This is a genomic window from Streptomyces sp. NPDC043861 (assembly GCF_056435905.1).
In genome coordinates this window covers 81,666-194,171 of sequence record NZ_JBWKDP010000008.1, presented here as the reverse complement: position 1 = coordinate 194,171, position 112,506 = coordinate 81,666, and the positions used below count along the sequence as shown (strand labels likewise).

The window sequence follows — 112,506 nt, the reverse complement described above, 5'->3', positions numbered from 1 at the left end:
GCCGTCGAGGAGGCGGTGCGCCAGATCCGGCTGCTCGACGACCGGCACGGCGCGGACGGGCTCTACCAGCGGGCGGCCCAGCCGCTGCGCACCGCGTACGCGCTGCTCGACGCGGGCGCCACCACGCGCGGCTCGACCGCGGGGCGGCTGGCCTCGGGCGCCGGCGAACTCGCCATCTCGGTCGGCTGGCTCGCCCATGACTCCGGTCGCCTGGAAGAGGCGCGTTCGCACTACGCGGAGGCCCTGGCGACGGCGCGGGTGGCTGCGGACCCCGCCCTGGAGGCGCACGCCTTCTGCAACACCTCGTTCCTGGCCAGGGATGCGGGACGGTACCGCGAGGCGGTTCGGGCCGCGGAGGCCGGGCAGCGCGCGGCGGGGCAGCTGGGGTCGGCCCGGCTGCTGGCGCTGCTGAGCCTGCGGGAGGCGGGCGGCTGGGCGGGGCTCGGCGACCGGTCCGCGTGCCGGCAGGCGCTGGCCCGGGCCCACACGCTCTTCGGCCGGGGGCCGTCGGAGGCGGACCCGGAGTGGATGTCCTTCTTCGGCGAGCCGGAGGTGAAGGCGCTGGAGGCCCAGTGCTGGGCCACGCTGGGCGAGTGGTCGCGGGCCGCCAGGCTCGCCCACCGCGCAACGACCCTGCAGGACCCCCACTTCGCCCGCAATCTCGCGCTCTACGGGGCACAGCTGGCCGCGGACCTCGCACATGCGGGCGCCCCCGCGGAGTCCGCCGCCGCGGGTGAACGGGTGCTCGATCTGCTCGACGAGGTCCAGTCGTCCCGTATCCGTACGCTGCTCGCCGAGACGGCGCGGGCTCTGGTACCGCAGCGTCACACGGCGGGCGTGGCCGACTTCCTGGACCGCCATGCGGAGACGGCGAGAGCAGCGGCCACTCGCTGAGCCGGGTGCGGGGGGCGACGGCCTCGCGGCAGCCGCCCCTGCACCGCACCGCGTTCAGCTGCCCAGGTGGCCCGTGTCGTTCCAGCGCTCGATCGCCGGGGCGCCGTATGCCCAGCCCAGGGCGGACAGGCTGGTCGGGTCCAGCTTGATGCGTGCGGCGAAGGAGACGTGCTCCCCGATCCAGCGGGCGCCCAGCACACGCAGGATGTGCCCGTGCGCGAAGACCAGGACGTCGCGGTCCGCCGAGCGTACGTACTCGATGATCCCGTCGGCCCGGTCGGAGAGCTCCTGCATGGTCTCGCCACGGGTCTTCGCCACGGGTGACCCCACGGGCACACCGTCGCGCCAGATGAACCAGTCGGGGTCGACCGCGCGGATCTCGGCCTGTGTCATGCCCTCGTAGGCACCGTAATCCCACTCCATCAGCGCGTCCCAGGGCTGGGCGCGGTCACCGAATCCGGCGAGTTCGCACGTCTCGGCGGCGCGCATGAGCGGGCTGGTGCGGATCTCGGCGTCCGGAAGCCCGGACCACGGCTCCTTGTGCAGCCTCTCGCCCAGCAGCTTCGCGCCGCGGCGCCCCTCGTCGATGAGCGGGATGTCGGTCCGCCCCGTGTGCCTGCCGAGCAGAGACCATTCCGTCTGCCCGTGACGGGCGATGAGTATGCGCGGTGCCATGTCTCCATCATCACCCGACCGAACGATCAACGCCCAGTCGAACTCATGGTGGCGGCGGAGCAACCCCCACCTCTCTCCTCGCGTCCCGTACACCGTACGGTTGACCGTCGGCCCATGGCCGCGCGAACAGAATGAGGGGGAGCGTTCGGATGCCGATGCCGCAGACGGCGCAGACGAGCCGGCAGCGACTCCGCTGGTGGACCGAACTGCCGCTCATCGTCGTGGTCTACGTCGCATACTCCGCGGGCCGGCTCCTGGCCCGCGGCGACAAGGCGGACGCGGTCGACCACGGTCTGGCGATCCTCCGCCTGGAGGAAGGTTTCCGCATCGACTTCGAGCGTCCCCTCAACCGGCTCTTCAGCAGTACCCCGGAGTTCGGCATACCCGCCGACTTCGCCTATGCCTCACTGCACTATGTGGTCACCCCCGCGATCCTGGTCTGGCTGTTCCGCCGACGGCCCGCCCGCTACCGGACGGCGCGGACCTGGCTGATGGTCTCCACACTGCTCGGCCTCATCGGGTTCACGCTCCTGCCGACCTGCCCGCCGCGACTGCTCGACGCCGGGTACGGCTTCACCGACACGATGGCGCAGTTCAGCTCGTACGGCTGGTGGGGCGGGGAGGCCAGCGCCCCGCGCGGTCTGGGCGGAATGACCAACCAGTTGGCCGCGATGCCGAGTCTCCACGTCGGCTGGGCACTGTGGTGCGGGGTGATGCTGTGGCTGCACGCCCGCGGCCCGCTGGCGAAGGCAGCCGCGATCGCCCATCCGACGGTCACCGTGCTGGTGGTCATGGGTACGGCGAACCACTACTTCCTCGACGCGGTGGGCGGCGTCGTGGTGATGGGGGCCGGACTGCTGCTCACACGGCCCGCGATGCGTCTCGCCGACCGGGTCAAGGCCGGGTTCCGACCGGGCCCCGAAGCGGTCTCCGCGGGCGCGAGGTCCACGATTGTCGGTGGCGGATGCGAGACTTCCGCGGGTGAGCACATCCCTGGACAGCGGACCCCCTCCGCAGGCGCCGGTGACAGCACTCCGGCAGCGACTCGCTGAGCTGCGCGGCGCCTCTGCAGCGCCCCATCCGCTCGACGCCCGTGCGCTGGCGGCCCTCGCCGCGAACCCCGGGTGCAAGCGGCGCGCTCTGCTGGACGGCGCCGGTGTGGACAAGGCGGCACTGGCCGAGGCGCTGGGTTCCCCCGCGGCCTTCGGCCAGTCCCAGTTCGCGTTCATGCGGGGCAATGCCTTCGAGGCCCGCGTCAAGGCCGACGGGGGTACGGAGCTGCTCAGGCTGCTCGGTGTGGCCGAGCCGCAGGAGGCACGGGTCCCGGAACTCGCGGCGGCCGGCCCCGAGGGGCGCGCGGCCCGTACGGCGCTGGCTCTGCGGGAGGCGACCCGGGCCGGGGTGTGGACCCTTCTCGACCATCCGATGCTGGCGCTGGAGGTGGCGGGGTCACCCGCGTATCTGGAGCCGGACGCGGTGGTGGTGCATCCCGACGGACGGTGGACGGTCGTCGAGATCAAGTCCTTCCCGGTGATCGACGGTTCGGCGGACGCGGCGAAGGTGGGAGCCGCGGCCCGCCAGGCCGCGGTGTACGTACTGGCCCTGGAGCGGGTCGCGGCGGTGACCGAAGGCGCGACGACCGGGCACTCCGTGCTGCTGGTCTGCCCCAAGGACTTCTCCAACCTCCCCACGGCGTCCGTGGTCGACGTACGCAAACAGCTCTCGGTGACCCGCCGGCAGCTGGCCCGGCTGACCCGGATCGACGACATCGCGGCGGCTCTTCCGGAGGGCGTCAGCTTCGATGTGGAAAGCTGCACGGCCGACGAACTGACGACATCGGTCGAGGCCGTGCCCTCGGCGTACGCCCCCGAGTGCCTGGCGGCCTGCGAGCTGGCCTTCCACTGCCGGGAGCAGGCGCGCGCCGCGGGCGCAGTGGAGTCCCTGGGGCGTGCGGTGCGCGGTGAGCTGGGCGGGCTGACGGCCGTCGGCGACGTCCTGGCCGCGGCCCGCGGGGAGTCAGGCGACCCGGCGGACCCCACGGTCGCGGCTCTGCGCAGGGCCGCGGCACTGCGGGCGCAGGCTCTGGGGCGAGCCGGATGTCACTGATCTCCACCCTGGCGCGGCTGGAGGCCGTGGAGAGCGGACACGCGCAGCCGCTGGCCACGGTGCGCCACCGGCATCTGTCGGACCGGCCGCTCGTGTTCGTGCCGCTGACCACCGCCGGCGAGGCGGGGGCACCGCTCGGGGCCCTCGTGGGCACGGACCGGGGAGCGCCGGGGCTGCTGAGTGTCGCGCAGCCGCGGGACCGGGATCTGCGGTCGGCGTTCCTTGCGCAGCTCGCCGAGTGCGTGCTGCCGTACCTGGACGGGTACGCGGACGACGTCGAGGCCACCGAGCGCAGCGAGACCGATCCGGAGACCGGCAAGCGGGTCAAGGTCGAGGCCGAACTGTGCTCGGATGCACCGCAGTTGATCGTTCCGAGCCGGTCGGGCATCGACTTCGTACGACTGCTGGGCCGGTCCATGCGGTTCCGGCGGACGGCCGAGCAGGACCCGGACGCACCGTACCCGGCGCCACCGCGCGTCCCGCTCCTCGGGCGCTGGCTGACGCACTACGGGGAGCGGGCGCGCGTGCCCGGTTCCTCGCTGCTGCTGGCCATGACGGACCTGCTGGGGCGGCACTGGGCGACCGGGCAGTCGCATCTGGAGGACCAGCATCTGGGCGCACTGCTCGCATGGATCGCGCCACCGGAGGGAGAATCAGGTGCGCAGGCCGCGATGCGGGCGGAGCTGGCGCGGGACGCCGACGGCCTGCTGGTGTGCCCGCCGGCCGGTCCTGCGACCGACCCCGCGTTCGACAACAGGCTGCTGGCGCCTGCGATGGAGCGGTACGACCGTGCGCGGCAGGCGCTCGCCGCGGCCGAGGACGGCGGGGCGGCGGATGAGCAGCTGGCCAGGCTGACCGCCGCCGAGCGGGAGATCCGCGATCTGCTGGCGGGCGTGCTGAGGCCCACCTGGGACGCGGTGTGGGACGGCCTGGAGCTGCTGCGGCAGCTGCCGGAAGGCGAAAGGGCCGCCGACCGCTGGACCCGGGACCGGTGGTCGTTCACGGGTCATCGCGATCGGGTGCGAGCGGGTGAGCCGCCGCAGCCGCGCCGCGACGAAGCGGTGACCGCGGCGCAGAAGCTCGCGGCGCGCGAGACGGCGCAGGCCCAGCTGGAGGCGCAGGAGGCGCTGGACGACCCGCTGGTGCTGGCGGGGCGGCGGCTCGCCGGCGAGGCGTTCCTCGCCGAGATCACCGAGGTGACGATGGCCTGGTCGGAGTCGAAGAGGCCGTCGCCACGGCCGTTGCTGACGGTCCTGACCGACGACCTGCCCCACCTGGGCGCGGGTGTGAAGGTGTACCGCTCGCTGGAGGGCAGGCCCCAGAGCGCCGAGTTCGTCCGGTACGAGGAGGACGGTTCGCCGGTGCTGAGACTGCTGGACCGGATGGGCCGGTCCAGGGACCCGGTCGAGGGTTCCGTACCGGAGAAGGGCGACCTGATCGCCTGGACGTTGTTCGAACACGACCAGCGGAGCGGCCCGAAGCTGCCGGAGCCGGATGAGACCCCGTGGACGCACGGCGGTCCCCCACGGTCCGAAGCTGCGGAGAGCCCCGATGCCGTGACCACGGAGGACCTGCTGTGACGGGCACGGTGACGCATCTGTTCGACCCAGGCGCCGAAGCCTCGCGGGCCACCGAGGCGATCCTGGCCGACACGCTGCACGGGGACGCGCGGGGTGTGGTAGTGGACTCTCCGCCCGGCGCGGGCAAGTCGACGCTGGTCGTACGGGCGGCACGGGAACTCGCCGCGGCGGGACGGCCGTTGATGGTGGTCGCACAGACGAACGCCCAGGTCGACGATCTGGTGCTGCGGCTGGCCGAGAAGGAGCCGGGACTGCCGGTCGGGCGGCTGCACAGCAACGACCCGGACCCGTACGACAAGGCGCTCGACGAGCTGGGGAACGTACGCAAGTCGGCGAAGGCGGGCGACCTCGCGGGCCTGGACGTGGTCATCTCGACGGCCGCCAAGTGGGCGCACGTGAAGGGTGTCGAGCCCTGGGGGCACGCGATCGTGGACGAGGCGTACCAGATGCGCTCGGACGCGCTGCTCGCCGTGGCCGGGCTCTTCGAGCGCGCCCTGTTCGTGGGCGACCCGGGGCAGCTCGACCCGTTCTCGGTGGTAGGGGCGGAGCAGTGGGCGGGTCTGTCCTACGACCCTTCGGCGAGCGCGGTCTCCACCCTGCTGGCGCACAATCCGGAGCTCCCGCAGCACCGACTGCCCGTGTCATGGCGACTGCCCGCGTCGGCGGCGCCGCTGGTGTCCGGCGCGTTCTATCCGTACACACGGTTCCGCAGCGGTACGGGACCGGGCGACCGGCGGCTCTCCTTCGGAGTGGTCTCGGACGGATCGGGGCCCGACCGGGTGCTGGACGAGGCGGCGGAGTCGGGCTGGGGCCTGCTGGAACTGCCCGCCCGGCACACTCCGCGCACCGATCCGGAGGCGGTCCGAGCGGTCGCCCTGGTGGTGCGGCGGCTCCTGGACCGGGGCGGCGCATCGGTGTCGGAGCGGTCGGCGGACCCGGTGCCGCTCACCCCGGACCGGATCGCGGTGGGCACCGCTCATCGCGACCAGGCGGCGGCCGTTCGGGCGGCGCTCGGGGAGCTGGGGGTGGGCGGGGTGACCGTGGACACCGCGAACCGGCTGCAGGGCCGGGAATTCGACGTCACCGTCGTGCTCCACCCGCTGTCGGGCCGCCCCGACGCCACGGCGTTCCATCTGGAGACCGGCCGGCTGTGCGTGCTGGCCTCCCGGCACCGGCACGCCTGCATCGTGGTGTGCCGCGCGGGCGTGGCGGAGCTGCTGGACGAGCACCCGTCGACCGAGCCGGTGCAGCTGGGCGTGACCGTGAAGTTCCCGGACGGATGGGAGGCGAACCACACGGTCCTCTCCCATCTGGCGGAGCACCGGGTGACCTGGTCGCCCTGACCGGGTGAAGGCGACAGCCGTCGGCGGGTGCGGGGCGATGCGGCTGCCGCAGGACGGGATCCCCGGCCCTGCCACGGGACGGTCCGAGGGCCTCTTGCGCGAAGCGGGACAATGGTGGGTGGTCCGGAAAGCGAACAGGAGACAGGTATGGCGGAGTCGTCGGAGCGGAGCGAGCGGCGGATGCGGCCTGCGCCGCTGCTTTTCGAGCCCTCGGAAGCCGCATCCGACCCGGAGCACTTCTTCGATCTGGAGTCGATCGAGGACCCCGGGGAGCTGCTGACGCGTGCGACGGAGCTCACGCTCGCGTTCCAGGCCGCGGCCGACCGCGCCCTGGAGTACCAGGCGCTCGCCGCGGCCCAGCTCGCGGACCCGCGCCGTTTCGACCGGCTGACCACAGCGGACATCGCGCAGCGGGCGGAGTGGAGCGAGGACTACGCGAAGAAGATGGTCGAATTCGGCCGCGGCCTCCTCCGCACGGCGGAACCTGGCGAGTAGGTCCTGTCCGCGGCACCCCATGTCGTCGTGGGACGCCGCGCCGCCCGCCGACCGGACGGGAACCGGCGTCCTCCCACCGTGGAGAGCGTCGCGGGACCCCGTCATCGTTCCGTGCGGCCCGGCCCGGCCCGCACAGTCCAGCCGCACAGGGCATCCGAAGCATCCCCGGCGCATATGCCGCGCGGCAAGATACTCCTCCGCGCCCCGCCCTGTCCCGGTTTCCGGCAACACACAGAAACTGCAATCTCACTCCCGGTAGATGTAGACGCCATGAGCGCTTGGCTGCGAGACGAGACGCCCTTGAGCCCTGCCGGTGACGACGACACACGGCGGCGGGAGATCTTCGCGCTGTTGCAGGCCGACGAGGACCGGCACCAGACGGGTCGGGTGACCGTGTCCGGTGCGAGGTGGCTCGCCTCGGCCAGCGCGTATCCACGCTCCACCCTGGCCATGTGGGAGGCCGAGCCCGCGGCACCGGCCGTCGTGCCGTGCGGGGTTGTGTTCGACGTGGTCAATGTCCCGGTGATCTTCGGCCGCCGGATGCTCGACCGGCTCTGGTCGCAAGGCCCCGGCTCGGGGCCCGTCGCCTTCCACCGCGGCCGGATGCTGCTGTTCGCCGCGCCGGGCACGGCACAGCGCTTACCCTCCCTGCTCGACTGGGAGGAGTGCGGCGCGTCCGTGCCCCCGCTGTTCTGCCACGGCACCGGTGATGCCGTCACCGTCCCGCCGCTCGGCCCGTCCGCCGCCCCCGCCACCCCGGGGCCACGCTGGCTCGTCGCCCCCGACACCCGTCACCCATGGCTCCCCGGCCCCGAAGTACTGCTCTGGGCGTGTGTACGAGCCGCCCGTGCGGCCTCCGCGGCGACGGTCCGTATATCGATTTTTCCTCCCGCCGATCAGGGTGCTAAGGTCTACGACGTCAGCAGGCGCCGCTAGCTCAGTTGGTTAGAGCAGCTGACTCTTAATCAGCGGGTCCGGGGTTCGAGTCCCTGGCGGCGCACCAGCTATTCATTTCGCTGACCTGGGCGTTCTCGGTTTCCGAGGGCGCCCTTCGGCGTTCCGGTCACCACCGTCCGGCCGTGCATTCCACCGGAGCGGCGCCCCGGATCCGCAGCGGCCGGGCCGGAGACCGGCCCGCGCGTCTGTCACACGGCAGGCGTGATCTTGACCGTCCACGCTCCCGTGCGCGTACGGTCCGCCACCTCCACCCGCACCCGCTCACCCGGAACGGTGAACGCCTCCCCCACCCCCAGCGGTGCGTCCGCCAGCGCCGGGTACACGGACTGGCCCCAGCACGCCTCCGCGTCCGGATGGGTGTCGATGACCTCGACCGGGCCGCCGCCGGACGCCGCCTCGTTCCGCACCCGGTAGATCAGCACGCCCTCGGTGCAGGTGTCCTGGTCGTTCCCGGCCGCACCCCGTGCCTCGATCGCGAGCGCCGAGTTCTCACCCGTCCGTACGACCGCGAGCCGGGTGCCGACCGACCCGCCCCGAATCGGTTCGGCGGCGAGCGACTCCAGAGTGAACATCCGGTCCGTCGACCGCCGACCCGTGACACACCGCACCTCGTCCTTTCTCAGCCAGCCCAGCTTCCACTTGTGCCAGCCGAAGAAATCGGGTGCCAGCCCGAACTGGCTGCCCATCACATCCCAGTCGCCGACATGGGTGTCCCAGTCGCCCTTGGCGTCCGACGGGCGGTGATAGAGATCGGGGAGATCGAAGACGTGGCCCGTCTCGTGAGCGAGCACATTGCGGTCGGGGGGATGCCGCTCGAAGACCGTGACGACACGCCTGATGTCCGTGCCGTCGGCGGACAGCGGCCGGTCGAAGTTGACCACCTTCGTCGCATCGGAGTCCACGCCCGGCGCGTCCGGGTCGGCGACCAGATAGACGACGTCGAAGCGCGAGAAGTCGACCACCGGATCGGCCACGGCGATCGCGTCCCGCAAATACGCGGCGCGTCGCTGGGCATCCCAGTCACGCTTTATCCGGTACGCGGTCGAAGCCTGCGGCATCTGGATCCAGTGCGCCAGCGGGTGCGGGCGCAGCGTGAACCTCCCGTACGACGCCCGCCGGAAGAAGTCGCCGGTCGCCGGGAAGTGATCGGCCGCCAGCTCCGCCGGACTCGTCAGCGGGGCGGCGTCCGGGAAGGAGAGGAAGACCATGACCGCGTTCAGAGCGCGGGCGGGTCGGGGGTACGAGGCGTTCCAGGTGTCCAGGCCGAGGGAGTGATGCGCGGCGGTACGGGGCAGGGCGCAGGCCGTCGCGGAGGTGTCGGCCACGGCGGGTCCGGCCACGAGGGAGGTGGCGGCCAGTGCCATCAGGGAGGTGAGGGCGGCGGCCGTCGCACGCAGTCTGGGACGTTCCACTCCCCCGGGTGTCCCCTCGTGCGTGTGCTGACCCTCCACGTCGACCTCCGGGTGCGGAATACGGAACGCCTCACCCACCTTGTGATGATTTTCAGTGATTCGCACCTTTCCGCTGGCCCGGCCGGGTGAGGGGGAGCCGACACCCCGGCGTCTCACAGAAAGTCACAACCGATCACGACGGTGCTGACAGAGGCCAGAGCCGCGCAGAAACGATCGGTCCGGACCTTTGAGTGCGCTTGCTCACGAGCGAGAAGCTGGAACGGCCACCCGGCCAGCCTCTATGATCGGCACACTTTCCCGGCTTTCCGGCCCCGACCGGACCTGAACGACACGACGCACAGCGGGAGCGAACGGTGAGCGCAAACACCGAAGGACCGAGTGCCGCGGTGGCCGCGGCGCCCGGGGACACTCTCCCGCCGGTCACGGAATGTAATGATCCGGCGGCCACGCGCACCGTCCCGGCGTCCGCCGGGCCCAGCGATTACCGCGCCGCCTTCAACACAGCCCAGCTCGCCATGGCCCTCGTCGACCACGAGGGCCTCGTCGTCTCCGCGAACGACGCGCTCGCCGAGTTGCTCGGCACCGAACGCGCCGCGCTGCACGAGCAGTCCGCCGCCGATCTGGTCGACCTGGCGTCCGACGGCCGCACCTGGCACGCGTACCGCGAGGTGCTGCGCGGCCGCAGCTCCCGCTTCCGCTGCACCCGCCGGCTCAAGCACACCGACGGGCGCTCGCTCTGGGCGGAGGTCACGGTCGCTCCGGTGCCCGACAGCCGCCGTGTCCTGCTTTCCCTCGCGGACATCAGCGACCGGCGCGAGCTGCAGGCGCGGCTGCGGCATCTCCAGATGCACGACCCGGTGACCCGGCTGCCCAACCGCACCCTGTTCTTCGAGCGGCTCTCGGCAGCGCTGGAGACATCGTCGTACGAGCACGGCGGCACCGGCCGGATCGGGCTGTGCTATCTCGACCTCGACGGCTTCAAGGCCGTCAACGACACGCTCGGACATCGCGTGGGCGACCGGCTGCTGGCTGCCGTGGCCTCCCGGCTCGCTGGCTGTGCCGACGACGACGGCTGCACGCGCAGCGGGCATCTGGTGGCCCGACTCGGCGGCGACGAGTTCGCGATCCTGGTCGAGGACTCCACCGGCACGGAACAACTCGCCGATCTGGCGCGGTCCGTCCTCGCCGCGCTGCAGACACCGTTCGATCTGGCCGGGCAGCGACTGTCGGTCTCGGCGTCGATCGGCGTCGTGGAGCGGGCCGCCGACGGTACGACGGCGACCGGTCTCATGCAGGACGCGGACACCACGCTGTACTGGGCGAAGGCGGACGGCAAGGCGCGCTGGACGTTCTTCGACCCCGAGCGCAACGCACACCGGATGACGCGTCAGGCGCTCTCGTCGACGCTCCGGCCGGCCGTCGAGCGCGGCGAGTTCGCCCTCGAGTACCAGCCACTGGTGGGGATGGCGGACGGGACGGTGCGAGGTGTCGAGGCGCTGGTCCGATGGCAACACCCCCAGTTCGGCACACTGGCGCCGAATCGGTTCATCGGAATTGCGGAAGAAGACGGCTCGATCGTCCAGCTCGGCCGCTGGGTGCTGCAGACCGCCTGCAGGCAGGCCAAGCAGTGGCAGACGGACCACCCGGGTGCCGCTCCGATCTTCGTCAGCGTGAATGTCGCCGTGCGGCAGGTGTGGGACTCCGACCTGGTCACCGATGTGGCGGGGATCCTCGCCGAGACCGGCCTCGAGCCGCATCTCCTGCAGCTGGAACTCACCGAGTCCGCTGTGATGGGCTCGGCAGGCCGCCCGCTCCAGGCACTGCAGGCGCTGAGCGACATGGGGGTGCGGATCGCGATCGACGACTTCGGGACGGGATACTCGAACCTCGCGTATCTGAGCCGGCTCCCGGTGTCCGTCCTGAAACTGGACGGTTCGTTCGTTCGTGGTTTCCGCTACGACGACGGCGCGCACCCGAACCCGGCCGACGAGACGATCGTCGAGGCCATGGTCCAACTCGCCCACCGTCTGGGCCTGACGGTCACCGCCGAATGCGTGGAGACGGCGGGCCAGGCCGAACGCCTCCGCCGCATCGGCTGCGACACGGGCCAGGGCTGGCTGTACTCGCGCGCCGTCGCCCCGGAGCGCATCGACGGGATGATCGGGGTCAGCCCGCTGGCGGTGTGACGTACGCCCGGACTGTCGTCGAAGGAGGGGCACCGGTGTGCCGGAGGGCCTGGATCCAGGTGTCCCGGCCCGTCGGGGTCGGCTCGTCGATCTGCGCCCGCCCGCCCGCCACCGGGGCCGTTACTCCGTCAGCCCGTATGCGTCCGCCACCAGTTCGTAGGAACGCAGCCGTGCTTCACCGCCGTGCGCATTGGTCGTGATCATCAACTCGTCCGCGCCCGTGCGCTTCTGGAGGTCGTCGAGTCCGGTACGGACCTCGTCGGCCGTACCGTGCACGACATTGCCGAGCCAGCTGTCGACGAACTCCCGCTCCAGCGGACTGAATTCGTACGCCGCCGCCTCCTCGGGCGTGGGGACCAGACCCGGGCGGCCGGTGCGCAGCCGCAGCATGGACAGCGCACCCGTCATGACCTGGCGGCGGGCCTCACGGGCGTCGTCGGAGGCGAGCGCGGAGACGCCGATCAGGGCGTAGGGGGCGTCCAGGACCTCCGAGGGGCGGAAGGACTCGCGGTAGAGGTCGAGCGCCGGAACGGTGTTCCGGGCCGAGAAGTGATGGGCGAAGGCGAACGGCAGACCGAGCATGCCGGCGAGACGGGCGCTGAAGCCGGACGAACCGAGGAGCCAGACGGGGGGTCGCGCCGAGGACTGGACCCCACCGGGCGAGGTGGCCTGGACCGGGCCGGGGACCGCGTGGATACGGGCGTACGGGTGACCGTCCGGGAAGTCGTCGTCCAGGAACCGGGTCAGCTCGGCGAGCTGCTGCGGGAAGTCGTCGGCGCCCTCTCCCCCGGCCTCCTGTGCGGACCCCGGCCTGTCCCTCCGGCGCAGCGCCGCCGCCGTGGCGCCGTCCGTGCCGGGCGCGCGGCCGAGCCCGAGGTCGATGCGGCCCGGCGCGAGCGCCTCCAGTGTGCCGAACTGCTCGGCGATCACCAATGGAGCATGGTTGGGCAGCATCACACCGCCCGAGCCGAGCCGGATGCGCTCGGTGTGGGCCGCGAGGTGGGCGAGGATCACCGCGGGGGACGACGAGGCGACACCCGGCATGGAGTGGTGCTCGGCGACCCAGTGACGGTGGAAGCCGCGGCGCTCCGCGAGCCGGGCGATGTCCACACTGGTGCGCAGGGCCCGGGTGGCGGTGGACCCGCTGCCGACGGTCACCAGGTCCAGTACCGACAGGGGCACCGGAGCACTGCCGCGCGCCACACCCCGGATCCCGTCGCCTGCGTCCGCTGTCTCCACGGGTGGGCCCTCCTGCGTCGTCCCGCGCCTTCTGCGCTCTCGTACCTGTCCGGGGCGACAACAGGAGGCACTCTCCGCTTTATTCCCCGTCGGGCCCGTCGGGCTTCCACTCGGATCGCTCCCAGTCGGGGCGTACGAACAGCGCTCCCAGCCCGTCCGCCCACGCCCTGCGGTCGGCCAGCCGCAGCCCCTCCCACACCGTCACCTGGTTGGCCGTGAGCACGGGCTTGCCCAGCTCCGCCTCGAGCTCGTCCAGATGCGCGACCGTGTGCAGGGCGGTGTCCGGGAGCAGCAGCGCCTGGGCCCTCGGGTCGTCCGCCGCCCTGGCCAGCTCCAGCACCTGCTCGCGCCCCCAGGTGGCCACCTCGGCCGCGGTCACGATCCCGCCGGCCCGCGACGCGGTCACCTCCAGCCCGGCGGCCTCCAGGAACTCCTCGAAGCACACCGTGACGTCGTCCGGATAGGTGGCCGCGACCGCGACCCGTTCCGCTCCCAGCGCCCGCGCCGCGTGCACAAAGGCGAACGACGTGCTCGACGCCGGCAGACCGGCGGCCTGCGCCAGCTCCCGAATCTGCGCCTGCGCGCCGTCCCAGCCGCGAATGAAGCTCCCGCTCGTGCAGGCCCACACCACCGACTCGGCGCCGGCCAGCCGCAGCTCCTCGACCCCGGCCGCCAGCCGTTCGGCCGACCCCATCTCGATCAGCGCGTCCTCCCGGTGCGCGTCCTCGCCGATGTCGGTGTGGAACACGGGCAGCCGGATGTCGCTGTCCAGCAGGACCGCGATGCGTGGGTAGTCGTCCTCGGCGGAGTGCCCCGGGTAGAGGAGTCCGACGGTCGTCATGTCCATCCTTCCTGTTCCTCGGGCTGGGCCGACGGCGGCTCGGGCGGAGGTGCGGGTGCCGGCGGAGGCGGGGGCTCCTCGTGCGGCCCGGCGGTGTCCATCAGCAGGGCCTGGTAGGGGCCGACCGCATACACCCCCATCCGGCGCAGTGCCGCCCACATCGTGACCTGGTTCGCGGAGATCACCGGCATGCGCAGTTCCGCCTCCAGCTGGGGTATCGCATCGTAGGTCGGCAGATTGGTGCAGCTGATGAAGAGCGCGTCCGCCGCGCCCACCACGGCCTGCCGCGCCATGTCCACCACGGACCGGTACGGCACCTTCCAGATGTGCCGCGTCAGTCCCAGAAAGGCGCGGCCCGTGACCGCTACCCCGGCTTCGCCCAGATACTCCTCCAGCGCCCCGGTCACGGACTCCGTATAGGGAGTGACCAGCGCGATCCGCCGCACGCCCAGCTCGTCGAGCGCTTCGAGCAGCGCACCGGACGTGGTCAGCGAGGTGACATCGCCGGCCCGTGTCATCGCCTCGCACATGGCCCGCTCCCCCGCGAGACCACCGACGAAACTGCCCGACGTACAGGCGTACGCGACGACCTCGGGCTCGGAGACGGACAGCGCCCGGACCGCATCACCGAGCGTCTCGTGCTCACTGACCAGCCGGGCCAGGTCGAGGGAGACCTCGACCGGCACGAACGGCGTCCGCGTCAGACGCAGCGAAACGTCGTCCGGCACCCACCGCCACAGCTCACGGTCCAGCGCGAAGTCGAAAGGAGCGACCACGCCGATACCACGCTGGGGAGCGGGTCCGCCGAGCAAGGACACTTCGAGGGACACATCCATCACAGGCCCCCTTTGACGCTTTGACGCCTTGTTGACGACGGTAGGTTCGGGTGCGAGCGTGGGTCAATCCGTACATGTCAGACGTTCAGAAACGGTTTCCCCGCGATGTCCGTCCCGATTCTTCTCGTCCTGGAAGCGGACCCTCCGCCGCGGCTCGGCCCCCTCACCGGCATGGCCGACGTCCGGTACGCCGATGAACGCTCCCTCGCCGCCGAACTGCCGCACGCCGACGCGCTGCTGGTGTGGGACTTCGCCTCGGAAGCGGTGCGCAGCGCCTGGCCCGGCCCGGGGCCCAGGCCGCGTTGGGTGCACACCCCGAGCGCGGGTGTCGACCGGCTGCTCTCCCCCGAGATCGTCGCGTCGGACACCGTGCTGACCAACGCCCGGGGGATTTTCGAGGAGCCCATCGCCGAATATGTGGCGGGACTGGTGCTCGCCATGGCGAAGGACCTCCCCGGCACGCTGGAGCTGCAGCGACGGCGGCACTGGCGACATCGCGAGGGCCTGTCGGTGACGGGCAGCCGCGCGGTCGTCGTCGGTGCGGGCCCCATCGGTCTGGCGGTCGCGCACCTGCTGCGCGCGCTCGGGGTGACCGTCGCCGTCACAGGCCGCACCCCACGTCCCGGGGTGCACGCGGCCGGGGATCTGGACCGGTTGCTCGGCGAAGCCGACTGGGTCGTCTGCGCGGCACCGCTGACGGAGGCCACACGGGGCATGTTCGACGCGCACCGGTTTGCGCTCATGCGGCCGTCGGCCCGGTTCATCAATGTGGGGCGGGGTGCGCTGATCGTCGAGGACGAACTGGTGGCGGCGCTCGGACAGCGGCGGATCGCGGGCGCGGCCCTCGATGTGTTCGAGCACGAGCCGCTGGGGCCCGGCAGCCCGCTCTGGGACGTCCCCGGCCTGATCGTCTCACCGCACATGAGCGGTGACACGGTCGGCTGGCGGGACCGGCTCGGCGCACAGTTCGTCGAGCTGTTCGCGCTGTGGACGGCCGGAAAGCCACTGCCGAACGTGGTCGACAAGAAACGTGGGTACGTCCCCTCTCATGACTCCTGAGCCGAACGCACCGACCGACCTGACTGCGCTGACCGCACGTCAACTCGTCAGCGGTTACGAGCGGGGCGACTTCTCCCCCACGGAAGCGACCCGCGCCGTCCTCGCGCGGATCGAGGCGGCGGAGCCGGTGGTGAACGCGTTCGTCCGGGTCGATACCGAGGAAGCCCTGGCCCAGGCCGAGGCCGCCACCGACCGCCGCTGCAGGAAGGAGCCGATGGGTCTCCTCGACGGTGTGCCGGTGACGATCAAGGACCTCCTGCTGCAGGCGGGAGGACCGACTCTGCGCGGTTCACGGACCGTACGCCCCGGAGCCTCCCGCTGGGACGAGGACGCCCCGGCCGTGGCCCGGCTGCGGGAGCACGGTGCGGTGCTCGTCGGCAAGACCACGACGCCCGAGTTCGGCTGGAAGGGCGTCACGGATTCCCCGCTCACGGGGGTGACGCGCAATCCGTACGACGTGTCACGGACCGCGGGCGGCTCGAGCGGCGGCAGTGCCGCGGCCGTCGCGGTGGGGGCGGCCCCGCTGTCCGTCGGAACGGACGGCGGCGGCTCGGTCCGTATCCCCGCCTCGTTCTGCGGGATCTTCGGGCTGAAGCCGACGTACGGCCGTATTCCGCTCTACCCCGCGAGCCCCTTCGGCACGCTGTCCCATGCGGGCCCGATGACCAGGGACGCCGCCGATGCGGCCCTGCTGCTCGATGTGCTCGCCGGACCCGACTGGCGGGACTGGTCCCAGCTGCCGCCCTCGGCCGCCACGAGCCAGGCGCTCACCGAGGGCGCCGACGGTGTGAAGGGGCTGCGGATCGCGTACTCGCCGTCCCTCGGCGGCCAGGTCGCGGTCCGGGCCGCCGTCGCCTCGGCCGTCCGTGGTGCGGTGGAGCGGCTTGCCGGGCTGGGCGCCTACATCGAGGAGACGGACCCGGACATCGCGGACCCGGTGGAGGCCTTCCACACCCTGTGGTTCAGCGGTGCGGCACGGCTGGTGCAGCACCTCGGCGCCGAGCAGCGCGCACTGCTCGACCCGGGACTGCGGGAGATCTGCGCGGAGGGCGAGCAGGCATCCGCACTGGACTACCTCACGGCCGTGGACGTCCGGATGGCGCTGGGCCGGCGAATGGGCCGGTTCCACACCTCCTACGACCTCCTCGTCACACCGACGCTGCCGATCACGGCGTTCGAAGCGGGCACCGAGGTGCCGGGCGGCTCGGGTCACCGCCGCTGGACGGGATGGACGCCGTTCACCTATCCGTTCAACCTCACCCAGCAGCCCGCCGCGACCGTGCCGTGCGGCATGGACGAGGACGGGCTGCCGGTCGGGGTCCAGCTGATCGGTGCCCGTCACCAGGACGCGCTGGTGCTACGGGCCGCACATGCGCTGTACGAGGCGGGTGCGGCGGCGATTCCGTCGGCCCCCGTCCCGTGACGTCCCGGAGCGGGCCGGACGGGCTCCGCACCGTCGCCGGCGGCGGCGCCCATGGTGAGTCTCGGTCATGCGGCGCCGCGCACACGGTCAGAGACGCCGGAAGGCCAACGTCTCGCCCAGCGCACCCGCCCGCCAGAGGTCCTGACACGCCTCGGCCATCCGGTCGAGTCCGTCGACCACCTGGCCCCACACGATGCCCGGGACCCATCCCGTATCACCGTTGAGCAGCAGGTTGTTGCGTTCGTAGAAGAGGGCGAGGTCCACGGTCACCGGGCGCGAGAGATCACGGTCATAGCCGTATGCAGCCGTCCCCAGCTCCGTACCGCTGAAGGTGAAGTAGCAGAGGTCGCCCGGGATGGGTGTCACCGTCGGGTTCTCCAGCGGTGGCTCCCGCTCCGCGAAGGCGGGAAAGAGGGCATAGATCTCGTTGCGCGCGTATTTCGCGTGATACACGTCACTGCCGAGCGGCAGTGCGTCCCACACCGTCCGGCAGGTCACGGGCGCCCGGTCGTCGAGGAGGCGCGCGGTGCAGTGCACCCCGCGTTTTGCGAGCGAAACGTCGATGAAGCGATCGGCCATTGGCTACGCATACCCCGGCTGAGGCCGGGTAGCCGCGCGCCCATGGCTCCCCACACCGCTCCACCCAACAGACATGCGATACGACGGCGCACCCTGCTGCTCGGCACCGCGGGTGCGCTCGGCGCCGCCGGGGCGGCGGGCTGCTCCCGCGTGCCCTCCGGCGACTCGCTCGCCCGGCTGAGATCCCAGGGCACCGTGCGTCTCGGCATCGCGGGCGAGAAGCCGTACGGCTACATCGACGACCAGGGCGAGTTCACGGGCGAGGCGCCCGAGCTCGCCAAGACCGTCTTCAAGCGGCTCGGCGTCGACCATGTCCAGCCGGTCGCGACCGACTTCGCCTCTCTCATACCCGGCCTGAATTCCCAGCAGTTCGACGTCGTTTCGGCCGGGATGTACATCAACAAGGAACGCTGCGCACAGGTCGTCTTCTCGGACCCCGAGTACCAGATGCTGGACTCCTTCATCGTGCGCAAGGGCAACCCGAAGAATCTGCGCAATTACGACGACGTCGTGCGGACCAAGGCGAAGTTCGCCACCGGAACCGGCTATGCGGAGATCGAGTACGCCGTCGCCGCCGGATACCCCGAGAAGGACATCGTCATCCTGCAGGATCAGGTGGCCGGACTGAACGCCGTCGAGTCCGGGCGCGTCGACGTTTTCGCGGGTACCGCGCTCACCGCCCGCGAGGTGGTGCGCAAGAGCAGCAAGGCCGAGGCGACCGAGCCGTTCGCGGCGGTCGTGGACGGCAAGAAGAAGATCGACGGCGGGGGCTTCGCGTTCCGCCCGACCGACACCGAGCTGCGGGACGCCTTCAACACCGAGATCCACAGGATGAAGAAGAGCGGTGAACTCTTCCGCATCCTGCGCCGGTTCGGCTTCTCCGAGAGCGAGATGACGGAGCTCACGGCGAAGGAGCTGTGCCGATGACAGCCGGACTCTGGCAGAACTGGGTGCTCCCGGGGATCTGGATCACCGTCCAGCTCACCCTCTGCAGCGCGGCACTGGCCGCGGTCGTCGCGTTCGGTGTGGGCATGGCCAGAACTCACCGCTCGCCCTTCGTCCGTTTTCTCGCGGGCTTCTACACCGAGGTGTTCCGCGGAACTTCGGCCCTGATTCTGATGTTCTGGCTTTTCTTCGTGCTTCCGCCCCTGCTGGGCTGGCAGTTGGTGCCGATGTGGGCCGCGGTGCTCGCGCTCGGTCTGTCGTACGGCGCGTACGGCGCCGAGATCGTGCGGGGTGCGCTGAACGCGGTGGCCCCGGCGCAGCGCGAGGCGGGCGTCGCGCTCAGCTTCACGCCCTGGCAGCGGATGCGGCTGATCGTGCTGCCGCAGGCCGTGCCCGAGATGATCCCGTCCTTCTGCAATCTGCTGGTGGAGCTGCTCAAGGGGACGGCGCTGGTGTCGCTCCTCGGGGTGGGCGATGTGTCGTTCGCCGCGTATCTGGTGCGGCTGGCGACGCAGGAGACCGCGCAGATCTACACCGTGACCCTGGTGATCTACTTTGTGCTCGCCTTCGTCATCACCCGCTCGATGAAAGCGCTGGAGCGCCGTACGAAGGCGAACGTGGGAGTGCTGCAGCCCCCTGGCGAGAGCCGAAGGCCCACCCGGAAAAGCACGCGCGTCGGCGCGCCGAGCACGGCTCTGCGAGGTGATCTCCAGTGACCTGGGACTGGTCCGCGGTGGCGGACTTCATGCCGCGCTTCTGGGACGGCGCGCTGATCACGCTGCAGGTCCTGGTGCTGGGCTCGCTGCTGTCGTTCACACTCGGCCTGGTGTGGGCGTTCGGACTGCGCTCCGGTGTGCGCGCCGTGCGCTGGCCGGTCGGGCTGCTCACCGAGTTCATCCGGAACACCCCCCTGCTGGTGCAGCTCTTCTTCCTGTTCTTCGTGCTGCCGGAGTGGGGTGTGCAGTTCTCCGCGCTGACGACCGGCACACTCGCCATCGGGCTGCACTACTCGACGTACACCGCTCAGGTCTACCGGGCCGGCATCGACGCGGTGCCGGCGGGCCAGTGGGAGGCCGCCACCGCGCTGAGCCTGCCCGCCCACCGGACCTGGTTCGCGGTGATCCTGCCGCAGGCGATCCGCCGGATCACGCCCGCGTTGGGCAACTACGTCATCGCGATGCTCAAGGACACGCCGCTGCTCGCCGGGATCAGTGTGCTGGAGATGCTCCAGCAGTCGCGCCTGGAGAGCGCCGCGACCTTCCAGTACACGGAGCCGCTGACGGTCGTCGGCATCGCGTTCATCCTCATCGCCTACCCGGCTTCCCTGCTCGTACGGACCCTGGAGCGCCGCCTTGCCCGCTGACACCCTGCCCAAGGAACTCATCCGCTTCACGAACGTCACCAAGCGCTTCGGGGAGAACACCGTCCTGGACGACCTCTGCTTCTCGGTACGCCCCGGCAAGCACGTCACGCTGATCGGACCGTCCGGCTCCGGCAAGACGACGATCCTGCGGCTGCTGATGACACTGGAACGGCCCGACGAAGGGACGATCGAGGTCAACGGCGGCCGGCTCCACCCGGCCGACGAGAAGCAGCGGCGCGAGGTGCGCAAGAAGATCGGCATGGTCTTCCAGCAGTTCAACCTCTTCCCCAACATGAGCGTGCTGCGGAACATCACGGAGGCACCCGTGCGGGTACTGGGCCTGTCCCAGGACGAGGCCGAGGAACGCGCCCGTGAGCTGCTCGATCTCGTGGGTCTGGCCGACCGCGTCGACGCCCGGCCGACCCAGCTGTCCGGTGGTCAGCAGCAGCGGGTGGCCATAGCCCGGGCACTGGCGATGCGGCCGCAGGTGCTGTTGCTGGACGAGGTGACGTCTGCGCTCGATCCGGAGCTGGTGGCCGGAGTGCTGGACGTGCTCAGGGACATCGCCCGCTCCACCGACATCACCATGCTCTGTGTGACCCACGAGATGAACTTCGCCCGGGACATCTCCGACGAGGTACTGATGTTCGACTCGGGCAAGGTCATCGAGTCCGGCCCGCCGGAGAAAATCTTCTCGGACCCGGAGCACGACCGTACCCGCGAGTTTCTCGGTGCGGTGCTCTGACCAGTTACTCTCCGGTTCAGGTTTGACAAGGGCATATGCCACTGTCGTGCGCCCCAGGACATGCCCACGGGACACCCGATATTTCTCGCCAACAGCCGTCCCGTGGGCGGTTCTTGGCGGCTATCGTGGTACGGAAGCTTGCGGTCACAACCTGGTAGGGGGAAACCGTGGCGCTGAAGCCGGAGCCGACCGCGCCGTTCCACTCCGTGCAGTACGCCCTCCGTGTGCTGGAGACGATCTCCAGGCACAACGGTGGTGTCACCGACGTCCAGATCGCCCGCGAGACCGGACTGCCCACCGGGCACCTGGCCTCCATGCTGCTGATGCTGCGACGCGAGGGCTACGTGGAGCAGGTCGGGGACGGTGCGTATGTGATCGGCGACTCGCTCGTGCTCCTGGGCTCCGGCGCCACACGTCGCGAAGCCCTGGAGCGCAAGCTGCAGGACACCCTCACCGAGCTGCGCGACTCCGTGGGCGCTGCCGTCTACATCAGCCGTTACATCGACGGAGAGGTCAGGATCACCCAGTACGCGGACGGCCCGCGCACGCCCAAGGTCAACGAATACGTCGACTTCCGCTCGGCGGCGCACGCCAGCGCGGTCGGCAAGTGCCTGCTCACCCAGCTCGACCAGAACGGCCGCCGGGACCATCTGTCGCGCCACAAGATCGCCCGGTTCACCTCGCGGACGATCACCAACGAGAAGATCCTCTTCTCGAAACTGGACGCGCAGCCGCCGACGGTGCCGGTGCTCGATCTCCAGGAGTACGCGGTGGGCACGGTCTGCGCGGCGGTGCCACTGACGGCCGGATCCTCCGTGGGCTGCCTCGCCCTCTCGCTCCCGATCGAGCACGCCCACCGGCTGCGCGCGGCGGCGGACACGCTGAACCGCAGGGCGGCCCCGGTGGTGCTGTCACTGGCCCTCTGAACCGCTCGCGGGGCGTGCCCACGGTGATCCCGTGCGGGCGGTCGGGAGCACACCTCCGGACCAGGTAGTATTACTTCTGTCGTCAGCCGCCGAAGGCGGCTGGAACGGCAGCCCGCGCCGCTAGCTCAGTTGGTTAGAGCAGCTGACTCTTAATCAGCGGGTCCGGGGTTCGAGTCCCTGGCGGCGCACTCCATGAGAGGCCCTCCGCAGCAATGCGGGGGGCCTTTCCGGTTCGTCACGACAGTGGAGCGACCCAGACCCCGGGCCGCCCGTCCGCGTTCGAGCGGGCACCCGGCCGTGGTCCGCGTACTCGTGCAGCAGAGCTGCACGTCCTCCCGTCCCGTCCGGCGACCGTGCAGCTCGCCGGTCAGCCGCCGCATGAATCGGCGCTCCACCCTCGGGTCGGCCCACCCCGACCCGACGCGGCATCCGGGACTGCATCCCGGCACAGTGGGCGGCATGCCCGTTTCCCGACCGCCGGGACCTCCTGCATCGGGAGCCCGGCGCCACGGGGGGTGGGGTCGAGGCCCGCGACGGCGGCCCCGGCCGGGGCCGCCGCGCCGATCCGGAGCGGGCGCTCAGGGGGTCGTGTCGAGCAGTGTCCCGAGGCGCGGCTCACAGCCCCGGGCAGCAGCTCTCCGGGCAGCGCCCGTGCGGCAGCGCCGGAGGCGATCATGAGGTGGCCGAGGACCAGGTCCTCGAACCTCGGCCCCGCCCCGTGATCACCACACCGGCGCGCCACGCGTTCCGCGTCGGCCTCACCGCTCCGGCGCCCCGAGCCTCGGCCACGGACACCGCGCGGCAGCCTGCCGATCGTCAGAACTGAACGTCCGAGCAGGCGTAGAACGCGTTCGGCGTGTCATTGATGGTCCACACCGCCAGGATCAGATGCCGGCCGGACTTCGCCGGGAGACCGCCCAAGTGACTGAGCGTCATCGGCGGCCGCTGACCGTTGTAGGGGATCGTCAGGAACGGCTGGGGATCGAGTGCCGCGCGGGTGAGCGGCCGGCTCGGGTCCCAGCCGTTCCTGGTGATGTAGTACCGGAAGTCGGTCGTCGCGTGATTGGCCGTGAACTGCCACCGGAAGGTGTGGTTCTGTCCCGACGAGACCCTGGTGGTGGGCCATGCACCACCACGAGGGTCGTCGAGCTGCGCGAAGCGGCTGTTGCCACCGGCGCAGATCCTTCCGTCGGCCGGGCCGGCCGCGGGGAACCCCTTGGGGCCCTCGACGCTCTGAGGCTCCCACTGGATCTCACCGCAGTTGGTCACAGTGCCGTTGGCACAGAGCTTCTGACGGCTGATCGGGGAATCGGTGTAGCCGTGGCTGCTTGCGCTGCCGGTTGCGAGGAAGGAGGTGCCCGCCACGGCGAGGCCGACCACGGCCACGCCTATTCGGTTTCGCATGCTGTCGCTCCTGGAGAACGTGGGGGAGTCCGATGAGCCGCTGCGCGGTGCACTGTTGCCGTGCAGCGCTTGTGCGATCGTGCACGTTCAGGTCTAGACCAAGTTCCAGATTATTGACGGCTGTTGAACATGTCCAGACCAATCACGGGCCTTCGGCTCCACCCGGGCGCCCGGTGCAGAAAGCCACCGTCAGATCCCGCACCAGGGCCTTGCGCTCGTAGTCGTCGAGCTCCACGAGACCGCGCATGGTGAGGCGCTGCACCGTGTCGTCGACCGCGTCCACCACCGAACCCAGCATCGCGTCCCGGTGCTCCGCCTCGATCGCGGCGACACTGCGACGGCTCATCGCGGCCGCGACCTCGGGGGCGTACGCGATACGCATCGGCTGGGCGGAGAAGATCTCGATGCCGACCGGCGCGCACTCCGCCGCCAGGGTCTTCGTGAGCACATCGCCGACGGCGTCGACATTGCGCAGGGTGGGCACGTCCCCGTGGCCGGAGCTTCCCGCCCCGAAGTCGGGGAGCGCGTCGGCGGGCAGCTGCGAGAGCACCCGGGCCATCGCCACCTCCACCTGCTCCCGCAGATACGTCTCGTGCTCCGCCACCGTCAGCACCGCGCGTGCGGTGTCCTGCACCCTCCATACGACGAGCACGACGGCCTGCAGTGCGGTGCCCTTCGCGTCGACGGCGGACATCGGCTCGCTGCGCCAATGACGCAGACGCACATCGACACGGCGGCGCAGGAGCAGCGGGCTCACCCACATGAGGCCGCAGCGGCGGACGGTCCCGCGGTACTCGCCGAACAGCGTCAGGACCCAGGCGTGGCCGGCGCGGCCACGGCCGAGACCACCGAGCGCGAACATCGCGACGCTCAGCCCGAGCACGAGCAGGACCCACTGACCGAAGCTGATGCCGTTGTACGGACGCATGCTCAGCCCGAACAACTCGGTCACCCTCGTCGGGTAGGCCCCCGTCCGGTACAGCACCCCCGCACAGCCGGCGAGCATGCCGGCTCCGATGAGCAGCCCGGTCCAGCCCGGCAGCACCGGCCCCGGCCGTTCACGCAGCTTCGGGTCGACGGGCAGCACGGAACGCGGGCTCAGCGTGAGGGCGGACGGGCCCGCGGCCACCGGCTTGCGCCCGGGAGGAACGACGACCGGAGCCATGGCCACGGTGTCGGGCCCTCCGTCGTCCTCACCCGGGCGGTCGCTCCCGGGCCCGGCGCCGAGGACGTTTCCGAGGCCGTCTCCCGAGCCGTCGCGGAACAGCTGGTGCACGGGGATCGGCCCGGTCGTCTCGGTCCCGATCCGGCCCCCGCGCCGCGCACCCGCACCGGCTCCCACCAGCCCCGGCCCGGGTGCACCATCGGCGTCGGCCGCGGATTCCGCGTCGGCCTCCGGCATCGTCGGCGCATGCAGTGCGGACGGTGCCTGCAGTGCGGTGGAGCCGGAACCGTCCGGCCCGCCATCGGCCCCGTGGCGCAACACCTCGGGCGCACCGGCGATGGTGCACACACCGGCGGGTACCCGCTCGGCGCCGGGATGGGCTCCGGCATCACCGGCGAGGGCATCGGCACCTGCGCCCGAAGTCCCCGGACCGGCCGGGGCCTCGTCCGGGGCCGGCGCATCGTCGGACTGCCGCTTGGACAGACCCGCCGCGGGAAGTGAACGCGCGGCCATGGCACCGGGCGCCTGCCCGGCCTCCGCGGCCCGATCGCCGGACGCGCCGTCGGGTTCCGGGGCGAACTGCGGAGGCCGGCCATCGGCGGCCCCCGTGCCCATGGAGCCGTCACCGGCGAAGGCGGCGACGGCCTCGCCGTGGCCCGCCGCCTCCGGCGCGCCGGGCGCGTGCTCACCGGGCGGGAAGCCGAACATGCCGTTCTCCGGGGCTGTTGCCGGCGGTTCCGGCAGGCGATGGAGTCCTTCCGGCTGGGGAGCCGAAGGGTCCTCGGGGTGGGGAGTCATAGTGGTCACCGGGCCGCCTCCTCGGGGCTGGCGTTGTCTGTGGGGCGATGGATCACGAGAAGAGCCGTCGCCAGGTCTCGGGGCCGGGGTTGCCGTCGGCCGCGCCGCCGCGCCATCCCTGGGCGCGCTGGAACGCCTCGACGTTGCGGCGGTCCAACTCGGTCCACTGCGGACCGGGCTCTGAGGTGTGGTGCTTGGCGAAGCCCCGCTCCACCAGCCGGCGGCGGAGCTTCTCCACGTGTGCGTTCGACTGACCGGGGCGGAAGCTGGCCCGGCCCGGGTAGCCCGGCACGGCGACCTGGGCATGGGGGACCGCCCTGCCCGTGCCGTTGACCAGGTGCCTCCAGGTGAGCGGGCCCGGCAGGCCGTCCGCCTGCTTGCCCGTCCAGCCCTGGGCCCGTTGGAACGCCTGGGTCGCCCGTCGGTCCGCCTCCGTCCACTGCGGCCCCGGGGTCCCGCCGGGGTAGCCGTTCGCACTCCATTGCATGAGCAGCCTCCCGAGCTCGGTCACGTACTGACTGGTCACTCCCGGTCCGAAGTGCTCCGCGCCGGGAAATGGCACAGTGGCGTCGCTCGGTCCGGCCGTCGCGCCGGGGCCGATGAGCCCTTTGTAGCGATATGCCACATAACGGCTGGAATTGCTCCAGTAGGCCATGGGTGTGACCTGCCTGCGGGCGTGCGGCTTCGCCAGTTCGTAGGCGTAGTAGTGGGTGTGCGTGAAGTCGGTCCAGCCGCCGAAGATCGTGACGTGCGAGCCCTTGGTGGGATTGGCGGTGTTGTGGAACAGCAGGATGTCGCCGGGCTGAAGGTCCTTGCGGGCCAGCCTGACCCCGAACTTCGCCAGGCTTCCGGTCCACTCGTTGCCCGGGAGGTTCCACGCCATCGAGACGAAGCCGGAGCAGTCCTGCCGGTAGCCGTCCCCCCAGAACTTGGTCATGGAGTACGGAACCCTGGCATCCACCCAGCGCTTGGCCCGGTCGATGATGCCCGCGCGGGTCATCTGCCTCAGCGCCGTCGCCGGCGCCCCGGCGGGGAGGGGCGGCCGGCTGCCGTGCAGCGGCCCCTGCCCGCCCTGCGGTGTGTCAGGTTCCGGATCCGGGACGGCCGGCGCGGCAGGCCCCGGTCCCGCGACCGGCTCCGGGTCCTGGGCAAGGACCGGGGCGGGGACGTCACCCGGCGCGGGCTCCACGGCCACGGCGGACGCCCCCGCAACGCCCATCACCACGCCGGCCGCGGTGGCCACGACCAGCGCGCGCCTGGCGGCATGCGCGGCCGAGTGCACCCCGGCGCCCATCGGCAGGGCGTACGCGCGGGTCCGCGCGCGCCGTTCCTGGACACACCCTGCACACGGGCAGTCGGCAGCGGGCTCGTACTCATCGAAGGCAGGAACCGTCATACGGCGCCCCTCCACACAGTCTTAACTGTCCTAACAAGTCACATTTTGACGGATCAAAGATAAAAAACGACCATCCGACAGGCCGGAACCGCGAAGGAAATGGTCGGGAGCACTCCCCGGCGTCGGGTAGAGTTCTCCAGGTCAGCAGGCGCCGCTAGCTCAGTTGGTTAGAGCAGCTGACTCTTAATCAGCGGGTCCGGGGTTCGAGTCCCTGGCGGCGCACACGGTACCGAAGCCCTCTCACCGAGTGTGAGGGGGCTTCGGTCGTTGCAACCTCGGATCACACCCGGCGCGCCTCGCCCAAAACGCCCCTATGGCCGGATATGGGACCGGCCTTGCGATCAAGGCTTGGGTCGTAGAACCTATCCTGGAGCCCGTGGCTCCAATGGGGCGACGGGCTCAAGCAGTTGGGAGCGGTTTGAGGGGGATGCTCCGGTTGTGCCGGCGACGGGGAGGGGACCCCGGTCGCGAGCAGATGTCCGTGACGGGCATCATGCAACCGGAAGGCTGTCATCTCATGTCTACGGGGACGACGGCCCGCCATTGACGCGTCCGGGACGGCTGGTCGAGGGGGACCGAGGTCCGGGCAGAGAGATACGAACGATCACGCAGCCAGCAGGCGTGCGGGGGGATGACTCATGACGTCGACGCCGAACGGCGCCCGGCAGCAGGACAACGACCCTTCCCGGACCGCTCAGCTTCGGGTTCCCCCGCAGCTCCGCGCAGGGGGGTCCCGGTCGCGCCAGAAAAAGGCGCTCCCGCGGTACGACTACGAGCACTACAGCCGGCTCGCCGGGCCCCTCACCCAGCCCGACCGGTCGAAGCCGTACAAGGTGCAGTACCGCTCACTGATCTCGCAGGAGCCGCATCGCATACGGGCCGCGCTGCTCCTGGGAGCCGCGCCACTCGTCTCGCTCGGCCTCTTCGCGTGGCTGATGCAGCCTCAGCACTGGACCGAGCGCGATCCGAACCTCAAGGACGATCTGCTCCTGTGGCTCGACATCGTCATGCTGGTCTCGATCGGCCTCATCGAGCTCTTCCGCACGATGAACGTCCTGTCGAACGCACATGCGACGCTCGTCGCCCGTGACCCCATCCCCGTCGTGCCGGAGTCCGGCACCCGGGTCGCCTTCCTCACCTCCTTCGTGCCGGGCAAGGAGCCCCTGGAGATGGTGACGAAGACCCTGGAAGCGGCGGTCAGGATCCGGCACCGCGGACTGATGCACGTCTGGCTGCTCGACGAGGGCGACGACCCGGACGTCAAGGCGGTCTGCGCGCGCCTCGGGGTGCACCACTTCTCCCGCAAGGGCATCGCGAAGTGGAACCAGGCCAAGGGCGCCCACCGGGCCAAGACCAAGCACGGCAACTACAACGCGTGGCTCGAGGCACACGGCGGGAACTACGACTTCTTCGCGTCCGTCGACACCGACCACGTGCCGCTGCCGAACTATCTGGAGCGGATGCTCGGTTACTTCCGCGACCCGGACGTCGGGTTCGTCATCGGCCCGCAGGTCTACGGCAACTACGACACGTTCGTCACCAAGGCCGCCGAGTCCCAGCAGTTCCTCTTCCACGCCCTGATCCAGCGCGCGGGCAACCGCTACGGCGCCCCGATGTTCGTCGGCACCTCGAACGCGGTCCGGATCAAGGCGATCAAGCAGATCGGCGGTCTGTACGACTCGATCACCGAGGACATGGCGACAGGCTTCGAGATGCACCGCGCCCGCAATCCCGAGACCGGTAACAAGTGGCGTTCGGTCTACACCCCGGACGTGCTCGCCGTCGGGGAGGGCCCGTCGGCCTGGACGGACTTCTTCACCCAGCAGCTCCGCTGGTCGCGGGGCACGTACGAGACGATCCTCAAGCAGTACTGGAAGGGCTTCGGGACACTGCCGGCAGGCAAGCTCTTCAATTACACGATGATGATCATCTTCTATCCGATGTCCGCCCTCAACTGGATCCTGGCTGCGCTCAGCTGCGCGCTGTTCCTGGGCATGGGCGCCTCGGGTGTGCAGATCGACCCGGTGATCTGGATGATGCTGTACGGCAACGCATCGGCACTCCAGATCGGCCTCTACATCTGGAACCGCCGCCACAACGTCTCGCCGCACGAGCCCGAGGGCTCAGGCGGTCTCGCAGGCATGGTGATGTCCGCGCTCTCCGCGCCGATCTACGCCCGTTCCCTGATGGACGCCGTACTGCGCCGCAAGAGCAAGTTCGTGGTGACCCCCAAGGGCGACTCGTCCAGCCCGGACACCCTCTTCGGCACCTTCCGGATCCACCTCTTCTTCATTCTGGTCTTCGGCGGTTCGCTCGCCTCCTCCTTCTACTTCGGGCACGACCACCCCGCGATGATCACCTGGGCCTCACTGGCCCTGCTGATCACGGCGGCGCCCATCTTCGCCTGGCGGCACGGCATCCGCGAGGAAAAGAAGAAGAACAGCAGGAAGAGGCGGAAGAACACGCCGTCCGGCGGGGCGTCCGAGTCCACGCCATCAGCTGCCCACGAGCAGCAGAAGCCCAATTGGGCCCCCGACCAGACCATGCAGATCGCCCTTGGGGGACGTAAGAAATGAGCACCCTTCCCGTCCGGCCGAACTACCGCAAGAACAGGGCCCGGCGGATCCTGATAGGCGTGGCGGTAGTGGCAGTGGTCGCCGGATTCAACGGCCCCGCCCTCTACCGCTACGGCTCGGCGGAGTACCACGAGTACAAGATCAACAAGCCTGAGTACAAGGCGGCGAACGGCCACTGGGACTTCCTCGACGTCCCGTCCGAGTACCGGATCAACTCGATCCACGCCGCCCTGCTCCACACCGGCAAGGTCCTGCTGATCGCCGGGTCCGGCAACAACCAGAAGAACTTCGACGCGAAGAAGTTCGAGTCGGTGCTGTGGGACCCCAGGACCAACGACTTCAAGTTGATCCCGACGCCCAAGGACATGTTCTGCGCCGGGCACACCCAGCTGCCCGACGGAAAGCTGCTGGTCGCGGGCGGCACCAAGCAGTACGAGAAGCTCAAGGGCGACGTCACCAAGGCCGGCGGCCTGATGATCGTCCACAACGAGGACCCGGACAAGCCGATCACACTGCCCGCGGGCACCAAGTTCACCGGCAAGAAGAACGGCAAGACGTTCGTCACCAAGGACCCGGTGCTGGTCAAACGCGCGAAGAAGATCTTCGATCCGGCGACCGGCAGGTTCCTGCGCACCGAGGCCGGCCTCGGCCGTATCTACGTCGAGGCCGAGAAGTCCGGCAAGAAGTACGAGACAGGCACCGAGGACAACTACCGGGTGCACGGCCTCAAGGGCTCGGACGCGCGCAATGTCTACGGCATCGCGCAGAAGCTCGCCCTCGACAAGAAGGACTTCCAGGGCATCAGGGAAGCCTATGAGTTCGACCCGGTCGCCGAAAAGTACATCACGGTCGACCCGATGAACGAGGCTCGCTGGTACCCCACGCTGACCACGCTCAAGGACGGCAAGGTCCTCTCCCTCTCCGGTCTCGACGAGATCGGGCAGATCGTGCCCGGCAAGGACGAGATCTACGACCCGGAGACCAAGAAGTGGAAGTACACCGGGTTCGAGCGGCGCTTCCCGACCTACCCCGCGATCTTCCTGATGGACAACGGGAAGCTCTTCTACTCCGGTTCCAACGCCGGGTACGGGCCCGCGGACGTCGGCCGTGACCCGGGGGTCTGGGACCTGAAGAACAACGACTTCGAGAAGATCCCGGGGATGGGCGACCCGGACAAGCTGGAGACCTCCGCGACGGTGATGCTGCCGCCCGCCCAGGACCAGAAGTTCATGGTCATCGGCGGTGGTGGCGTGGGCGAGTCCGAGAAGTCCAGCAAGAAGTCGCGCCTCGTCGACCTCAAGGACCCCAGCCCTCGCTTCAAGGACGGCGCTTCGCTCGAGAAGGGCACCCGCTATCCGAGCGCCTCTCTGCTGCCGGACGACAGTGTGCTCGTCACCGGAGGCTCGGAGGACTATCGCGGGCGCGGCGGCTCCAACATCCTCCAGGCGCGGACGTACGACCCGAAGTCGGGCTCGTACAAGCGGGTGGCGGACCCGCGGGTGGGGCGCAACTACCACTCCGGCACGGTGCTGCTGCCCGACGGACGGGTGATGATCTTCGGCTCCGACTCGCTCTTCGCCGACGACGCCAACACCAAGCCGGGCGTCTTCGAGCAGCGGATCGAGATCTACACTCCGCCGTACCTCTACCGGGACAAGCGGCCCGGGATCAGCGGCGGCCCGAAGAGCATCGAGCGCGGCGAGTCGGGCACGTATCTGAGCCCGCAGGCGGCGAAGCTCAAGTCGGCGAAGCTGATGAGGCCGAGCGCGGTCACGCATGTCACCGATGTCGACCAGCGCTCGATCGCCCTGGAGATGACGAAGACAGCGGACGGTTTCGAGGTCACGGTGCCCAAGAACCGTGCCCTGGTCCCGTCCGGGTGGTACATGCTCTTCGTCACGGACGACAAGGGCACACCGTCCGAGGCCGTCTGGGTAGAGGTGCCGTAGCAGGCGGCGGCCCGGGACGCGGGCCGCTCCGGCGCGCAGTCGGCGTCCATGCACACGGAGGAGGGGTGCTCCCGCAGTCGCGGGAGCACCCCTTCGCCTTTGTCTACTTGGTGTTGCGGGCCAGTTCCAGCGCGTACTTCGGGTACCAGTCGCCGGCCTTCGGGCCGCCCTTGCAGTCGCCGTCCGACTCCCCCGGTCGCTTGACCCACAGATACGCGTCGACGAGCGGATCGCCCGTGTTCGTCGTGGGCCGTTCACCGAGCGCGCGGCCCGGCGGGTTGCACCAGTTCTCCTTGGGGTCGCCCCCGGAGTAGGGGCCATTGCCGTTGCGGCTGGTGTCGATCACGAAGTGCTTGTTCCCGACCTTCGCGGACAGCTTCTTGCCGAATTCCTTGCTGGCCGCGGTGGTCTGGAAGTTGGAGACATTGACCGCGAAGCCGTCGGCCTGAGCGATGCCCGCCCACTGGAGCGGTTCGAAGAGCGAGTCGGGCTGGGACCAGCCCGCGTTGCCCGCGTCCAGGTAGACCTTGGTGCCCGGCTGCTTCTTGAGCCGCGCGATCGCGCCCTTGAGCAGGTCGTACCGCTCCTCGTGGAATTCGTCGGGCGTGCACCCGTCCACGAGGTGCAGCACGGCGTCCGGTTCCAGGACGACCGTGGCGCGCCGGTCGCCGATGCCCTTGGCGACCTTGTCGACCCACTCCCGGTAGGCGTTTCCGTCGGCGGCACCGCCCTTGGAGAACTGGCCGCAGTCGCGGTGCGGGATGTTGTAGAGGACCAGGAGAGCGTCCCGGTCGGCCTTCCGGGCGGCCTCCGTGAAGCCCTTGGCCTCGGCCTCCGGATTGTCCGGGCCGATCCATTCGCCGACCGGCTGTTCGGCGATCTTCTTGATCAGCGTGGCGTTCTTGTCGTCACCGTCGTCGAGATACGAGGCGACCTGCTTGGCGGCCTTGCCGTCGGGGTTGACCCAGAACGGGTCCTTTCCCTTCGGCTGCTGCGCGATCGGCGGACGCTTGTCGTCGCCGTCGGAGGACGAACACCCTGCCAGCAGCAGCGCGGCCCCCACAGCGGCCGCTCCCCAGCGGACACGCCCGACGTAACTGCCGTACATCCACTCCCCCTTGGTGCAATGTTCTGCATCGTGTCAGGGCCACCCCCCAGGCGTACCCCGCTCCCGGAAAAACCGGCTGGAATCCATCGTCTCAGATCCCGTGCGCGGCTGTGAGATACGCCGACACGACTACGTTCGCCGTGTACGACCGGGATTCGCGGTCGAAGGTTCCACCGCAGGTGATCAGCCTCAGTTCCGCCCTGCCCGGCTGCCGGGCTCCGTACACCTTCTGGGCGTCGAACCGGTCCCGGCTGAAGACCTGCACATCGTCGATGGTGAATTCGGCCACCGAGCCGTCGGTCCTGGTCACCCTGACCTTCTCACCGGGACGGGACGCACTGAGCCCGTAGAACACCGCGGGTTCGGTCTCGGTGTCGACGTGACCGACGAAGAGCGCAGCGCCGGCGGTGCCGGGCATGGGCCCGGAACCGAACCAGCCGACGGTTCCCGGTGTGGTGTACGGCGGCGGGGCAACCGCGCCCGTGCCGTCCAGGCCACGGATCACAACGGGGGCCCTCACACCGATCGAGGGGATCTCCACCTTGGTGGGCCCTGCGGGCTTCAGCGGGGCACGGGCGGGCGGCAGCGGGAGGCCGAGAGGCCGGCCGACCGCGGCGACATCGCCGGTCGTGGGTGCCGAACTGCCGGCGGCGCCCCCGGTGGCGTCACGTCCCCAGAGCCAGAGACCGAGCAGCAGGACCGCCCAGCCCACCCCGGTGAGCAATCGGCCGGTGCCCGAGGGGCGGCGGCCGGCGGCGTTGTCATCACTGGCCACGGCGCTCAGTCCCGCTCCGCCGAACCGACACGGCGGCGCCGTGCGCTGCGGAACGCGACGGCCACCGCCGCCACTGCGGCCAGGACGAGGCCGATCACGGTGTGCGAGGTGCCGGGGCCCTGCTGGGGGGCCCGCTTGGCGTCCTCGGCTGCGAGGCCCGCGGAGGCTCCCCCGCCCCCGGCCTGTACCGGGGCGTAGGGGGTCCCGTCAGGATCGGGCCGGCTCTTCTGCCCCTCGCGCTCGTCCTCGATCCCGTCGAGGTCGAGTTCGATGTCCTGGCCCTGTTCCTTGTCCCGGCCCTGTTCCTTGTCCTGGCCCTGTTCCTTGTCCCGCTGCTTGTTCCAGTCCTTGTCGCGGGCCTGTTCCTTGTCCTGTTCCTTGTCCTGGCCCTGTTCCTTGTCCCGCTGCTTGTTCCAGTCCTTGTCGCGGGTCTGTTCCTTGTCCTGGCCCTGTTCCTTGTCCCGGTCCTGGTCCTGGTCATCCTGGTTCTGGTGGGTGCGGGCGACCGGGACCCTGGTCAGCCCTCCCTCTTCGGCATGCGCGGGTCCGGCCGCCGGCGCCAGCATCAGGACACCGGCGACCGCGCCGACCACACGGAGAGCAATGGCAACAGAACGCATCGTGAACCTCCTGGTGACAGAAGATTCACGCGGTTTGCCCGTTTTCGCATCTCCGGCGGACCCGAATGGGTCATGGCAGACGGGTTAGGGCGCGTACACGTCAGATGTAATCGACCAGGTCGGCGATCGAGTCGACGACCTTCGACGGGCGGAACGGATAGCGGTCGACATCCTGCGGCGTCGTCAGCCCGGTGAGCACCAGAAACGTCTTCATGCCCGCCTCCAGACCGGCGAGGACATCGGTGTCCATCCGGTCCCCGATCATCGCGCTGGTCTCCGAGTGCGCCCCGATCGCGTTGAGCCCGGTCCGCATCATCAGCGGGTTCGGCTTGCCCGCGAAGTACGGGTCCTTGCCGGTGGCCTTGGTGATCAGTGCGGCGACGGAACCGGTCGCGGGCAGAGGGCCCTCGGGACTCGGACCGGTCTCGTCCGGGTTGGTGCCGATGAAACGCGCCCCGAGGTTGATCAGCCGGATCGCCTTGGTCAGGGCCTCGAAGCTGTACGTACGGGTCTCGCCGAGGACCACGTAGTCCGGGTCCTGGTCGGTGAGGACGTACCCGATGTCGTGCAGAGCCGTGGTCAGCCCGGCCTCGCCGATGACGTAGGCGGTACCGCCGGGGCGCTGGTCGTCCAGGAACTGTGCGGTGGCGAGCGCCGAGGTCCAGATGTTCTCCACGGGCACGTGCAGGCCCATCCGGGCCAGCCGGGCGTGCAGGTCACGAGGGGTGTAGATGGAGTTGTTGGTGAGCACCAGGAAGGGCTTGCCGGTCTCCCGGAGCTTCTTGATGAAGTCGTCGGCCCCGGGGATGGGCACGCCTTCATGAATGAGGACACCGTCCATGTCGGTGAGCCAGGATTCGATCGGCTTGCGCTCTGCCATGAGGCGGACTCCTGCCGTACGCGATGTGCGAGGTGCGGTGTGCTGATGGGGCGCCGCCACGACGGTGTACCGGCGCCCCCAGCCTAATCAGGAAGCCGTCACCCTGACCCCGTCGATCACCCAGTACCAGTTGTTGGCACCGGTGTACCGGAAGCGGAAGCTCACGCTGGAGGCTCCGGCCGGGACCGCGACGGAGACCGACTGGGGCTGTGCGACCACGTCCGCGGTGTAGTTCTTGACGACGGTGGGAGTACCGCCGTTGAAGGAGGCCAGGATCCGGGCGGTCTGGCTGCCCTCCTGGCGGTAGTGGGTGGTGAAGTCGAGCCGGACCGAGCTCCTGCCGCTCACGTCGTAGGCGGGGCTGACCAGTGTGGAGTCGTAGCCGCCGGAATTCGACCGGTCGTCCCACTCGTCGGAGTCGGCCACGGCGAAGACACCTCGCGCGCGGACATTGAGCTCACGCCACTGGTCGCGATGGGTACGGGACCAGAATTCGTCGGTGGTGAAGGACCAGCCGTGCCACTCGGTGACACCGCCCGTGCCCATCGCGTTGTTGATGACGGACCAGCCACTCGGCGCGGTGTGGGTGAAACCGAGGACGGTGGCCGGGATGCCGGTCTCGTCGACCCGGGTGGTCAGCGAGGACTGCAGGGTGTCGAAGGGGTCGGCCACACGCTCCTGGACGGGCTTGCCGTCCAGTCCCCAGGCCGGGTCCGGGGTGATGCCGAGCTGCCTGAAGACGGTGGCGGCGACATCGACGAGACGGGTGTCGATCGGACGGGCGCCCGCGGCGATGCCGGGCCCCTGGGCAAGGACGAAGGTGCTGCGCTCCTCGATCGAACTGCCGCCGTGACCACCCGTGTTCACATGGCCGTGGTCGGTGGCGACGATCACGGTCCAGCGCTCGGTGGGATACGAGGGCCTGGCCCTGATGGCAGCGAGCAGGCGGCCTACGTAACCGTCCTGCACGGCGATGGCTTCGAGGTACTTCTGTCCCGTGCCGAGGCTGTGTGCGACCTCGTCGGTGTTGCCGAAGTAGACGAACAGCACGTCCGGGTTCTGGTTCCGCAGGACCGACTCGGTCTCGGCGGCGATGGTGGCGTCGTGGCCGGCGTAGCCGCCCGCGTCGCCGTCGAGGACCAGCTTGGCGTCAGCGCCCGGGGTGACCGTGCCCTGGGTGTCCAGCGGCTTCCAGTCGACGGCGGCGTAGGTGGAGAGCTCGGGCCGCACCTGCGCGAGACGGGCGAGAAGACCGGGGTACCTGCCGTAGTTCTTGCCGATGAAGGTGTTGTCCCTGACGCCGTGCTTGTCGGGCCAGACACCGGTGGAGATGGTCGACCAGCCGGGTCCCGAGGAGGTCGCGGCCATCGGATACGCGTAGAGCAGGGATGTGCCGTACGTGCCGTTCGCCATCATCGACTTGAGGTGCGGGGCCTCGGCTGCGTCGATGCGGTCGTGGCGGAGCCCGTCCATACCGATGACGAGCACCTTGTCCTTGCTGGTGCCGTTCGGGAGGGTCGGGGCTGCGGCGTGGGCCGCGCGGGCGGCCGCGAGGTCGGTGGCGGTGGCGGCGACCGCTGCGGTCGCGGCGCCCGCGGCGGCGAGCACGGTACGGCGGGGAATGCCGGGGGTCGGCATCTGGAGTCCTCCGTCGGAGAGTGGTGGCCTTACGGGGAAGTCGCTCCCAGCCCAACGCCCCTGCCGGAGCAGAGGCGTTGGTCCGTACCCGTTATCCTTCCGCGACACTCCTGTGGGTCGCCAGGGGCGTGCGGTGAACTCTTGGCTTCAGGTCGGCTTCGGGTCGGCTTCGGGTCAGCTTCCGGTGGCGGACTTCCATGAGTCGACGTACTTGTCGAGGTTCTCGTCGATCTCCTTCCAGTCCGGCTCGAAGACCTGGACGCCCTCCAGGATCCTGGCCAGCTCGATGGCGTTGGCGTCGGTGGCCTTGACGTCGTTGCGAGCAGCAAAGCCGCCACCGATCTCGCTGACCTGCCGCTGGGCCTTCTCGCTCAGCAGGTGGTCCAGGAGCTTCTTGCCGTTCTCGGTGTGCGGGGCATCGCTGACCAGCCCGGCGGCGTACGGCAGCGCAAAAGTGGTCGGCCTGCCGCCCTCCTTCGCCGGGAACCAGATGCCGATGTTGGGCATGGACCGGGACTGGGCGAAGTTCATCTGCACATCGCCGTTGGCGACGAGGATCTCGCCCTTGTCGACCTTGGGGGCGAGCTTGGAAGTCGACGAGGACGGTCCGACGTTGTTGGCCTGGAGTTTCGTCAGGTAGGCCATCGCCTGCTCCTCGCCGCCGAAGTCGTGCAGCGCCTTGATGACCACGGCGGTTCCGTCGCCCGCGACTCCCGGGGTCGAGTACTGGAGCTTCTCCTTGAACCTGTCGTCGAGGAGTTCCTCCCAGGTCCTGGGGGCCTCCTTCAGCTCCTTCTTGTTGTAGATGAAGCCGAAGTAGTTGTTGACGACGGAGGTCCACCTGCCGCCGCCGGACTTGTCGGCGCCGTTGACCTTGTCGGAGCCCGAGGGCTCGTACGTCTGGAGGAGGCCCTTGGAGTCGGCCTGCTGGATGAACGGAGGCAGGGTGACCAGTACGTCGGCCTGTGTGTTGCTCTTCTCGCGGACGGCACGCTGCACCATCTCGCCGGAGCCGCCCTCGACGTACTTGACCTTGATGCCGGTCTCCTTCTCGAAGTCCTTGAAGACCTGGTCGTACCAGCCGTCGCCGCTCTCGCCCTTGAGACCGTCGGCGCTGTAGACCGTGACGACCTTCTCGTCGGAGACGGCGGAGGAGCCTGCGCAGGCGGTCAGGGTTGCGGCGAGGGCGAGGCAGCCGGTGACGGCGGCGATCGGCCTGAGGTGGTTGCGACGCATGACGATGGACAACTCCTTGCGGGATGAGCGGCTTTCGCCCGGTGGCGGCAAGCGTTCCGGTGGGACTCGGTGGGCGGTCGGGACCCGGCTGTCGATGCCGGTGATCGGTGCGGGGTGGTGAGTGCCGGTGATGAGCGCCGGGTGTTCGGACGCCGGCGGTGGAAGCGCGGCGGTAGGGGGCTCAGCGGTAGGAGGCTCTGGTGCGGAGACGGGACACGGCGAGCAGAACGAGCAGCGTCGTGGCCATGAGGACCACGGCGACGGCGGAACCCGTGAAGAGGGAGCCACGGTCGGTCGCGGTGAAGATCAGCACCGGCAGTGGCATCCAGTCCGGCGGGTAGAGCATCATCGTCGCGCTCAGCTCCCCCATGGACAGGGCGAAGCAGAGACCGGCCGCGGCATTCAGGGACGGCAGCAGCAACGGCATCCTCACCCGCCACAGTACGTACGAGGGACGGGCACCCAGACTGGCCGCCGCCTGCTCGTACACCGGGTCGAGACGCAGGATCGCCGCCGAAACCGACTGGTGGGCAAACGCCGTGACAAGAACGGTGTGCGCAACGATCACGATCCAGGGCGTGCCGTTGAGGAGCATCGGCGGCTGGGAGAAGGCGACGAGTACGGCGAGGCCGACGACGACGGACGGCACCGCGACCGGCAGCATGAACAGTGCGTCGAGGAGACGGCGTCCGCGTCTGCCGAGCGATGCAGCGGCAAGCGCGGCCCATGTCCCGACACCCAGCGCGAGCACACTTGCGGTGACCGCGGTCACCAGGCTGGTGGTGAGCGCCTGGAGGGACTCGCCGCGGACGGCGGAGGCATAGTGCCCGGTGGTCGGCCCTGAAGGGAACGCCCCCGACCAGTTCGTCGAGAGCGACGCCGCGGCGACGACCACGAGCGGCAGCGCGAAGAGGGGCAGGAAGAGGGCGAGGAACAGGGCCCAGGCGGCCCATTTGCCCCATCGGCTATGCACCAGCACGCTTGCTCACCACCCGGTAGAGGCCGTAGAGACCCACGGAGATCGCGACGTTGACGACGGCGACGACACAGGCGGCCGCGTAGTCGGATTCGAGGATCGCCTTGCTGAAGACGAGCATCGGGAGCGTCGTGACGCCCTTGGCGCCGGTGAAGAGCACGATGCCGAACTCATTGAGGCACATGACGAGTACGAGGCTGCCGCCCGCCGCGAGCGCCGGGAGCGCCTCCGGCAGGATCACCTGCCGGATGATGCGGCCGGACCGTGCGCCCAGCGACGAGGCGGCCTCCAGCTGCGCGGTGTCGAGCTGCGAGAACGCGGCGAGCAGGGGGCGCATCACAAACGGCGTGAAGTACGTGATCTCCGCCAGGAGGACGCCCCAAGGGGTCGTCAGGAAGTGGAAGGGACCACTCGATGCGCCCGTGAGATCCGTCCACAGCCCGTTGGCCATGCCTACGGTGCCGTAGATGAACAACAGCGCGAGCGTGATCAGGAAGGAGGGGAAGGAGAGGAAGACATCGATGAACCTCGCGACCGCCCTGCCCCCGGGGAAGGGCACGAAGGCGATGATCAGCGCGAGTGCGAAGCCGAGGACAAGGCATCCTGCGGTCGACGCGACGGCCAGCCACACCGTGGTGCCCAGCGCCTCCCGGAATGCCTCGGACGCGAACACGTCGGCATATGCGCCGGGGGCGAGCGACTCCTGGACGACAAGTGCGAGGGGGTAGAGGAACACGACGCCGAGCACGGCGACCGGAGGAAGAGCCCATACCCATCGGGGAAGGCCGGTGCTTCGTGGGGAGAGGCCGGTTCTGCGTGAGGGAGTGCCGGTCTCCCGCGGGGCTCTGCCCTCGGAGCCGTCCGCCACCCCGGGGTCCACCGTGCCGAGGCGCCCGCCGGGGCTACCCATCGCTCATCCCTGCGGCCAGCAGCACAGCGTCCTCCGGCGCGAAGTGCACCGTCACCTCGTCGCCCAGCGCCGGTGTCTCCCGCAGCTCGGGCACGTCCGCCGTGAGCCGGTGCCCGTCGACGTCCACGTACAGCCGGTGTGTCGAGCCCCGCCACTGCACCTCGGCGATGCGTCCGCGCAGCGCGTTGGGCCCTTCGCCGAGTCCGACGAGGTGCGGGCGTACGCACAGCGTCGCCGTCGTGCCGGGCGCCGCGTCCGCCGTGGGCACCTTCAGCTCCGCGCCCGCGAACGACACCGTGTCCGAACCGACCTCCACCGGCAGCAGATTGGCGTTGCCCACGAAGGACGCGGTGAACTCGGTGCGCGGCCGCCGGTAGAGCTCCTGCGGCGTTCCGCAGTCCTGGAGTGCGGCCCGGTCCATGACAGCGATCCGGTCGGCGAGTGTGAGGGCCTCGACCTGGTCGTGGGTGACGTAGAGGATCGAGACATCGGGCAACTCGCGGTGCAGCCGGGCCAGTTCGGCAAGCATTCCGGACCGCAACCGGGCATCGAGCGCGGACAGCGGTTCGTCGAGAAGAAGCACCTTGGGCCGGATCGCCAGCGCGCGGGCGATCGCGACGCGCTGCTGCTGCCCACCGGACAGCTCCCGTGGATACCGCTTGGCGTAGGCCGCCATGCCGGTCATCTCCAGCGCCTCGGCGACCCGCCCCGGGATCTCACCCCTGGGCGTTTTCCTGGCCCTCAGACCGAACTCGACATTGCCCTCGACACGCATGTGCGGGAAGAGGGCGTACTGCTGGACGACCATGCCGATGCCGCGCCGGTGCGGGGGCAGACCGGTGACGTCCCGGTCACCGATGAACACCCGTCCGGAGACGGGCTTCACGAATCCTGCGACCGCACGCAGGGCGGTGGTCTTGCCCGAGCCGGAGGGGCCGAGAAGCGCCATGACCTCGCCGGGTCGGACGGTCAGGTCGAACGCGTCGAGGACGGTGCTGCCGCCGTAGGCGACGGACACGCGGTCGAACCGGATGCCGCTGCGGACGCCGCTGCCGCTCATATGTCCTCCTCCTCGAGGAGGCCGGGCAGTTCGGCAACGGAGCGGAGCACATGGGTGGCTCCTGCCTCGGTCAGCCGCGCCCCGTCGTGCGCACCGGTGAGGACGCCCGCCACCACACCCGCCCCGGAGCGCACACCGCTCAGCATGTCGTACGACGTGTCACCGGCTACCGCGATCTGCCGAACGCCGTCCACCACCCCCGTGCGCAGGAACGCCGCGAGCACCATGTCCGGCCAGGGTCGGCCACGGCCGCCGACGTCGGCCGGGCACAGGGTGAGCCGGACCAGGTCCCGCCAGCCGAGCGCGTCGAGGATCGCGTCCTGTGTGACCCGGGCGAAACCGGTCGTGAGGACTACGGTCCTGCCCTGCTCCTGGAGCCTCTCGATGGCGGCACGGGCGCCGGGGACCTCGGCGACGCGGCCGCCGTCCACGAGTTCGCCGTACGCCTCTTCGAAGGCTTCGTTGGCCTTCCGGGCGCCGGCCTCGTCGCCGAAGAGGTGGCGGAACACCGAGATCTTGGACTCGCCCATGGTGGCGCGTACGTAGTCCAGCTTCACCATGTGGTCGGGGGTCCCCGGCTCGACGCCGAGGCGCTGCGCCGCAACGGAGAACGCCTGCTCGACGAGGCCGCCGTCGGTGACGGTCGTGCCGGCCATGTCGAGGACGACGAGATCGGTGCGCGGAGTGTTCTGCGGGGTCATGTGGTTCACCAGCCCAGTTCGTCGGCGGTTGTCTCGGCGATGGCCGGCGAGCAGGTCATACCGCGCCCGCCGGGTCCGGTCACCAGCCACACGCCGTCGCGCACCTGCCGACGGTGCACGACGCGGGTGGTGTCGGTGCACTGCGCGTACACCCCGGCCCAGCGCCGGCGTATCTTCGGCAGCGGGCGGCCGAGGAAGCCCTCGACGACCCTCGTGAGGTGCTCGTAGGGGTCTTCGAGCGTGTCGAACGCGAAGGGGTGCTCGTACTCGTGGGTGTCGCCGATGGTCAGTCCGCCGTCACGGCGCTGCACCATCAGCAGCTGCATTCGGTGCTCGGCGGCGGCCGGCTCCTGCACCTGCCCCGCATTGAGGGCGTCGAGCGCACCGGATGCGTACGCCGGGTAGTAGCGGAAGGAGTCGGCGTCGGCGACGGACGTGGTCAGCGGCTCGCCCAGCGGATCGGTCTCCGCCATCTGGAGACGGACGCGGCGCACGGGCAGACCGGGGTCGAGCTCTCGGACGAGTCCGCTCAGCCAGGCGCCGGTGCACAGGACGACCGTGTCGCCGCTGTGCACATCACCGTGGTCGTCGCGCACGGCACTGCGCCCGTCGCCCGCTCGGCCGCTGACCTCGCGGACCTCCCGGCCGGGAAGGAAGGTGTAGCGGCCGGACGCCAGCAGGGCACCCCGCAGAGCGAGCTGCGCGGTGCGGGGCTCCACGGCCGCGTCCCGCTCGCAGTGCAGCGCGGAGACGAACTCACCACGCAGGGCCGGGTTGATGACGCGTGCCTCCTCGGCGGTGACCAGCTTGTAGCCGCGGGCGGCGGCGTCCGGCCGGGCCACCGCTGCCTCGGCGACGGCGAGTTCGAGGTCGTTGCGTACGGGGGTCAGTGAGCCGATGGCCCGGAAGCCGAGCTCGGGAACACGGGCGCCGATGCCCTCCCACAGCTCGCGGGCCCGCAGCGCCGTCTCCAGCTCCTCACCCCCGGCGCGGCCGCTGACCCAGATCTGGCCGAAGTTGCGCAGGCTCGCTCCGCGGGCCTCGGCTTCCCGCTCGATCTGCACGACCTCGTGGCCGCGTTCCACTGCGTGCCAGGCGTGCATGGTTCCCACCACACCTGCTCCTACGACGATGACTCGCATGGCCGCCACGCTCCTCGCGAGGGGTGGCCCGTCGGGGGCCGGCCGGCAACGGGACGGTGAACGAGCCATCAAGGTTGGCCCAGACCCGTTATCGTTTCGTTACCCAGTGGGGGTGCCGTCCCAGGTCTCAGGTCCCAGGCCCGCGCACCGATGGAAGGGTCCACGACGGGCGGCGCCCAGGGCCCCGACAGGGCTTCTCAGCCTCCGAGATGTGCGGAGAAGCTGAACCGGTCGCCCCGGTAGAGCGTGCGTACGCGCTCCAGGGGCCGCCTGGCCGTGTCCCTCGAGACACGGTGGATCAGCAGCATGGGGAGGGCGGGCGGAGTGCCGATGAGGAGCGCCTCGCGGGGCGTGGCCAGCACCGTCTCGATGCGCTCGTCCGCATCACCGAACTCGATCCCGAGCCGGTCGCGGAGGTAGGCGTAGAAGGACGAGTCGGGATTGAAGTCGGCGTCGAGCCGGGGCACCCGGGCGACCGACACATAGGTGCTCTCCAGACCCACCCGTTCCTCGTCGGCGAGCAGCACGCGCTCCATGTGCCAGACGGGCTCGCCACGCCGCAGTCCGGTCTCCTCGGCGAGCCGGGACGGGCAGGGGAACCGGTCGAGGGAGATGAGGTTGCGGCCCGGCGTACGGCCCTGACGCCGCACACCCTCGGTGTAGCTCGCGAGTGACAGCGGCTGCTCCAGCTTGGGGCCCGCGACGACGGTGCCCCTGCCCTGGCGGCGCAGCCGCCCCTCGAGGAGGAGCTCGCGCAGCGCCTGGCGCACGGTTTCACGGGAGACCTCGAACCGCACGGCGAGATCACGTTCGGTGGGCAGCAGTCCGCCCTCGCCGAGTTCGTCCAGGAGGGCGGCCACATGGGCTTTGACGGCGTAGTACTTGGGAATACGACCGTGCTCGGGGATGCCGGACCGGACGGGAGCTCCGGGGTTCTGGTCGTCGGGGTAGTTCAGGTGGTCCACCGGGGGATGCTCCCAGACGCGGGTGAACGGCCGGGTCAGCGGTGCCCGGAGCGGAGCCGGTGGGCACCGGCGAGGAGCATGAGCCCGGCGGCTACGAGCGCGCTGATGGCGGCGAGGACGCCGGTGCCGTATCTGGCGCCGGTCTTGGCGAGCTCGTCGGCATCGAGCGGGATCTGCTCCAGCTGCTGCTGTCGCTCGGACGCGAGCAGGCTGAATCGGTAGTCGGCGGACTCGCCGACCCAGTCACCGTCGGCGCCGCGGCGCTGGACGACGGCGGCGTTGGCGACGACGGAGTCGGCGAGCGTGTCCTCCAGGGGAAAGGCCAGCCGAACCGGAACGGCGACGACGGCACGGCCCGGGATGACGAAACCGCCGAACTCCTCCGGGGGAGCCGGGCTTTCCGTCGCCTCCCCGGCTTTCCTGTCCCCCTTTCCGCGCCCCGCGTTCCGCGCCCCTCCGAACGCGCCGACCGCCTCGCCCTGGTCGGTCTGTTCGAACACCACGGGGCGCCAGGCCCCACTGGCCGCGTCGAAGAACTCCATTCGGACACGGCCGGGGGTGAGCACATGGTCCCGGCCCGCGAGGACGACGACCGGATGGATGTTCCGGCACGAGTGGGCGGTGGTGTTGGTCAGCTCGACGGTGAACTGCCCGGTACCGGCCCCGGCCCGGTAGGAGGCCGGACCACCGTCGATCCTGGTCGCGATGGGGAAGCCGGAGGAGCCCACGTCCCCGCAGATCGGCTGCGGTGCCGCGGCGGCCGGGGACGGTGCGGCGGGGTCCGGCGCGGAAGCCGGAGCGCGGTAGGCGGACGAGGCGGGGGCGGCCACCGACCCACGGCCGTTCGGCAAGGTGGGGGCGTTCGGTGAGACAGGGGCGTTCGGCAAGGTGGGGGCGTTCGGTGAGGCGGGGGCGTTCGGCAAGGTGGGGGCAGCCGATGCCGTGACCACGAAGACGGCGGGTGCGATCGCTGCGGAGACGGCTACGGCGGCGAGGGCGCGGCGCAGTCGCATGGGGAACCCTTTGCTGCAGGGGTCGTCGTCCGGTCACACGCTGCCATGTCCGGCCCCGCGGCCGAGCGAACACCACACACAACCGATCGGACAGTCACACAATTACCCCCGGTCGGCCCAGTGGACGGCCGGCAGGACCGGCCGATCCGGGCCGGATCACGGAGGCCCGCGGCCGGCCGGCGGACGATCGGCGCACAGGAGACGAGCGCGGCGCCGACCGCGGCGGTGGCGGCCAGTGCGACGGGGACACCGGGGCGAGCTGCGCGGGGCCGCCTCAGCCGGGGTGGGACACGAACGCCACCTCGGCCCGGCCGAACACCGGCGCGAGCACCAGCTGAGCCGCCCCTTCGGCCACCCGGTAGGCCCCTCCCCCCGCGGGCGCCACCAACACCCGGGCGCGCGAGGGAAGCACGGAGCGCACTCCGCGTACGAACTCGGCCTCGGCCGCGGCGACGACCCTGCCGCCGAGCAGCACGTGGTCGACGTCGAGCAGCTCGGCCAGGTTGGCGACGCCGATGCCGAGCACCTTTGCGGCACCGGCGACGTCGCCACGGGCCGCGGCGGCCAGGCACATGGCTTCGATGCACCCGCGCTTGCCGCAGGCGCACAGGGGTCCGTCGAGCTGGACGATCTGGTGGCCGAACTCCCCGGCCTCCGTCCGCGCTCCCCGGTACAGCGCACCGTCGAGCACGAGTCCCGCGCCGATCCCGGTCCCGAGGTGCAGATAGGCGAAGGACCCGCTCTCCCCGCGCAGCAGCAGCCCGAGGGCGGCGGCATTGGTGTCCTTGTCGAGCACGACCGGGAGCCCGAGGCGGCCGGCCAGCTTGTCCCGCAGCCGGTACCCGTCCCACTCCGGGTAGCCGGTGACACGGTGGGGCACCCCGGCGCGGTGGTCGAGCGGACCGGGCATGGCGACCCCGACTCCGAGCACCCGCGCCCCGGGCTCCTCTCCCGGGCCGGGCGCCGGTGCCGCCTCGGCCCCGTCACCCGCCTCTGCACCCTGTCCGGCCCGGGCTCCCGGTCCCGCCGTCGCAGCCGCTTCCGCCGCCGCTCCCGTTGCGCTCGTGAGATAGCCGGCGTCCACGGTGCCCTTGTCCAGGGCATCGGCAAGCAGCGCCTGCACCTGCTCGGCCACCCGTCCGGTCACGGCATCCGGGCCGGCACCGAGATCGGCGGAGACCGCTCGGGTGGCGACCTGGGTGCCTGCCAGGTCCAGCAGGACCGCGGTCATCTCGTCCCGGTCCAGCTGCACCCCCACCGCATACGCCGCCGACGGCACCAGGCGCAGCACAGTGCGCGGTTTCCCCCCGGTCGAGGCGAGTCGTCCCGCCTCCGTGACCAGATCCTCGTCCCGGAGCCTGGCCGTGATCTTGCTGACGGCCTGCGGAGTCAGGCCGGTGCGGTCGGCCAGCTCCAGACGGCTGATGCCGTCCTCCCCCGCAATACGCAGCAGATCGAGCACGAGCGCCGCGTTGTGATTGCGCAGCAAGGGCAGATTGACGCCCGGGCCACCGCCCCAGCCGGCGGTTGTGGCCGCTCCCGAATCCTCGCCAAGGGCTCCTATCGCCCTGGCCCAGTTCACCCTCACGCTCCCATTGTGCCCCCCGCTTGCAGTTTGGCAACACCGTTGCTTAAGTGGAGCTGTGACTCGTACGGCCTCCTCCCCTCTCCGCGTCGGACTCGTCGGCTACGGCCTGGCGGGCTCCGTCTTCCACGCCCCGCTGATCGCGTCGGACGAGAACCTCGTCCTCGACACCGTCGTGACGTCGAGCGAAGAGCGCCGGGCACAGGCCCGTGCCGGATTCCCGGCGGTCCGGTTCGCCGCCGCCCCCGAGGAGCTGTGGGACCGCGCGGACGAGCTGGACCTGGTCGTGATCGCATCCCCCAACAAGACCCATGTCCCGGTCGCCACCGCAGCACTCCGGGCCGGCCTCCCGGTGGTCGTGGACAAGCCGATCGCCGGCACCGCCGCCGAAGCACGTGCGCTCGCGGAATTCGCCGAGCAGCACGGGCTGCTCCTCTCGGTCTTCCAGAACCGCCGCTGGGACAACGACTTCCTCACCCTGCAGCGACTGATCGCGGACGGCGAGCTCGGCCATGTCCAGCGATTCGAGTCCCGTTTCGAGCGCTGGCGCCCCCAGCTGAAGGGCGGCTGGCGCGAGTCGGGAGCCCCCGAGGAGATCGGCGGGCTGCTGTACGACCTGGGCAGCCATGTCGTCGACCAGGCCCTGGTCCTCTTCGGCCCGGCGGTCCGCGTGTACGCCGAGGCCGACGTACGCCGCCCCGGCGCCGAGGCCGACGACGACACCTTCATCGCCATCACGCACGCGAACGGTGTCCGCTCACATCTGTACGTCAGCGCCACCACTGCCCAGCTGGGCCCGCGTTTCCGGGTCCTCGGCTCGGCCGCCGGATTCGTCAAGTACGGCCTCGACCCCCAGGAGGCCGCCCTGCGTGACGGCGAACTCCCGTCCCCAGGGGCACCCTGGGGTGTGGAGCCGGAGTCGCTGTGGGGACGGATCGGTTCGGGAGAGTCCCCCCTCACCGGTGGCGGGACCCCCGTCGAGACCGTGCCGGGCGACTACCCGGCGTACTACGCCGCCGTCGCCGCCGCACTCCACAACGGGACCCCGCCTCCGGTCACCGCCCATGAGGCCGCTGCCTGCCTCGACGTCCTGGAGGCGGCGCGCCGCTCCGCCCGCGAGGGCATCGCCGTGGAACTCGGCGCATGAAGGGCGTGCCCGGCATTGCCGCGCTCGAGGCCCAGGAGCAGCAGCTGACGCTGCGTCGCTTCACACACGACGACGCCTGGACGCTGGGCTCGATGCTCGTGGAACTCGCCCGTGAGCGCCGTGCGCCGGTCGCGATCGACATCCGGCACGGGTCGCAGCAACTCTTCCACTGCGCGCTGCCGGGTTCGTCGGCCGACAACGACGCCTGGATCGACCGCAAGCGCCGCGTCGTGGAGCGCTATGGCGAGAGCTCGCTCCTCGTCGGCAGCCGTTTCCGGGCCAAGGGCACGACGTTCGAGGACTCGTCCCGCCTCGACCCGGACCTGTACGCGGCGCACGGCGGCTCGTTCCCCATCCATGTCGAAGGCGCAGGCACCATCGGCACAGTCACGGTCTCCGGCCTCCCCCAGGCCGAGGACCACGCGATGGTGGTCGAGGCACTGACCCGCCTCAAAGCCACCTGACGCCGCGGAGGGGGTGAATCCCCCGCACCCCCTCCGCGGCCCCCTTCGCCGGGGCTTTCACAGCCCCTGCTTGCTCGGCAGCCCCTTCCTTTCTCGGCAGCCCCTTGCGGACAGCCGGCGGGGCGGGCTACGCGTCCTCGAACTCCTGCCGCTGCCGCCCGAGCCCCTCGATCTCCAGCTCGACGACATCCCCTGCCCTCAGGAACGGCTTGGGTTCCGGCTGCCCCAGGGCCACACCCGCAGGGGTGCCGGTGTTGATGACGTCACCGGGGTAGAGGGTCATGAACCGGCTGACGTACCGCACCACTTCGGCCACCGGGAAGATCTGGTCCGCGGTGGAGCCGTCCTGCTTGAGCTCACCGTTGACCCAGAGCTTCAGCGACAGCGCCTGCGGATCGGGGACCTCGTCCCGGGTCACCAGCCAGGGCCCGAGCGGGTTGAACGTCTCGCAGTTCTTGCCCTTGTCCCACGTGCCGCCGCGCTCCAGCTGGAACTCGCGCTCCGACACATCGTGTGCGACCGCGTACCCGGCGACATGCGCGAGCGCCTGCTCCGCCGACTCGAGACAGCGCGCGGTACGTCCGATGACCACCGCGAGCTCGGCCTCCCAGTCCGTCTTCTCGCTCCCGCGCGGCACGAGGACGGTGTCGTTCGGGCCGACCACCGTGTCCGCGGCCTTGAGGAAGACGACCGGCTCGGCCGGTGCCCCGGCCCCGGTCTCCGCCGCGTGATCGTGGTAGTTCAGCCCGATGCACACGACCTTGCCGATATGCGCGAGCGGCGGGCCGATGCGCAGCCCGGTCGCGTCGAGCACGGGCAGGTCCCCCGCCCCGGCCGCCGCCCGGACCCGCTCCAGCGCGCGTTCGTCGGAGAGCAGCTTCCCGTCGATGTCCTCGACCAGCCCGGACAGGTCCCGAAGGGTCGTCCCGTCGTGGTCGAGCAGCGCCGGGCGTTCCGCGCCCGCCGCACCGACACGCAACAGCTTCATGGTCTTCTCCCAGTGGTCGAGGTGAGCCCCGGCCGATGGAGTGCGGCCATCGGAGGATTGGCCGATCGTCCAAGAGTTCTGGACAGCCTGCAAGACCCTGTTCACACACTGGACCGTTACGCGGCGGTAGCAAGTGCCCCGGCAGCCGGCATGTCCCGGTAGAGGAACACCCTCTCGACCGCGCTCCAGGTGGTGCTGGTGACGACATAGAGCGCGGCCGCGAGCGGCACCACCGCCACGGTGATGAGCGTGGCGAAGGACAGCAGCGGCAGCACCTTCGTCACCGCCCCCATGCCCGGCAGCTCCGGCAGGGCATGGGCGTCCGTCCGGTCCTTCCCACCCGTCGGACCCTGGCTGCCGGTGGTCGCGAGCTGCCGCTTCGTCCGCACATAGGTGAACGTGGCGACTGCGCCCACGATCGCGAACAGCACGACGTACACCAGACCCGCCGGCCCGAACACCCCGCCGTCCCCCAGCGCATCCAGCCACCGCCCGCCGAGCGGGGCACCGAGGAGTTCACCGCCGACGCTGCCGCCCGAGAACAGGTGGTAGAGCAGAAAGAACGCCGGCACCTGCATCAGACTGGGCAGACACCCCGACAGCGGCGACACCTTCTCCCTTGCGTGCAGTTCCAGGACCGCCGTCTGCAGCCGCTCCGGGTTCTTGCCGAACTTCCTGCGCAGGTCGGCGACCTGCGGTGCGAGCCGTGCCCGCGCCTTCTGGCCACGGGCCGCCGCCCGCGAGAGGGGATGGACGGCGAGTCGCACCAGCGCGGTGAACAGGATGATCGCAGCGGCGGTCGCGGATCCGTGGAACACGGGCTGGACGAGGTCGGCGAGCTGCTCGACCAGGGAAGCGAAAACGGATGTGATTGATGCGAATACGGACATGGAGGCCCTCCGGGTCCCGTCGTGCCGGAAACAAACAGACATGTCGGCATGACGGCCCGCGAAGGGACGCAAGAAAACGAAGGTCAGGTGCCCCTACGCGGCCGTCGTGAACGGGCAGCCGGGAGCTCGGGGCCTGGTCCGGCCCGAGGCGTCGGGGTCACGCTGCGGCAGAAAGGCCGTGCGCTGCTCACGGTCGCGTATCGCCGTGCGTATTCGTGTCGGCTGCACACGCGGCACCGACCGGGAGAGGATCAGCGCACAGGAGACGAGCGCGGCGCCGACCGCGGCGGTGGCGGCCAGTGCGACGGCCGTGGAGAGGCCGATCCCTTCGGCGACGAACACCTCGACGAGGACGAAGAGCAGCAGCGCGAGCGGTTGCAGCATCCGCCACGAACGTCCGGTCATCGTCTGCCCCCTCGTCTCTGTCGCCGGTCTCTTCCACCGACCTCGTCCGCGATACGAACCTTCATTCGTTATACACGAGCAAAATCGCCCATGGGTTCCCTGTGGAAAACCCGGATCGGCAACCGCCTCACGGCCGAACCTCCCTGCGGTCGGACACCCTTCCGTGTCGAGCGGTTCCGGCTGCTGCTGCGGCCGCGGCCGCAGCTACGGCTGCCCGGATCCGCCGGTCTCCGGTCGCGTCCCGGCCCAGGATGCATCCCGACGTCCGCCCGGCGGCACACCACCCGCTGCCGGGACTCGCCGCCGCAGGCGTCGGCGGCGGCCCTGCTGAATGCGACCCTGCCCCGCCTCGCCGTCGAGTCCCTACCTCCGGAGCGTGCCGGCCATGGGATCCGGCGCCAACAACACGGCGCGCCAGATCGGTTCGTCCGCGGACGAGGACCTGACGATCACGGCGGGCGCGGGCGCGGCTCTCATGGTCTCGGCGAGGTTGTCGCCGGTGGGCGCGGTGGCCGTGCTTGCGTTCCGGACGAACGAAGCGGAACACCACAGCCGCAACCGCCGATTGACCGACCGGCGCCGGAAAGAGGGCATCACCGCGAGACCACGCCCCGTCCTCGGCCTGCCGGAATTCCGAGGCCGGTATCCGCCGATCCCCCGATTCACCCACCTCAAATTACGCTCAGGAATGCCCTGTTCCTCTCCACGCAATGGCCATATGCATGCCTTACTGATGCCCACAGCACTTCCAGGGGGAGAGCTCCAACGCGAGGAGACTCATGGCCGTCATCACCGGGCAGAGCAGGGGCGTCACTGCTGCGCGTGCACTGCCGAGCCGCTGTGCGCGACGCCGAGCCGGCATCGGCTTCGCCCTGATCGCCACTTCCCTCGTTCTGACGGTGAGCAGCTGCACCAACGCCCCGGAGGCCAAAGACCGCACGCCTCCCCCTGTCCCTGCGCCCTCTGCGCCGCCCGCGAGCGCCCCCGCCGGCAGCGGCGACCGCGCCACGCACATCACCGACGGGAGCGTCAGCGAGGCACCCAGGCTTGCCGCCGAGGGAAAGGTCCTCCTCAACGCCCGCTCCCGCACGGGAAACGCGACACTTCCACTGACCGAAAAGATCGGCGCCGGGAAATTGGGCATCCAGGTCAACTGCCAGGGAAAGGGGACGCTCAACGTGGCCATCGACGCCATAGGCCTCAGCTTCCTCCTGCCCTGCGCACCCCACGAAGTCAACAGCACATACAACGAGATCCATCTGAAGAGGGCACGTACCGAAGGCAGCGTCCGCGTCACTGCGGAGGCGACGGTCCGCTGGTCCCTGACCGTCGAGCGATGAGGGCGGGACGGCGGGCCTACTGACGCGGCCGCATCGAGGCAAGCTTCCCCCACACCACGAGCCGGTGCTTGGAGGTGTACTCGGGCGTGCACGTGGTCAGCGTCAGGTAGTAACCAGGGCGGCTGTAGCCGTAACCCGGCTTCACCACGCTCCGCGGCACGGCAGCGATCACCCCGCTGTCGCGCGCGGAGGTCTGCGGCAGCCCCTTGTCCACCACGTAGGTGAAAACGGCCTCCCGCGTCTCGATCTCGACCTTGTCCCCGGCCCGCAGCCGGTTGATGTACCGGAACGGCTCACCGTGTGTGTTGCGGTGCCCGGCGACTGCGAAGTTCCCGGTCTGCCCCGGCTGGGCGGTCCGCGGGTAGTGCCCGACGTACCCCTTGTCGAGCACGCCCCGTTTCGCCACGCCCTGTGCGACAGGCGCGACGACGCCGAGCCGCGGGATGCGCAGGACGGCGTACGCCTGATCCCACCGGGGACCGCTTCGGCGGGGCGGGGCATGGCGGACGGGGTCGCTCGCGTCCTGCTCCTCGCCCCGCTGCTCCCCCGCGCCCGGATCCGCGTCGTCCGTCTTCGCCCCTGTCTCCCGCTCGCCCTCGGTCTCCGAAGGGGCCGCCTCCCCCCATTCCCGCTCGAGGGCCTGAACCTGGCGCTCCGCGCCCTCTCTGGCCCGCAGGTTGGTCCACCACAGCTGATGGGCGACGAGAAGCAGCACGACGACCCCGACGGTGACGGCGACCTCGGCCGCGGCCCACAGCCCGCGGGCGAACATCACCCGGCCGCCCGGGGTGGTCCGCCGCCCCTGTACGACCACAGGTATCCGCTCAGCCGTCCGCTCCGGCATCCGCTCCCGCACGGCCCGCACGATAAGGGCAGCCCGTCCAACTCACCAGGGCCCTGCGAAGCCCCGTACAGCAGTACGGTGTGCTGCATGCGCCCCGACACGCCTGCCGACCACACCACCGAAGCCGAGCGTCTGCTGCGCACCGCGGAGCAGTACCCGGAGGACCGTGAACCGCTGCTGCTCCAGGCCGCGGCCCATCTGGAACTCTCGGGCGACCGCGCCCGCGCGAGCGGTCTGTACGACAGTCTCCTCTCCGCCGGTCCGGAGAACCCCCACCTGGTCAAGGCGCTGCAGGCGTCGAACCTGTGGGAGTACGGCCACGAGGCCGAGGCCCGGGCGCTCATCGACGGCATCCGGGCGGCCGCCCCGGACGACGCTGCCCCCTGGGAGATCGTCGCCGACACCCTGGAGGCCCACGACGAGCTCGACGCGGCCCACGACACCTTCACGACGGCCGTGACCCGCTTCGTGGACCCGGACGACGAGATCCCGTACGCCTCCCAGTCCCTGCTCACCGGCCGCCACCGCGTCCGCCGCCTCCTGGCCCTTCCGCACGACAGTTGGGACATGCTCGCGGACCGCCTCCACACGGCGGCCGTCCCCCTCGACGAGCTCCACGACCCGAATCGCCTCTGGTCCCTCGGCTCCTCCGACCCGATCGAACTCCGCGCCGAGATCGCCCGTCTGCGCACCGAACTCGGCACGTACCGCGCGGCGCTTTCTCGCCCCTTCCCGGTGGCGGTCCTGCACTGGCCGGCTCCCGAACTCACCGAACTCCTCACCGCGTACCCCGCCCTCACGCCGGAGTACCCGGCCCACGAGAGCCACCTCACGGCCATCGAATCGGCCCTTCGCGACCTCTCCTCCACGGGCACGGGCAACCTGGGCATCGTCACGGGCACGGTCCCCTCGTACGAGGCCTTCGCAGCCTCCGAGGCCACGTCCCCCTCGGACCCGAACCTCCTCCCCCAGTACGCCACGACGCTGGCGGCCCGTGGGAAGGCCCTGCCATGGCCTCCGGCGAAGGCGTCGGGCTGCTGGTGCGGGTCGGGGGCGGCGTACGGGGGGTGCCACGGGGCGGAGCAGGTCTGACCTACTGACCGGCAGCAACGGGGCGGCCAGCTCCCAGAGTTCATCAGGAACCAGACGCTTCGATGGATCAGCACCCACGACCGGCATCATGCCGCACGAACATCAAATTACGTGAGACAACCTCTAAGCCTTGATTGGTGCGGCCGACCTGGCGGCCTGCTCGATCTTCGCGCAGTAGGCTGCACGGGCTTCCTCGTCGATCTGCTTCTCAAGTTCGGCGCGCAACCCGGTCCGGCCGTCGAGGCCCTCGCGCAGGATATCGGCGTGCCCGGCATGCCGGATGGACTCGCCGAGGACATGGACCATGATGGCGAACAGGTTGGTGGCGGCATAAGGCTCCGGCCACCACGGCACGTGACCGGGGGCGTCGAGGGGAAGCTCGTTGATCGTCGCGTCCGAGTGTTCCCACGTGCGCCGGTAGAACCCGATGATCTGATCGCGGGTCTCGTCCTCGGTCGCCCACAGATCGCTGCCGTTGGAGTCCTGCCACCGGGGCAGCAGTTCCGGGGAAGGGCGGTCGAAGACCTCGCCGAAGTACCTGGCCTCAACGGTGGCCACGTGTTTGACCATGCCGAGGAGGTTGGTCCCGGTCGCTGTCAAAGGTCGGCGGGCATCGTATTCGGACAAGCCGTCGAGTTTCCAGAGCAGCGCTTTGCGGTCCCGCCGCAGTCTCCCGTGCAGATTGTCTTTCGCAAACTCATCGATCATGCGGCATGAGCCTGCCATGGGCTGCTCGTGGTCTCAAGATCCCGTACGTGGTCCGCAACGACAGGCAGAGCCGAGGCCTGGCCATGGCCGCCGCCCTGACCTGCTACAAGAAGCTCGCGAAACTTGCCCCGTGAGACAACGTCTGAGTCCCTTCCGTCCAATCGAGGGGTCAGCTCACGTATTCCACCTCCCGATCAGGATCGAGTTGTGACGCTTTCACGAGCCTGATCGGGACTCCCTGCGACAAGGGGACCGTGCGCCTATCGATGATGAGGTGTTGAGAGCATCAGCCCCCGTCGACCATGCTCCAGGCAGCAGCCATAGGCGACCCACGCCAGCCGTCCGACGAGCGCCATATCGAAGCTATTCCCTGGGCGTCCAGGTATGCCGAATACGCCCCGATGTCCTCAGTGAAGAGGCCCACGAGATGTGGGAGGCATCGATCTCGACTTCCGTACAGGAAGTAGCTGTACTCCCGCAACTGTCCGACAGCCTCACGGACGGCCACAGTCGGGTTTCCGTTGCGAACCACCTTGGCCTCAACTAGCCATTCCTCATCGCGATGGGCCTGCTGCCCATTGCTCTGACTGCGCAGTATCAGGTCTTTGGGATGGACGCGATCCGTTATCGGTACGTACCCACGGCTCGCGACATACGGGCCGAACTCACCGATCAACCGTTCATGATCACGCCGTTTGACTTGCTGCTTGGCGGTGATGTTCGCAACATAGGCGTCGCTGTCCTTCGGATGGAAGCCATCCAACGGATCACTCACGACATGTTCAACGCCTTCAAGATTGACATCTATGAGGGCACTACGCCCTTCAATCCACCAGAACTTCTCAGCCGCGGCTGCCCGCTTCAAGCAGTCGGCGGCTTCGTTCAGGTCATCCTCTAGACCCCTCTCCACCGGAAGGGCGGCTATCTCGTAGCGTCGCGCGGCGATGCTTGCGGCTTCATAGGCACGTGGCCGCCAGCCCTTGCCCAGAAGCACAGGACGATGCCTCCACCCACGCGTCAACCTCGCAGGCAACGTCTCCAGAAGCTCCACTGCCCGCTTCTCCAGATGTGCGTTCAGGTCCCTCTTCGCGTGGAACTTCGGCTCCAGCGCAGTGACACCCTGCTGAATCGTGAGGGTCACCGCCGTGAGATCCCCGCTGAAGATGTAAGCGAGGTAGAGCCCTTCACGAGGATTCTCGTTGACGTCCGGGTCAAAGATGCCAATCCATGGAGTGCTACTAGCAGACGTTTGCCCGCCATAGCCCTTGGCTGTATAGCCATGCGGAAGAGGCAGGTCAGTGCGGTCTTTCACACCACGGAGGAGTCGTTGAGCCGGAACGTCGCGCCCTGTCCCCGCGCTCTGGTCATACGTGCGCGCCACCTGGCTGAGCAACTCTCGCATCGTCATGCAGACACGCTAGCGAGCGACGCACTCGAGGTCTCCAAGTCTGGCGCCAACTCGGTGCTGACGAAGCACCGTTCAGGCGGGACGGCTAAGGGCTGGCGGGGGTTCACTGCTCCCACGCGCGAAACGTCCGTATTTTGAACTCCATGCGAGGTACCGCGTGGTGCCCGTTCGCACGAGCGTCGACGAACAGCAAGCCGCACCCAGGACCTCTTCTCTCGACGTCCTGCATCCCGTCGACCTGGTCTCGACGCATGTTCGACTGCACGAGCCTCGGAGAACGCGACCAGGCTCTGCACGTCATTCCTAGAGGCGAAGCGGGTGAGCGGGACCGTCCGCCACCGGATCGGCCTGCCACTCCTAGGAGCCGGTCAGTGACGCCCCGAGGTTGCGATTGCCCGACCGCCCAATTTCAGATGCTTGCTGTTTTATGAAGATGTTACCTGGATGAACGGGTATGTCCTTTGTCACAGTCGTAGCGTCGGTACGGCAGCAATCGTCGGGAATGCGTCGCAGGCGCCGCCCGGCTTGCGCTCCGAATGTGCAGATCACAGGCCCCGGCGGGCCGTGTGACACAAGAGCCCCATGGGCTTGGAGAGAGACAGCTGGGGAGCAGACATGCAGAGACACAAGCTGATGACAGCGGTCCTGATCTATGCCGCTGCGGCGGTCGCAGCAGTCGTACCGGCGTCCGCCTCCCCTTCCGCAGGGTCACAGCCGAGCGCTCGGGTCGTGGTCGTCGACTGCTTCTCGGAGCCACAGGTGCGCCCCAGCGACTTCTTGATCGCGTGCGGGGACGGCAACAGCAGCCTCATCGCGCTCAAGTGGTCCGACTGGGGCGGAGCCTCCGCTGAGGGCCGTGGGCTGAATGTGGTGAACGACTGCAAGCCCTACTGCGCTGCCGGCACGTTCCACAACTACCCCGTGACGGTGAGGCTCGAGCGCCCCGAGGCATGGCCGCAGCATCCCGAGCAGCAGCGGTACACCCAGCTGCACCTCGTCTACACCGATGACAGGCCGGAGCACGCAACACCGGAGGTGACCATCCGGCTCTGGCCCTGACCTTCCCTGCTGACGATTCCTTGTCGGCCCTCTCGGCCGCGTGGGGGGCCGGACCGGCCGGGTCCACCCCTGGAGCGCAGGCGCGCGTCGCGTCGCCCCGCCTTCATGCTGTGCGGCTCGTACGATCCGGAGGCATGGTGCGGAAGCGCGTGATCGTGTCGGGGCTGGTCCAGGGTGTCTTCTTTCGGGACACGTGCCGCCGGGTCGCCCTGGAGTACGGGGTGGCCGGGTGGGTGCGGAATCTCGCCGATGGACAGGTGGAGGCGGTGTTCGAGGGCGACGCGGATGCCGTCGAGACCCTGGTGCGGTGGACTCGACAAGGGCCGCCGGCAGCGCGCGTGGAGGGCATCGACGTGTCGGACGAGGAACCGGAGGGCCTCAGCGGCTTCGAGGTGCAGGGTATGCCGCGAGGCCGGGGCTGAGGTCTGCGCCCGTGCCCCGGGTTCGAGCGCGCCAGGCCCGGGGCCCGAGGCTCGACTCGTACGTCCGCCGTCGGTCCTGACCCCCTGACCTGACCCCCTGATACGCCGAAGGCCGGGAGCCGTGGCTCCCGGCCCTGTCGTTGTCGCGGTCGGCGTCGGTCACATGGCGATGTCGGCCGGCCGGTGGGTGTGGCTCTCCACATCCGCCGCTGCCCGGTCCACCAGTTCGTGGGCCAGTTTCGAGCAGGCGCGTGCGGCTGCCAGCTCTTCGCCGATCTTGGTGTCCGGGGTGTCGCCCGGGCTGCGCCTGGCTACTCCCATGCCCTGGACGCCGGGGGCGTCGGGGCCGCTGAGCGAGGCCGTGCAGGCAGTGCGGGTCCCGTCTTCCTCGAACGACAAGTCGATGTTCCAGTGCTGCGTCATGACGGATCACCTTCGCCGTACGGTTCCGTCAGCCCCGGCGCGCGGGGCTCGGTGGTGGTTACTTGGTGGGGTGAGCCTGCTCCACCAGGTCCTTGAACTGGTGGAGGTCCGCCCGGACGGTCCGTTCAATGGCGGTCGACTGGGCAAACCCCTTGGGGCCCCCGAAGGCGTCGTGTGCCTCGCCGGGGTCGTATTCCATGCGTACCTGCATCCTGGTGTGGCTCGCATCGAGCGGGAGAAGCGAGACGGAGCCGCTCAGATGCGGGGTCTCCGTGGTCCTCCAGGTCATCGTCTCGTTGGGGCGGAGATCCTCGGTGGCCGCATCGATGGCGCGGGCAGCACCGCGTCCGGCCTGCAGATCCATGTGTATGCCCGACGCACCCTCGCGCCGGGCTTCGCGGACTCCTCCGACGAAGCGTGGATAGTCCTCGACGTGGTGCAGATGGTCCCAGACCACGGCGCCGGGTGCAGTGATGTCGATCTGTTCCTCGAGAGTGGGCATGACGGTCTCCCTGTCTCTCTCCAGGGTGCGTTCCGTGGCGCGTCACCGCAACGGATCCGGCCGAAGCCCCTCGGCGGAGCCGCCGCCCCGGGCGCGCCGGCAGCACGCATGGCGTCAACCGGGCCGCCCCGGGCGCGCAGCGCCAGCATGCATTGCGTCAACCGTCTCGACGGCGAATCGCGGGGAGGGACGCCGTCGATTTGCCAACGACGGACCTGCCCTCAGGCACCTCCGGCACCTTCCGCGGTGACGAATTCATGACAGAATCGCAGGGAATTACCGGCGTCGGCAGGCGCGCTCACCTCGAAGCGTCCGGATGCCTCACGGCGCCTTTTTGATCAGCTTTCCGTCCGCTCCGATCACGAACCATTCGCCGTCCAGGCCCTGCCCGTTCACATCGCCGGCAACCGCGTCACCGACGTAGTAGTAGAGCGGCCAGTCCCCGTACACGGCCTGCTCCGCACCCTCGCCCAGTGTGATCTCGTCGAGCAGGGAGGCTTCGGCGCCGCTGCCGGCTGTGATGTCCTCGGTGGAGGTGAGAGCAGGCCAGACGGCGATGCAGTCGACGTCGCACGCACCGCCGCCGGGCTTGTCCTTGGTGAATCCGTACAGCGTACGACCCGAATCGTCGACGAGAATCCTGCCGAACGGCGAGTCGGCGACCTGGACGGACGCGGCAGCCGTGACGGGTTCGGCGGATGACCCGGAAGCCCCGTCGGAGCCTTCGCCGGAGCCACCGCAGGCACTCACGGTGAACAGCGCGAGTGCCGCCGGAGCCGCCCGGAGCGCGGCTGGAATGCGCGTACGTGTACGCGTACATGAACGTGTCCTGCGCATGCTGGTCCCCCGGTCTGGTGTATGTGGATACACCGGGTGGTACGCGCACAACTTACCGGCAGCGCAATCGAATTCGGGATATTTTCTGCCTGAATGCCCATCAGCCTGCACGCGTACTTTCCGGCGCAACCCGATTCCATCCGAACCGGGTCCAACGGGAGGACAAGAATAGTGCAGAGGCGAATTCCGATCACTACGGCAGTCGCAATTGTGGTGGCTGTTACGGGTGTTACTCCGGCTGTTGCCCATGGGACGCATGACCACGGCTCGGACGTCGGGACTGCTACGAAGGCGAGCGGCGCCACCGCATTCACCCGGCCCGCCGACGGCAGGGCCGTCGCCTTCGTGGCCGAGCTCTCCGGCTCGAACGAGGTCCCGGCCCCCGGAGGGGGCCCCGCCGTGAACGATCCGGACGGCACGGCAGTCGCCCTGGTCAAGGTGTGGGGCGACCGAGTCAGCTTCGCCCTCCGGTGGAAGGGCTTCGTCCCGAGCCTCGGCCACATCCACGAGGGCACCGCCGGAAAGAACGGCGCTGTGAAGGTGGCTCTCTTCGGCAGCGCGATGCCCGACAGCGTGCACTCTGCGGCCGGACAGGTCGGCATCACCGACGCCGAGCTGGCCAAGCGCATCCGGACGCACCCGTCCGGCTTCTACGTCGACCTCCGCAGTGCGGAGTTCCCGGGCGGGGCGGTACGCGGCCAACTCAAGCCGCTCGAACGGAACATCAATCCGTTGGAGATCATCAACGGCGGCAAGCTGCGAGCGCTCTCCAACGGCGGTCAGGAGGTGCCGAAGAACGACGCGTCGAAAGTCGGTGATCCGGACGGACACGCCGTGACCTTCCTGCACCCTGAGGGAACGGCCGTCGACTACTCGCTCGCCTGGATCAACATCGCGAGCCCGTCGAAGGGGCACATCCACCAGGGCAGCTTCGGCAGGAACGGCGACGTGCTCTTCGACCTCCTCAATCGGCCGGTGCCGGACGGGATCTTCGCCGTCTCCGGGAGGCTGGAGGGACAGAACCCGGACATGGTGAAGCAGGTCCGCGAAAACCCGTTCGGCCACTACTCGAACATCCACACTGCGGAGTTCCCTGACGGTGCCGTGCGGGGGCAGCTCTTCCGCTGACGCCTGTGCCGTGCCGGCCGCCCACCGACGGCCCACCGCGACCGGAGGCCCACCGGAGGCGACCGGCGCCGTGCAGCCTCGGCTCCCCGGTCCGGCCTCCGTGCTGCAGCCTCGGGTCCCGCCGCCGGTCCGGCCTCCGTGCTGCAGCCTCGGCTCCCCGGTCCGGCCCGGGCCTGCCGGAGTTCCGGCCACGCCCGGCCACGCCCGGCTCCGGATGTCCGGGCCGGGCCCGGGCCGCCCAGGCGGCTCGATTAGGCTCGAACGCCAGTCGAAGACCGAGCGAAGGACGGCACACGATGGCCAGGATTCCGGCAGCGGCAGTCGCGGCGAGCGGCCTCATCGGGGGCTACGGCGTCGCCCGCTGGACCAGGAAGCGCCCGCTCGGCGGAGTGGCACTGGCCGCCGCAGGCGCGGTGGCCGCGCGGCAGTGGCAGCAGCAGGCCGGCGGCAGGGCCGCTGCGGGACTGAGCGCCGCCTACGTCGCCGCCTTCGCAGGCTCGCACCCCCTGGCGAAGAAGATGGGCGCGTGGCCCGCCGTGTTCACCGTGGCGGGCGCCGTGGCCCTCGCCTCGTGGACCGTCACCCGCAGAGCCGCCTGACGAACCGCATGGGCCCCGGCCCCGGGGCCTCCGGCCGGCAAGCCGCCGGGCAGGCCTCAGCGGTACGCCACGGAATGGCGCCTCAGGACTGTCGGGGGCGTCATCACTCCCCCTGGACCGCACGCCGGACGCCACCGGAATCCGGGAGCTGCGGACGCCACCGGAACCTGGGCCGGCGCGCACTGAACGGGTGTGGCATCCCGTCCGTACTTAGGGGCAACTCCCCCTTGGAGCTGGGCGCGGGACCGGACGACCAGAGTCCGGTCACGCGCCCAGCGCATGGGCGACCGTATAGATCACGAGGCCGGCCAGGGCGCCCACCACCGTGCCATTGATGCGGATGAACTGCAGGTCACGGCCGATGTGGGCCTCGATCTTGCGGGACGTGTGCTCGGCGTCCCAGCTCGCGACGGTGTCGCTGATAAGGGACGTGATCTCCGCGCGGTACGTCGTCACGACATAGACCGCGGCCTCCTCGACCCACCCCTCCAGCTTCCGCTGCAACCGGCCGTCCGTCGCGAGGCGGGCGCCGAAGGCCATCAGCGAGGCACGGGCACGCAGACGCAGTTCGCTGCGGTCGTCGTCCGCAGCAGAGATGATCATGGTGCGTACGGAGGACCAGGCCGAGGCGATGATGTCCTGCACCTCGGGGCGGGCCAGCACGTCCGATTTCATGCGCTCGACGCGCATACGCGTGTCCGTGTCGGCCTGGAGATCGGCAGCGAAATCGGCGAGGAAGCGGTCGATCGCACCGCGTGCGGGGTGTCCGGGCATGTCGCGCATCTCGGTGACGAAGCGGAGCAGCTCCCGGTAGACGCGCTCGCCGACCTTGCGGTCGACGAAGCGCGGTGTCCACCCCGGGGCGCCGCCCTGGACCGCGTCCATCACGGAGTCGCCGTGCAGGACAAGCCAGTCATGGGCGCGGGTGCAGATCAGGTCGACCGCGCGGTGGTGGGCTCCGTCGGCGACGACCTTGTCGAGGGTCTTTCCGATGCCGGGAGCGATCTCGACCGCCTCGGCGCGCCGGGTGATGGCCTCGCCGACCACCGCCTGCACATCGGAGTCGCGCAGGACGGTGAGCGCCCCGCGCAGCGCGGTGGAGAGTTCGGCGGTCACGCGGTCGGCGTGGGCGGGCTCCGCGAGCCAGGCACCGAAGCGGCCGCCGAGGGCGAGGGACTGGAGGCGGGCCCGTACGACGTCGCCGGAGAGGAAGTTCTCGCCGACGAAGGAGCCGAGCGAGGCGCCCAGCTGGTCCTTCTTGGTGGGGATGATCGCGGTGTGCGGGATGGGAATGCCGAGAGGGTGCTTGAAGAGCGCGGTGACCGCGAACCAGTCGGCCAGCGCACCGACCATGCCGGCCTCCGCGGCAGCTGCGACATAACCGGGCCAACCCTCGACGCCGGAGTTCTTCGCCCAGGTGGCGAGCACGAAGATCAGCGCGACGAGAAGGAGCAGGCCGGTGGCGGTGAGCTTCATGCGGCGTACACCGCGGCGCTTCTCCTCGTCGGCGGCGGTGTACGCGAAGGCGGCGAGGGGCGTGGTGCGGGTGCGACCGGTGGCCCGTGCGGATGCGGAAGGCCGTCCCTCGCCCGGTCGGGCCGTCGTGGTGGGCCCGGCAGCCGGCCGGCCCTCGCCCGGCCGCTCCGCCTCGGGCTCGCCCGTGGACATGCCCGCGGTGAGCGGCGTTCCGGCGGCGGCCGGCTTCCCGGTGGCATGCGCGCCCGCGGGGGTGGCGGTGCCGGCGCTCCTGCCCGCACCCCCTGGTGTGTCCGGCTCGGCGCCTTCAGTACGTTTCATCCGCTCCACCCGTCCGCGTACGTATCGTCCCTTCCCTACCTGACCTACTCCCGGGGCGCACGTCGAGTTCCCGCGACGCGCTGTGGTCGTCACAGCGGCGCCGGCAGACACGGGCGACGCCGGGCACGGACCCCGGCTACGGGACAGCCCGCGCAGGGCATGAGCCCCGGGTGGCCCCGGGGCGGAGGCAGGGGGAGCAGACGGAGGGGCAGGGGGCAGGGGCCGAAGGCAGAAACGTCGCGGGCAGCAGGAAGCGAGGCGGGAAGTCCTACTCCAGCTCGCCCCGCTCGCTCTTCTCGAGGCGCTCGCGCCTGCGGGCCTCCTTCAGCCGCTGCTTCTCGGCCTTGCGAAGCTTGCGCTCCACGCCTACTCCGCCCATCAGGGCGAAGCCGGTGATCGTCACACGCGGCGAGCCCGGGGCGATCTCGGCGTCGGCCGAGCCCGCCTCGCCGAAGCCGCCCATGATCCCGAAGCCCCTGACGTCGACGTCCATATCCGGGGGAACGGTGACCTGGATGCCGCCCATGATCGTGAAGCAGCGGATCACGACGTCCCGGTCCTGGAAGTTCGCCTCACGCAGATCGATCTCGCCGCCGCCCTGCAGCGCCACCGCGGTGAACCGGCGGCCGACCGTCCATGTCCCCTTGCGCCCGAAACCTCCCCAGAAGGCGAATGCCCCCTTGGAGGTCGCGGGCCCGCCGATGCGGCTCGGCCAGTCCCCTGCGCCACCCACGGGACCCATGGCCGTCCCGGCCGCTCCGGCCGGTGCGGGGAGGTCCCGGACCAGCGGTTCGAGTTCCCCCCGGGTGCGCGCCCTGTAGGCCGCGTCCAGGCGCTCCTCGAACTCCTCCATGTCGAGCCGGCCCTCGGCGACGGCCTCGCGCAGACGCTCGGCGATGCGTTCCCGTTCGACATCGGAGGCGCGCATCTCCGGAAGATCGTTGGTCATACGAGAAGCGTAATCAAGGGGCACCGTCCGGACACACCGTTGTGCGCAGCCCGAGGACGCCGACCCGCACAGATACCCCGCACAGTCACCGCTCGCAGTCGCCCCGCGCAGCGCTCACCGTCCGCGTTCGACACGACCGTCCTCGGCGGCGGAGAGGCTACGGCGCACGGGCCCGAGCCCGGGGTCAGTTCGTCAGCTGCCGCTCCGCGTACATCTTCGCGATCACCGTCTCGATGTCGGGCTCCCGCACGGACAGATCCACCAGTGGATACTCCGCCGCGACCGCTGCCACGATCGGCGCCGCCGACTCCGAGGCCGGGAAGGACAGCCACTGCCGCGCCCCCTCCACCCGTCTCGTACGCGCCCCCGCCACCGCGATCGGCGGCAGTTCCCGCTCCAGGTCCACGACCAGGGTCCGCTCGCTCGCCCCCACCTCGTGCAGCCCGGCCAGGGCGCCGTCGTACACGAGCCGGCCCTGGTCGATGACCATGACTCGCTTGCACAACTGCTCGATGTCGGTCAGATCGTGGGTCGTGAGCAGCACGGTCGTCGTCCGCTCGCTGTTGAGGTCCCGCAGGAATTCGCGCACCTTCGTCTTGGAGACGACGTCGAGTCCGATGGTCGGCTCGTCGAGATAGAGCACCTCCGGGTCGTGCAACAGCGCCGCCGCGATGTCACCGCGCATCCGCTGGCCGAGCGACAGCTGCCGTACGGGCACGTCCAGCAGCTCGCCGAGGTCGAGCAGCTCCACGCACCGGTCCAGGTTCTCGCGGTACCGCACTCCGGGGATCCTGTACATCCGGTGGACGAGGCGGTACGAGTCGATCAGCGGCAGGTCCCACCACAGTGTGGTGCGCTGTCCGAAGACCACCCCTATGCGCCGCGCCAGCCGGGCCCGTTCGCGTGAGGGATCGATCCCCGCGACCCGCAACCGTCCGCCGCTGGGCGTCAGAATGCCCGTCAGCATCTTGATGGTGGTGGATTTTCCTGCGCCGTTGGGGCCGATGTAACCGACCATCTCACCTCTCGGCACCCTGAAGGTGATGCCGTCGACGGCCCGTACCCGTGTCTTCTCACGGCGCAGCAGACCCACTCTGCGCCGGACGTCGAAGAACTTCTCGACGCCGTCCAGTTCGATGAAGTCGTCCACGGTGTCCATGAAGTCTCAGCTCCCTGTGCTCCGGTACGAACGAAGGCCGGCCCGCCATGCGACGGCCGCGAGCGCGCAGCACAGCGCGGCGACGAGCGGTGGTGTGAATGCCATCCAGCGCGGCAGATCCAGCGGATACGGCTGTCCGAGGACGTAGAGACCGGGCAGCCAGTTGATGAAGGCGAGCGGTACGACGAAGGTCACGCCCCGCACCAGGTCCTTCGCGAACAGCGTCGGCGGGTACTGGAGCAGCGTGTTGCCTCCGTAGGTGAAGGAGTTCTGCACCTCGGCCGCGTCCTGTGCGACGAACTGGAACGCCCCGCCCGCCACGAAGACCGCCGCGAAGATGGCCGCCCCGCTCAGCACCATCACCGGGACCATGAGGACCCGCAGCGGTGTCCAGGAGATGTCCAGCGTGAAAAGTGCGTAGCCGAGCACCAGCAGCCCCTGGAGGATCCGCCCGAGGCGACGCAGCGCAAAGCGGTCGGCCGCCACCTGTGCGAGGACCGGTGCGGGGCGCAGGAGGAGCACGTCGAGCGTGCCGTCGCGGACCCGCCGCCCGAGACGGTCGAGGGAGCCCATCACCAGATCGGTCAGGCCGAACGCCGTCCCGGCGGCCCCGTACAGGAAGGCGATCTCGGGCAGGCTGTATCCGCCGAGCGTGTCCACGTGCGAGAACATCAGCAGGATCACGACGAAGTCGAAAGCCGTGGCCGCGAAGTTCCCGAACGCCGTCATGGCGAAGGATGCGCGGTAGGTCATCGTGGAGCGAATCCACATCACGGCGATCAGCCAGTACGCGCGCAGACCTCCGTGCAGCGTCCGCAGCCTGTCAGCCACCCTGGACCACCACCCTGCGTGTCGCGGCGTACTGCAGCAGCCGGCCGGCCCCGAGCAGCGCCACGGCCCAGGCGGCCTGGAAGGCGTACGCCTCGACGAGCGGCCATCCGGTGCGCTTGCCCAGGAAGACGTCCGCCGGGACCTGGAGCAGCGCGGACCAGGGCAGGAGCAGCGCCAGTTGTCCCAGTGCACCCGGGAAGAGGGTGAGCGGGAGCAGCGTCCCGGAGAAGAACATCCCGGCCAGCCAGGTGATCTGGAGGACGCCCGTGCCGTCCATCAGCCAGAAGGCGGACAGCGCCACCAGATAGCGGATCGCGAAGCTCACGACGACGCCGAGCACCACCGAGAGCAGGAAGGCGGGCCAGATCAGCGGTGAGTCGGGCAGCGCCAGGTCGAAGGCGAGCGCCCCGATCAGCAGCGGGGTGATGCCACGGCCGAGCAGATGGAACGCGGACCGCCCCAAGTCACCCGCGAGCCACCACAGTTGCAGGTCGGCCGGTCGGTAGAGGTCGATGGCGATGTCGCCCGTACGGATGCGCTCCATCAGCTCGTCCTCGAAGCCGCCGCCCAGCATGGCGCAAGCCATCAGTAGCGCCTGTCCGAGCCACACATACGTCAGCGCCTCGGACATGTCATAGCCACCGAGGTGCGGACGTTCATCCCAGAGGGCGATATAGGTGTACGCCACGATGAAGCCGAAGACGGTATTGGTGAACGCGCCTGCCACCGTGGCCACCCGATACGTCGCATAGCGCCGGAACCCACCGGCCGCGACTAAGGCATAGAGCCGCACCATACCCACCTTCCCCCGGTAGAAGCCGACGGCACCAAAGCGACCGACCCTAGTCCAGCCGGATCTGCCACGCGACCGTATTCGGACGGGGGGTACGGGGGTTATCGGGACGAGAAGTGCACTATGGGCACACCAAGCGAATCGCCCGAAATGACATCGTCCGCGCCAACGGGGCCGAGGAGTCTCCACCGACATGACCGACGAGCAGGCACAGCAGCGAGGCCGGCACCCCCGGAACCCGGTGACGGCCGGACCCCCGCCCCTCGGCCCTGGCCACCCGGGGGACGGGGCCGCGGGTCATCAGGGCGACGGCCTGACGAGTCATCAGGACGGCAAGGAGCGGGGTTCCCGTCCCCGGCGCACCGGCCTGCGCCGTCTCCTGCCCACCTGGCGGATGCTGCTCGGTTCGCTCCTGATCGTCGCGCTCGTCCTCATCGGCGGCTTCGTGGCGGGCTACATGCTCGTCCACATCCCGCCCGCCAACGCCACCGCCATCGCGCAGTCCAACGTCTTCTTCTACGAGGACGGCACCCAGATCGTCCGCGACGGCGAGATCAACCGGGAGAACGTCGAACTCAGCCAGGTTCCGCACAACGTCCAGCGCGCCGTTCTCGCCGCCGAGGACCGCGACTTCTACTCCGAACGGGCGGTCGACCCCCAGGCGATGCTCCGAGCCGGCTGGAACACCCTGACCGGCAAAGGCAGGCAGTCCGGCTCCACGATCACCCAGCAGTACGTGAAGAACTACTACCTGGGCCAGGAGCAGACCGTCACCCGGAAGGTGAAGGAGTTCTTCATCGCCATCAAGCTGGACCGCGAACAGAGCAAGAGCGACATCCTGAAGGGCTACCTCAACACCAGCTACTTCGGCCGCAACGCGTACGGCATCCAGGCGGCGGCGCTGGCGTACTACGGCAAGGACGTCAACGAGCTGGGCACCGCCGAGGGCGCCTATCTCGCCTCGCTCCTCAATGCGCCCAGCGCCTACGACGTGACCACCCACCCCGAGAACAGGGACCCCGCGCTCGCCCGCTGGAGCTACGTGCTCGACGGCATGGTGAAGGAGCAGTGGCTCGATCCCCACGAACGGGCCGCGATGACCTTCCCCGTGCCGAACAGGGCCCGGCCCGCGACCGGTCTTTCCGGTCAGCGCGGCTACATCGTCCAGGCCGTCGAGGACTACCTCACGAGCAACGGCATCATCGACGACAACACCCTGGCGCGCGGCGGCTACCGGATCACGACCACGCTGCAGAAGCCGAAGCAGGACGCCTTCGTCCGGGCGGTGGAGGAACACGTCCTGTCCAAGCGCAGCAAGCGCAGGCCCGTGGACCGCAACGTCCGCGTCGGCGGCGCGTCCATCGACCCGGCGACGGGCAAGGTCGTCGCGATGTACGGCGGCATCGACTACACCAAGCAGTACGTCAACAATGCCACCCGCCGCGACTACCAGGTCGGCTCCACCTTCAAACCGTTCGTCTTCACCGCCGCCGTCGAGAACGGCGCGCGTACGAGGGACGGGCGCCCGATCACTCCGCACACCGTCTACGACGGCACCGACCAGCGCGAGGTCCTGGGCCACTACGGGCCGATCGGGTACGCCCCCGAGAACGAGGACAACACCTCCTACGGCTCCATCACCGTCAGTGCCGCGACCGACGCCTCGGTCAACGCGGTGTACGCGCAGATGGCTCAGGACGTCGGCCCGGCGAGGGTCAGGGAAACGGCCATCGCGCTGGGCATCTCCCCGAACACACCGGACCTGACGGCCACCCCGTCGATCGCGCTCGGCGTCGCCACGGCCAGCGTCCTCGAGATGGCGGAGGCATACGCGACGCTCGCCAACCACGGCAGGAACGGCACCTGCACCCTTGTCTCGAGGATCACCAGGGCCGGGGAGGAGATCGACCTCCCCCGGACGTCCGGCGAACAGGTCATCAGCCGGGAGGCAGCCGACACCACGACGGCGGTGCTGCGGAACGTGGTGGAGGAGGGGACCGGGATGGCCGCGCAGGCCGCGGGCCGCCCGGCGGCCGGCAAGACCGGCACGGCCGAGGACGACAAGGCCGCCTGGTTCGCCGGCTACACCCCGGAACTGGCCACGGTCGTCGCCGTCATGGGCCAGGACCCGGACACGGCGGTGCAGAAACCGTTGTACGGGGCGCTGGGCTATGCCCGCATCGGCGGCAGCGGCCCGCCCGCCCGGATCTGGGCGCAGTTCACGGCCGCGGCGCTCAAGGACACCGAGATCAGCGACTTCGACCTGGAGCTGGACGAGGACGTCGACGAGGAACTGACTCCCTGGCACGGGCGGCGGTGGGCCGACGACGAGTCGGACGAGTTCGGCTATGCCGACGAGGACGACGAGTCCGCCGCGATGGTGCCGGACGCCGGGAACCGCCCCGGCGCCCCCCGGCAGGGAAGCCGGACACCTTTCCCGGGGAGCACGGCGCCCGGCTCACCGGGCACCGTGCTCCCCGGGCACCGGGTCACAAGCCCGGGCAGGGCGACCGGCGGCCCGACGCTCGGCGACCTCATCCCCGGCGCCCCCGGGACGGGGTGGCCCGGATACGGCGGCGGCCGGGACACACGCAGAGGCGGCACACCGGACGGAGCCACGCGCAGAGGCGCCACACCGGACGGAGCCGCACGCAGAGGCGGCACGACCGGCACGCACCGAGGCGCGGCAGACGGAGGCAGCCACCGGAGAGGCGCGGCAGACGGAGGCAGGCACCGGGGAGGCGGCGCTGTGGACAGGGGCAACACCCCGGGAACCGCCGGACAGGGAACGGTCCCCCGCCGTCAGTGACGCCCGTGCCATCAGCGCAGGACCCGTACACCGGCAAGGATCGGCAGTGGCCACCGGGGCGGCAGGCGCCGGCCCGGTGGCCACGGGTCTCCGTGCGGCAAAGCGTGCGGCTCAGTGACCAGAGGTCGCCTTCAGCCCCACGACGGCCACCAGCAGCAGCACGACGAAGAAGATCCTGGCAGCGGTCGCCGGCTCGCCCAGCGCGACCATGCCGACCACCGCGGCGCCCGCCGCGCCGATGCCGACCCATACCCCGTACGCCGTACCGATCGGCAGCGATCGGGCGGCGGAGGACAGCAGCAGCATGCTCACGACGATCGCCGCACCGGTGAAAACGCTGGGCCACAGCCGCGTGAAACCGTCGGTGAACTTCATCCCGACCGACCAGCCGACCTCGAGCAGACCGGCGAGGACGAGCAGAAACCAGGCCATGACAGGCACCTCCGAGACGTGGACTTCGTGCGGGGTGCGTCGTCTTTGCCTTGCCCGGTACGGCGCGTCTCGTCGGGTTGCTCCCAAGGTAACAAAGAGAAGGGAAACGGCCTGGTGAACCCCGTCACCAGGCCGTTCTCTCTCTTCACGCCTCGCCCTGCGGCCATGCCGGCAAGGACGGGCAAGGGCCGGGGCTAGAGATACAGCCCGGTCGAGTCCTCGCCGCCCTCGAAGCGGTCCGCCGCGACCGCGTGCAGATCGCGCTCGCGCATCAGGATGTACGCGACGCCGCGCACCTCGACCTCCGCCCTGTCCTCGGGGTCGTACAGCACCCGGTCCCCGGGCTCCACCGTGCGGACGTTCTGCCCGACGGCAACCACGTCGGCCCAGGCGAGGCGCCGGCCGACCGCAGCGGTCGCCGGAATCAGAATGCCGCCGCCCGAGCGCCGCTCGCCCTCCGGGACGTCGGACCGGACCAGGACCCGGTCGTGCAGCATCTTGATCGGCAGCTTGTCGTGCGTGTTCTCGCTCACGACCACGAACTTACCTGGCCGGAGCCGGACCGCACCCCGCCGGGGTGACCGCCGGTCACGCCTTCCGCTTCCTGACCGACAGCGCCAGCAGCCCCACGGCCCCCACGACGACGAGAGCCGCGGGCACCAGGCGCTCCAGCCGGGGCGCGCCGTCGTGGTGCACGAAGCGGGCCCGCACATCCGTCATCAGCCGGTTCGCGGCGACGAATGCCCGCCCGGCCGTCTGGTCCACGGTCGCGGCGACCCTGGCCTTCGCATCCCCGACGATCGTCTTCGGGTGCACCCGCACCCCGATCTCGTCGAGAGTCTCGGCAAGCCTGTCGCGCCGGCGGACGATGTCCGCCTCGATCTGCGCAGGGGTCCTGGAATCCGACACCGCGCCGCCTCCGTCGTCGTATCCGGTACTGCTCGTCAACTGCTACGTCATCGACAGTCTGTCAGCTCGACGCCCGGCGCACCCCACGGCACCCCTATTACGCTCGGCACGTACGCCCGTAACCCTTGAGGAGAACCGAGAATGAGTGAGCGACTCCAGCCCGGCGACACCGCCCCGGACTTCACCCTGCCCGATGCGGACGGCAACGAGATCTCGCTCGCCGACCACAGGGGCCGCAAGGTCATCGTCTATTTCTACCCCGCGGCCCTGACCCCGGGCTGCACCAAGCAGGCCTGTGACTTCACCGACAACCTGGACCTGCTGGCGGGCGCGGGATACGACGTCATCGGCGTCTCCCCGGACAAGCCGGAGAAGCTCGCGAAGTTCCGCGACAAGGAGAGCCTCAAGGTCACGCTGGTCGGCGACCCGGAGAAGTCGGTCCTGGAGGCGTACGGGGCCTTCGGCGAGAAGAAGCTCTACGGCAAGACGGTCACCGGTGTGATCCGCTCGACGGTGGTCGTCGACGAGGACGGCAAGGTCGAGCGTGCCCTCTACAACGTGAAGGCCACCGGCCACGTCGCCAAGGTCATCAAGGACCTCGGCCTCTGAGCACGGTCGCCCGGCCAGTAGCATGGCCGGGCGACATGCGGCCGTGGTGGAATTGGCAGTCACGCTGGGTTTAGGTCCCAGTGGGGTAACACCCGTGAGGGTTCGAGTCCCTCCGGCCGCACCACATCACTTCAGCGGCACACGCGGGCAATTGGGTCCGCGCCGCCGCGAGCCGCGCGGCTACGCGAGGAGTTCGCGGACCACCGGGACCAGTGCCCTGAACGCCTTCCCCCGGTGGCTGATCGCGTTCTTCTCCTCCGGGGACAGCTGCGCGCACGTCACGTCGTACCCCTCCGGCTGGAGGATCGGGTCATAGCCGAACCCGTTCGTGCCGACCGGGTCGTGGCGCAGCACCCCCCGCAGCCGGCCCTCGACGACCCGTTCCGTGCCGTCCGGGAGGGCGAGCGCTGCTGCGCAGGCGAAGTGGGCTCCGCGGTGTCCGTCGGCGATGTCGGAGAGCTGGGCGAGCAGCAGCCGCAGGTTCGCGGCGTCGTCGCCGTGGCTGCCGGACCAGCGGGCGGAGAAGATGCCGGGGGCACCGCCGAGGACGTCGACGCAGAGACCCGAGTCGTCGGCGACAGCCGGAAGGCCGGTGGCGCGGGCGAGGGCATGGGCCTTGAGCAGGGCGTTCTCGGCGAAGGTGACGCCGGTTTCCTTGACGTCGGGGATGTCGGGGTAGGCGTCCGCGCCGACGAGCTCATGAGCGAGATCTGCGTCGGCGAGGATCGCCCGGAGTTCGGTGATCTTTCCGGCGTTGCGGGTGGCGAGGATCAGGCGGGTCATGCGCCCAGTATCCACGCGGAGTCCACGCCGGTTACGGGGTGCAGACCTTGCCGACCTCGGCGGCGGCGTCCGTGATGGGCTTGATGTCCGGGGTGTTGTCGCCGTTCTCGACGGCCGTCCGAACGTTCTCGACTCCCTTGGTGAGGTCGTCGACGGCCTTGGTCAGATCCGCGTTGTCGGTCGTGTCCTTCAGGTTTCCCAGTTCCTGATCGATGTCGTTGAGGGCCTCGTTGAGCTGGGTGGGATCGTCGGTCGCGCCGGAGACGGCCCCCGAGAGCCTGTCCACGCTGGTGGCTATGGCGTCGGCGGTCTGGACGCAGTCCAGTGCCTTGTCGACGGCACTGCAGCCGACGGCTCCGGTGAGCGCGACGGCGGTGACGACGGCGAGTGCGATACGGCGGCTGCGCATGGAACGGTCCCCTCCCAGGGTTACGGACGGGCGCACGGTTCAGCCCGTGCGCCCGTGCCGGTAACGACGCCTGCAGTCGCGTCCTTGGTTGCTTCTCTACCCGTCGATCGTGCGGGCAAGAGCCTCGGTCTGGAGTGCGGCGAGATCGGCGCAGCCTCCGGTGGCCAGATCGAGGAGTGCGTTGAGCTCCTTGCGGTCGAAGGGCTCGGCCTCGGCGGTGCCCTGGACCTCGACGAAGCGGCCGTCGCCGGTGCAGACGACGTTCATGTCGGTCTCGGCGCGGACGTCCTCCTCGTAACAGAGGTCGAGGAGGGGGGTGCCGTCGACGATGCCGACAGAGACGGCGGCGACGGTTCCGGTCAGGGGCTGCTTGCCCGCCTTGACGAGCTTCTTGCCCTGGGCCCACGAGACGGCGTCGGCGAGAGCGACATAGGCGCCGGTGATGGCGGCGGTACGGGTGCCGCCGTCGGCCTGGAGGACGTCGCAGTCGAGCACGATCGTGTTCTCGCCGAGGGCCTTGTAGTCGATGACGGCACGCAGCGAGCGTCCGATCAGTCGGGAGATCTCATGGGTCCGTCCGCCGATCTTGCCGCGTACGGACTCGCGGTCGCCGCGGGTGTTGGTCGAGCGCGGCAGCATCGAGTACTCGGCGGTGACCCAGCCTTCACCGCTGCCCTTTCGCCAGCGCGGGACGCCTTCGGTGACGGAGGCGGTGCAGAAGACCCGGGTGTCACCGAAGGAGACGAGGACCGAGCCCTCGGCGTGCTTGCTCCATCCGCGCTGGATGGTGACCGGGCGGAGCTGTTCAGGGGTGCGGCCGTCGATTCGAGACATGGTGATGAGCCTAGCCGTACGTGCGCGAGGGGCCCGATCCGGACGGGATCGGGCCCCTCGCGCACAGTGGACCAGGGCTCACATCATGTCTTCGATCTCCGCGGCGATGGGGTCGGCGTCGGTGCCGATGACGACCTGGATCGCGGTGCCCATCTTGACGACGCCGTGGGCACCGGCGGCCTTCAGCGCTGCCTCGTCGACCAGGCTCGGGTCGTTGACCTCGGTGCGCAGCCGGGTGATGCAGCCCTCGACCTCCTCGATGTTGTCGAGCCCGCCGAGCCCGGCGACGATCTTCTCAGCCTTGCTGGCCATGTGTTCCTCCCTGAAGTCCTCTTCGGCCGGGAATCCCGGGGTGTCCCCGGAAGGTGCAGCCGGCCTGGGGCCGGAGGCCGATGGTCGTTTTGACACGTTAACTCACGATTGGCCCAACTTCGCGGGCGAGTTGCGGATGTGTGCCGAAGGATGACGATCACCGGCACCCCGCCCGCGCCTCAACAGCCGGGCACCGGCGAGCTTATCGCAACTGGTCTACACCAGTGTGCATCGAGGGAGGATACCGATGACCGCCGGCAGCGCAGCCGCCCCGCCGCGGAAGGCGCGGTGGGCCGGAGGACTCCTTCCGGGTCTCCAGAAGATCGGCCGGAGCCTGCAGCTCCCGGTGGCGGTCCTGCCCGCGGCCGGCCTGCTGATCAGCCTCGGCAACCTCATCGGCACCTATCTGCACGGCCCCTTCTGGGACAAGGTCTCGGACATCCTCCTCAAGGGCGGCGGAGGCATCCTCGACCCGAAGCTCGGGCTGCCCATGCTCTTCTGCATCGGCGTCGCCATCGGCTTCGCCAAGAAGTCCGACGGCTCCACCGCGCTCGCCGCGGTCGCCGGGTTCCTGGTCTACTACAACGTCCTCAGGGCGTTCCCGGTCGCGGGCTCGGTGACGAAGGACATGCCCGAGGGGGTCCCTCAGAACCCCGGGGTGCTGGGCGGCATCCTGATCGGCCTGCTGACGGCCACGATCTGGCAGCGCTACCACCGCACCAGACTCGTCGACTGGCTGGGCTTCTTCGGCGGCCGCCGGCTCGTCCCGATCATCATGGCGTTCGTCTGCTTCGTCCTCGGCGTAGTCTTCGGGCTGCTGTGGCAGCCGGTGGGCGATGCCCTGCAGTGGTTCAGCAAGCAGCTCATCGACCTCGGCGCCTGGGGCGCCGGCATCTTCGGGGTGGCGAACCGACTGCTGATCCCCATCGGGATGCACCAGTTCCTGAACGTCTTCCTCTGGTTCCAGGCGGGTGAGTACACCACACCGGACGGCACCGTTGTCCAGGGCGACCTGACGCGCTGGTTCGCGGGCGACCCGGACGCCGGCCTCTTCATGTCGGGCTTCTTCCCGATCATGATGTTCGGGCTCCCGGCAGCCGCGCTCGCCATGACGCACTGCGCCCGCCCCGAGCACCGCAAGCGCGTGGGGGGCCTGATGCTCTCCGTCGCACTGACGTCGTTCGTGACCGGGGTGACCGAACCGATCGAGTTCTCCTTCATGTTCGCGGCGCCCCTGCTGTACGGGCTGCACGCCCTGCTCACGGGCGCCTCGATGGCGATCACCTGGGGACTGGGGGTCCATGCGGGATTCAGTTTCTCGGCCGGCGCGATCGACTACATCGCCTTCTGGAACCTGGACACCAAGCCCTGGCTGATCATCCCGATCGGCGCCTGCTTCGCGGTGGTCTACTACGTCCTCTTCCGCGTCCTCATCAAGGTGTTCGACCTCCCGACCCCGGGGCGGGGGCCTGAAAGGCTGGAGGAGCAGATGGAGGACGAACAGACCAAGGCGTGAGCGGGGCGACCGGACCTTCCACCGCCCCGCCGCCCGCACCACGAAGGCCCTCGACCCCGGCGGTCCGAGGGCCTTCGCCGGTAATGCCCTGGTATGAGCCCGGAACCTGACCGACCGTCGGAATTTCGCAGGTTCCTTATCCAATCCTCACGTGCTACAACAGGTCTACACCTCTCAATGGTGTAGACCACGCGGTCCAGACCTTAGGCCGCGTTTCCCCCGAGACGCCGCCGTCCCCCCTTCCCCCGGTCCCGGGCGGCGCCTTGCCCGATGGAGGAAGTTGTGACCACGGCTACCGCCGCAACGGCACCGCCCGCCAAGAAGTGGGGCTCCGGCCTGTTCCAGGGCCTGCAGAAGGTGGGCCGCAGCCTTCAGTTGCCCATCGCCGTCCTGCCCGCCGCGGGCATTCTGCTGCGCCTCGGCCAGCCGGATGTCTTCGGTGCCGACGGCCTCGGCTGGGACAGGGTCGCGGCGGTGTTCGCCACCGCCGGCGACGCAGTCTTCGCCAATCTGCCCCTGCTCTTCTGCATAGGCGTCGCCATCGGCTTCGCCAAGAAGTCCGACGGCTCCACCGCGCTCGCGGCCCTCGTCGGTTTCCTCGTGTACAAGAACGTCCTCACCGCCTTCCCGGTGACCGAGGCCGTGGTCAACACCACCGAGAACAAGGGCGTCGACGTCGCCGCGACGTACAACAACCCGGGAGTTCTCGGCGGCATCATCATGGGTCTGCTGGCCGCGGTGCTGTGGCAGCGGTTCCACCGCACCAAGCTGGTGGACTGGCTCGGCTTCTTCAACGGCCGCCGTCTCGTCCCGATCATGATGGCCTTCGTCGGCGTGGTCATGGGCGTCTTCTTCGGCCTCGTCTGGGAGCCGATCGGCGGGGTCATCTCCGACTTCGGCACCTGGATGACCGGCCTCGGCGCCGGCGGTGCCGGCCTCTTCGGCCTCATCAACCGCGCGCTGATCCCGATCGGCATGCACCAGTTCGTGAACACCGTGGCCTGGTTCCAGATCGGTGACTTCACCAACGCGGCCGGGGACGTCGTCCACGGTGACCTGCACCGCTTCTTCGCCGGTGACCCGAGCGCCGGCCTGTTCATGACGGGATTCTTCCCGATCATGATGTTCGGCCTCCCGGCCGCCGCGCTCGCCATCGCCCACACCGCCCGCCCGGAGCGCCGCAAGGTCGTCACCGGCATGATGATCTCGCTCGCGCTGACCTCCTTCGTGACCGGCGTGACCGAGCCGATCGAGTTCTCGTTCATGTTCATCGCGCCGCTGCTGTACGCGATCCATGCCGTGCTGACCGCGATCTCCATGGCAGTCACCTGGGCGCTCGGGGCACACGCGGGCTTCACCTTCTCCGCCGGCCTCATCGACCTCGGCCTGGGCTGGAACAAGGCGACCAACCCCTGGCTGATCATCCCGGTCGGTCTGGCGTTCGCGGCGGTCTACTACGTGGTCTTCCGCTTCGCCATCGTCAAGTTCAACCTTCCGACCCCGGGCCGCGAGTCCGACGAGGAACTGGCGGAGCTGAAGAAGTCCGAGGCCGGGTAGGACCTGCCGCGTCGACCCCGGAGCGCCCGTCCTCCCTGCGGAGGGCGGGCGCTCCGGCGCGGCGGGCGGCGCACGGGTGACCGGGCCGGACCACGGGGCTCAGGCAACCTCGTCGTCGGCCGGGACGCAGAGCACGGGAACCGTCGACAGATGCAGCAGCTTGTGCGGGGTCGAGCCGAGCAGTGCACCGCGCATCGGGCTCTCGCCGTAGCTGCCGACCACGATGACGCGCCCGTCGTGGCGGGCGGCGGCGTCCAGCAGAGCCTGGGCCGGCCTTTCGTCCACGATCTCCACGGCCGTCGGCACCCCGGCGTCGTCGGCCGCCTCGACCGCATGGGCGAGCGCGACCCTGCCGGCCTGGCGCAGGGCCGCCGCGTGGGTCTTGTACTCCTCGCCCATGGCACCCGGGGCGCCGGCACCGTAGACCAGCACGAGGGGCTCGCCGAACGCCGACGCCACCTCGATCGCGACCCGCAGCGCCCGCACCGCGCCCGGCGACTCGTCGTAGCCCAGGACGACCGACATCTCAGGACTCCTCGGGCCCTCTGGGGAGCTTGGCACTCTTGTGGTGGTGCTCCATGGCGTGCACGAGATCCGGATCGGCCACGCCACGGCGCTCGCTCCAGAATCCCGGAGTCGTCAGGCGCCGGGCGAACATGATGAGCAGTCCCACGATCACGATGCCGATACCGATGACGAGTGGCGGGCCGAGACCGAACCACGAGACGCCGCTGTAGGAGTTGGCGGGATTCGACATGTCGATGACGGACTCCACCAGCAGCCACAGCAGCAGCACGGAGCCGATCAGCGGACCCACGCCGATCAGGAGGAAGTTGCGGACGCTCTCGGTGAGATGGCGCCGGTAGTAGACGGCACAGGCGAGGCCCGTGAGCGCGTAGTAGAACGCGATGAGCAGCGACAGCGCCGTGAGGGAGTCGAACAGGGCGTTCTCGCTGATCTGGCTGACGATCAGATACCAGGCGATGGCGACGAAGGCCACGGCCCAGGTGCTCACATCGGGGGTGTGGAAGCGCGGGTGGATACGGGCGAACACGAACGGCAGCGCTCCCCGACGGGCCATCGACAGCCCCGTGCGGGACGCCGGAATGATCGTCGTCTGGGTCGAGGCCAGTGCGGAGGTGCAGACCGCCAGCAGCACGAGCCAGTCCCACCCGCCCATGACCTGGCGGGCGAGCAGCGCGAAGATGAACTCCTCCTCGGACGCGTTCTCGGCCAGGAACGCCGGTCCGGCGAAGGCCACGACCGCGATGGTGACCGACAGATAGGTCACGAGCAGGATGATCGTCGACCAGATCCCGGCCCGGCCGGGGGCGCTGGCGGAGTTCTTGACCTCCTCGGTGAGATTCACCGCCGACTCCCAGCCCCAGTACATGAACACGCCCAGCAGCAGGCCGCCGGTCAGGGCGGCGCCACCTGCCCCGAACGGGTTCAGCCACTCGATGGCGGGTTCGACGGGGCCGAGAGGGCTCGTGCCGTCGTAGACGCGGTAGACCGCGACGATGGCGAAGGCGAGCAGGGAGGCGATCTGCGCGAGGATGAGCACGTTCTGCACATGGGCCGACGCCTCGGTGCCGATGACGCAGATGGCCGTCATGACGAGGATGACCAGCACCGTGAGCACCTGGCGGATGACGGCGTTGTCGGCCCAGCTGTCGAGGCCGAAGGTGAGCAGTCCGAAGCCGACGGCGACGTCGGCCAGCGAACCGACCACGAGGACGCCGGTCATCATGATGGCCCAGCCGCCGAACCAGCCTGCCCAGGGGCCCATGGCCCGGGTGACCCACGAGAACGTCGTACCGCAGTCCTGGTCGACGTGGTTGAGGTAGAAGAAGGCCGAGGCGATCAGCAGCATCGGCACGAATGACGCCAGGACGACACCCGGGGCGTAGATCCCGACGAGGGCCACCACGGCTCCGATGACGGCGGCCAGCGAGTACGCCGGGGAGGTGGCGTTGATGCCGATGACGAGTGCGTCGAGGAAACCGATCGCGTTGTGTTTCAGTTCCCCCTGCTGGTGGGGGTCGTGCGGGCTGGGCGGTGGGCGGATGTCCGCGACGTCATCGGCCATGTTTCCTCTCAGATCAGGACGATGTGTCAGTTTTATGCGATTTTAACGAGGCCGTCCGTGGATGGCCTGCGGTCATGGGCCGCCCGTGGTGCGGGCCCACCATCCGCACGGCCCGGCTGCCGGAGGCCGGTGCCCGCGGCCGCGGGCACCGGCCGATGCCTCCGCTGCGGCCGCAGGCCGCGCAAGTGCCGGACACCGCCACGGGTACGGGCCCGGGGTGTGGGGGCCGGTCGCCGGCCTCAGCGATGGGCGCCGACCGCGGCTGCGGCTGCGGCTGCGGCTCCGGCTCCGGCTCCGGCTGCGGCTGCGGCTGCGGCTGCGGCTCCGGCTCCGGCTCCGGCTCCGGCTCCGGCTCCGGCTGCGGCTGCGGCTGCGGCTGCGGCTGCGGCTGCGGCTGCGGCTGCGGCTGCGGCTGCGGAGTGTGGTCACCGGCCTCAGGCCGCATGCGCCGGACACGGGCCCAGGGCACCGGGCACCACTGGCGACCGCGCGGAGTCGCCGGGATCAGTCACGGGCTGCCGAGCACGGACGAGGGCTGCGGACCCCGGACGCCCCTGGCGACCGCGCGGAGTCGCCGGACGCCCGCCACGCGCTGCGGAGAACACCGGCCACAGCTGGGGCTGCGCATGTGCCGGACACCCGCCACGGGCACGGGGCCCCGGGCGGGACGCGGACCGCGCCCGCGGGCATCTGCGAAGTGCGGGCACCGGCCGATACCGCAGACCGACACCCCCCACAGGCGCCCGGCCCCAAGCGCCACTGCCGACCGCAGGCATCTGCGAAGTGCGGACACCGGCTGCGGGCCCCGAACACGGGCCGAAGGCTACGGGCCCCGGGCGGGACGCGAACCGCGCCCCCGGACACCTGCGAAGTGCGGGCACCGGCCGCGGCCCCGAACACGGGCCGAAGGCTACGGGCCCGGGCGGGACGCGGACCGCGCGCAGTCGCCGGCATCTCTGCCCGCGGGCATCTGCACCGGCCGCAGGCCGCAGGCGCCGGGTGCGGGCTCAGGGCACCGGACACAGGCCCCTGTCCGCGCTGGACGCGGGCGGGCGGGCGGGTCGGCCGGGCGTCAGATCTCGTGGACCGCGCCCGGGACCGCCAGCTCGGCCGGGCCGTCGTACACCGCGCGGGCGTCCGCCAGGTTCTGCTGGGCGTCCGTCCAGGGCGGGATGTGCGTGAGCACCAGCTTGCGCACCCCTGCGCGGGCGGCGTGGGCGCCTGCCTCGCGACCGTTGAGGTGGAGGTCGGGGATGTCCTCCTTGCCGTGGGTGAACGCCGCCTCGCAGAGGAAGAGGTCGGTGCCCTCGGCAAGATCCACGAGGCCCTCGCAGACACCCGTGTCGCCGGAGTAGGTGAGGGACCTGCCGTTGTGCTCGACACGGATGGCGAAGGTCTCGACGGGGTGCGCGACCTTCTCCGTACGGACCGAGAAGGGCCCGATCTCGAAGGCGCCCGGCTTGAGGACGTGGAAGTCGAAGACCTCGCTCATGGACTTGTCGGAGGGGGTGTCCGCGTAGGCGGTGGTGAGGCGCTGCTCCGCGCCCTCCGGCGCGTAGACCGGAATGGCGTCGCAGCGGCCGCCGTCGTGGCGGTAGTAGCGGGCGACGAAGTACCCGCACATGTCGATGCAGTGGTCCGCATGCAGATGACTGAGAAAGACGGCGTCGAGGTCGTAGAGACCGATGTGGCGCTGCAGCTCGCCGAGGGCGCCGTTGCCCATGTCGAGGAGCAGCCGGAAGCCGTCGGCCTCGACGAGGTAGCTCGAGCAGGCCGATTCCGCGGACGGGAACGACCCCGAGCAGCCGACGACGGTGAGCTTCATGGAGCTTGAACCTCCGTGGACGGTCGTCCGTGGACGGGGAACGGGGAATGCTGAAGGGTGCGCGGGGAGGTCGTGCGGTTTGTCGAGCGTAAGGCGCGAAAGGGTTGGCCGCTCCTTCGCGGCTACCCGTTGTGGGGGAACTCACCTGCCCTGTCACCGGATAGGACGAGGTGCGCGGGGCGTGCACGCGGGGCGGGCGGTACGCAGGACGCGCCGGTACGGTCTGGGTATGGACACGTCCTGGTGGCTCGCGCTCGGCGCGGTGGTGGTGATCGCGCTGGTGGCCGCGGTGTCGCGGGTACGCCCCGGGGGGCGGGCCCGGCCGCCCGGGAGGCCCGGTGAGCGCCGGGCTCCGACTCCGGCGGTGCCGGGGCAGGGCCCCCAGCCCGGCGAGATCTGGTGGGCGGACGTTCCGTACGAGGACGGTCCTGGCTCCAAGGACCGGCCGTGTCTGGTCCTGCACGTCCGCGGCGGCGACGCGCATGTCGCCAAGATCACCAGCAAGTACCACGACGCCCGCCCCGGCGTGATCCCGCTGCCTCCGGGCGCGGTGGGCGACGCCCAGGGCCGCCCCAGCTTCCTGGAGACGGACGAGCTGCGGAAGGTACGGGTCCGTGACTTCCGCCGCCGGGTGGGCGTGGTCGACCCGCTCCTGTGGGACCAGGTGCGGCACCTGGTCCCCTGAGCCGACCTCTGAGCCGACCCGGACGCGGATCCGGCAGTGGGCCGCGGAGTCCGCGGATCAGGACCGCGGGCGATCAGCCCGTCGGACCGCAGGCGCGGGGGCTCGGAACACCCTCACGCCCAGAGCTGGCCCTGCAGGGTCTCGATCGCGGCCTCCGTCGTCGGGGCCGTGTAGACGCCCGTCGAGAGGTACTTCCAGCCGCCGTCGGCGACGACGAAGACGATGTCCGCGGACTCCCCCGCCTTGAGCGCCTTCTTGCCGACTCCGATCGCCGCATGGAGCGCCGCGCCCGTGGAGACGCCCGCGAAGATGCCCTCCTGCTGGAGGAGCTCACGGGTGCGGGTGACCGCGTCGGCCGAGCCGACCGAGAAGCGGGTGGTGAGGACGGAGGCGTCGTACAGCTCCGGCACGAACCCCTCGTCGAGGTTGCGCAGCCCGTAGACGAGGTCGTCGTAGCGCGGCTCGGCCGCGACGATCTTGATGTCCGGCTTGTGCTCGCGCAGGAAGCGGCCCACGCCCATGAGCGTGCCGGTGGTGCCGAGGCCCGCCACGAAGTGGGTGACGGAGGGCAGGTCGGCGAGGATCTCCGGACCGGTGGTCGCGTAGTGCGCGCCCGCGTTGTCCGGGTTTCCGTACTGGTAGAGCATCACCCAGTCCGGGTGCTCGGCGGCCAGTTCCTTCGCGACCCGCACCGCGGTGTTGGATCCGCCCGCCGCCGGGGACGAGATGATCTCGGCGCCCCACATGGCGAGCAGGTCCCGGCGCTCCTGCGAGGTGTTCTCCGGCATCACGCAGACGATGCGGTAGCCCTTCAGCTTGGCCGCCATCGCCAGCGAGATCCCGGTGTTGCCGCTGGTCGGCTCCAGGATCGTGCAGCCGGGTGTGAGCCGGCCGTCCTTCTCCGCCTGCTCGACCATGTGGAGCGCGGGACGGTCCTTGACCGATCCGGTCGGGTTGCGGTCCTCCAGCTTCGCCCAGATACGGACGTCGTCCGACGGGGACAGCCGGGGCAGCCGGACCAGCGGCGTGTTGCCGACCGCGGCGAGCGGGGAGTCGTAACGCATCAGGATCAGACCCGGCCGCCGGCGACGGCCGGCAGGATCGTGACGTTGTCGCCGTCGGTCAGCGCGGTGGAGATGCCGTCCAGGAAGCGGACGTCCTCGTCGTTCAGATAGACGTTCACGAAGCGGCGCAGCTGGTCCCCGTTGGCCTCGTCGACGAGCCGTGCCCTGATTCCGGCGTGCCGGGTCTCGAGGTCGGCGAACAGATCGGCGAGGGTGGCCCCGTTGCCCTCGACGGCCTTGGCGCCGTCGGTGTAGGTGCGGAGGATGGTCGGGATGCGGACCTCGATGGCCATGGGTGGCTCCTGTCGGGAGGGACGTAAGGGCGTTGTGTACGGGGCGCGCGGATCGGCCCCCGCGCGGGGGTCGGTGCAGGGGGTGCGTCGTTCGGGGCCGTGGCTCAGGCCGTACGACGGTCCGCGCAGCGCGTACAGATGGCGCTGGCGAGGCGGCACAGATCGACGTGCAGCCGCGCCACGAGCAGCATGCCCGGCGTCTTCTCGCTCACGTCGTTCGAAACCATGCGGTCATCGTAACGATTCCCGATCCGTCCTCCGGCATGTGATCTCGCATCGCGGACGCGACCTGTTCACCTGACGGACTGCCGACGGCGATGCCCGCCGGACGGCGAAGCCGGGCGACGCAAGGGCTCCGACGGACCTGAACCGGTGCTGCGCGGTCGGCTCTCGCCGTCAGTACGCCTGGACGACCTTCACGTCCTCCTCGGTGACCTCGCCCTCGACGATCCGGAACGACCGGAACTGGAAGGGCCCCGCCTCGTCGGTGTCCGCGGTCGACACCAGGACGTAGTGCGCGCCGGGCTCGTTGGCGTACGAGATGTCGGTGCGCGACGGGTACGCCTCGGTCGCCGTGTGGGAGTGGTAGATGATCACCGGCTCCTCGTCACGGTCGTCCATCTCCCGGTACAGCTTGAGCAGATCCATCGAGTCGAACTCGTAGAACGTGGGCGAGCGAGCGGCGTTGAGCATCGGGATGAAGCGCTCGGGCCGGCCCTCCCCGACGGGTCCCGCGACCACACCGCAGGCCTCGTCGGGGTGGTCGGCGCGGGCGTGCGCGACGATCTGGTCGTACAGGGCCTGGGTGATGGTCAGCATGCTCACGAGAATATGCGGACGGTCCCCCGGTCCGAGATCCGGGGACCGGGGAGTGAGACGGCTCATGCGACCGGGGCCGGACCGTCGCCCCGGAGGTCGGGCAGGTTCTCCACGTCGTCGGTCGCGGCGAGCAGCGCGTACACGCTGATCGCCATCGCGCGACGGGCGGCCACCACATCCAGGCCGCTCCTGCGCCAGTGGTACCAGGCGCCCCAAGTGGTCGCCGCGTCCAGCCCGTTGAGCAGGTCGACCCTGTGCGTCTCCGGCACCCGGCCCAGCTCCTGGGCGAAGACCTCGGCGAGCCTCCGGCGGGCGAATTCCATGACGTGCATGGTCGCCTCGTCCACCCGCTCGGACAGCTCCATCCGCATCATCGTCAGCCGGGCCGGTGTGATCCACTCCAGGATCCGCGCACGCTGCTCGGTGAGGGCCGTCACCCGCACCTCCCGGGGGCCGTCCGTCGGCAGCGGTCTGATCTGCACCGCCAGCTGCTCCAGCCGCCGGGCGATGGCGGTGTCCGCGAGCTGGGACATGTCGGCGAAGTGGTGGAACACCAGGCGCCGGGACACCCCGGCACGCTCGGCGACCCGGTCCGCGGGGAACTGGGTCTCGCCCTCGTCGAGCAGGGAGAGCATCGCGTCGGCGATCTTCTCGCGGGTCTGCCGTCCGCGCTCGGTACGACCGTCGGGCGCTCGCCCCGGAGCCTCGGCCGAAGCGCTGTCCGATTCCTGTCGAGCCGACTGCTTCACCTCGGTGCCTCCCATGTCTCGTTGACATTGTTGCACTCTCGATGCAACCGTACCGATTGCACGCAGAGTGCAATAAGTTCGTGGGGGGCCGCCCGTGGGGCCCGTTTCCGTGCCCCCTGCCGCACGGGAGGACCACTTTCCTGATGCTTCTGTCCGTCGGGCGCTGGTGCGCCCGCCGACCCAAGCGGACCGTCGCCGCCTGGCTGCTGCTTCTCGCCGCGCTGGCCGCCGCCGTGGGGGTGTTCGGAAAGATCACCACCGAGGCCGTGACCATCCCCGGCAGCGACAGCCAGGCGGCACGCGATGCCGGCGAGGCCTTCTCCGACGCAGCCTCCGGCCGACAGCCCGTCGTCCTGTACACACCTCCCGACGCCGCGGCACTCACCGCCTCCGAGCAGCGCAGAGCGGTCGAAGAGGCCGCGCGGGCGATCGAGGACGTGCACCACGTCGTGGCCGTCACGACGCCCTTCGAACCGGCGGGCCGCGGCGCCCTGAGCTCCGACGGACACACCGGCCACCTCTCGGTCGAACTCGACGTCACCGGGCGGGAGATCACCCCCGAGACGACGCGGAGCATCACGGACGCCGCGTCGCCGGCCACCCGGGCCGGTATCGAGGTGACGCCCGGCGGCGATCTCGCCGCCGCCGCGGACAAGGGCTCCACCGGCCACAGCGAGATCATCGGTCTCGCGGCGGCCTTCGCCATCCTCGCCGTGGGCTTCGGCAGTCTCGTCGCCGCCGGTGTCCCGCTGTTCACCGGTGCGCTGGGCCTTGCCGTCTCGCTGTGCGCGATCGGACTCGTGGGCCATCTCATGGACATGCCGTCCACGGGCACGACCATCGCGGCGATGATCGGTCTCGGCGTGGGCATCGACTACACGCTCTTCTGTCTGACCCGGTTCCGTGAGCTGCGCGCCGCGGGCCTGGGCGTCGAGGACGCGGCTGCGCGCACCACGGCGGGGTCCGGCAAGGCGGTGGCCTTCGCGGGCACCGCGGTGATCGCCGCGCTGGCCGGACTGGCCCTCGGCGGTCTGCCCCTGCTGCACGCGCTGGCCCTGGCTCCGGGCATCGCCGTACTCGTCGCGATGGCGGCGTCGCTCACCCTGCTGCCCGCGGTGATGTCCCTGCTGGGGCAGCGGCTCACCCCGAGAAATCGGGCGCAGGGCGGGGCCGGCGGGGACCCGGCCCCGGACCGTTCCGGCTCCGGTTCTGCGAGCACTTCCGGGAGCGAGGTCCCGGCCCGCCCCCGCGGCTGGGGCCGCATCGCCACCCATGTCGCCGCGCGACCGTGGCGCTTTCTGCTGGCCGGTCTCGCCCTCACCGCCGTGCTGGCGGCACCCGCCTCGCAGCTGACGTTCGGCCAGCTCGACGCGGGCGACAAGGCCACGGGAACGGCGAGCCGCACCGCGTACGACCGGCTGGCCGAAGCCTTCGGCCCCGGCGCCAACGGACCGCTGCAGGTCGTGAGCACCCTCCCCTCCCGGGCCGCCGGCCCGGACGACACCAGGGTCACGAACGTGACCGGCGCCCTCCGAGCCGCTCCGGGAGTGGCCGCCGTCGGGCCGCCGCAACTGGGCGCCGACGGCAGGCACGTACGCTGGCAGGTCACCCCCGACACCGCCCCGGGCGACCCGGCCACCGCCGAACTCGTGCGCGTGCTGAGGGACGAGACTCTCCCCGAGGCCACCGAAGGCACCGAAGGCACCGAAGGCACCGAAGGCACCGGCCAGGTGTCCCATGTGGGCGGGGCCGCCGCCGCCCAGGCCGATCTCAACGACCGTCTCGCCCGCAGGATGCCGGTGGTCGTCGGATTCGTCCTCGCCGTCGCGGGGCTGCTCCTGCTGGTGGCCTTCCGCTCCCCGGTCATCGCGGTGAAGGCCGCGCTGATGAACCTGATCTCGATCGCCGCCGCGTACGGCGTGCTCACCGCGGTGTTCGCATGGGGCTGGGGCGCACCGCTGATCGGCCTGGAGGGGGCCGTACCGATTCCCGGATACGTGCCCCTGCTGATGTTCGCCGTGCTGTTCGGCCTCTCGATGGACTACGAGGTGTTCCTGCTCAGCGCCGTCCGCGCGGCCTATCTGCGGGGCGGGGACAACCGCCGGGCCGTGATCACCGGTCTTGCGGGGACCGGACGGATCATCACCTCCGCCGCGCTCATCATGGTCAGCGTCTTTCTCAGCTATCTGCTGTCCGACGACCCGGTGGTGAAGATGTTCGGCATCGGGCTGGCCACCGCCGTCGCGCTGGACGCCACCGTCGTGCGCGGCATCCTCGTCCCGTCCACCATGGTGCTGCTCGGCCGGGCCAACTGGTGGCTGCCGTCCTGGCTGGACCGGCTCGTGCCGCACATGGCCATCGAGGACGACGGCCACGATCCGGCTCCGCCTCCGGCGCGTCCCGCCGAGGCCGATCGCAGCCCCCTCACGGGGACCAGGGGTGCGTCATGAAGCGCATGCCCCTCCGCTTCCGGGGACGACTGCTGTGGACCTCGCTCGCACTGAGCACGGTCCTCGCCGCGCTGCCCGTCGCCGACCGGATCGTCGCCGCGGTCGCCGAGGAACGTCTCGCCGGCCGGATCGCCGACCGGCAGAGCGCAGTGGTCGGCACCCCGCAGGTGAACATCGACGCCTTCCCGTTCCTGCTGAGCGCGGCCGAGGGGACCTTCCCGCGGGTGGCGGTGCGGGCCGACGCCGTCACCGGCGAGGGCCGGCCGGTCACGGCATCGCTGGATCTGCGCGAGGTCACCGAGAAGGCCGGTGCCTACACCGCAGCGAGCGCCGACGCACGGTTCACCACCGCCTTCGGCTCGCTCGGCGCCGGCCTCGGTGGGGAAGGCGCGTCGTTGTCCGCGGACGACGGGCGTCTGCGCATCGACCGCGAGGTGTTCGGCCTGCCGTTGTCCGTCGTCGCCGAGCTGCGGCTCACCGGACGCACCGTCACCGCGGTGCCCGTGGCCGCGTCGTTCGCAGGCCGCCCCGTCGATCCGACGGGACCCCGTATCGCCGAGGCCTTCGCCGGCCGGGAGCGCACCGTACCGGAACTGCCCGTCGGACTGGTCCCGACGGACGTGTCGGTCAGCGACGCCGGAGTGACGCTGCACGCCCGCGCGGACGACGTCCGCCTCACCTGAGGTCCGTCCCGTGCGGGCGGGCCGCACATGACTGTCGGATCATGCCGGGCGGAAAGGCCCGGCATGATCCGACGACATCGACGAGACGGTCCTACCGCTGCTTGACGGCGTCCGCGTACTCGGGGGCGCGCTCGGTGAGCTGCGGGTTGCGCTTCTTCAGGATCACCCAGCCGATGGCCAGCGCGATGCCCCAGGCGGCCCCGACGACCAGCGAGATCCGGGATTCCGCGTCGTACCCGATCATGCCGGTCACACCGATCAGGAAGATCAGAGCGACCCAGCTGAACTTGGCACCGCCGGGGGCCGGGAAGGAAGAGGCGGGCAGCCGGCCCGCGTCGACCGCGCGGCGGTAGCGGATGTGGCTGACCAGGATCATCATCCAGGTCCAGATGCCGGCGGCGGTGGCCACCGAGACCACGTAGCCGAACGCCTTCTCCGGAACGACGTAGTTGAGGACCACGCCGACGCCCATGAGGGCGACGGAGACGGCGATGCCGACGGCCGGGGTCTTGCGGGCGTTCAGCTTGCCGAAGGTCTGCGGGGCCTCGCCGTTGGCCGCCAGGTCGCGCAGCATCCGGCCGGTGGAGTACATGCCGGAGTTGCAGGAGGACAGGGCCGCCGTCAGCACGACGAAGTTGACGATGCCCGCCGCGAGCGGGATGCCGATCTTGTCGAAGGCATGGACGAACGGGCTCTCACCTGCGGCGAACTCGGTCCACTTCACGACGGAGAGGATCACGACGAGGGCACCGACGTAGAAGATGATGATCCGCCAGGGCAGCGTGTTGATCGCCTTGGGGAGCGTCTTCTCGGGGTTCTCGGACTCACCCGCGGTGACACCGACGAGTTCGACGGCGAGGTAGGCGAACATGACGCCCTGCAGCGTCATCAGGCTGGAGCCGATGCCGTTCGGGAAGATCCCGTCGTGCGCCCAGAGGTTGGAGACGGCGGCGGTGTCACCGGCGTCGGAGAAGCCCAGGGTGAGCACGCCGAGACCGATCACGATCATGCCGATGATCGCGGTGACCTTGACCATCGAGAACCAGAACTCGACCTCGCCGAAGATCTTCACCGAGATCAGGTTGACGCCGAAGAGCACCACCAGGAAGACCAGGGCGCTGACCCACTGCGGGATCTCCGGGAACCAGAAATGCACATAGATGGCGGCCGCGGTGAGTTCCGCCATACCGGTGACGACCCACATGAGCCAGTACGTCCAGCCGGTGACGAACCCGAAGAACGGGCCGAGGAACTCCCGGGCGTACTCCGCGAACGAGCCCGAGACGGGCCGGTACAGGAGCAGCTCGCCGAGCGCTCGCATGATGAAGAAGATGATGACGCCGGCCAGGGCGTACATCAGGATGATGCTGGGGCCGGCCTTGGCGATGTTCGCCCCGGCTCCCATGAAGAGGCCCACACCGATGGCGCCACCGATGGCGATCATCTGGACCTGCCGGCTACCGAGCCCTCGCTCGTAGCCCTCCTGCGGAGTGCTGCCCCCGGCCCCATCGCCGGCGTGCTTGTCGACCTGCAACGAGGTCATGGTTCTGCGCCCTTTCTCCATGCTGATCCGCGCCCGCTGCGTATGCCGCGGCTGCGGATCAGGTCCTGATCCCCCCGGATGTGGATGGAGTGCTCCCGACGGTCAGTCGGCTCAAGCGCCTCCGGGGACATGGGTGGCGTCCCCGAGCGGTCGTGAAGATCTATCACGCCCGAACCATTGATCAACTCAGACAGTTGTGGCCCACGCCACAGGAAGAAGAGGACAAATCACACACGCCACCGCAAGGCAGACCGCTTCGGTGACGCGATCGTTATCCGGATTTGAGTGTCCGCTGAGCGAACGGATGATAACTGTGCGCAGTCATGCAGGTCAGGGCATCAGCGTCTCGACGAGCGTCTCCTGCAGCGCACCCAGCCACAGGTAGGCCATCACCATCGGCTTGCGCGGATCGGAGTCCGGCAGCCGGTACAGGCTGTTGTTCTCGTCCTCGTCGGCGACCTCGAGCCGGGTCCCGATGGTCAGCCGGAGATCATTGAGCGCGCCCAGCCAGTGCAACGAGTCCTCGGCGGACAGCTTCAGGATCGCGCCGCCCTCCCCTGTCGCGGTCAGGGCATCGAGACTGCGCACCACCGCGAGGGCGTCGTCGCGCTTGCGGGTGCGCAGGTCCTTCTCCGTGTAGCGCCTGAACTCGGCAGAGAACTCGCGGAGTTCATCGTCGCTCCCGTTGTCCTCCGGCTCGCCGTACGCGTCCGGGAAGAGCCGGGCCAGCGCCGGGTCGGAGGGCGGCTCGGACGGCCCCTCCGCGAAGAGCGCGGCCAGCGGGTCCTCACCCTTGGCGGGTTCGTCACCCGGCCCGATCAGCTCGAGGAGCTGGACGGCGAGCGAACGGAGGATGGAGATCTCGACCTCGTCGAGCGCGACTGCCGCGCCGCCGCCGGGCAGCGCCTCGAAGTGGCCGGCCATCACTTGCGGTCCTGGGAGAGCGTCGCCCACAGGCCGTAGCCGTGCATGGCCTGCACATCGCGTTCCATCTCCTCGCGGCTGCCGCTGGAGACGACTGCGCGTCCCTTGTGATGGACGTCCAGCATCAGCTTGTGGGCCTTGTCCTTGGAGTAGCCGAAGTAGGCCTGGAAGACGTAGGTGACGTAGCTCATCAGATTGACCGGATCGTTGTGCACGATCGTCACCCACGGGACATCGGGTTCGGGTACGGCGAAGGCCTCCTCGGCCGACTGGGGGCGCTCGATCTCTGTGGGCACAGTCACTCCACCCATGCTGCCACCCGAGGGGCCCCGTCGCACAAACCACCCCGGCCGAATCGCCGACATCTCGTCACTCTGACGAAATTAGGGGTAGCATCCTCAACGTGGCTGCCTTTCCGGGGCGCCGCGTCGACAGGGGCGGATGCCCACGGGTCCGGCACCCGGCCGAAACCCGTCGGTGGTGCAAGACATGAGTGCGAGGTTGACCGTGGTGAACGTTGCAGATCTGGGCCTGCCGGTGAATGTGCCGTCGACCGCGCTCTTCACCGACCAGTACGAGTTCACGATGCTCCAGGCGGCGCTGAAGGCCGGTACGGCCGACCGCCGCTCGGCCTTCGAGGTCTTCACCCGCCGACTGCCGGAGGGGCGCCGCTACGGCGTGGTCGCGGGCACCGGTCGCGTCCTGGACGCCGTGGAGAACTTCCGCTTCGACGAGGGTGTGCTGGGCTTCCTCCGGGACCGGCACATCGTCGACGAGCCCACGCTCGACTGGCTGTCCGACTATCGCTTCGGCGGCGACATCCTGGGCTACCCGGAGGGCCAGATCTACTTCCCCGGCTCGCCCGTCATGCGTGTCGAGGGCTCCTTCGCCGAATGCGTGCTGCTCGAGACCGTGATCCTGTCGATCCTCAACCACGATTCGGCGATCGCGGCCGCGGCCTCCCGGATGTCGTCCGCCGCAGGCGGAAGACGGCTCATCGAGATGGGCGCCCGGCGCACGCACGAGCTCTCCGCCGTCGCCTCCGCACGCGCCGCGTACGTCGGCGGCTTCGACTCCACATCGGATCTCGCCGCGGGCTTCCGGTACGGCATCCCGACCGTCGGCACCAGCGCCCACGCCTTCACCCTGCTGCACGACACCGAGCGGGACGCGTTCCGGGCCCAGGTGGACTCACTCGGACGCGGTACGACCCTTCTCGTCGACACCTACGACGTCGCCGAGGCCGTCCGTACCGCCGTGGAGGTCGCCGGCACGGAGCTCGGGGCGGTACGGATCGACTCCGGGGACCTGCTGCTGGTCGCGCATCGGGTACGCCAGCAGCTGGACGAGCTCGGAGCGCACGACACGAAGATCGTCGTGACCTCGGATCTGGACGAGTACGCGATCGCGTCGCTGGCCGCCGCGCCCGTGGATGCGTACGGCGTGGGAACCCAGCTGGTCACGGGCAGCGGGCACCCCACCTGCGCCATGGTCTACAAGCTGGTGGCCCGCGCCGCATCGGCCGATCCGAAGGCGCCGCTGACTCCGGTCGCGAAGAGGTCGACGGCCGGCAAGGCATCCGTCGGGGGCCGCAAGTGGGCTGCCCGCCGGCTCGACGAACAGGGCGTGGCCGAGGCCGAGGTGCTCGGCACCGGGCCCGTGCCGGACGAGCTCGCCGACCAGCAGCTGCTCGTGGAGCTGGTCAAGGGCGGCGAGGTCGTGGCCCGTGAGCCTCTCGACACTGCACGCGAGCGGCATGTCGCAGCGCGTGCGGGACTGCCGATGTCGGCGGTGCAGCTGTCGCGCGGCGAGCCGGTGATCCCCACGGAGTACCGGATGTGATCCATGTGAACGAGACATGACCAGAGAGACGACGACTGCGCAGTGAACGGGCAAATGCCCTCTCCCGCAAGGCGATTGAAGTCTCTACCCTCAGAACATTGCCGCTGATCCCCTTACCGAAGGAAACCCGCCATGCACCGCGCATTGATCGTCGCGGACGTTCAGAACGACTTCTGCGAGGGGGGCAGCCTCGCGGTGAAGGGAGGCGCGGATGTCGCCGCCGCCATCACCGACCTGATCGGCCAGGCCACGGCGGGCTACCGCCACGTGGTCGCCACACGTGACCACCACGTCGCCCCGGGTCACCACTTCTCGGAGCAGCCGGACTACGTGGACTCGTGGCCGCCCCACTGCGTCGCGGGGACCGAGGGCGCGGGCTTCCACCCGAACTTCGCCCCGGCCGTCGCCAGCGGGGCGATCGAAGCGGTCTTCGACAAGGGTGCCTACGAGGCGGCGTACAGCGGCTTCGAGGGCACCGACGAGAACGGCACGACACTGGCCGAGTGGCTGCGCGCCCGCGGGGTCACCGAGGTCGACGTCGTCGGTATCGCGACCGACCACTGCGTGCGGGCGACGGCCATGGACGCGGCCCGCGAGGGCTTCCGCACCCACGTCCTGCTCGACCTCACGGCCGGCGTCGCCGAGGAGACGACGCAGCGCGCGCTGGAGCAGCTGCGCGAGGCCGGCGTGGAGCTGTCAGGGAAGCCGGTGGTGTGACGCGGAGCCCCATCCCGTGCCAGGTCCCCCGACTCCCGTCTGCGCCGCCCCGCCTGGCGGATGCAGGAGCGCCCGTATCGGATGCCAGAGCTCCTGGCTCTGCTTGTCGTGGGTGCGCCACAGCAGGCCGTCCGGATGGTGCAGCACCGCCGTGATCTCGTCGGGCGTCGGCGGCTCCGCGTTCCCCCGCAGATAGACCGCCCGTAGCCCCAGGTTCCGCAGCCTGGTCAGGGCGCGGGCCCGGTTCACCGCATGGACCAGGACGCGCACCGTGCTGCCGTCGCCGACCGGACTGGGCAGGCCTATCGCGACCACCACGCTGCCTCCGGGCAGCTTGCAGAAGCCTCCGCTGGGCATGCCTCACACTCCCCCGTACTCACTGTCAATAAGAACTTCGGTCAGACGCACCTAAACACGATCGGCCGCCGCCCGCTAGAGGGCGACGGCCGATCATGCTTTGACCTGCGACGATGCAGACTACTTCGTCGAGGGGCCGACCTTCACGGTGATCGTCTGGCCGTTCTTCGGCTCCTTGACGATCGAGATCCGCGTGTTGGTGTCAGCAACCTTCACACCGGCGGTCGGGTTCTCCTGGTACCAGTAGACACCCTTGCGGTCGTCGAAGACCGGGTTGCCCGCGTGCGAGCCGACCCGCACCGCGGCGTCCGCCTTGTGCAGCGTGAGGGTGTCCGAGCGGTAGGTGCTGAAGGTCGAGTCGAACGCCTGGATGCGGTTGCGCATCAGCGTGCCGTCGGCCCACTTCAGCGGCTTGGCGTTGGCGTCGACCGGCAGGACCAGACCCGAGCCGTGGTGCTGGCTGGTGTTGTTGTCCTTCTGGGAGGTGTCCCAGAGCCAGATGAGCAGACCGTTCTGGTACGGGTAGTGCTCGACCCAGCCGTCCTTCGGCGCCTTGAAGCCGAAGTTGTACGGACCGACCTTGAGGGTCTGGTCGTACGAGACGTACTGGCGGTTCTCCGCGAGGTAGTACTGCTCGTACTCCTTGGTGAAGCCCTCGCCGATGCGGGAGAAGCCCTTCGCGGTCCAGCCGTTGTCGTCGCCCTCGGCGTTGTCCGAGAACAGCGGGGCACCGTCGGCGTTGACGGTGATCGCGTCGGCCGCGAAGCCCTTGCCGCCCGCGCCGCCGTCCGTCTGGTAGCGGAAGCGGACGTCGACCTTCTTGCCCGCGTAGGCGTCCAGGCCGTACACGAGCTTCTTGTAGGTGCCCGACGGACCGGTCAGCGCCGGCGCGTCGCTCGCGTCGCGGGTGATCGGCTTGCCGTCGGCGGTGCCGTCCACGGCGGTCCAGGTGGCGCCGCCGTCCGTCGAGACCTCGGTGTAGAGGTAGTCGTAGTCGGCCTCGATGTCCCACCAGCCCGAGAGCTCGAGGGACGCCTTGGACTTGCCGGTGAGGTCGACGGAGCGGGTGAGGGTGTTCTTGAGGTCGTCACCCATGTCGCTCCACCACTGCTTGGAGCCCTCGGCGGGCTTCACGACGGTGGTGGTGACCTTCTTCTTCGGCAGCTCGACGACGAGCGCCTGCGGGTTCTTGGTGTTGTACTCGGCCACACCCAGCTTGTGGGTGGACTTCGTCGCCGCCTTGCCCTTGGTGTAGTTGAGCCAGCCCAGCTGCAGCTTGTCCCAGGCGGTCATGTCACCGGGCAGGTCGCCGATGCTGTCCTTGCCGGCGCCGAGCCAGGAACCGGACGACATCAGGGTCCAGAATCCGGTGGAGTTGTCGCCACCGCCGGAGGTGTCGTACAGGTCCGGCAGACCGAGGTCGTGGCCGTACTCGTGGGCGAAGACACCGAGTCCGCCGTTCTCCGGCTGCATGGTGTAGTCGCCGACCCAGATCCCGGTGGTACCGATCTGCGTGCCGCCGGCCTTGTTGTTGGCCGGGCCGGTCTTGCCGGCGTCGGTGCCGTACGCGTACCAGCGGTGGGCCCACAGGGCGTTCTCGCCCTCGGCACCGCCGCCCGCGGACTCGTCCTCGCCCGCGTGGACGATCTGGAAGTGGTCGATGTAGCCGTCGGCCTCGTTGAAGTTGCCGTCGGCGTCGAAGTCGTAGCGGTCCCACTGGTCGTACTCGGCCAGCAGCGCCTTGATCTGCGCGTCGGTCTTCCCCTTGGCCTTCTGGTCGGCGGTCCAGGCCGTGACACCGTCGCGGACCGTGTCCCAGACGTTGCTGCAGTTGGACTGGCCGCAGTAGTTGGACCCGTAACGGGCCTCGTTGTAGTCGACCTTGACCCAGTCGGAGACCGTGCCCTCGACCGAGTAACGACCGGACGAGGTCCGCTCGTAGTACGTCTTCAGCGAGTGCTTGGGGTTCCCCTTCTTGTCCTTGCCCTCGCCGAAGTACAGGTCCTGGAAGTGCTTCTGGCTGTAGTCCTTCTGCCAGGCGGTGGAGTTGTCGACCTTGCGGTCGGGCTCAGCGATCTTGTTGTGCAGCGGACCCGGGGTGCCGCCGTACTTCTTGACGGGCGGCTTCGGGCCGTCTCCGTCCGGGTCGACCATGGTGGTGTCGTCGACCTTGTCGCCGAACTCCACCAGGATCGTGAAGATCTTGTCGGTCTTCTCACGGCCGAGCTCGACGTACTTCTTGTTGTCGAGCTTGACGACGTTCGACGCGCCGCGCTTCTGCACGGTCGCGTCGCCGGATATGACCTGCTCCAGCGCCGCCTTGCGCTGCTGCTCCTGCTGCTTGCTGAACGGCCCCTCGAGGTCGTGGTCGACATGCGCCTTTTCGCCGGCCTTGCCGGGAGCCGCGCCCGGCGCCGGGTCCTGGCGCTCGATGCCGGCCGTCGTGCCGTGGTTGTCGGCCTGAGCCGTGGTAAAGGCCGAAGCCGTCGCGCCGGTCGCAGCGAGCGCCACGAACACCGCGGACGCCCTGATGGCCCGTCGTCTGCTGGTCACTTGAAGGTGTCCTCCCCCGCGCCCGCCTGACCGCGGAACCAAGGGTGTGGGGTGGATCCGCGCGCGGCAGCGCGTCACAAGTGACGACATTCGACCGGAGGTGATGGAGAAAAGACAGCCCTTGACTTGAGCAGAGCAACTGCACTATGTAGTACCGGATTTCCGGAATCCGGACACCGGGACAGGGAGAGTCAAGGGAAAACCCTATAGCCCCTTGCGGCCCACTCACAGGCGCACCGAACCGTCCAGTCCGCGAAACGGATGACTCCATGCGCCCCCCATGCACCGGTACCGTGGGTTAGGTCACGCTTACTACCGGTTCCTCTCGGGCATCCACCGTCATAGGGTCGCCGGACAGTGCGACCCGTTGCGACACCCCCACCGAATTGATGCCCCGAGGGACGGAAACCGTCATGCCGCGTCCGACTGCCGCACAGCTCGCCTACGGTTCGGCCACCGTCGTCATCTCGACCGTCGCCATGCTTCTGCTCTCGCGCACGACCACGGGCATCGGCGTCTCCGTCATCGGGATCGCCGCACTCGCCCTGGGCCTGCTGGTCGCCGTGACCGTACCGCTGCCGGCCAGGGCGAAGGCGGCGCGCACGGCCCGTACGAACCGTGGCGCCGCCGTTCGCGGGGACGCCTCGGCCACCGCGGAGCCCGCCGCCCGCATGTCCGTCGCACACGCGCGTACGGGGGCCGGGCCACGCGTGGGCGAGCACTCACTGCGCCGTTGACACCACCACCGTCTTGGCGGCCTTGTCGTGCAGGCCCTGCTTGTACGGCTTGTCGACGACGATCATGATCGCCAGGATCAGCGGCCAGATGCAGGGGCAGCAGATCAGTTGCGGCAGCCAGAGCACCGCGGCACGGGTGAGCGAGGAGCCGGTGTCGGGAGTGCTCCCGTCGTTGAGCATCGCGACGCGCATCTTCAGCAGCTTCATGCCGACGGTCTGACCGTCCCGCCTGATCAGCAGGGTGTCGTAGCCGACGTACGCCAGGATCGTGATGACCTGGAACACCCACTGCGTGCCGGTGTTGACGTCGGTGAACACATCGTCGAAGTCGTCCGAGCCCACCCCGCGGTAGATCCCGAACGGGATGCCGATGAGTGCGAGCGGGATGAGGACGATCAGCCAGTCGATGATGCGGGCGGCGATGCGCTTCCCTGCGTCGGCGAGCGGGGGCATGCCGTGCAGGGGGTCGGCTGCGCCGTACGGGTCCCCGCCGTAGGCACCCGCGTCGTACGGCGGGGGCGTGCCGCCGGCACCGCCGTAGGGGGGACCGTACGGCGAGCCGGGGGGCGGCGTGCCGTAGGGACCTTCACCGGGCGGAGGCCCCCCGGGCGGGGGTCCGCCGGGCGGGGGTCCGCCGGGTGGGGGTCCGCCGGGTGGGGGCGTGGGCTCCTGGGGCCCCGGCGGCTGCTGGGGCTCCTGAGGCCTCTTACGGAACGGATCGTCCTCGGGCGGCTGTCCGGGCGGCTGGTCGTTGCTCATGGGGGCAGTGCACCGCGCCCGGCCGCACCCCGCAACGGTTCACGCGCCGTTCGGGGGACTATCGGGGCCAGAGGACTGACAGGGCGTCAGCCGGGTCAGTCGGCGACGAACGTGTGCGCCGCCTTGTCGTGCCAGCACTGCCGCCAGGGCCGGTCGAACAGACACCACAGCACATTGACGACACCGATGAGCAGTACGCCCAGCACCCCGTGCACCAGCCAGCGCAGCAGCGCCGCCGTGAAGGCGGGCGGCTGGTGCGACTCGATGTGCCGCACCTCGAGCCCCATCAGCTTCTTGCCGAGCGTACGTCCCCATTTGGCCGTCGGGAGTGCCTCGTACAGCACGCCGAGCAGAAGCATCGCAACCAGCGCGAGGCCGAGCTGTGTCCCCGTCGTCCCGTCGAGCAGCCAGACGGTGACCGTCTCGCCGGACAACTTCGCCGCCTCGATCTTCTCGTCGATGTGCGTCATCGCCGCGGAGATGAGCGGGAGGGCAGCGGCTCCGGCCACCGCGCCGAGTACGACGGTGTCGATCAGCCGCGCCACGAACCGCTTCCCGAACGCGGCGGGACGGGCCGCTGCCTGAGCCTGGGCGGCCTGCAGGAACGGATCGTTCACCGGCGGCTTCCACGGCAGGACCGGCTGCTGTTCGGCCTCGGCCTGGACCTGGGCGAGCCGGTGCACCTGCTGCGCCCAGGACGCGGCACCGCCCCCGGCCCCGGCACTCACCGGCGCCTGCTGCTGCGCGGGCACCTGGGGCGGTGCCTCTGCCGGCGCCTGTGCCGGCGCCTGTGCCGGCGCCTGCTGCTGTGCCTGTCGCTGACGATCGGGCTGCGGCTGCGCGGCGGACTGCTGCGCGACGGGCGGACGGATCGTCATCGTCCCCTCGGCCGGCACGGTGCTGCCCCTCGGCCGCTGGGCACGAGCGGCGGCAGCACCGTCGGGCGCCGGGTTCGCATCACCCACGCTGCGCACTCCGGGCAGCGCACCGCCCGTGGGGTCCGTCGGGGAGGAACCGTCGCCGCCGTCCGCGGAGGCACCGGCCGCGCGGTCGAACCGGACACCGCCACCGGCACCTGGTGCAGCGCCGGCAGCACGCGGGTCCCGGCCGGTGGCGGAGCTCCAGCCCTCGGCCGGGGCGGGGGCCGACGGCCGTTCCGCGGACGTCGCGAGGCCGTCCGCACCGGCGCGTGGGTCCGAGCCCCATGAGACACGGTGGTCGCGGTCGCCGCCGAAGCCCGACTGGTGGGAGGTGTCCGCGTGCCATGCGGAGGCGGGCTCGGACCCGCTGCGCACGGACGGCTCCGGCTCCTCGTCCAGGAAGACGGGACCGGTCTCCTCCACCGAGGGAACGGACGCACCCGCGGGCGCGGCGGCCGATGTCGGCGCGGACAGGTGCTCACCGTCGCGGGGGGCCGGCCGGCTCGTACCCGGCACCCACGCCGCGCCGTTCCAGAACCGGACATATCCGGGGATGGACGGATCTGGATAGAAGCCGGCTGCGGGGCTGCCGTCGCCGGTTGCCGGGGTGGGGGCACTCATCACCGTGGTCCCGTATCTCCTGGAAGGCCTCGAGGGCATCGAATCAGGGTCCACATCTATCAGACCGCCCGGCGACCCTGGGCCAGTCCTTCGATAAGGCCCACTTTCCGGTAACGCTGTGCCTCACCACGGCAGCCGTGAGCGAAGTGACTGAGAAGTTGGTGACGCAAGTCGCGTAATAGTCGGCGGGGAAGGCGCTCTCTCCCTGCGTGGCCCGCCCCCGGGTCTCGTACCAGGAAAGGAAGTCGCACTCTCATGGACGTGGTGGAACGCGAGTTGGAGCTCATGATGGTCCTGTCGCCGGAGCGGAGCATCCCCGTGCCCGCCCGGCTGGCCTATCGCACGGCCGATCCGTATGCGGTGCACATCACTTTCCACGTCGGCTCCGAGCATCCCGTGAGCTGGACCTTCGCCCGCGAGCTGCTGGTGGAGGGGATCTTCAGACCGTGCGGGAACGGCGACGTCCGCATATGGCCGACCAAGGTCGACGGGCGCAGCGTCGTCCTGCTCGCGCTGAGCTCGCCGGACGGGGACGCCCTGCTGGAGGCCTCGGCCTCGCAGCTCTCCGCCTGGCTGGAGCGGACGCTGCGGGTGGTGGCGCCGGGGACCGAGTCGGAGCGGTTCAGCATCGACGAAGCACTGGCCGAGCTGCTGGCGTCGGCTCCTGCGCCCGGCCGCGCCGAGGAGCTGAATCTGCGGGACCCGTCGCCGGCCCTCGGCGGGGAGACCCCACGGCCACCGGACGAGCCGCAGGACGGTGAGGCATAGGCCGCGGCCGGGCGGCCGGTGCGAGGCGGACGGGAAGCACGGGTTGCTCTTGTCCTACGTGCCGCCGCCCGTCCGGCCGGGGGGGTCACACATGCTCCGCGCCGCTCGTGACCTGGGCCGCAGGTGTGCGCGGGCCGGGTCCTGTCGGGCGGTCCTCGAGGATCGGCCCGCGGCGTCGTATGCACGGGGTCTCCCCGGGCCGCCGGGGGCCGGGGCCGGTGGAAGCATCGCAAGGCGGTGGAACCACTCCCCCTGGCTCCGCCGGGGTGCCCCCACCCGGCCGGCAGGCCGGGAAGGAGCGCCCTCATACCGCGGACGTACTCGGGCGACTCCGACAACGCAGCGTGGGGGTACTCCCCCTGGCTCCGCCGGGGGTGCCCCCACCCGGCGGTAGCCGGTGGAGTGGAGCACCGCAGCTGGTCGCCGCGGGCCCGAGAAGATCGCCCGGACACGACCTACACGTAGGTGTGGGTGATGAACTCTATGGAGTGGCCGTCCGGATCGTCGATGTACAGCCCTCGGCCCCCGAAGTGGTTGTTGATCCGCTGGGGCTCGGCATGCACGGGATCGGCCCAGTAGGGGAGTTCCCGCTCCTTGATCCGGCCGAAGATCGCGTCGAACTCCTCGTCGGAGACGAGGAACGCCAGGTGCTGGGAGACGATGTCGGCGTCCGCCCGCTCGTCGAGATAGTCGAGTGTGACCCCGTTGGCGAGCGGGACGCTCGCGAAGGGGCCGAAGGGCTTGGGTTCGGGCGCGTCGATCAGTTCGGTGAGGAAGCGGGCCGCGGCGAAGCGGTCACGGCTGTGGACGATGGTGTGGTCAAGGCGTGCGGGCACGGCTCCTCCTTCGTCGTCGGTACTTCCACGCTAGGACGCGGGCCGTACCCGGGGCCATCGGCCATGGGGACCGGGACCGTAGTCCCGTGGAGCCTCGGTCCGAAGGACCCGGGCCCCTGCCTCCGTTGCCCCGCTCCCGCGCCGTGCCCCGTCGGGTCACTGCCGTCGGACCGAAATCACTCCGGAACTCAGAAGATCTTGCCCGGATTGAGAATGCCCAGCGGATCGAAGGTCTGCTTGATGCCGCGCTGCAACTCGACGCCCACCGGGCCGAGTTCACGCGCAAGCCATTCCTTCTTCAGCACGCCCACACCGTGTTCGCCGGTGATCGTGCCGCCGAGCGCCAGCCCGAGCGCCATGATCTCGTCGAACGACTCACGCGCCCGCCGGGACTCGTCGGGGTCGGTGTGGTCGAAGCACACGACGGGGTGGGTGTTGCCGTCACCGGCGTGGGCGCAGACGCCGATCGTGAGGTCGTACTTCTCCGCCACGGCCGCCGTTCCGTCGAGCATCGCGGCGAGTTTCGAGCGCGGAACGCAGACGTCGTCGATCATCGTGGCGGACTTGACGGTCTCCAGTGCGGTGAGCGAGAGCCGACGGGCCTGGAGCAGCAACTCGGACTCGGCGGCGTCCTCGGCGGGAACGACCTGTGTGGCTCCGGCCGCCGTGCACAGCTCGCCGACCGCCGCCAGGTCCGCGGCCGGGTCGGGGGTGTCGAAGGCGGCGAGCAGCAACGCCTCGGTGGAGTCGGGGAGACCCATCTGCGCCATCCTGTTGACGGCATGGATGGTCGTCCGGTCCATGAGCTCGAGGAGCGAGGGTGTGTGGCCGCGCTCCATGATCGCGCACACGGCGTCGCAGGCGGCCGCCGCGGAAGGGAACTCCGCGGCCAGGACGAGCTGCTCGGGCGGCTGCGGCTTGAGTGCGAGGACGGCCTTGACGACGATGCCCAGGCTGCCCTCGGAGCCGACGAAGAGCCGTGTGAGGTCGTATCCGGCGACGCCCTTGGCGGTGCGGCGGCCGGTGGTGAGGAGGCGGCCGTCGGCGAGCACGACGTCGAGGCCGAGGACGTATTCGGCGGTGACTCCGTACTTGACGCAGCACAGGCCCCCCGAGGCCGTGCCGATGTTGCCGCCGATGGTGCACATCTCCCAGCTGGACGGGTCCGGCGGGTAGTACAGGCCGTGCTCGCCGACGGCGCGGCTGAGCGTGGCGTTGACGACGCCGGGCTCGACGACGGCGATCCGGTCGACGGGGCTGATCTCCAGGATCCGGTCCATCTTGACGAGTGAGAGCACGATGCAGCCGTCCGAGGCGTTGGCGGCGCCCGACAGCCCGGTGCGGGCGCCCTGCGGCACGACCGGGACACGCAGCTCGGTCGCGGTGCGCATGACGTGCTGGACCTGCTCGACGGTGCGGGGCAGTACCACGACGGCCGGGTTTCCCGCGTCGCAGAAGCTCGCCATGTCATTGGCGTACGAGGCCGTGATGTCCGGGTCGGTGATCAGGGCATCGGCCGGGAGTCCTGCGCGCAGCCCGGAAACGAGCCTGGAGAGGAGATCGTCCATGATCCCAGACTTGCACCGGGGGCCATCGGTGTGAACCCGTCTGCGAACCGGTTCGCTGCACCGGGTGTGCTCTTCGTATTGGCTGGATGCTGGCGCACAGTGATCGCCATGAAGACGCGATACGCGCCAAACATCAGGAATGCCGCGATCGGCACGCTGGTCGCCGCGGGACTGGTCGCCGGGGTCCTGGTCTTCGGCCCGGGAACCGGCGCTCCGCCTCCCGCTTCAGGACCCGCGGCCCGTGCGCTGCACGCGAGGGGTGCCGGGGCGCCCGCGTCGCTGAACGATCTGTCGGCACTGATCGTGAACCGGGAGAAGTGGGTGCGCTCACGCCCTGCGGACGCGGCGGCGTGGGCTCTGCTCGGTTCCGCGTACGTGGAGCGGGCGGCGCTGGTCGGTGCATGGTCGGACTATCCGAAGGCGGAGGAGGCACTGCAGCGTTCGCTGGCCGCGCTGCCCGCTGCGAAGGGAAACGCGGAGGCTCAACTGGGGATGGCGGCGCTGGCGAACGCACGACGGGACCATGCGTCGGCGAAGCGATGGGCGGAGGCCGTCCGCGCGCGGACACCGAAGCACTGGGCCGCGTATCCGGTGCTGATGGACGCGTACAACGGTCTCGGCGACTACAAGGCGGCGGAGCAGGCGCAGAAGATGCTGGAGAAGCTGCGGCCGGGCACCGCTCCCACGCTGGGCCGCGCGGCACAGGTCTACCGCGATCACGGATTGCGTGAGGACTCGGCGGGGAAGGCGTACGAGGCGCTGACGCGGGTGGGCAGCAAGGCGGAGAAGGCTGTGGCCCTGCACCGTCTGGGTGAACTGGCGTGGGAGCAGGGCGAGCCGGGCGATGCCGTCGGGCACTACGACGCGGCGCTGCGGGTCGATCCCGGGCACCATCCGTCGCTCGCGGGCAGGGCGCGCGCACTGGCGGCCCTGGGGCGTACGGACGAGGCGATGCGGGACTACGAGGCGGCCCTGGAGGTGCTGCCGCTGCCGGAGTACGCGCTGGAGGCCGGTGAGCTGTACGAATCGCTGGGGCTGGACGGGGACGCGCACACGCAGTACGCGCTGGTGCGCACCCGGGTGGCCGAGGCACGGAAGTACGGGGTCAGCGAGGAACTGGTGCTCGCGCGGTACGAGGCGGACCACGGTGACGCGCCGTCGGCGGTGCGCAGGCTGACTCAGGAGTGGGAGCGAGGCCGGCGGAATGTGTACATCGCGGATGCGCTGGGGTGGGCGCTGCACCGGGCAGGGCGGTCGGACGAGGGGCTGACGTACGCGAAGCGGGTGGCGACGGTGGGCGTGCGGAACGCGCTGTTCTCGTACCACCGCGGCGCGATGGAGCGTGCACTCGGCCTCGGCGGCGCTGCCCGCAGACATCTGGCCGAGGCGCTCCGCATCAACCCGCACTTCTCGCCCCTGCTGGCGAACCGTGCGGAGAAGACCGTGGCCGAGCTGGGCGAGGCCCCGGTGGGCAGCCCGCCCGAGGACGTCACCGGGCGGCCGCGGAGGATCGAACGGGACGAGCCCGACGAGCAGGATCAGGAACAGGAGCGCGAGGGGGCGACGCCCTCGCCGTCGTCGCGGGCCGACGAGAGGTCGAGGCAGACCGGGACCGGGGAGAGCGGGGACGGGGCACGGCAGGCCGACGGGAACGGCGGGGAACCGGGATCCACCGACCGGAACCACCAGGAGCCGGCGCCCACCGGCCAGAACCACGAGCAGTCCGGATCCTCCGGCCGGAACCGCGAGGACTCTGCGCCCGCCGGCCAGAACCGCGAAGAGCCCGGATCCTCCGGCCGGAACCGCGGGGAACACGGCGCGGTCGACGGGCTCCGGATGCCGGAGCGGAGCCCTTCGGCCGGGTGAGCCGGCGCCGGCCGGAGAGGTCTCCCGTCTCCCGGCCGGCTGCCCGCTGCCGCCAGGGTCTTTCGTTTGGATCAGGCTGGATCAGTGAGCGGGTTCCGGTGCGTGCGATCGCAAGGCGGAGGAAGGAGCCCACGCGGAGCGTGGGCGACCGACGACAACGCGGCGAGCGTACGCACCGGGGCACGCGAGCCCGGCAAGATCCAAACGAAAGACCCTAAACGAAAGACCCTAAAGGTTGCCGCGCTTGGCCTGCTCGCGCTCGATCGCCTCGAACAGGGCCTTGAAGTTGCCCTTGCCGAAGCCCATCGAGCCATGACGCTCGATGAGTTCGAAGAAGACGGTCGGACGGTCCTGGACCGGCTTGGTGAAGATCTGGAGCAGATAGCCGTCCTCGTCACGGTCGGCGAGGATCTTCAGCTCACGCAGGGTGTCGACCGGGACGCGGGTGTCGCCGACCCACTCGCCGAGCGTGTCGTAGTACGAGTCCGGCGTGTCCAGGAACTGGACCCCGGCCGCGCGCATCGTGCGGACCGTCTCCACGATGTCGTTCGTCGCGAGCGCGATGTGCTGCACACCCGCACCGCCGTAGAACTCCAGGTACTCGTCGATCTGCGACTTCTTCTTCGCGATCGCGGGCTCGTTGATCGGGAACTTCACCTTGAGCGTGCCGTCGGCGACCACCTTCGACATCAGCGCCGAGTACTCCGTCGCGATGTCGTCGCCCACGAACTCCTTCATGTTCGTGAAGCCCATGACCTTGTTGTAGAAGGCCACCCACTCGTTCATCCTGCCGAGTTCGACATTGCCCACGCAGTGGTCGATCGCCTGGAAGGTGCGCCTCGCCGGGGGCTCGACCATCGGGTCGACGGCGGTGAAGCCGGGCAGGTAGGGACCGTCGTAGCCGGACCGGTCGACCAGGGTGTGGCGGGTGTTGCCGTATGTGGCGATGGCGGCGAGCACCACGGTCCCGTGCTCGTCCTTGACGTCGTACGGCTCCTCGATGCCGCGAGCGCCGTGCTCGACGGCGTAGGCGTACGCCGCGCGGGCGTCCGGCACCTCGATGGCGAGGTCGATGACGCCGTCGCCGTGCTCGGCGACATGGCCGGCGAGGAAGTGGCCCCAGTCGCTGGACGGCTTGATGACGGAGGTGAGGACGAAGCGCGCGGCGCCGTTGGTGAGGACGTACGACGCGGTCTCACGGCTTCCGGTCTCCGGTCCCGCGTACGCGACGAGCTTCATGCCGAAGGCCGTCGAGTAGTAGTGCGCGGCCTGCTTGGCATTGCCGACGGCGAAGACGACCGCGTCCATTCCCTTCACCGGGAAGGGGTCGGCCTGCCGGGCGGTGCGGGGGGTCTGCTCCTGGCTCTCAGTCATGGCGGCAGACTCCCCCCGATCCACAAGCTGCGCAATAGTTTGTGTATCTACTGGGCAACCTGCCCAGTAGCTGCCCGAAATGTTCGGGCGATCTGTACAGGATGACCATCAGGAGGCCATTCATGGCGATCGATCATCTGGACGGCAGGCTCATCCTCCTCCTCGCACGCGAACCGCGGATCGGCGTACTGGAGGCATCCCGCCGTCTCGGAGTCGCGCGCGGCACGGTCCAGGCCCGGCTGGACCGGCTCCAGTCGACCGGGGTCATCCGGGGCTTCGGTCCCGACGTCGACCCGGCGGCCATCGGCTATCCGGTCACCGCCTTCGCGACGCTGGAGATCAAGCAGGGCCAGGGCGCCGACGTCCGGGCCCATCTGGCCACGGTCCCCGAGGTGCTGGAACTGCACACGACCACGGGCCACGGCGACATGCTGTGCCGACTCGTCGCCCGCTCCAACGCGGACCTCCAGCGGGTGATCGACCGGGTGGTCGGCTTCGAGGGGATCGTCCGGGCGTCGACGGCCATCGTGATGGAGAACCCGGTACCGCTGCGGATCATCCCGCTGGTCGAGCAGGCGTCGGCGGACGCCGGCCGCCAAGGGCTGTGACCGGAACACCGGTCGCGGTCGGCCTGCGTCTGGTCGCCGTGCGTCCTCCGCGCACCGCCGCGGCCTGAGCAGGCACGGGCCCACCGAGGGCGACCGCTGTCCCGACGGCTTCCGCCGCCACGGCACGTCCTCAGTGCGTCGGCGGAGTCAACGCACTCAGCAGGTGGGAACCTTGCTCTCGTCCCGGTCCAGCGCACGGAGCGCGTCCACGGTTTCCTTCAGCGTCGTCACGGGGATCAGCCGCATGCCACCGGGGAGTTCGGCCTTGGCATCCACACACTCGGCCTTGGGCACGAGGAAGACGGTCGCCCCGTCCCGGGCCGCGGCCTGGGTCTTGAGGGACACGCCGCCGACCGCACCGATCTGGCCCTCGGCATCGATCGTTCCCGTACCGGCGATGTTGCGGCCACCGGTGAGGTCGCCGCCGGCGCCGTTCCCGTCGAGCTTGTCGATGATGCCGAGCGAGAAGAGCAGCCCGGCACTGGGGCCGCCGACGTCCGCGAGATTCAGGGTGACCTTGACGGTCCCCGGGTCCTCGTCGAGATAGCCCAGAGCGGCTTCCACCGCGCTGTCCTGGGACTTCTCCATCTCGGCGACGTTGTGCTTCTCGATCTCCGCGTCGGACTTCCCGGACGGGTAGACCGCGTCGTGGGGCAGCACCGCACGGTCCGTACGGAACCAGGCATCCACCACATCACCGAGGTCCACGTCCACCGACGGCCCGGTCGCCATGATCGTCGTCATGCGCAGCTCCCCCTGCGTCTTCCGCGTGGGAGCCCCGGAGATCGTGATCACCGGCTTCCCCTGATCGGCGCCCAGCACATTGGTGGTCTGTCCGGGCTGCGCCAGCGCGAACGGCAACGGCGCAAGCCCGGCGACCGCGAGCAGCGCGACGACGGGGACGGCGCTAACGACGAGAGCTCGCGGGCGCGAGAGGCGGGAGAGGAACACGGTGTCAATCTAGCGGTCGAGTCCGTGCGCCCCGGCGCCGGTCGGCGCATGGGGACGGTGGCAGGGGGCGCCGAACGGTGGATGGCCGTGGGCAGGCTCCCGCGGCGTGCGTCACCGCAGCGCGTCAGCCACCTCACGGGCCGCGTCCACCACGCGCGGGCCCACCCGCTCAGGGACGGAGTCCGCGAGCATGACCACGCCGACACTGCCCTCTATGCCCGTCACGCCGATCAGCGCCGCGGCGGCGCCGCTCGCGCCCGCCTCGAGTTCACCGTGGGTGAGGGTGTACGACGGTTCGGTGAGGCCGGCCTGGCGGGCCGCGAGGATGGCCTTGCCCGCGGCGCCACGGTCCAGCGGGTGCCGGAAACCGGCCCGGTAGGCGACGTGGTAGTCGGTCCAGGTCGGCTCCACGACCGCGACGGCGAGCGCCTCAGCCCCGTCGACCAGGGTCAGATGGGCCGTGGCTCCGATGTCCTCGGCGAGTGAGCGCAGCGCGGGCAGCGCCGCCTCCCGTACCAGCGGGTGCACCTGCCGGCCGAGCCGCAGCACACCGAGCCCCACCCGGGCGCGGCCGCCCAGGTCGCGGCGGACGAGGGCGTGCTGCTCCAGAGTGGCGAGCAGCCGGTAGACCACGGTCCTGTTCACACCGAGCCGGTTGGACAGTTCGGTGACCGTCAGACCGTGATCGGTGTCGGCGAGCAGCTTGAGGACACGAAGCCCTCGGTCGAGCGTCTGGGAAGTTTCCGCGGTCACGACGCCCTCTCCTTCGGAGTGAGTGTCGGCGACATCTCGCGGGCTGTGCTGCGGCACCGTCCCACGGAGCGACCGCACACACCCAGAGGCCGCCGGCAGGTCAAGGCACACCGGCTGCGCTCCGCGGCGGCGCTGCCACGGGGCGTTGTCAATGCGGGGAATGTAGCGATCGTCTCCGCTCAGCGGAAGACCTCGTCCAGAATCCGGGCGCTGAGGCCGCTTTTACACCCCCAGGGGGGTCACAACTCTGGACGACTCGGGCCGGCGTTCGACGAGGTCCACGGTGTCCACGGGCCACGTCCCCAGGGAGCTTTCGGCGTCGGACAAAAGCCCCGGTCCTGTCGCTCGGCTCCATGACGTGGTCGGCGCCACGGAAGCCGGAGCCGCCGGGCCGGCACCAGCGGCGGGCGCCGCGAGGGCAACACCACGCCCGAGCGCCCGCAGGGGCAACACCACGAGGGCGTCACCGCATCCGCGTCGCCCATTCCTGGACCTTCTTGATCCGCTCACGGAGCTGCCCCGCCGTCGCCTCCGCGCTCGGCGGTCCGCCGCACACCCGCCGCAGCTCGGTGTGGATGACGCCGTGCGGCTTGCCGCTCTGGTGGACGTACGCGCCCACCATGGTGTTCAGCTGCTTCCGCAGTTCCAGCAGCTCCTTGTGGGAGACGACGGGCCGCCGCTCGGCCGGCAGCTCGAGCAGATCCGCCTCCGTGTCCGGCTTCTTCCTGCTGTGCGCGATCTGCCGTGCCTGCCGCTTCTGCAGCAGCAGCTGCACCTGGTCCGGCTCGAGCAGTCCGGGGATGCCGAGATAGTCCTGCTCCTCCTCGCTCCCAGGGTGGGCCTGCATGCCGAACTCGGCGCCGTTGTACATCACCCGGTCGAAGACCGCGTCGGACTCCAGTGCCTCGAAGGGCAGCATGTCCTGTTCGCCGGTGTCCTCGTCCTGCTGTTTGTTCGCCTCGTCCATCTCCTTCTCGGACTCGGCGTAGGGGTCCTCCTCCCCCTCCTTCTTCGGCCGGTCGAGCACATGGTCGCGCTCGACCTCCATCTCGTTGGCGAAGCCGAGCAGCATCGGGATGGTGGGCAGGAAGACGGACGCGGTCTCGCCGCGCCTCCTGGACCGTACGAAACGGCCGACGGCCTGCGCGAAGAACAGCGGTGTCGAGATCGTCGTCGCATAGACGCCGACCGCCAGACGGGGCACGTCGACGCCTTCGGACACCATTCGGACGGCGACCATCCACCGGTCGTCGCCGTCGCTGAACTCGTCGATCCGCTTCGAAGCGCCCGCATCGTCCGAGAGCACGACGGTCGCCCTGGTGCCGGTGATCTCACGGATGAGCTTGGCGTACGCGCGCGCCGAGTCCTGGTCGGACGCGATGACGAGACCGCCGGCGTCCGGGATGCCCTTCCTGACCTCCGTCAGCCGCTGGTCGGCGGCGCGCAGCACGTTGGGCATCCACTCACCGCGCGGATCGAGGGCCGTACGCCACGCCTGTGAGACGGCGTCCTTGGTCATCGGTTCGCCGAGGCGGGCCGCGATCTCGTCGCCCGCCTTGGTGCGCCAGCGCATGTTGCCGCTGTAGGACAGGAAGATGACGGGCCGGACGACACCGTCGCCGAGCGCGTTGCCGTACCCGTACGTGTAGTCGGCGGCCGACCGCCGGATGCCGTCGTTCCCCTCCTCGTAGGTGACGAACGGGATGGGGTTCGTGTCGGACCGGAAGGGCGTACCCGTGAGCGCGAGTCGCCGCGTCGCAGGCTCGAACGCCTCCAGGCACGCCTCGCCCCACGACTTGGAGTCACCTGCGTGGTGGATCTCGTCGAGGATGACGAGGGTCTTGCGCTGCTCACAGCGGTTGCGGTGCAGCATCGGGCGTACGCCGACACCGGCATAGGTGACGGCGACGCCGTGGTACTCCTTGCTGAGCGGGCCCGCGCTGTACTCGGGGTCCAGCTTGATACCTATCCGCGCGGCCGCGGCCGCCCACTGCTTCTTCAGATGCTCGGTCGGCGCGACGACGGTGACCTGCTGCACCACATGGTGGTGCAGCAGCCAGGACGCGAGGGTGAGCGCGAAGGTCGTCTTGCCGGCGCCAGGGGTCGCCACCGCGAGGAAGTCGCGCGGCTGTTCCTGGATGTACTTCTCCATCGCGCCCTGCTGCCAGGCACGCAGTTTTCCGGCCGTGCCCCAGGGGGCGCGGCCGGGAAAGGCGGGTGAGAGGTGGTGGGAGTGCGAGGCGGTGGTAGTCACGGTCTCCGGTTCGGGGCGCTCGGCTGTGTCTCTCGGCGGTGCTGGCAGTCGTACGACAACCGGGCCACCCTACCGGCGGCCCGGCCCCGGTCCCGGCCGAACGAGGCCGTGGCGCCCGCGGGTGCGGCGAGCGTCACAGCACTCCCCCACCGCCCTCGCGGGCCCGTCACGACCACCTCACTCCACCGCACCCCCCCTCCCACCGCGCATCCCGCTCGGAACACGTCGAGGTCCCGCAGCCGGTGCGAGATCCCCGTGCTGTCCCCGGTGCTTCCCGACGCGACCCCGTGCGTGCAGGGGGCGCCTCAGTGGGACCCGGCCACCACGGCCGGAGCCGCGTCCGGGACCTGGGCGTCCTTGAGTCGCGTCGCCACCCATGCACCCACCAGCGCCACCACGGCCATCGGCAGGAACACGGCGGCGAAGGCGACCGGATGCGAGCCGCTCGACGCCGTGTGCGTCGCGCCGACCGCGCCCCCGCCCAGTGCCGCGAACGCCGCGCCGCCCACAGCCAGCAGCAGCACATTGGACAGGCCGTCGGAGATCTGCAGGGCGGCGGAGTTGGTGCCCGCTTCCGCGGGGGCCGACAGCTTCAGCAGCAGCACGCTCGTCGAGCTGATCACCAGCCCCATCCCGAAGCAGCCCCAGGCCCACGCCACACCCACGAGCCACACGGGCACGGACCCGATCAGCACGCTCGGCGCGGTGGCGATCGCAGCGGACACCAGCACCATGCCGACGACCGTCAACCGCTCCCGGTAGGGCTCCAGACGCGGCCGGGACTGTACGTACGAACCCAGCGCCCAGGTCGCCCCGCCCACCGCGAGCGAGAGCCCGGCGAGCGTCGCTGACAGACCGCGCTGGGTGACGAGCATGAGCGGTACGAACGACTCCGCGGCGATGAACGAGCCCGCTGCCACGCCCCGCAGCAGCACGACCGACGGCAGCCCGCGCGCGGCCCGGTACGTGCCGTGCGGCAGCAGTCCGCGTACGGCGGGCACGAGCAGCGTGGCTCCTGCGACGGCCGGGACCAGCGACAGCCATCGCAGGTCCTGGCCCGCGTACTGCAGCAGTCCTGCACCCAGGGATATCGCCAGTGCGAGCCGGATACGCCGCGCGTCGAACGCAGGAACGGGCGCGGCCGGGTCGACCGGCCCCGAGGCCATGCGCCGGATCGCGGGCAGCGCGAGGGCCAGCGGCACCACGACCAGGACCGGGATGCCGACGAACACCCACCGCCAGCCCAGTTGCTCGGTGACCGTCCCGGACGCGAGGGGCCCGATCACGGACGGAACCACCCAGCTGGCGGCGAAGGCAGCCATGATGGGCGGCCGCAGCCGCTCCGGGTACGCGCGGCCGACGACGACGTAGAGCGCGACGATCACCAGCCCGCCGCCGAGCCCCTGCACGGCCCGGCCCATGATGAACAGCCACATCGCCCCGGCCGTCCCCGCCAGCACCAGCCCGGCCGCGAAGGCGGCGATCCCGGCGGTCAGCGCCCCCAGCGGTCCCCGCCGGTCGGCCCACTGTCCCGACACGACCATCCCGAAGAGGCTGGTCGTGAAGTACGCGGAGAACGCGAAGGCGTACAGCTCCACACCACGCAGTTCACGCGCGGCCACCGGCATCGCCGTACCGACGGCGGTCGCCTCGAACGCGATCAGCAGGACGACGGAGACGATGCCGATGCTGAGGGCGCGGTGCTCGCGCCCGAGTACGCCGCCGGGCGCATCATCGGCTTCGAGGTCGCGGCTGCCGTCGGTGCGGCGTGATCCAAGTGGTGCCATGGTCTCAGGGTAAGGGGCATATTTATCGATCACCCCTGTCGTAGGACGGGTCCGGGCTCGGTCCTCGGCCCTACGCCCATGGTCCCCGGGTGAGCCCGCCACGGACACATGGACTCCCATGAACGCCCGTGAACGCCCGTGAACGGCGTATGGCGGTCGCGTTGCAGCAGCGGCGCCGCCCTTGAGCGGCTCCGCACCGGCCTCCTACGGTCGATGCGTACGACGGATACGACGCACACGGCCGTGTGCCCGAGTGGCTCAGGGAATCGCCTGCAAAGCGATGTACGCCGGTTCAATTCCGGCCACGGCCTCCAGGGCCGCGCGACGGCCGCCCCGCATCAGGGGCGGCCGTTTCCGGGCCCCCGGCCGGGACCGGGACAGCGGTCACCTCAGCGGTGCCGGCCGGCTGGCCGGCGACTGTGCGAGCGGCGGACGGGCGGCCGTGTCCGGTGACCCTCAGGCTGCCGGGACCGGGACACCGCTCTACGCGAAGTCACCGCCTCGGTGTCGTTCTGACAGCACGCCACCCGGCCGCCCGAGCACGGAAGCGGCCAGGGCCGAGGTCGTGTCCGGGCGCTCTTTGAGGCTCGGCCCGCGGCGTCGGATGCATGGGGTCCCCCAGGCCCGCCAGGGGGACCCCTCATTTTCGCCTCCTATGCCACCCCTTGGCTTTGATCATCCGGTGAGTCTTGTCCAGTCACTGGTACACAGAAAGGATCGTGGCATGTCCAGCGACCGTTTCATGCGCATCCATAGCGCCGAGTTCCAGGCCATGGCCGAGAGGGTCCTGCGTGTCACCGAGCTCACCTCCCGCCTGAACGCCCTGCCTTTCGAAGACGAAGCGGGCAAGGCGGAACTGTTCGAACAGATACTCGGCAAGCCACTGGCGCCGAAAGTCACGATCTATCCGCCGTTCTTCACGGACCATGGCCTGAACCTCGACCTCGCCGAACGCGTCTTCATCAACCAGAACTGCACGTTCCTGGACTATGCCGGCATCCGTCTCGGCGAGCGCGTGATGATCGGACCAAAGGTCACGTTCATTACCAGCGGCCACCCGGTTGATCCCGAGGAGCGGCGGCTGTACCTGACCGGCGCACCCATCGACGTGGCGGAGAATGTGTGGATCGGTGCCGGTGCCACGATCCTGCCCGGCGTCAGCATCGGCCGTGACGCCGTGGTTGCCGCCGGCGCGGTCGTGGCCGATGACGTTCCGCCGGCAAGCTTGGTGACCGGTAGCAAAGCAACCGTGCACCGAAAGTGGTGACGGCCTCTTCGGAGCCACGCCGAGTCCCGACTACGGGCGGTCATGAACCCCATCGGAAGCCTGGAGCTTCTCCCCGAAGCAACTGGCTCCAGTACAGAGGGCAAGAGACCCTCCGCTAGCTCACCGACCCCTTGGAATCAATCATCTAGGTGTTGGGCAGCGCGACGGCCGCTTGCGGTCGGATCGGAAGTCGGTTGACCGGGCGGCCCGTTGCGGCGCGGACCGCGGACGCGATGGCTGCCGGCGAGGTGACCACCGGGACCGCACTGGCCGCCTTGGCACCGAAGGGGGCCACCACGTCGCGTTCCTCGACGAGTTTGACGATACGAATGTCCGGAGCGTCGAGGGATGTCGGAAGGGCGTACCCGGTGAGATCCGGGTGGCGGATCAGGCCCCGGGCGGTGCGGAGGTTCTCGGTGAGGGCCGCGCCGAGGCCCTGGGTGACACCGGCCTCGATCCGGGCCCTGAGCTGGGTGGGGTTGAGGACGCGGCCGACGTCCTGGGCGACAGCGAGTTCGACGACGCGGACGGAGCCGAGTTCGATGTCGACGTCCACGACCGCGCGGATCGCGCAGAAGGCGAGTCCGACGAAGGCGTCGCCCTGACCACGGTCGTCGAGGGGCTCGGTGGGGTGGGGACGGCACTGGGCGGTGGCCCAGAGTTCCTTGCCGTCCATGGCCTCGGTGACCGTCGTGGACAGAACGCCGTCGTAAGAAGTGATCTTGCCGTCGGTGATCTGCAGCAGCTCGGTGGACATGCCGAACTTGTGGGCCAGGGGCTGGAGGAGCTGGGTGCGGACCATCTTGGCCGCGCGCTCGACCGCGCCGCCCGATACCCAGGTGTGACGACCGTGGGTGGCCGCTCCCGCCGGGGGCTGGTCGGTGTCGACGGGAGCGACATGGACCTCGTCGATGCCCAGGGTCTCCTGGACGATCTGGCGGGCGAGTGTGGAGAAGCCCTGACCGGTCTCCACGGCCGCGCAGATGACCGTGGCAACGCCGTCCTGGACCTTGACCGTTGCCGTCGAGACCTCGTCGGTGCCCTCCGCGCCGAGCATGTGGACCATGCCGAGGGCGTAGCCCACGCCACGTCTCACTGCGCCGGGTTCGCCCGCGCCCTCGGGTCCGCCGGGCAGGAGCCAGGCGTCCTCCGGGGAGTCCTTGGGCAGTGCGGGGAGCGGGAAGTCGCGGACGGCGTGGAGCAGTTCAGCGACCGGGGCGGGGCAGGTGACGCTCTGGCCGGTGGGGAGGATGTCGCCCGTCGCGAGGACGTTGCGGAGACGGATCTCGGTGGCGTCCAGGCCCAGCTTCGCGGCCAGTTTGTCCATCTGGGCCTCGTACGCGGCGCACACCTGCATGGCGCCCTCGCCGCGCACATGGCCGGACGGC

General features: G+C 70.1%; 106 protein-coding genes, 5 tRNA genes, 1 pseudogene and 1 riboswitch (2 of these 113 running past the window's edge). Of the genes and pseudogenes, 45 read left to right on the top strand and 67 right to left on the bottom strand.

Annotated features, from left to right (window positions below):
* A protein-coding gene (locus AC068D_RS20260) for a tetratricopeptide repeat protein (RefSeq protein WP_478824383.1) crosses the window boundary here: on the top strand, positions 1-894 show its 3' portion. Its footprint begins 486 nt before the window's first position; the window shows 894 of its 1,380 coding nt (coding positions 487-1,380); the start codon falls outside the window, past its left edge; its stop codon occupies positions 892-894.
* 54 nt (positions 895-948) lie between these two features.
* Here AC068D_RS20260 and AC068D_RS20255 read toward each other — a convergent pair whose 3' ends face one another.
* Positions 949-1,569 carry a histidine phosphatase family protein gene (locus AC068D_RS20255; protein ID WP_478824382.1) on the bottom strand — a complete coding sequence of 207 codons (621 nt, stop codon included), beginning with the start codon at positions 1,567-1,569 and terminating at the stop codon, positions 949-951.
* 155 nt (positions 1,570-1,724) lie between these two features.
* Here AC068D_RS20255 and AC068D_RS20250 point away from each other — a divergent pair, with 155 nt between their 5' ends.
* The 7 genes from AC068D_RS20250 to AC068D_RS20220 all read left to right on the top strand — a co-directional run bounded on the left by AC068D_RS20250 (position 1,725) and on the right by AC068D_RS20220 (position 8,096).
* A complete protein-coding gene (locus tag AC068D_RS20250; protein ID WP_478824515.1) occupies positions 1,725-2,621 on the top strand; it encodes a phosphatase PAP2 family protein in 897 nt (298 codons plus the stop codon).
* Positions 2,551-3,675, top strand: coding sequence for a hypothetical protein (locus AC068D_RS20245; RefSeq protein ID WP_478824381.1), 1,125 nt, complete (start codon positions 2,551-2,553; stop codon positions 3,673-3,675). The genes AC068D_RS20250 and AC068D_RS20245 overlap by 71 nt, the downstream gene beginning before the upstream one ends.
* Positions 3,666-5,255: a hypothetical protein gene (locus tag AC068D_RS20240; RefSeq protein ID WP_478824380.1), complete on the top strand. Its 1,590-nt coding sequence runs from the start codon at positions 3,666-3,668 to the stop codon at positions 5,253-5,255. Before AC068D_RS20245 ends, AC068D_RS20240 begins: the two co-directional genes overlap by 10 nt.
* An 8-nt stretch (positions 5,256-5,263) precedes the next feature.
* Complete coding sequence (locus AC068D_RS20235; protein ID WP_478824514.1) at positions 5,264-6,598, top strand: AAA domain-containing protein; 1,335 nt, start codon at positions 5,264-5,266, stop codon at positions 6,596-6,598.
* Positions 6,599-6,745: 147 nt separating this feature from the next.
* On the top strand, positions 6,746-7,093 hold the full coding sequence (locus AC068D_RS20230; protein ID WP_478824379.1) for a hypothetical protein: 348 nt from the start codon (positions 6,746-6,748) through the stop codon (positions 7,091-7,093).
* Between the two features lie 270 nt (positions 7,094-7,363).
* Positions 7,364-8,029 carry a bifunctional DNA primase/polymerase gene (locus AC068D_RS20225; RefSeq protein ID WP_478824378.1) on the top strand — a complete coding sequence of 222 codons (666 nt, stop codon included), beginning with the start codon at positions 7,364-7,366 and terminating at the stop codon, positions 8,027-8,029.
* Positions 8,020-8,096: transfer RNA gene (locus AC068D_RS20220), tRNA-Lys, on the top strand. Before AC068D_RS20225 ends, AC068D_RS20220 begins: the two co-directional genes overlap by 10 nt.
* 142 nt (positions 8,097-8,238) lie before the next feature.
* Here AC068D_RS20220 and AC068D_RS20215 read toward each other — a convergent pair.
* Positions 8,239-9,462 (bottom strand): M6 family metalloprotease domain-containing protein, encoded by a 1,224-nt coding sequence (locus tag AC068D_RS20215; RefSeq protein ID WP_478824513.1) that lies wholly within the window; start codon positions 9,460-9,462, stop codon positions 8,239-8,241.
* A 353-nt stretch (positions 9,463-9,815) separates the two neighbouring features.
* Between AC068D_RS20215 and AC068D_RS20210 the strand changes: the two genes are divergently transcribed.
* Positions 9,816-11,648 (top strand): putative bifunctional diguanylate cyclase/phosphodiesterase, encoded by a 1,833-nt coding sequence (locus AC068D_RS20210; protein ID WP_478824377.1) that lies wholly within the window; start codon positions 9,816-9,818, stop codon positions 11,646-11,648.
* A 120-nt stretch (positions 11,649-11,768) separates the two neighbouring features.
* On the opposite strand, the gene AC068D_RS20205 is transcribed toward AC068D_RS20210, so the two are convergent.
* From AC068D_RS20205 to AC068D_RS20195, 3 genes are all read right to left on the bottom strand, one after another.
* On the bottom strand, positions 11,769-12,887 hold the full coding sequence (locus AC068D_RS20205) for an LLM class flavin-dependent oxidoreductase (protein WP_478824376.1): 1,119 nt from the start codon (positions 12,885-12,887) through the stop codon (positions 11,769-11,771).
* A gap of 79 nt (positions 12,888-12,966) precedes the next feature.
* Entirely contained in the window at positions 12,967-13,728 is a 762-nt protein-coding gene (locus tag AC068D_RS20200) for a maleate cis-trans isomerase family protein (protein ID WP_478824512.1), read from the bottom strand.
* Complete coding sequence (locus tag AC068D_RS20195; protein ID WP_478824375.1) at positions 13,725-14,564, bottom strand: maleate cis-trans isomerase family protein; 840 nt, start codon at positions 14,562-14,564, stop codon at positions 13,725-13,727. The genes AC068D_RS20200 and AC068D_RS20195 overlap by 4 nt, the downstream gene beginning before the upstream one ends.
* Before the next feature lie 105 nt (positions 14,565-14,669).
* On the opposite strand from AC068D_RS20195, the gene AC068D_RS20190 reads away from it, so the two are divergent.
* Entirely contained in the window at positions 14,670-15,623 is a 954-nt protein-coding gene (locus AC068D_RS20190; RefSeq protein WP_478824374.1) for a D-2-hydroxyacid dehydrogenase, read from the top strand.
* Positions 15,613-17,046, top strand: coding sequence for an amidase (locus tag AC068D_RS20185; RefSeq protein ID WP_478824373.1), 1,434 nt, complete (start codon positions 15,613-15,615; stop codon positions 17,044-17,046). The genes AC068D_RS20190 and AC068D_RS20185 overlap by 11 nt, the downstream gene beginning before the upstream one ends.
* 87 nt (positions 17,047-17,133) lie before the next feature.
* Here the strand turns inward: AC068D_RS20185 and AC068D_RS20180 are convergent, their stop codons facing one another.
* Positions 17,134-17,625, bottom strand: a complete 492-nt coding sequence (locus tag AC068D_RS20180; protein ID WP_478824372.1) for a DUF3830 family protein — start codon at positions 17,623-17,625, stop codon at positions 17,134-17,136.
* A 42-nt stretch (positions 17,626-17,667) separates the two neighbouring features.
* On the opposite strand from AC068D_RS20180, the gene ehuB reads away from it, so the two are divergent.
* The 6 genes from ehuB (at position 17,668) to AC068D_RS20150 (ending at position 21,792) form a co-directional block, all read left to right on the top strand.
* Positions 17,668-18,552: an ectoine/hydroxyectoine ABC transporter substrate-binding protein EhuB gene (gene ehuB / locus AC068D_RS20175; protein WP_478824371.1), complete on the top strand. Its 885-nt coding sequence runs from the start codon at positions 17,668-17,670 to the stop codon at positions 18,550-18,552.
* Positions 18,549-19,286, top strand: a complete 738-nt coding sequence (gene ehuC, locus AC068D_RS20170; protein WP_478824370.1) for an ectoine/hydroxyectoine ABC transporter permease subunit EhuC — start codon at positions 18,549-18,551, stop codon at positions 19,284-19,286. The genes ehuB and ehuC overlap by 4 nt, the downstream gene beginning before the upstream one ends.
* Positions 19,283-19,933 carry an ectoine/hydroxyectoine ABC transporter permease subunit EhuD gene (ehuD, locus tag AC068D_RS20165; protein ID WP_478824369.1) on the top strand — a complete coding sequence of 217 codons (651 nt, stop codon included), beginning with the start codon at positions 19,283-19,285 and terminating at the stop codon, positions 19,931-19,933. Before ehuC ends, ehuD begins: the two co-directional genes overlap by 4 nt.
* Positions 19,923-20,678 carry an ectoine/hydroxyectoine ABC transporter ATP-binding protein EhuA gene (ehuA, locus tag AC068D_RS20160; RefSeq protein ID WP_478824368.1) on the top strand — a complete coding sequence of 252 codons (756 nt, stop codon included), beginning with the start codon at positions 19,923-19,925 and terminating at the stop codon, positions 20,676-20,678. Before ehuD ends, ehuA begins: the two co-directional genes overlap by 11 nt.
* Before the next feature lie 167 nt (positions 20,679-20,845).
* The gene (locus AC068D_RS20155; protein WP_478824367.1) at positions 20,846-21,604 is read left to right on the top strand and encodes an IclR family transcriptional regulator; all 759 of its coding nucleotides are present in this window, start codon (positions 20,846-20,848) and stop codon (positions 21,602-21,604) included.
* A 114-nt stretch (positions 21,605-21,718) separates the two neighbouring features.
* Positions 21,719-21,792 (top strand) — tRNA-Lys (locus AC068D_RS20150).
* 628 nt (positions 21,793-22,420) lie between these two features.
* Here the strand turns inward: AC068D_RS20150 and AC068D_RS20145 are convergent.
* From AC068D_RS20145 to AC068D_RS20135, 3 genes are all read right to left on the bottom strand, one after another.
* A complete protein-coding gene (locus tag AC068D_RS20145) occupies positions 22,421-23,008 on the bottom strand; it encodes a lytic polysaccharide monooxygenase auxiliary activity family 9 protein (RefSeq protein ID WP_478824366.1) in 588 nt (195 codons plus the stop codon).
* A gap of 142 nt (positions 23,009-23,150) precedes the next feature.
* A complete protein-coding gene (locus AC068D_RS20140; RefSeq protein WP_478824511.1) occupies positions 23,151-24,971 on the bottom strand; it encodes an SPFH domain-containing protein in 1,821 nt (606 codons plus the stop codon).
* 52 nt (positions 24,972-25,023) lie between these two features.
* Entirely contained in the window at positions 25,024-26,367 is a 1,344-nt protein-coding gene (locus AC068D_RS20135; RefSeq protein ID WP_478824365.1) for a peptidoglycan-binding protein, read from the bottom strand.
* Between the two features lie 148 nt (positions 26,368-26,515).
* On the opposite strand from AC068D_RS20135, the gene AC068D_RS20130 reads away from it, so the two are divergent.
* The 3 genes from AC068D_RS20130 to glxA all read left to right on the top strand — a co-directional run bounded on the left by AC068D_RS20130 (position 26,516) and on the right by glxA (position 30,892).
* Positions 26,516-26,589, top strand: a tRNA-Lys gene (locus AC068D_RS20130).
* Between the two features lie 416 nt (positions 26,590-27,005).
* On the top strand, positions 27,006-28,943 hold the full coding sequence (locus AC068D_RS20125) for a glycosyltransferase family 2 protein (protein ID WP_478824364.1): 1,938 nt from the start codon (positions 27,006-27,008) through the stop codon (positions 28,941-28,943).
* The gene (gene glxA, locus AC068D_RS20120) at positions 28,940-30,892 is read left to right on the top strand and encodes a radical copper oxidase GlxA (protein ID WP_478824363.1); all 1,953 of its coding nucleotides are present in this window, start codon (positions 28,940-28,942) and stop codon (positions 30,890-30,892) included. Before AC068D_RS20125 ends, glxA begins: the two co-directional genes overlap by 4 nt.
* Positions 30,893-30,995: 103 nt before the next feature.
* On the opposite strand, the gene AC068D_RS20115 is transcribed toward glxA, so the two are convergent.
* The 14 genes from AC068D_RS20115 to AC068D_RS20050 all read right to left on the bottom strand — a co-directional run bounded on the left by AC068D_RS20115 (position 30,996) and on the right by AC068D_RS20050 (position 45,504).
* Complete coding sequence (locus AC068D_RS20115; RefSeq protein ID WP_478824362.1) at positions 30,996-32,000, bottom strand: glycoside hydrolase family 6 protein; 1,005 nt, start codon at positions 31,998-32,000, stop codon at positions 30,996-30,998.
* Positions 32,001-32,091: 91 nt separating this feature from the next.
* Entirely contained in the window at positions 32,092-32,775 is a 684-nt protein-coding gene (locus AC068D_RS20110; RefSeq protein WP_478824361.1) for a class F sortase, read from the bottom strand.
* Positions 32,776-32,780: 5 nt separating this feature from the next.
* On the bottom strand, positions 32,781-33,395 hold the full coding sequence (locus tag AC068D_RS20105) for a hypothetical protein (RefSeq protein WP_478824360.1): 615 nt from the start codon (positions 33,393-33,395) through the stop codon (positions 32,781-32,783).
* A 100-nt stretch (positions 33,396-33,495) separates the two neighbouring features.
* Entirely contained in the window at positions 33,496-34,275 is a 780-nt protein-coding gene (locus AC068D_RS20100) for an HAD-IIA family hydrolase (protein ID WP_478824359.1), read from the bottom strand.
* Positions 34,276-34,362: 87 nt separating this feature from the next.
* On the bottom strand, positions 34,363-35,913 hold the full coding sequence (locus tag AC068D_RS20095) for an alkaline phosphatase family protein (RefSeq protein WP_478824358.1): 1,551 nt from the start codon (positions 35,911-35,913) through the stop codon (positions 34,363-34,365).
* A 174-nt stretch (positions 35,914-36,087) separates the two neighbouring features.
* Positions 36,088-37,149, bottom strand: coding sequence for a 2-aminoethylphosphonate ABC transporter substrate-binding protein (locus AC068D_RS20090; protein ID WP_478824357.1), 1,062 nt, complete (start codon positions 37,147-37,149; stop codon positions 36,088-36,090).
* Positions 37,150-37,330: 181 nt separating this feature from the next.
* The gene (locus tag AC068D_RS20085) at positions 37,331-38,128 is read right to left on the bottom strand and encodes an ABC transporter permease (RefSeq protein ID WP_478824356.1); all 798 of its coding nucleotides are present in this window, start codon (positions 38,126-38,128) and stop codon (positions 37,331-37,333) included.
* Positions 38,115-39,035: a 2-aminoethylphosphonate ABC transporter permease subunit gene (locus tag AC068D_RS20080; protein WP_478824355.1), complete on the bottom strand. Its 921-nt coding sequence runs from the start codon at positions 39,033-39,035 to the stop codon at positions 38,115-38,117. Before AC068D_RS20080 ends, AC068D_RS20085 begins: the two co-directional genes overlap by 14 nt.
* Positions 39,028-40,095, bottom strand: a complete 1,068-nt coding sequence (locus tag AC068D_RS20075; protein ID WP_478824354.1) for an ABC transporter ATP-binding protein — start codon at positions 40,093-40,095, stop codon at positions 39,028-39,030. Before AC068D_RS20075 ends, AC068D_RS20080 begins: the two co-directional genes overlap by 8 nt.
* Entirely contained in the window at positions 40,092-40,796 is a 705-nt protein-coding gene (locus tag AC068D_RS20070) for a phosphonatase-like hydrolase (RefSeq protein ID WP_478824353.1), read from the bottom strand. Before AC068D_RS20070 ends, AC068D_RS20075 begins: the two co-directional genes overlap by 4 nt.
* A gap of 5 nt (positions 40,797-40,801) precedes the next feature.
* Positions 40,802-41,938 (bottom strand): TIGR03364 family FAD-dependent oxidoreductase, encoded by a 1,137-nt coding sequence (locus AC068D_RS20065; RefSeq protein WP_478824352.1) that lies wholly within the window; start codon positions 41,936-41,938, stop codon positions 40,802-40,804.
* A gap of 197 nt (positions 41,939-42,135) precedes the next feature.
* Complete coding sequence (locus AC068D_RS20060) at positions 42,136-42,894, bottom strand: GntR family transcriptional regulator (RefSeq protein WP_478824510.1); 759 nt, start codon at positions 42,892-42,894, stop codon at positions 42,136-42,138.
* A gap of 44 nt (positions 42,895-42,938) precedes the next feature.
* Positions 42,939-43,916 carry a hypothetical protein gene (locus AC068D_RS20055; RefSeq protein ID WP_478824351.1) on the bottom strand — a complete coding sequence of 326 codons (978 nt, stop codon included), beginning with the start codon at positions 43,914-43,916 and terminating at the stop codon, positions 42,939-42,941.
* A gap of 274 nt (positions 43,917-44,190) precedes the next feature.
* The gene (locus AC068D_RS20050; RefSeq protein WP_478824350.1) at positions 44,191-45,504 is read right to left on the bottom strand and encodes an ROK family transcriptional regulator; all 1,314 of its coding nucleotides are present in this window, start codon (positions 45,502-45,504) and stop codon (positions 44,191-44,193) included.
* 55 nt (positions 45,505-45,559) lie between these two features.
* Between AC068D_RS20050 and AC068D_RS20045 the strand changes: the two genes are divergently transcribed.
* Positions 45,560-46,648 (top strand): Gfo/Idh/MocA family protein, encoded by a 1,089-nt coding sequence (locus AC068D_RS20045; RefSeq protein WP_478824349.1) that lies wholly within the window; start codon positions 45,560-45,562, stop codon positions 46,646-46,648.
* Complete coding sequence (locus tag AC068D_RS20040) at positions 46,645-47,112, top strand: heme-degrading domain-containing protein (protein ID WP_478824348.1); 468 nt, start codon at positions 46,645-46,647, stop codon at positions 47,110-47,112. Before AC068D_RS20045 ends, AC068D_RS20040 begins: the two co-directional genes overlap by 4 nt.
* Positions 47,113-47,239: 127 nt before the next feature.
* Here AC068D_RS20040 and AC068D_RS20035 read toward each other — a convergent pair whose 3' ends face one another.
* From AC068D_RS20035 to AC068D_RS20025, 3 genes are all read right to left on the bottom strand, one after another.
* Positions 47,240-48,100: a fumarylacetoacetate hydrolase family protein gene (locus AC068D_RS20035; RefSeq protein ID WP_478824347.1), complete on the bottom strand. Its 861-nt coding sequence runs from the start codon at positions 48,098-48,100 to the stop codon at positions 47,240-47,242.
* Positions 48,101-48,216: 116 nt separating this feature from the next.
* Positions 48,217-48,990, bottom strand: a complete 774-nt coding sequence (locus AC068D_RS20030; protein WP_478824346.1) for a YidC/Oxa1 family membrane protein insertase — start codon at positions 48,988-48,990, stop codon at positions 48,217-48,219.
* A 93-nt stretch (positions 48,991-49,083) separates the two neighbouring features.
* Positions 49,084-49,395 carry a DUF6412 domain-containing protein gene (locus tag AC068D_RS20025; protein ID WP_478824345.1) on the bottom strand — a complete coding sequence of 104 codons (312 nt, stop codon included), beginning with the start codon at positions 49,393-49,395 and terminating at the stop codon, positions 49,084-49,086.
* A gap of 779 nt (positions 49,396-50,174) precedes the next feature.
* Here AC068D_RS20025 and AC068D_RS20020 point away from each other — a divergent pair.
* Positions 50,175-50,735, top strand: coding sequence for a hypothetical protein (locus AC068D_RS20020; protein ID WP_478824344.1), 561 nt, complete (start codon positions 50,175-50,177; stop codon positions 50,733-50,735).
* A 16-nt stretch (positions 50,736-50,751) separates the two neighbouring features.
* Here AC068D_RS20020 and AC068D_RS20015 read toward each other — a convergent pair whose 3' ends face one another.
* Positions 50,752-51,507, bottom strand: coding sequence for a class E sortase (locus tag AC068D_RS20015; protein ID WP_478824509.1), 756 nt, complete (start codon positions 51,505-51,507; stop codon positions 50,752-50,754).
* 159 nt (positions 51,508-51,666) lie between these two features.
* Here AC068D_RS20015 and AC068D_RS20010 point away from each other — a divergent pair, with 159 nt between their 5' ends.
* Positions 51,667-52,671 (top strand): tetratricopeptide repeat protein, encoded by a 1,005-nt coding sequence (locus AC068D_RS20010; protein ID WP_478824343.1) that lies wholly within the window; start codon positions 51,667-51,669, stop codon positions 52,669-52,671.
* A gap of 123 nt (positions 52,672-52,794) precedes the next feature.
* Here AC068D_RS20010 and AC068D_RS20005 read toward each other — a convergent pair whose 3' ends face one another.
* Positions 52,795-53,379: a DinB family protein gene (locus AC068D_RS20005; RefSeq protein ID WP_478824342.1), complete on the bottom strand. Its 585-nt coding sequence runs from the start codon at positions 53,377-53,379 to the stop codon at positions 52,795-52,797.
* A 5-nt stretch (positions 53,380-53,384) separates the two neighbouring features.
* Here AC068D_RS20005 and AC068D_RS20000 point away from each other — a divergent pair, with 5 nt between their 5' ends.
* Positions 53,385-53,513 (top strand): hypothetical protein, encoded by a 129-nt coding sequence (locus AC068D_RS20000; RefSeq protein WP_478824341.1) that lies wholly within the window; start codon positions 53,385-53,387, stop codon positions 53,511-53,513.
* Between the two features lie 152 nt (positions 53,514-53,665).
* On the opposite strand, the gene AC068D_RS19995 is transcribed toward AC068D_RS20000, so the two are convergent.
* Positions 53,666-54,787, bottom strand: coding sequence for an MrcB family domain-containing protein (locus AC068D_RS19995; RefSeq protein ID WP_478824340.1), 1,122 nt, complete (start codon positions 54,785-54,787; stop codon positions 53,666-53,668).
* A gap of 615 nt (positions 54,788-55,402) precedes the next feature.
* On the opposite strand from AC068D_RS19995, the gene AC068D_RS19990 reads away from it, so the two are divergent.
* Together AC068D_RS19990 and AC068D_RS19985 are read left to right on the top strand one after the other, a co-directional pair.
* Positions 55,403-55,846 carry a hypothetical protein gene (locus AC068D_RS19990; RefSeq protein ID WP_478824339.1) on the top strand — a complete coding sequence of 148 codons (444 nt, stop codon included), beginning with the start codon at positions 55,403-55,405 and terminating at the stop codon, positions 55,844-55,846.
* Positions 55,847-55,980: 134 nt separating this feature from the next.
* Positions 55,981-56,268, top strand: coding sequence for an acylphosphatase (locus tag AC068D_RS19985; RefSeq protein ID WP_478824338.1), 288 nt, complete (start codon positions 55,981-55,983; stop codon positions 56,266-56,268).
* Positions 56,269-56,427: 159 nt separating this feature from the next.
* Here AC068D_RS19985 and AC068D_RS19980 read toward each other — a convergent pair whose 3' ends face one another.
* The 3 genes from AC068D_RS19980 to AC068D_RS19970 form a co-directional block, all read right to left on the bottom strand.
* Positions 56,428-56,691 (bottom strand): DUF1876 domain-containing protein, encoded by a 264-nt coding sequence (locus AC068D_RS19980; protein ID WP_478824337.1) that lies wholly within the window; start codon positions 56,689-56,691, stop codon positions 56,428-56,430.
* A 58-nt stretch (positions 56,692-56,749) separates the two neighbouring features.
* Positions 56,750-57,193 carry an SRPBCC family protein gene (locus AC068D_RS19975; RefSeq protein ID WP_478824336.1) on the bottom strand — a complete coding sequence of 148 codons (444 nt, stop codon included), beginning with the start codon at positions 57,191-57,193 and terminating at the stop codon, positions 56,750-56,752.
* Between the two features lie 321 nt (positions 57,194-57,514).
* The gene (locus AC068D_RS19970) at positions 57,515-57,943 is read right to left on the bottom strand and encodes a COG4315 family predicted lipoprotein (protein WP_478824335.1); all 429 of its coding nucleotides are present in this window, start codon (positions 57,941-57,943) and stop codon (positions 57,515-57,517) included.
* Positions 57,944-58,123: 180 nt separating this feature from the next.
* Here AC068D_RS19970 and AC068D_RS19965 point away from each other — a divergent pair, with 180 nt between their 5' ends.
* Both AC068D_RS19965 and AC068D_RS19960 read left to right on the top strand, forming a co-directional pair.
* Entirely contained in the window at positions 58,124-59,158 is a 1,035-nt protein-coding gene (locus AC068D_RS19965; protein WP_478824334.1) for a CHRD domain-containing protein, read from the top strand.
* Between the two features lie 296 nt (positions 59,159-59,454).
* Positions 59,455-59,757 carry a hypothetical protein gene (locus tag AC068D_RS19960; protein ID WP_478824333.1) on the top strand — a complete coding sequence of 101 codons (303 nt, stop codon included), beginning with the start codon at positions 59,455-59,457 and terminating at the stop codon, positions 59,755-59,757.
* A gap of 264 nt (positions 59,758-60,021) precedes the next feature.
* On the opposite strand, the gene AC068D_RS19955 is transcribed toward AC068D_RS19960, so the two are convergent.
* From AC068D_RS19955 to AC068D_RS19935, 5 genes are all read right to left on the bottom strand, one after another.
* Entirely contained in the window at positions 60,022-61,554 is a 1,533-nt protein-coding gene (locus AC068D_RS19955; protein WP_478824332.1) for a DUF445 domain-containing protein, read from the bottom strand.
* A gap of 268 nt (positions 61,555-61,822) precedes the next feature.
* Positions 61,823-62,503: a DUF1707 SHOCT-like domain-containing protein gene (locus AC068D_RS19950; RefSeq protein ID WP_478824331.1), complete on the bottom strand. Its 681-nt coding sequence runs from the start codon at positions 62,501-62,503 to the stop codon at positions 61,823-61,825.
* A gap of 184 nt (positions 62,504-62,687) precedes the next feature.
* Positions 62,688-63,662 (bottom strand): ABC transporter ATP-binding protein, encoded by a 975-nt coding sequence (locus AC068D_RS19945; RefSeq protein ID WP_478824330.1) that lies wholly within the window; start codon positions 63,660-63,662, stop codon positions 62,688-62,690.
* 6 nt (positions 63,663-63,668) lie between these two features.
* Positions 63,669-64,493, bottom strand: coding sequence for an ABC transporter permease (locus AC068D_RS19940; RefSeq protein WP_478824329.1), 825 nt, complete (start codon positions 64,491-64,493; stop codon positions 63,669-63,671).
* Positions 64,486-65,286 carry an ABC transporter permease gene (locus AC068D_RS19935; protein ID WP_478824508.1) on the bottom strand — a complete coding sequence of 267 codons (801 nt, stop codon included), beginning with the start codon at positions 65,284-65,286 and terminating at the stop codon, positions 64,486-64,488. The genes AC068D_RS19940 and AC068D_RS19935 overlap by 8 nt, the downstream gene beginning before the upstream one ends.
* Positions 65,287-65,479: 193 nt before the next feature.
* On the opposite strand from AC068D_RS19935, the gene AC068D_RS19930 reads away from it, so the two are divergent.
* Positions 65,480-68,095, top strand: coding sequence for a transglycosylase domain-containing protein (locus AC068D_RS19930; RefSeq protein ID WP_478824328.1), 2,616 nt, complete (start codon positions 65,480-65,482; stop codon positions 68,093-68,095).
* A gap of 111 nt (positions 68,096-68,206) precedes the next feature.
* On the opposite strand, the gene AC068D_RS19925 is transcribed toward AC068D_RS19930, so the two are convergent.
* The 3 genes from AC068D_RS19925 to AC068D_RS19915 all read right to left on the bottom strand — a co-directional run bounded on the left by AC068D_RS19925 (position 68,207) and on the right by AC068D_RS19915 (position 69,436).
* Positions 68,207-68,527: a DMT family transporter gene (locus tag AC068D_RS19925; RefSeq protein WP_478824327.1), complete on the bottom strand. Its 321-nt coding sequence runs from the start codon at positions 68,525-68,527 to the stop codon at positions 68,207-68,209.
* 33 nt (positions 68,528-68,560) lie between these two features.
* Positions 68,561-68,625: riboswitch (guanidine-III (ykkC-III) riboswitch) on the bottom strand.
* A 96-nt stretch (positions 68,626-68,721) separates the two neighbouring features.
* Positions 68,722-69,060, bottom strand: a complete 339-nt coding sequence (locus AC068D_RS19920; RefSeq protein WP_478824326.1) for a GroES family chaperonin — start codon at positions 69,058-69,060, stop codon at positions 68,722-68,724.
* A 55-nt stretch (positions 69,061-69,115) separates the two neighbouring features.
* The gene (locus tag AC068D_RS19915; protein WP_478824507.1) at positions 69,116-69,436 is read right to left on the bottom strand and encodes a DUF3618 domain-containing protein; all 321 of its coding nucleotides are present in this window, start codon (positions 69,434-69,436) and stop codon (positions 69,116-69,118) included.
* 141 nt (positions 69,437-69,577) lie between these two features.
* Between AC068D_RS19915 and bcp the strand changes: the two genes are divergently transcribed.
* Complete coding sequence (bcp, locus tag AC068D_RS19910) at positions 69,578-70,045, top strand: thioredoxin-dependent thiol peroxidase (RefSeq protein WP_478824325.1); 468 nt, start codon at positions 69,578-69,580, stop codon at positions 70,043-70,045.
* Positions 70,046-70,082: 37 nt separating this feature from the next.
* Positions 70,083-70,169 (top strand) — tRNA-Leu (locus AC068D_RS19905).
* Between the two features lie 56 nt (positions 70,170-70,225).
* On the opposite strand, the gene rdgB is transcribed toward AC068D_RS19905, so the two are convergent.
* The 4 genes from rdgB to AC068D_RS19885 form a co-directional block, all read right to left on the bottom strand.
* Positions 70,226-70,828: an RdgB/HAM1 family non-canonical purine NTP pyrophosphatase gene (gene rdgB, locus AC068D_RS19900; protein WP_478824324.1), complete on the bottom strand. Its 603-nt coding sequence runs from the start codon at positions 70,826-70,828 to the stop codon at positions 70,226-70,228.
* Between the two features lie 31 nt (positions 70,829-70,859).
* Complete coding sequence (locus AC068D_RS19895; RefSeq protein WP_478824323.1) at positions 70,860-71,237, bottom strand: hypothetical protein; 378 nt, start codon at positions 71,235-71,237, stop codon at positions 70,860-70,862.
* 96 nt (positions 71,238-71,333) lie between these two features.
* Positions 71,334-72,071, bottom strand: coding sequence for a ribonuclease PH (rph, locus tag AC068D_RS19890; protein WP_478824322.1), 738 nt, complete (start codon positions 72,069-72,071; stop codon positions 71,334-71,336).
* A gap of 78 nt (positions 72,072-72,149) precedes the next feature.
* Complete coding sequence (locus AC068D_RS19885) at positions 72,150-72,479, bottom strand: PTS sugar transporter subunit IIB (protein ID WP_478824321.1); 330 nt, start codon at positions 72,477-72,479, stop codon at positions 72,150-72,152.
* 151 nt (positions 72,480-72,630) lie between these two features.
* Between AC068D_RS19885 and AC068D_RS19880 the strand changes: the two genes are divergently transcribed.
* On the top strand, positions 72,631-73,899 hold the full coding sequence (locus AC068D_RS19880) for a PTS transporter subunit EIIC (RefSeq protein ID WP_478824320.1): 1,269 nt from the start codon (positions 72,631-72,633) through the stop codon (positions 73,897-73,899).
* Between the two features lie 282 nt (positions 73,900-74,181).
* A complete protein-coding gene (locus AC068D_RS19875) occupies positions 74,182-75,456 on the top strand; it encodes a PTS transporter subunit EIIC (protein ID WP_478824319.1) in 1,275 nt (424 codons plus the stop codon).
* 99 nt (positions 75,457-75,555) lie between these two features.
* Here the strand turns inward: AC068D_RS19875 and AC068D_RS19870 are convergent, their stop codons facing one another.
* The 3 genes from AC068D_RS19870 to AC068D_RS19860 form a co-directional block, all read right to left on the bottom strand.
* Positions 75,556-75,981, bottom strand: a complete 426-nt coding sequence (locus AC068D_RS19870; protein ID WP_478824318.1) for a universal stress protein — start codon at positions 75,979-75,981, stop codon at positions 75,556-75,558.
* A gap of 1 nt (position 75,982) precedes the next feature.
* Positions 75,983-77,545, bottom strand: a complete 1,563-nt coding sequence (locus tag AC068D_RS19865; RefSeq protein ID WP_478824317.1) for an APC family permease — start codon at positions 77,543-77,545, stop codon at positions 75,983-75,985.
* 1,072 nt (positions 77,546-78,617) lie between these two features.
* Entirely contained in the window at positions 78,618-79,370 is a 753-nt protein-coding gene (locus AC068D_RS19860; protein ID WP_478824316.1) for an MBL fold metallo-hydrolase, read from the bottom strand.
* Positions 79,371-79,599: 229 nt separating this feature from the next.
* Here AC068D_RS19860 and AC068D_RS19855 point away from each other — a divergent pair, with 229 nt between their 5' ends.
* Positions 79,600-80,055: a type II toxin-antitoxin system PemK/MazF family toxin gene (locus AC068D_RS19855; RefSeq protein WP_478824315.1), complete on the top strand. Its 456-nt coding sequence runs from the start codon at positions 79,600-79,602 to the stop codon at positions 80,053-80,055.
* A gap of 113 nt (positions 80,056-80,168) precedes the next feature.
* Here AC068D_RS19855 and AC068D_RS19850 read toward each other — a convergent pair whose 3' ends face one another.
* The 5 genes from AC068D_RS19850 to AC068D_RS19830 all read right to left on the bottom strand — a co-directional run bounded on the left by AC068D_RS19850 (position 80,169) and on the right by AC068D_RS19830 (position 82,995).
* A complete protein-coding gene (locus AC068D_RS19850; protein ID WP_478824314.1) occupies positions 80,169-81,119 on the bottom strand; it encodes a PLP-dependent cysteine synthase family protein in 951 nt (316 codons plus the stop codon).
* Between the two features lie 5 nt (positions 81,120-81,124).
* A complete protein-coding gene (locus tag AC068D_RS19845) occupies positions 81,125-81,412 on the bottom strand; it encodes a MoaD/ThiS family protein (protein ID WP_478824313.1) in 288 nt (95 codons plus the stop codon).
* 104 nt (positions 81,413-81,516) lie between these two features.
* Positions 81,517-81,639, bottom strand: coding sequence for a putative leader peptide (locus tag AC068D_RS19840; protein ID WP_478824312.1), 123 nt, complete (start codon positions 81,637-81,639; stop codon positions 81,517-81,519).
* Between the two features lie 169 nt (positions 81,640-81,808).
* Positions 81,809-82,231: a M67 family metallopeptidase gene (locus AC068D_RS19835; protein ID WP_478824311.1), complete on the bottom strand. Its 423-nt coding sequence runs from the start codon at positions 82,229-82,231 to the stop codon at positions 81,809-81,811.
* Positions 82,232-82,293: 62 nt separating this feature from the next.
* Positions 82,294-82,995 carry a TetR/AcrR family transcriptional regulator gene (locus tag AC068D_RS19830; protein ID WP_478824310.1) on the bottom strand — a complete coding sequence of 234 codons (702 nt, stop codon included), beginning with the start codon at positions 82,993-82,995 and terminating at the stop codon, positions 82,294-82,296.
* A gap of 128 nt (positions 82,996-83,123) precedes the next feature.
* Between AC068D_RS19830 and AC068D_RS19825 the strand changes: the two genes are divergently transcribed.
* Positions 83,124-85,430, top strand: a complete 2,307-nt coding sequence (locus AC068D_RS19825; protein WP_478824309.1) for an MMPL family transporter — start codon at positions 83,124-83,126, stop codon at positions 85,428-85,430.
* Positions 85,427-86,113 carry an LmeA family phospholipid-binding protein gene (locus tag AC068D_RS19820; protein WP_478824308.1) on the top strand — a complete coding sequence of 229 codons (687 nt, stop codon included), beginning with the start codon at positions 85,427-85,429 and terminating at the stop codon, positions 86,111-86,113. The genes AC068D_RS19825 and AC068D_RS19820 overlap by 4 nt, the downstream gene beginning before the upstream one ends.
* 91 nt (positions 86,114-86,204) lie before the next feature.
* Here the strand turns inward: AC068D_RS19820 and AC068D_RS19815 are convergent, their stop codons facing one another.
* The 3 genes from AC068D_RS19815 to clpS form a co-directional block, all read right to left on the bottom strand.
* The gene (locus tag AC068D_RS19815; RefSeq protein WP_478824307.1) at positions 86,205-87,656 is read right to left on the bottom strand and encodes an amino acid permease; all 1,452 of its coding nucleotides are present in this window, start codon (positions 87,654-87,656) and stop codon (positions 86,205-86,207) included.
* A gap of 330 nt (positions 87,657-87,986) precedes the next feature.
* The gene (locus AC068D_RS19810) at positions 87,987-88,580 is read right to left on the bottom strand and encodes a DUF2017 domain-containing protein (RefSeq protein ID WP_478824306.1); all 594 of its coding nucleotides are present in this window, start codon (positions 88,578-88,580) and stop codon (positions 87,987-87,989) included.
* The gene (clpS, locus tag AC068D_RS19805; RefSeq protein WP_384236175.1) at positions 88,580-88,891 is read right to left on the bottom strand and encodes an ATP-dependent Clp protease adapter ClpS; all 312 of its coding nucleotides are present in this window, start codon (positions 88,889-88,891) and stop codon (positions 88,580-88,582) included. Before clpS ends, AC068D_RS19810 begins: the two co-directional genes overlap by 1 nt.
* 199 nt (positions 88,892-89,090) lie before the next feature.
* Between clpS and AC068D_RS19800 the strand changes: the two genes are divergently transcribed.
* Together AC068D_RS19800 and AC068D_RS19795 are read left to right on the top strand one after the other, a co-directional pair.
* Positions 89,091-90,422, top strand: coding sequence for a nicotinate phosphoribosyltransferase (locus AC068D_RS19800; protein ID WP_478824506.1), 1,332 nt, complete (start codon positions 89,091-89,093; stop codon positions 90,420-90,422).
* A 132-nt stretch (positions 90,423-90,554) separates the two neighbouring features.
* The gene (locus AC068D_RS19795; protein WP_478824305.1) at positions 90,555-91,139 is read left to right on the top strand and encodes a nicotinamidase; all 585 of its coding nucleotides are present in this window, start codon (positions 90,555-90,557) and stop codon (positions 91,137-91,139) included.
* Between the two features lie 57 nt (positions 91,140-91,196).
* Here the strand turns inward: AC068D_RS19795 and AC068D_RS19790 are convergent.
* A pseudogene (locus AC068D_RS19790) lies at positions 91,197-91,496 on the bottom strand (hypothetical protein); the annotation flags it as partial.
* Between the two features lie 120 nt (positions 91,497-91,616).
* Positions 91,617-94,049, bottom strand: a complete 2,433-nt coding sequence (locus AC068D_RS19785; protein ID WP_478824304.1) for an immune inhibitor A domain-containing protein — start codon at positions 94,047-94,049, stop codon at positions 91,617-91,619.
* Positions 94,050-94,462: 413 nt separating this feature from the next.
* Between AC068D_RS19785 and AC068D_RS19780 the strand changes: the two genes are divergently transcribed.
* The gene (locus tag AC068D_RS19780; RefSeq protein ID WP_478824303.1) at positions 94,463-94,786 is read left to right on the top strand and encodes a hypothetical protein; all 324 of its coding nucleotides are present in this window, start codon (positions 94,463-94,465) and stop codon (positions 94,784-94,786) included.
* Here AC068D_RS19780 and AC068D_RS19775 read toward each other — a convergent pair.
* Both AC068D_RS19775 and AC068D_RS19770 read right to left on the bottom strand, forming a co-directional pair.
* A complete protein-coding gene (locus tag AC068D_RS19775; protein WP_478824302.1) occupies positions 94,772-95,545 on the bottom strand; it encodes an RDD family protein in 774 nt (257 codons plus the stop codon). The genes AC068D_RS19780 and AC068D_RS19775 overlap by 15 nt on opposite strands.
* Before the next feature lie 95 nt (positions 95,546-95,640).
* A complete protein-coding gene (locus tag AC068D_RS19770; RefSeq protein ID WP_478824301.1) occupies positions 95,641-97,086 on the bottom strand; it encodes an RDD family protein in 1,446 nt (481 codons plus the stop codon).
* 255 nt (positions 97,087-97,341) lie between these two features.
* Here AC068D_RS19770 and AC068D_RS19765 point away from each other — a divergent pair, with 255 nt between their 5' ends.
* On the top strand, positions 97,342-97,854 hold the full coding sequence (locus AC068D_RS19765) for an SsgA family sporulation/cell division regulator (RefSeq protein ID WP_478824300.1): 513 nt from the start codon (positions 97,342-97,344) through the stop codon (positions 97,852-97,854).
* Positions 97,855-98,309: 455 nt separating this feature from the next.
* Here the strand turns inward: AC068D_RS19765 and AC068D_RS19760 are convergent, their stop codons facing one another.
* Positions 98,310-98,690: a VOC family protein gene (locus tag AC068D_RS19760; RefSeq protein WP_478824299.1), complete on the bottom strand. Its 381-nt coding sequence runs from the start codon at positions 98,688-98,690 to the stop codon at positions 98,310-98,312.
* A 188-nt stretch (positions 98,691-98,878) separates the two neighbouring features.
* A complete protein-coding gene (locus AC068D_RS19755) occupies positions 98,879-100,258 on the bottom strand; it encodes an FAD-binding oxidoreductase (RefSeq protein ID WP_478824298.1) in 1,380 nt (459 codons plus the stop codon).
* Between the two features lie 108 nt (positions 100,259-100,366).
* On the opposite strand from AC068D_RS19755, the gene AC068D_RS19750 reads away from it, so the two are divergent.
* Positions 100,367-102,124 carry a tetratricopeptide repeat protein gene (locus tag AC068D_RS19750; protein WP_478824297.1) on the top strand — a complete coding sequence of 586 codons (1,758 nt, stop codon included), beginning with the start codon at positions 100,367-100,369 and terminating at the stop codon, positions 102,122-102,124.
* Positions 102,125-102,352: 228 nt separating this feature from the next.
* On the opposite strand, the gene hppD is transcribed toward AC068D_RS19750, so the two are convergent.
* Positions 102,353-103,498, bottom strand: a complete 1,146-nt coding sequence (gene hppD, locus AC068D_RS19745; protein WP_478824296.1) for a 4-hydroxyphenylpyruvate dioxygenase — start codon at positions 103,496-103,498, stop codon at positions 102,353-102,355.
* Between the two features lie 122 nt (positions 103,499-103,620).
* Between hppD and AC068D_RS19740 the strand changes: the two genes are divergently transcribed.
* Positions 103,621-104,106, top strand: a complete 486-nt coding sequence (locus AC068D_RS19740) for an Lrp/AsnC family transcriptional regulator (protein ID WP_478824295.1) — start codon at positions 103,621-103,623, stop codon at positions 104,104-104,106.
* A 156-nt stretch (positions 104,107-104,262) separates the two neighbouring features.
* On the opposite strand, the gene AC068D_RS19735 is transcribed toward AC068D_RS19740, so the two are convergent.
* From AC068D_RS19735 to AC068D_RS19720, 4 genes are all read right to left on the bottom strand, one after another.
* Positions 104,263-105,057, bottom strand: a complete 795-nt coding sequence (locus AC068D_RS19735) for a S16 family serine protease (protein ID WP_478824294.1) — start codon at positions 105,055-105,057, stop codon at positions 104,263-104,265.
* 111 nt (positions 105,058-105,168) lie between these two features.
* Positions 105,169-105,810, bottom strand: coding sequence for an IclR family transcriptional regulator (locus tag AC068D_RS19730; protein WP_478824293.1), 642 nt, complete (start codon positions 105,808-105,810; stop codon positions 105,169-105,171).
* A gap of 463 nt (positions 105,811-106,273) precedes the next feature.
* Positions 106,274-108,064 carry a DEAD/DEAH box helicase gene (locus tag AC068D_RS19725; RefSeq protein ID WP_478824292.1) on the bottom strand — a complete coding sequence of 597 codons (1,791 nt, stop codon included), beginning with the start codon at positions 108,062-108,064 and terminating at the stop codon, positions 106,274-106,276.
* Positions 108,065-108,369: 305 nt separating this feature from the next.
* On the bottom strand, positions 108,370-109,851 hold the full coding sequence (locus AC068D_RS19720) for an MFS transporter (RefSeq protein WP_478824291.1): 1,482 nt from the start codon (positions 109,849-109,851) through the stop codon (positions 108,370-108,372).
* Between the two features lie 239 nt (positions 109,852-110,090).
* Here AC068D_RS19720 and AC068D_RS19715 point away from each other — a divergent pair.
* Positions 110,091-110,165 (top strand) — tRNA-Cys (locus AC068D_RS19715).
* A 410-nt stretch (positions 110,166-110,575) separates the two neighbouring features.
* On the top strand, positions 110,576-111,118 hold the full coding sequence (locus tag AC068D_RS19710; protein WP_478824290.1) for a sugar O-acetyltransferase: 543 nt from the start codon (positions 110,576-110,578) through the stop codon (positions 111,116-111,118).
* 145 nt (positions 111,119-111,263) lie between these two features.
* On the opposite strand, the gene AC068D_RS19705 is transcribed toward AC068D_RS19710, so the two are convergent.
* Positions 111,264-112,506, bottom strand: the 3' portion of a protein-coding gene (locus tag AC068D_RS19705; RefSeq protein WP_478824289.1) for a xanthine dehydrogenase family protein molybdopterin-binding subunit. It continues 1,088 nt past the right edge of the window; the window shows 1,243 of its 2,331 coding nt (coding positions 1,089-2,331); its start codon lies beyond the right edge, outside the window; the stop codon is at positions 111,264-111,266.

Bases quoted from the DNA above. Each gene is read 5' to 3' on its own strand.
- AC068D_RS20240 (WP_478824380.1), top strand. From the start codon at position 3,666: ATGTCACTGATCTCCACCCTGGCGCGGCTGGAGGCCGTGGAGAGCGGA.
- AC068D_RS19840 (WP_478824312.1), bottom strand. From the start codon at position 81,639: ATGGTTTCGAACGACGTGAGCGAGAAGACGCCGGGCATGCTGCTCGTG.
- AC068D_RS19945 (WP_478824330.1), bottom strand. From the start codon at position 63,662: ATGGACACCGTGGACGACTTCATCGAACTGGACGGCGTCGAGAAGTTC.
- AC068D_RS19995 (WP_478824340.1), bottom strand. From the start codon at position 54,787: ATGACGATGCGAGAGTTGCTCAGCCAGGTGGCGCGCACGTATGACCAG.
- AC068D_RS20105 (WP_478824360.1), bottom strand. From the start codon at position 33,395: ATGCGTTCTGTTGCCATTGCTCTCCGTGTGGTCGGCGCGGTCGCCGGT.
- AC068D_RS20230 (WP_478824379.1), top strand. From the start codon at position 6,746: ATGGCGGAGTCGTCGGAGCGGAGCGAGCGGCGGATGCGGCCTGCGCCG.
- AC068D_RS19775 (WP_478824302.1), bottom strand. From the start codon at position 95,545: ATGAGCAACGACCAGCCGCCCGGACAGCCGCCCGAGGACGATCCGTTC.
- AC068D_RS19820 (WP_478824308.1), top strand. From the start codon at position 85,427: ATGAAGCGCATGCCCCTCCGCTTCCGGGGACGACTGCTGTGGACCTCG.
- AC068D_RS20095 (WP_478824358.1), bottom strand. From the start codon at position 35,913: ATGCCGACCCCCGGCATTCCCCGCCGTACCGTGCTCGCCGCCGCGGGC.
- AC068D_RS20065 (WP_478824352.1), bottom strand. From the start codon at position 41,938: ATGCGAGTCATCGTCGTAGGAGCAGGTGTGGTGGGAACCATGCACGCC.
- AC068D_RS20000 (WP_478824341.1), top strand. From the start codon at position 53,385: ATGAGCCTGCCATGGGCTGCTCGTGGTCTCAAGATCCCGTACGTGGTC.
- AC068D_RS20010 (WP_478824343.1), top strand. From the start codon at position 51,667: ATGCGCCCCGACACGCCTGCCGACCACACCACCGAAGCCGAGCGTCTG.
- AC068D_RS20200 (WP_478824512.1), bottom strand. From the start codon at position 13,728: ATGACGACCGTCGGACTCCTCTACCCGGGGCACTCCGCCGAGGACGAC.
- rph (WP_478824322.1), bottom strand. From the start codon at position 72,071: ATGTCTCGAATCGACGGCCGCACCCCTGAACAGCTCCGCCCGGTCACC.
- AC068D_RS20250 (WP_478824515.1), top strand. From the start codon at position 1,725: ATGCCGCAGACGGCGCAGACGAGCCGGCAGCGACTCCGCTGGTGGACC.
- AC068D_RS20125 (WP_478824364.1), top strand. From the start codon at position 27,006: ATGACGTCGACGCCGAACGGCGCCCGGCAGCAGGACAACGACCCTTCC.
- AC068D_RS20020 (WP_478824344.1), top strand. From the start codon at position 50,175: ATGGCCGTCATCACCGGGCAGAGCAGGGGCGTCACTGCTGCGCGTGCA.
- AC068D_RS19855 (WP_478824315.1), top strand. From the start codon at position 79,600: ATGGACACGTCCTGGTGGCTCGCGCTCGGCGCGGTGGTGGTGATCGCG.
- AC068D_RS20005 (WP_478824342.1), bottom strand. From the start codon at position 53,379: ATGATCGATGAGTTTGCGAAAGACAATCTGCACGGGAGACTGCGGCGG.
- AC068D_RS20145 (WP_478824366.1), bottom strand. From the start codon at position 23,008: ATGCGAAACCGAATAGGCGTGGCCGTGGTCGGCCTCGCCGTGGCGGGC.
- AC068D_RS19895 (WP_478824323.1), bottom strand. From the start codon at position 71,237: ATGCGCAGCCGCCGTATCGCACTCGCCGTCGTCACCGCCGTCGCGCTC.
- AC068D_RS19750 (WP_478824297.1), top strand. From the start codon at position 100,367: ATGAAGACGCGATACGCGCCAAACATCAGGAATGCCGCGATCGGCACG.
- AC068D_RS19975 (WP_478824336.1), bottom strand. From the start codon at position 57,193: ATGCCCACTCTCGAGGAACAGATCGACATCACTGCACCCGGCGCCGTG.
- AC068D_RS19955 (WP_478824332.1), bottom strand. From the start codon at position 61,554: ATGAAACGTACTGAAGGCGCCGAGCCGGACACACCAGGGGGTGCGGGC.
- AC068D_RS20255 (WP_478824382.1), bottom strand. From the start codon at position 1,569: ATGGCACCGCGCATACTCATCGCCCGTCACGGGCAGACGGAATGGTCT.
- AC068D_RS19925 (WP_478824327.1), bottom strand. From the start codon at position 68,527: ATGGCCTGGTTTCTGCTCGTCCTCGCCGGTCTGCTCGAGGTCGGCTGG.
- AC068D_RS20140 (WP_478824511.1), bottom strand. From the start codon at position 24,971: ATGACTCCCCACCCCGAGGACCCTTCGGCTCCCCAGCCGGAAGGACTC.
- AC068D_RS20100 (WP_478824359.1), bottom strand. From the start codon at position 34,275: ATGGCAGAGCGCAAGCCGATCGAATCCTGGCTCACCGACATGGACGGT.
- AC068D_RS19755 (WP_478824298.1), bottom strand. From the start codon at position 100,258: ATGGACGATCTCCTCTCCAGGCTCGTTTCCGGGCTGCGCGCAGGACTC.
- AC068D_RS20070 (WP_478824353.1), bottom strand. From the start codon at position 40,796: ATGACCCCGCAGAACACTCCGCGCACCGATCTCGTCGTCCTCGACATG.
- AC068D_RS19960 (WP_478824333.1), top strand. From the start codon at position 59,455: ATGGCCAGGATTCCGGCAGCGGCAGTCGCGGCGAGCGGCCTCATCGGG.
- AC068D_RS19835 (WP_478824311.1), bottom strand. From the start codon at position 82,231: ATGCTGACCATCACCCAGGCCCTGTACGACCAGATCGTCGCGCACGCC.
- AC068D_RS19780 (WP_478824303.1), top strand. From the start codon at position 94,463: ATGCCGCGTCCGACTGCCGCACAGCTCGCCTACGGTTCGGCCACCGTC.
- AC068D_RS19870 (WP_478824318.1), bottom strand. From the start codon at position 75,981: ATGTCGGTCGTCCTGGGCTACGACGAGTCGCCGGGCGCGGTGCGGGCG.
- hppD (WP_478824296.1), bottom strand. From the start codon at position 103,498: ATGACTGAGAGCCAGGAGCAGACCCCCCGCACCGCCCGGCAGGCCGAC.
- AC068D_RS19990 (WP_478824339.1), top strand. From the start codon at position 55,403: ATGCAGAGACACAAGCTGATGACAGCGGTCCTGATCTATGCCGCTGCG.
- bcp (WP_478824325.1), top strand. From the start codon at position 69,578: ATGAGTGAGCGACTCCAGCCCGGCGACACCGCCCCGGACTTCACCCTG.
- AC068D_RS20185 (WP_478824373.1), top strand. From the start codon at position 15,613: ATGACTCCTGAGCCGAACGCACCGACCGACCTGACTGCGCTGACCGCA.
- AC068D_RS19795 (WP_478824305.1), top strand. From the start codon at position 90,555: ATGCACCGCGCATTGATCGTCGCGGACGTTCAGAACGACTTCTGCGAG.
- AC068D_RS20195 (WP_478824375.1), bottom strand. From the start codon at position 14,564: ATGGATGTGTCCCTCGAAGTGTCCTTGCTCGGCGGACCCGCTCCCCAG.
- AC068D_RS20080 (WP_478824355.1), bottom strand. From the start codon at position 39,035: ATGGGTAGCCCCGGCGGGCGCCTCGGCACGGTGGACCCCGGGGTGGCG.
- AC068D_RS19720 (WP_478824291.1), bottom strand. From the start codon at position 109,851: ATGGCACCACTTGGATCACGCCGCACCGACGGCAGCCGCGACCTCGAA.
- AC068D_RS19830 (WP_478824310.1), bottom strand. From the start codon at position 82,995: ATGGGAGGCACCGAGGTGAAGCAGTCGGCTCGACAGGAATCGGACAGC.
- glxA (WP_478824363.1), top strand. From the start codon at position 28,940: ATGAGCACCCTTCCCGTCCGGCCGAACTACCGCAAGAACAGGGCCCGG.
- AC068D_RS19980 (WP_478824337.1), bottom strand. From the start codon at position 56,691: ATGACGCAGCACTGGAACATCGACTTGTCGTTCGAGGAAGACGGGACC.
- AC068D_RS20030 (WP_478824346.1), bottom strand. From the start codon at position 48,990: ATGTCCGTATTCGCATCAATCACATCCGTTTTCGCTTCCCTGGTCGAG.
- AC068D_RS20075 (WP_478824354.1), bottom strand. From the start codon at position 40,095: ATGAGCGGCAGCGGCGTCCGCAGCGGCATCCGGTTCGACCGCGTGTCC.
- AC068D_RS19880 (WP_478824320.1), top strand. From the start codon at position 72,631: ATGACCGCCGGCAGCGCAGCCGCCCCGCCGCGGAAGGCGCGGTGGGCC.
- AC068D_RS19860 (WP_478824316.1), bottom strand. From the start codon at position 79,370: ATGAAGCTCACCGTCGTCGGCTGCTCGGGGTCGTTCCCGTCCGCGGAA.
- AC068D_RS20090 (WP_478824357.1), bottom strand. From the start codon at position 37,149: ATGCGTCGCAACCACCTCAGGCCGATCGCCGCCGTCACCGGCTGCCTC.
- AC068D_RS19865 (WP_478824317.1), bottom strand. From the start codon at position 77,545: ATGGCCGATGACGTCGCGGACATCCGCCCACCGCCCAGCCCGCACGAC.
- AC068D_RS19845 (WP_478824313.1), bottom strand. From the start codon at position 81,412: ATGGCCATCGAGGTCCGCATCCCGACCATCCTCCGCACCTACACCGAC.
- AC068D_RS20135 (WP_478824365.1), bottom strand. From the start codon at position 26,367: ATGACGGTTCCTGCCTTCGATGAGTACGAGCCCGCTGCCGACTGCCCG.
- AC068D_RS20035 (WP_478824347.1), bottom strand. From the start codon at position 48,100: ATGAAGCTGTTGCGTGTCGGTGCGGCGGGCGCGGAACGCCCGGCGCTG.
- AC068D_RS19810 (WP_478824306.1), bottom strand. From the start codon at position 88,580: ATGGCCGGCCACTTCGAGGCGCTGCCCGGCGGCGGCGCGGCAGTCGCG.
- AC068D_RS20190 (WP_478824374.1), top strand. From the start codon at position 14,670: ATGTCCGTCCCGATTCTTCTCGTCCTGGAAGCGGACCCTCCGCCGCGG.
- AC068D_RS19965 (WP_478824334.1), top strand. From the start codon at position 58,124: ATGCCCATCAGCCTGCACGCGTACTTTCCGGCGCAACCCGATTCCATC.
- AC068D_RS19815 (WP_478824307.1), bottom strand. From the start codon at position 87,656: ATGACCTCGTTGCAGGTCGACAAGCACGCCGGCGATGGGGCCGGGGGC.
- AC068D_RS19710 (WP_478824290.1), top strand. From the start codon at position 110,576: ATGTCCAGCGACCGTTTCATGCGCATCCATAGCGCCGAGTTCCAGGCC.
- AC068D_RS20040 (WP_478824348.1), top strand. From the start codon at position 46,645: ATGAAGGGCGTGCCCGGCATTGCCGCGCTCGAGGCCCAGGAGCAGCAG.
- rdgB (WP_478824324.1), bottom strand. From the start codon at position 70,828: ATGACCCGCCTGATCCTCGCCACCCGCAACGCCGGAAAGATCACCGAA.
- AC068D_RS20055 (WP_478824351.1), bottom strand. From the start codon at position 43,916: ATGCGACTGCGCCGCGCCCTCGCCGCCGTAGCCGTCTCCGCAGCGATC.
- ehuB (WP_478824371.1), top strand. From the start codon at position 17,668: ATGGCTCCCCACACCGCTCCACCCAACAGACATGCGATACGACGGCGC.
- clpS (WP_384236175.1), bottom strand. From the start codon at position 88,891: ATGGGTGGAGTGACTGTGCCCACAGAGATCGAGCGCCCCCAGTCGGCC.
- AC068D_RS19765 (WP_478824300.1), top strand. From the start codon at position 97,342: ATGGACGTGGTGGAACGCGAGTTGGAGCTCATGATGGTCCTGTCGCCG.
- AC068D_RS19950 (WP_478824331.1), bottom strand. From the start codon at position 62,503: ATGACCAACGATCTTCCGGAGATGCGCGCCTCCGATGTCGAACGGGAA.
- AC068D_RS19770 (WP_478824301.1), bottom strand. From the start codon at position 97,086: ATGAGTGCCCCCACCCCGGCAACCGGCGACGGCAGCCCCGCAGCCGGC.
- AC068D_RS19740 (WP_478824295.1), top strand. From the start codon at position 103,621: ATGGCGATCGATCATCTGGACGGCAGGCTCATCCTCCTCCTCGCACGC.
- AC068D_RS19930 (WP_478824328.1), top strand. From the start codon at position 65,480: ATGACCGACGAGCAGGCACAGCAGCGAGGCCGGCACCCCCGGAACCCG.
- AC068D_RS20015 (WP_478824509.1), bottom strand. From the start codon at position 51,507: ATGTTCGCCCGCGGGCTGTGGGCCGCGGCCGAGGTCGCCGTCACCGTC.
- AC068D_RS19850 (WP_478824314.1), bottom strand. From the start codon at position 81,119: ATGCGTTACGACTCCCCGCTCGCCGCGGTCGGCAACACGCCGCTGGTC.
- AC068D_RS19985 (WP_478824338.1), top strand. From the start codon at position 55,981: ATGGTGCGGAAGCGCGTGATCGTGTCGGGGCTGGTCCAGGGTGTCTTC.
- AC068D_RS20115 (WP_478824362.1), bottom strand. From the start codon at position 32,000: ATGTACGGCAGTTACGTCGGGCGTGTCCGCTGGGGAGCGGCCGCTGTG.
- AC068D_RS20180 (WP_478824372.1), bottom strand. From the start codon at position 17,625: ATGGCCGATCGCTTCATCGACGTTTCGCTCGCAAAACGCGGGGTGCAC.
- AC068D_RS19825 (WP_478824309.1), top strand. From the start codon at position 83,124: ATGCTTCTGTCCGTCGGGCGCTGGTGCGCCCGCCGACCCAAGCGGACC.
- AC068D_RS20225 (WP_478824378.1), top strand. From the start codon at position 7,364: ATGAGCGCTTGGCTGCGAGACGAGACGCCCTTGAGCCCTGCCGGTGAC.
- AC068D_RS20025 (WP_478824345.1), bottom strand. From the start codon at position 49,395: ATGACCGGACGTTCGTGGCGGATGCTGCAACCGCTCGCGCTGCTGCTC.
- ehuC (WP_478824370.1), top strand. From the start codon at position 18,549: ATGACAGCCGGACTCTGGCAGAACTGGGTGCTCCCGGGGATCTGGATC.